Source organism: Chryseobacterium sp. 22458, assembly GCF_052044975.1.
Taxonomy (GTDB): domain Bacteria; phylum Bacteroidota; class Bacteroidia; order Flavobacteriales; family Weeksellaceae; genus Chryseobacterium.
In genome coordinates this window covers 1-115343 of record NZ_JBQEOA010000002.1, presented here as the reverse complement: position 1 = coordinate 115343, position 115343 = coordinate 1, and the positions used below count along the sequence as shown (strand labels likewise).

Sequence of the window (115343 nt, the reverse complement as noted above, 5' to 3'; positions counted from 1 at the left end):
CTGGCATAAGGCTCATATTCCTTTTCCACATAATAATCTATCGGAATGTTTCTCCATTTGTCTTTTACCACTACATACTCTCCAACTCCCATGAAGAAAAGATATACAGAATGTCTTTTGTCCATCACCCAATGATCCGTCCTCATTCCTCCGGATTCTTTTGCTGATTCTTTCAAAACACCATTGGAAAGGGTCAGATATTTATCCGGAACGGTCATATAAATTTCCTGAGTAGTTTTCTGATTGGGCTTATCTATCGTAGGAAACCATACTGAAGAATATTCCGATTCTCCATCTGTCCAGATCTGAGTAGGATAATTTTTATCTTTTCCTTGTGCATTGATAAAATAGAGACCTTTTGCGGGACTTCCCTGCTTCTCCGCTTCATTAGGGCGTGCGGTATATTTTATATAAACCGTATAATCCTGATTCCGGTTATAGGTCTTATCCAGAGTAATTGTAAGAACGTTATTGGTATAATTATATTTTAGCGGAACTTTATTCCCACTCTTATCCATTGCTACTTCGTGGATCAGCATTGCCTTGGCATCCAGTATCAATGAATCTGACGGATAAAAATAAGGAGATGCGGTGAGCCATTCTTCCCCATTCATTTGCTCATTCTGATAATCAAAATTTACTTTCAGCTTCGTATGTTTCAGCTCCGTACTTTTGACGTGAGTGGCTTTATATATTTTTTCTCTTCCTGAGGTTTCCGTTTGTGCGAAGGCTATTGCGGGTAAAAGCAAGCCCAATAAGCTTACCGATAGAATCATTTTTTTCATATGCTAATATTTTTATGGATAATTTTCTGATAAGCAGTGGTGAACTTCCTTCAACATTAGCATATTATTCTGATTCCCAAAGGCTGTATCGTTTTTTTAATAGGTAGTCCTATTGCTTTAAAAGTTACATGAGAAAATAACAATTCATTCACAAAAAAAGATCCCGGGAAAATCCGGGATTTAATACTTTAGCAGTAAAGTTTTTAACATTGATTATGTGAACTGATGTCAGATCTGATCAACAACTGAAGCCTGTTAATCTTTCTGGAATCCCGGTATGGGTTTTATGACCCAATTATCCTGAAATATTTTATTAAAATCTTCCTGTTCTATATTTTTATTCTGAATTCTGCTGTATATCTGAAAACCATTCTCTATAAAAAAGCTATATAATTCTTCAGGAGTATGAGAACCTTCTTCCAGAATCCATTTTCTGTCGTATTCAACAAAAATTACGGGTCTGTTCTTCAGAATGATTTCTTTATTTCCCAGTATAACTACAGCTTCATATCCTTCAACGTCTATTTTCATAACATGAAATGAAGTGTCACCTAAAATATTGCTGAGAGTATCAGTTGTAACGGTTATTTTATGGGCATGTTCATCAGCTCTGTCTATAAAAGAGCTTGCTCCGGCATGATTGTCAATGAAATTAAATTCCTTGGTTTCACTTCTGTTGCTGATTCCGAGATTATATGTTTTGATATTTTTAATATCATTTTTAGCAATACTACTTCTGAATTGGTCATACACCTTTGGAATAGGTTCAAAGGCATATATCTGTTTACAATAGGAACTTAGAATTAAACTGTGCTGGCCTATATTGGAACCGATATCCAACATTATTTTGGTATCATCCAGTTCAGCATATATATCATCTATAATATCTTTTTCATAAATACCATGTTTAAAAATCATCATATCTACGAATCCAAATTTCCTGTTAAGAATGATTTTAGTTTTTTTACCCCGATAATCAATGGTATACGTCATGATACTATCCAGATAGGTAATATTCAGCTTTCTTTTAATGTAATTAATAATGCCTTCTTTGAACAGTACATGACTGCCTTTAGTAATAATTTCTCTCATACAAATTGTGTTATAATATTTTTATAATTGCTTCTATAGTAGCGGTTATGAATTTAATAAAATTTTCAACTGTAACATCAACTTATCGTAAATTTTATTAAAAACTGATTTACAACAACTTACAAACACCCCAAATTATAATAAAACAAAAAGCCACAAAAGCTAAAAACTCAAGTTATTTTTAAGTTTTCAGCTTTTGTGGCTTATATTATTAAAGAATAACAGAAGTTGCAGAAAGTTTAACAATCTCCTATCAATCAGTTATTATTTTTTCGGAGCAATATCCATTAACTTCATGAATTCATCCAGCTTAGGCATAATGATGATTTCTGTTCTTCTGTTTTCTGCTCTTCCTGAAACGCTCATGTTTGTTGCTTTAGGATTGTATTCGGAACGTCCTCCTGCTGTAATTCTTGCAGGATCTACTCCAAACTGGGTCTGAAGAACTTTAGCTACAGAAGTACCTCTCAGTGCAGAAAGATCCCAGTTGTCTCTTGGCAGGTTTGCAGAATTCAACGGTGCATTATCTGTATTACCTTCAATCAGTACAGAATATTTGTCATAATCATTGATCACTTTAGCCACTTTACCCAATACTTCCTGAGCTGCAGGTAAGATATTGTAATCTCCTGTTTTGTATAGCATTTTATCAGAAAGGGAGATCATTACCACACCTTTCAGCACTTTCACCTGTACATCTTCATCAGATACATTATCCAAAGATCTCTTCAGCTTGTTAGACAAGGCAAGATTCAAACTGTCGTTTTTAGCATTGCTTGATATCAATTGCTTGATATAAGAGTTTGAAGCATTGATCTCGCCTACCAGTTTATCAATGTTAGCAGAGCTTTTTCCAGTGTTGGACAGACATGCATCAAGAGATGATTTCAAAGCATCGTGCTGAGATTTCAATAAGTTATTTTCTCCTGTCAATGCAGAATTCTGAGATTTCAGATCCTGAATTTCTCTTTGTCTTTCGCCGATATTTTCAATACACTGCTTATAGTTTGTGCTCAGCGCATCATATTGCTTCTTGCTTACACAAGATGTCAGCCCCAGTGCCATTGCAGAAACTGCTACAATTTTTAAAATCTTCATAAATAATCTTTTTTAGACCAATCAAAGTTAGGAAAATTCAATTGAATTATATCGGTTATCTTTGCATAAAAGAAATTCTCAACGTATATGTTGAAAAAATCAAGCTTTAGTTATCAGTTAGAAAATCTTGTTCAGCAACCTGAAAAACACACTTATCTTCTGGCAGTGAGCGGAGGGGCAGACTCTATGGTCCTGGCCTCATTATTCAACGGTTTAAGAAACACAACGGGCCATTCAGGATACCCGTTTGAAGTAGCACACATCAATTATAAGCTGCGGGGAAATGATTCGGATCTCGATCAGAAAGTCGTACAGGATTTTTGTGAGAAAAATCATATAAATTTTCATTTGTATGAGGTTTCCGACAGAGATAATAAACCGGAAAACTCCATCCAGCTTTGGGCCAGGGAACTTCGTTACCGTTTTTTTAAAGAAATTCAGGAAAAGAAAAACCTCAGATTTCTGGTTACGGCACATCATCTGAATGATCAGCTGGAAACGTTTATCATCAACCTTTCCAAAGCTTCCGGCATCAGTGGTCTGAGCGGAATTCCTGCCAACGACAATGATATTCTTCGTCCGCTCCTGAGTTTTTCAAAAAAAGAAATTTATCAGTTTGCAGAGCAGAACCATATTGAATTCCGGGAAGATCTTTCCAATAAAAAAAGTGATTATCTGAGAAATAAGATCCGAAATGAAATCGTCCCTGCATTGATGGAGACCAACGATCATTTTCTGGAAAATTTCAAAAAGAGTTCTTCTTACCTGAACCAAACCAAGAATTTTGTACAAAAACAGATTCAGGAAATAGAAAATAAACTGAGTGTATTTAACCCTGAGCATAAAATCTTATCAAAGGAAAAACTGGATCAGGAAAGCGATTTCGTAAAGTTTGAAATTTTAAAAAAATACGGATTCAATCAGGAAGAAGAAATTCCTAAAATTTTTAAAGCTGAAAACAACAGTTCTTTTTTTTCCAAAGATTATCAATTGACCATAAGCCGGGATGAATTGATCTTCACGGATAAAAATAAAAAATCTGAAACCCCGGACGAAATTATACTGACTGATCATTTTGATTTTTCGGAAAATCTGTTCCCTGTCAATCTCGGAAATTCTATCGAAAGCATCGATGGAATCAATAAGAGTTTTGATTGGGATTTTGATGCTGAAAAACTTCAGTTTCCATTACGGTTGAGAAAGCAAAAGGATGGCGATGAGTTTTATCCAGCAGGTTTTTCAGGGAAAAAGAAAGTTTCTAAATTTTTTAGGGACGAAAAATTATCTATTTTAGCGAGGCAAAAAATCTGGATACTGACTGACAGTAGTGATTCTGTACTTGGGATCATCCCTTTCAGACAGGACAGAAGATATGCAAAAGATGAGAAGACAAAATGGAGTCTCAAAATTTTTAATGAAATGAACAATGAAATTTAGAAATTGGTTTTTATTAATTCTACTATTTTTAGCAACGGGAATTAACGCACAGATCAAAAATCCCGTAAAGTTTAAATTTACCATCAACGATCTTGGCAACAACCAGTACGAAGCGGTGTTGAATGCAACGATGGAAAGCGGCTGGCATATTTATTCAAAAGACCTGCCCGAAGACACGGGAATCCCAACCGAATACAAAGTAACCGGAAAGAATATCGAGCTGATCGGAAAGTTTACCGAAACAGGTAAAAAACACGAAGAGTTTTCTGAGGCTTTCGGGGGAACGATTGTCTACTATTCCAATACTGCGGGGTTTAAGCAGAAATTTAAATTAAAAGATCCTTCAAAACCTGCAGATGTTACTTCCGAGATCACTTATCAGACGTGTGACGACAGGGTTTGTCTGGCTCCCAATACGCTAGAGTTCAATCAGAAGGTTACCCCAAAAGGAGCAACTGAAGAAGCGCCCACTGAAGAAACAGCGGAACCTGCAAAAGATTCTGTAAAAGCAGTTGAAACCGTAACTGAGAATCCTGCGAAACAGGAAATTACCATTTCTGAAGGACCAAAGCTTGATCCTAAACAGCTGAAAATTGAAACGATAGATTTCAAAAATCCATTGACAGATTGCGGTACCGCATCAGAAAAGGTGGATGAAAATTACTGGACTTACCTGTTCTTAGGGTTTATCGGTGGATTAATTGCATTACTTACTCCATGTGTATTCCCAATGATCCCACTGACGGTATCTTTCTTTACCAAAGGAAGCAAAAACAAAGCAAAAGGAAAAAGAGATGCTCTTATTTATGGCTTTTTCATCCTGCTGATCTTTGTTTTATTAAGTATTCCTTTCCATGTTATCGACGGAATTGCAGGAAATATCTTCAATGAGATTTCTACTAGTGTATGGCTGAATATTGCCTTCTTTATCATATTCATCTTCTTTGCCGGAAGTTTCTTCGGGTATTATGATATTACTTTACCAAGTTCAATTGCCAACAAATCTTCAAAAGCGGAAGAAGCCGGAGGAATCATCGGAATTTTCTTCATGGCATTAACGCTGGTAATCGTTTCTTTCTCTTGTACAGGACCTATTTTAGGAAGTTTATTGGGAAGTGCGGTAACGGGATCCACCAATGTTCCCATGTTATTGACCTTTGCTTTAGCCGGATTCGGACTGGCATGGGCAATCGTTTTCGGATTATTGGCTTTATTCCCGCAGGCATTACAGAGTCTTCCGAAATCCGGGGGATGGATGAACACGGTGAAGGTTGTTTTAGGTTTTGTAGAACTGGCTTTGGCTTTAAAATTCTTATCAAAAGCAGACCTTGTATCTAAAACATTCTTGCTGAAAAGAGAGCTTTTCATCGGTATCTGGATCGTTATTGCATTAGGATTAGCTTTATATTTATTTGGTCTGATCAGATTCCCGCATGATGATAAAAAGCCTAAGATCTCTGTTACAAGAAAGATTCTAGGGGCGTTGGGAATTGGTTTTGTCATTTATCTGGTTCAGGGGTTAATTCCTTCTGATCGCCCGAAATTACAGCTCTTAAGCGGAATTTTACCTCCATTGAATGTAAGTTATTTCCATGATGAAAAGGATGGAATTTTAGGAATGCATCCTGAGCACGATTTCTTTAAGGCAATAGAAATTGCTAAAAAGGAAAATAAACCTATCCTTATTGACTTTACCGGATATGGCTGTGAAAACTGCAGAAAAATGGAAGAATTCGTATGGAGTGAAGCAGACATTTTGCCAATCCTTCAAAATGATGTGGTGCTTGCCTCTCTATATGTAGATGATAAGGAAGAGCTTCCTGAAGATCAGAAAACTAAAATTGATCTTGGAGACGGGCAGATCAAAAAGGTAAAAACCATTGGTGACCGATGGAGCTTATTCCAGCAGGTCAACTTTAACAACAACTCACAGCCTCACTATGTTTTAATAACTCCTGAGGGCAAGGTAATCAACACTCCTGTTTCAGGATACATGCCAAAAGAAGATTTCAAAAAATTCCTGGAATGCGGGGTTAATTTTTATAAAAAAAGTAAATAATTCTTTTTACATATCTTTTACAACTCACACTTTACCGTGTGAGTTTTTTATTTAAATGAATTTAATAAGCAATAAAAACATTACAGGTAATTCAAAATTAATTACATTTGAGCAACTAACACCAATTCAAATACATATGAGATATTTTACCTCTACTTTTTTATTTCTTATCTGTTCTACGCTAGCAGCCCAGGCCTCTCCTTCCATAGAATGGCAGAAAGCTTTGGGCGGAAGTGACGGAGATCTGGCAAATTCTGTTCAGCAAACTTCTGACGGAGGATATATTATAGCCGGTGGGTCTGCTTCCAGTAACGGAGATGTTACAGCCAATCAGGGATATTTCGATTACTGGATCGTGAAATTAGACGCCTTAGGAACTATACAATGGCAGAAATCATTGGGTGGAAATAATGATGACAATGTAAATTCTATTCAGCAGACTTCTGACGGAGGGTATATTGTGGCCGGAGAATCTTCTTCCACCAACGGAGATGTTACAGGCAATCACGGAAACTCAGATTACTGGATCGTAAAATTAGATCTCTCAGGAAACTTACAATGGCAGAAATCATTAGGCGGAAGCAATCAGGATAAAGCAAATTCTATTCAGCAAACTTTTGACGGAGGATATATTGTGGCAGGAGAATCTTATTCTAACGACGGAGATGTCACAGGAAATCATGGAAATTCAGATTACTGGATCGTAAAATTGGATGCTTCAGGAAACATACAATGGCAAAAATCGTTGGGTGGTACTTCTTACGATAGAGCAGAATCAATCCAACAGACTACGGACGGAGGATATATTGTAGCCGGAGGAGCTGCCTCTAACAATGGAGACGTTACTGGAAATCATGGAAACGAAGATTTCTGGATCGTAAAACTGGATGAATCAGGAAACATACAGTGGGAAAAATCATTAGTAGGCAACCTTGCCGATGCTGCAGAATCTATCAGACAAACTACGGACGGAGGATATATTGTGGCAGGAGGTTCCAACTCCGTAAATTCAGAAGTTCCGACAGCTTTTGGAATTTCCAATTATTGTGTAGCCAAGTTAGACGCTAACGGGAATCCCTTATGGCAAAGATATTTCGGTGGTAACGGTAACGATTATGCCTATTCTACCCAACAGACTTCTGACGGAGGATATATTGTGGCAGGAGAAGCCGCATCTGCAAATATCACAGGAACTCATGGAGGTGCTGACTACTGGATTGTAAAATTAGACTCTTCAGGAAATACACAATGGCAGAAATCGTTGGGTGGAAGCGCTTTTGATCAGGCTTATTCCATTCAACAGACAACTGATGGCGGGTATATCATCGCAGGAGAATCCTTTTCTACAGACGGAGATATTACGACAGCCCATGGCAGCAGTGAAGCCTGGATCGTAAAATTGGCTCCTGAGCAATTAAGCACCTCGGAAAGTCATATTATCAGCAAACCTGTTGTTTATCCTAATCCCGTAAAAGATTTTCTTTATCTGGACCATCTTCCTAAAGAAACGGTGATCAGCATTACCGATATGTCCGGAAGGCAGCTTTTCTCTCAAAAATATCATGAAGAAAAAATAAGAATCAATACCTCCCCATTCACCAATGGGATCTATATCGTACAGGTAAAAAATAAAGAAGAAGTTATTTTATCTGAAAAGATATCTGTCAGCAAATAGTGTCTGAATCAGTAGCCCATAATTTAAATCAATTGATTTTAACAGTATTTAAGTATAATTATTTAAATAAAATGAAAAATTATTGATGTTTTATAAATTTAGGTATAAACTTTGTATCAACTTTTCAAAACTACGATCGGGTTTTTAAAGTTTTCATCAAATACCGTTTAACATTTTAAAATATTAATTATGGCTGAAGTAATCGCACAAGAAAAACAAAGCGGCAAGCAAAAGAAAAAACTGATCAGAGTAGACATGACTCCTATGGTAGACCTGGGATTTCTGCTCATCACATTCTTTATGTTCACAACCAATTTTACAAAACCCAACGTTATGGATCTGGGACTGCCGGCAAAAGATCCTAATCCCAATCCTATCAATATACCTGTAATTGGAGATAAAAACCAAATCTCGTTTATTCTGGGAAAAGACAACCGTGTTTTTTATCATCAAAGTAATGCAGCTGATCTGAATACAAGCAATTTTAAAGAAACCGATTTCAGCGGAATAAAGATTTCAAAAATCATTTCCGAAGCTTATAAAAATGCTCCAAAACCGGGAAACTTTACCGTAATTATCAAGCCTACTGATGAGGCCAACTATAAGAATTTTGTAGACATGCTGGACAATCTGGCCATTGCCAAAAAAGAACGGTATGGAGTAACAGATATCAAGCCTTGGGAAACGAAAGTTTATAAGGAATTAACTCAATAAAAGAGAAAGGGCATTTTCAAAATGCTCTTTTTTGTTTACATTTGAAAGTACAACTAAATAGCGGCACAGCTGTTGCTGCATTATTTAACTCTATAATTTTGGAATCATGCTGAACTTTGAAAGAAAAGGAAACGGAAAAGAAACACTTGTACTTCTCCATGGTTTTATGGAAAACCTGTCAATATGGAGTGATATGGAACCTCATCTTTCCAAAGATTTCTCACTATTAAAAATTGATCTTCCCGGTCATGGACAGTCTGAAATCTTAGGAGAAGTTCACACCATGGAAATGATGGCAGAAGAAGTCAAAAAAGTACTGGATAGCCAGAATCTTGATAAAGTGCACCTGCTGGGCCATTCTATGGGAGGCTACACTTCACTGGCCTTTGCCGAGAAATATCCCGATACTCTGAAAAGCTTAACACTCTTTTTCTCGACTTATTTTGCAGACGATGAAGAGAAAAAACAGCAGCGCATCAAAAGCTATAGAATCATCAAAGATGCATTTGCCCATTATGCAAGAGCCGGAATTCCTAACCTGTTCAACCCGAATGAAAGGGATATTCTGGAAGGAAAAATAGAAACCGCACTGGAAACCGCACTTTCCACCAACAATATGGGCGCTCTGGCATGTGTAAAAGGCATGGTAGAACGAACAGACAAAAAACATATCATACAAAATCTGGAAACCAAGATCTTAGTTTTGGCAGGAAAGCATGACAATGCCGTAAAAACGGATATGATGATCAAAAACCTTCCGGACAGAACCAATATAAAATCTTACATTCTGGACTGCGGGCACAACGGACATTGGGAAAAACCAGGTATCTGTGCTGAAATTATCAACACTGAACTTCTGCATAACCTTCCTAAAAAACTGGTATTTTAGAAACTATGAGAATTGCCATAACTTCCCTGCTGTTTCTTTCGCTTTTAAGCTGTAAAAAAGACCATCAGCCTCCTTCTGATAAAACACCCGTAGACACTGCTGCGACAGTATCAGCTAAGACTGACACTTTAAAAAGCAATTCTGCTCCTAAAGAAGAACTCTTTCATTTCGTAACCGATTTGTGTGACAATAAAGGTTATTTTGACAGCAATATATACTCCAGAGCAGAAATTGAAGGAACCTACAAGCTCTGGCTTGAATTGGGAGGCATTCTGCTGGATACTCCGTCTGTATTTAACCTTCGGGATCTTCAGGAAATAAGACAGGACAAGGATCAGATACTGGCAAAACTCGATAAAGATTTCGCAGAGAAAAAAAAGATGCTCCAGGACCTTACAGTCGTGAACACACCCTATTGGCAGAATGTAAAAAAGGTACAATCCGAAGCTCTTGCCCAACGGTATGAAATGGAGAAAATACGAATAGCAGCCTATTCCGATCCTTCAGTACTTCTTAAGAGCAATACCTGTCAGAATTTCACAAAAGCTCTGAATTCAACTGACGAGCAGATGATGGAAGAATGGAAGAAGCTCAGAGAACAAATAAACAAAAACAATGCGGATCCGGAAGGAAAAGCTGCTGAATTCAACAGTCGTCTGAATTCACCGGACAGGAAAGATTATGCTACGATTGACCTGATTACTTTCGGTTGGGGAAACTGCTCCAATGATAAAATCAAAAGGGTTGAACATGATGCAAGAATGAACAAAGAATTTTATTCATTATTCCTCAAAACCGATTCTGAGTGTGATGAACCTTAACCTGCATTTACAAAAAATCCTGTATATTAGTAGAGAATAATTGCTGCGATGGGTTTATTCTCGTTCAAAAAAAAGAAACCACCGGTTATCGGGCTTACACTTTCAGGCGGAGGAATGCGTGGGATTGCCCATATTGCCGTTCTTAAAGCTTTGGAAGAATATAACCTGAAACCCCATATCATTTCCGGAACCAGTGCAGGCTCTATCATCGGTGCCTTTTATTCTTTCGGGAAAAGCCCGGATGAAATGATGGAAATTGTACGGCAAACCTCTTTTTTCTCCCGGTCTGCTTTAAAACTGTCTAAGAACGGAATTTTCAGCTCCAATTTTATTTTAAAACTCTTCAAAGATTATTTCCCGGAAGATAATTTCAGCATTCTCAAAATTCCGGTATATGTAACTGCCACAGAAATGACTCACGGCATTGTAGACTTCTTTTCTGAAGGGGAACTGTTCGGGCCCCTGTTGGCATCTTCCAGCGTTCCTTTCATTCTGCCTCCGGTGAGAATGGGCGATAAAATTTATGTAGACGGCGGCGTTCTGGACAATCTTCCTATAGAACCTATTATTGACAAATGTGATTTTCTGATTGCCTCCCATGTCAACTCGATCAGCTATGATGAATTGAAAAAAATGAGTCTGATGAAAGAATTTGACAGGATTCTTCACTTAGCCATTGCCAAATCGGTATATTCCAAAGTAAAGCACTGCAATATATTTTTAGATCCTCCGAAAATGACAAAATTCAGTCTTTTCAACAAGAAATATATAGACGAAATGTTTCAGCAGGTATATGAATATACTTGTATGGAGCTTGAAGAAAAAGGCTACAGCAAAAGTTGGGGTGCCGAATTACCGAATCACTAGAAAAGCTGGATGTTTATTTCCGCTTACATCCCTTAGCTTTGTTATAAATTCTCTTCAATTAATCTCGCTTTGAACTTTTCAATCGTTCCCGGTAAAGAATCATTGGATTTACCTCCTGCAGCATTAATGTGACCGCCTCCGTTAAAGTATTTTCTGGAGAACTGGTTTACATCTACATCATCCTTACTTCTGAATGAGATCTTGATAAAGTCCTCATACAGATCTTCCATGAAAAACGCAGACATTTTCACCCCGGCAATGCTTAATCCATAGTTTACAAAACCTTCCGTATCTCCTTTCTGGAAACCAAATTCTTTAAGCTCATTTCTTGTCAGGCTTAGAATAGCTACTCTGCCGTCATTCACCACCTCTATTCTTCCTAAAACCAGCGCCAGTAAATGAAGACGGGAAACGGTATTGGTATCCCAGGTATTGGACGTGATCATGGCAGGATCTGCTCCATTTTCAATCAGGTTTGCAATAATTCTGTGCGTGGTAGCACTGGTGGAACGAAAACGGAACCCACCCGTATCGGTCATAATTCCTGTATAAAGACATTCCGCCATATCCTGATTCACCAGTTTTTCATCATCCATTGCTTCAATAAAATGATAAATCATCTGAGAAGTAGCCGGGATTACGGTATCAGAGTAGACAAAGTCAAACGGTTCCGGCTGCTGGTGGTGATCAATCAGGATCTTTTTTCCCTCCGCTTTTACGAGCCAGTCTCCTAATAATCCTATTCTTGACGGAGAATTAAAATCCAGACAGAAAATAACATCTGCCGCCGCAATCATATCGGCAGCCAGTTTTCTTTTGTATTCAGCGATGATTACTTTTTTGGATTCCGGCATCCATTTCAGAAACTTTGGAAAATCGTTCGGTACAATTACCTCAGCATGAATTCCCTTTGCTTTCAGATAATGCTTTAATCCCAGGCTGGAGCCAATAGCATCACCATCCGGATTATAATGCGTCAGGATAACTATTTTGGTTTCAGGGCTAAGTAATGTATTGATTTCTAAAAGTTCTGCTGGTGTAAACATCGGGTGTTTATTTTCGTTAAAATTAAAGTTTTCAAAGATAGAGCTTTTATATAAATCATTTAAATATTATTTTTGCACCGGAAATCAGGGATCCTGTAAGGGTTTGTAAATGTTTGACAGAAAAACATCTCAAATATTTTCAAAAAAAGATTATTAAAGTTTGTATCTTATAAAAATTTCTATATCTTTGCAACCTGAAAATTAATAGATTAATTACGATTTAAACATATAGTAATGAGTAAAAGAACATTCCAGCCATCAGAAAGAAAGAGAAGAAACAAACACGGTTTCAGAGAAAGAATGTCTACGCCAAATGGAAGAAGAGTTTTGGCTGCGAGAAGAGCTAAAGGCAGAAAGAGTTTAACTATAAGTGCTGCACGCGCTAAGAGATAATCTTTTTATTATCATATACAAAACATGCTTGAGAAGTTACTTTTCAGGCATTTTTTGTTGTTAAAATTTATTAAAATTAGAGTCAGATAGACTTCTTTTTTCTATTTTTAAAGATTGAAATTTTTTGTTAAAAATAGCCTTTAAAATTAAATTATGCCGCATACCAATATCTCCGGAGACAATATCATAAGTTTACAAAATGCAAAAATTGCACAAAAAAACTTTACTGTTCTTTCTGATGTAAATCTTAACATTAAAAAAGGTAGATTCTGCTACCTTATCGGAAAAACAGGTTCCGGAAAAAGTTCACTGCTAAAGACGCTTTACGGGCACATTCCTTTAGCATCAGGACACGGAGCTGTTGTAGGGTTTGATCTGGCCAAGCTAAAACCATCTGATATTCCTAACCTCAGAAGAAAACTGGGAATCGTATTCCAGGATTTTCAGCTGCTTTCGGACAGAACTGTTGAAAAAAATCTGAAGTTCGTTCTTGAAGCTACAGGATGGAATGATAAGGTGAAAATAGAAGACCGTATCAATGAAGTACTGGGAAGCGTGAATATGAAAAGTAAAAAGCATAAAATGCCGCACGAACTTTCCGGAGGAGAGCAACAGCGTATCGCTATTGCAAGAGCACTTCTCAACCACCCCGATCTTATCCTCGCAGATGAGCCTACAGGAAACCTTGACCCGGAAACATCCAATGAAATCATGACACTATTGAAACAGGTAGCCCTTGAAAATGGTGCAGCAGTAGTAATGGCAACACACGATTACCACATGATTCAAAACTTCCCTGGTGAAGCGATCAGATGTGAAGATGGAAAGGTATCTGTACTGGATACAGCAGAATTGTTTGAATAAGAATTTAAAAATTAAGAGATTCAGAAATTACTAACTCTAAAATCTAATTTCTAACTTCTCTATTTAAAAACATGAAACTCCTTTGTGAGTTCAAGATATTGGTCCGAGTATACTCTCGGACTTTTTTCTATAATAAATTCAGATTCATTAAGCTGCTTTTCCGTAAAAGAAAACTCAAGGACCAATCTTTTGACTTTAGCGCCTTCAATCCCTTTGATATTTACCTTACGATTCAGAAATAGCTTATTTTCCTGTGCTATAGAAATAAAAACGTCTCCTGCCTCAACAGGAATGATAACTGAAAGAAGGCCGTCTTCAGACAAAACCTGAGCAGATTTACCGATCAGCTGCATGAAATTCAGTTCCACAGTCTGGCGGGCAATCTTATCTTTTTCAGATCCGGATTCTTCAAAATAAGGCGGATTGGAAACGATAAGATCAAATTTTTCTTCTGTTTCAAAAGTTTTAAAGTCCTGATGAATATTTTTCATCCTTCCCCGGAACGGTGCATGATCAAAATTGAGAGCAGTCAATGCCGCTGCATCTGCATTAATGTCCAGCCCTAGAAAAACAGCCTGTTGATTTCTTTGCGCTAGCATCAGCGAGATAAGCCCCGTCCCCGTCCCAATTTCCAAAACACGGAAAGCAGATTCAATATCTGCCAAAGCACCAAGCAGAACACCGTCTGTTCCTACACGGAAGACGTCTTTGGACTGCTGAATTTCAAATTGTTTAAATGTAAATGGCTTCACTATAAGTTGGTAGGCAGTGTAATGATGAATGTAGACCCCTTCCCTACCTCTGATTTCACGGAAATCTCACCTTTATAATCTTCTATCATTTTTCTAACCATAGATAACCCAAGTCCCATTCCACTGTTTTTGGAGGTAAAATTCGGTTCAAAAATCCGTTCATACATATTTTCAGGAATTCCGATTCCGTTATCCTGAACAGAAATGATCACTCTTCTCTGGTGCTGTTCCACATCTACGTTGATAATAAGCTTTCTTTCGTCGCTTTCAGCCTGTTTGGCATTGGTAACAAGATTGGTAATGATTCTGGACAGATAAATCCTATCCATATTGATCATAATATTGCTCTTATTAGCATGCATAAAGATACTGTCGTCATTGAATACACGGAGAATATCTGCTACTTCTGTATTCAGATTGATGACTTCATTATTTTTTTCAGGAAGCTTGGCAAATTCTGAAAAAGCAGAGGCAACCGTAGCAATCAGATCAATCTGATCAACCATGGTTTTACTCATCAGTTTTACCCTTTCCCTGATATTCGGATCTTCCGGATCAAATTTTCTCTCAAAATTCTGAATGGTAAGTTTCATAGGTGTAAGAGGGTTTTTCACTTCATGCGCCACCTGTTTTGCCATTTCTCTCCAGGCCTCCTCCGATGCTTTAAAACGCAGCCTCTCTTTCTGATCCTGGATCTGAAGGATCATTCTGTTGTAAGCTCTTGCCAGTGCATTAAGCTCATCATTTTTATAGTACCTGATAGGACGCATTTCATTCTCAAATAATGTGATACGGGTAATCATATCAGAGAATTTGGTAATGGTCTTGGCAAGACTGTTAGACGTCACCCAGCTGATCCAGATACTGAATAAAATAAGGAATATATCGACTAAAAGAATATATTTTACATATTGATGAAGAACTTCCAGATAAGCAGATTCGTTATGATATAAAGGAATATAAACTACACCTATCGGTTTCAGTTCATTATTTTTCAAAAGCAGATAAGAAGAGGTAAGTTTGGCATCTTTAGCAGCATCATACCTTGTCATATCTACCCTGGCATCAGTAGCCAGCATCTTATTAACAATATCGATCGGAATTGTTTTCTGCTCAACCAAAGCTTCGTCTTTATTGGAGAGCAGATAATTTCCCTTCAGATCATAAATAAAAATATCATGCTGATTGATATCCCCTATTTCGAAAATCTTACTTCCCAAAACTGTTGGTAAATCTTTGGTCTCCACAAGTGTACGACTTACTGCATAATCCAGATATCTCATTACAGCAGTTGTTTTCTCCTGCATATCGATATTACTTTGCTGCAGAGAATTATTCCTCAGCACAAAATACGGAACAAGTGAAGTGGCCACTACACTTAAAAAACATACCAACAGAAAACCGAAAAACACCCGGTTCCTTAAGCTATATCCTTTATATTTATTAATCGACATTCTACTTTTTAATTAACCTAGCAATATACTTACCAACAATGTCGAATTCAAGATTTACTTTATCACCAATTTTCAGATGATTCATATTGGTAAACTCCCAGGTATAAGGAATGATGGCTACAGAAAATTGAGCTTCCTCACTTTTAGCAACGGTAAGACTGATTCCGTTGACGGTGATTGATCCCTGAGGTACAGTAACAAAGTTTTCATCTGCTTCATATTTCATGGTAATGAAATAGCTTCCGTCTTTGTTTTCAATTCCTATTACCTCTCCGGTTTTATCAACATGTCCCTGAACAATGTGTCCATCCAGTCTTCCATCCATTTTCATACAGCGTTCAAGATTGACAACGGTTCCCAGTTCCCATTTCCCCAGGTTGGTTTTTTCAAGTGTTTCGTTGATGGCAGTTACCACATATTGATTCTCTTTAATCTCCACTACAGTAAGGCAGCATCCGTTATGCGCAAGGCTCTGATCAATTTTAAGTTCGTTTGTAAAAGGGCATGTCAGAGTGAAATCTATGTTGCTTCCTTTTTCTTCAATCTTTTCAATAATGCCAACTGCTTCAATAATTCCTGTGAACATATTATTTTTTGCTAAATTTGTAAATTATAATCTTCAAAGATAATCAAAATGAGCCCAAAAAACCATAAAGTACGAGTAGGAATTTCAATCGGTGATTTCAACGGCATCGGCCCGGAGATCATTATGAAGTCTCTGAAAGACAAAACCATTACAGATTTTTTCACTCCTGTAATTTTTGGTTCGGGGAAATTATTCACTTATCAGAAAAATATTTTCAAGCTGAATCTTAATTTCAACTATATTAATGAAGCTTCACAGGCTCAGGCCGGGAAACTTAATATGGTAAATCTTACCAAAGAGAACGTTAACGTAGAGCTGGGTGTTCCTACGGAAGAATCTACCAAAATGGCGATTGATTCTCTGGAGGCTGCTACCGAAGCTTTAATGAAAGGAGATATTGATGTTCTTGTAACCGCTCCTATCAATAAAGATGAAATGGTAAAAATGGGCTTTAAGCATGCCGGGCACACCGGATATTTTGAGGAAAAATTCAGTAAAAAAGGCTTAATGTTCCTGGTAACTGAAGATCTGAAAGTGGCAGTTTCTACGCATCATATTCCTATTTCCCAGGTGGCGGAAAACATTTCTAAGGAAAAAATCAAGAAGCAGATCAGGGTACTGAATCAGACTCTTATTGAAGATTTCTGCATTCAGAAGCCGAAAATTGCCGTTTTAGGATTGAATCCTCATGCAGGTGACGGTGGTGTGATCGGGACCGAAGAGATTGAGATCATTGCACCAGCCATCAAGGAACTTTCTGATAACGGCATACTGGCATTTGGTCCTTTCCCTGCAGACAGTTTCTTCCAACCCGGCAAATACAAAAGCTTTGATGCAGTTCTGGCGATGTATCATGATCAGGGGCTTGCTCCTTTCAAGACACTGGCTTATGAGGAAGGTGTAAATTATACGGCAGGACTTCCGTTCATCAGAACTTCTCCGGATCATGGAGTTGCCTATGATATTGCGGGGAAAAATATTGCCGATGAGCAGAGTTTTACAGAAGCAATATTCACTGCCATCAAGGTTTTCAGAAACAGAAATGAATACAGCGAACTGATGAGTAACCGTCTTCAACCGAGAAAAATGGCTGTTGACAATGGAATAGACGAAGATCTTCCTGAGGAAACTGAAGCATAAATCTTTAAAACAAATTTTAAATTAATTTGTTTGGAATTTTATTTGTTATTATAAAAAAAATGCATATTTTTGCACACTCATTTTATGGACAAGTTAAGAAACTATGACGTAAGCTTTTCCGGACTTAAAAACGGAAAACACGAGTTCAAGTTTGAGATTGATAAAACGTTCTTTCAATTATTTGACACTGAGCAGGAATTTACAAATCCCAGAATAGAAGTGAATGTCTTACTGGATAAGCACACTACTTTTCTAGAGTTTGAGATTAAAATTAATGGATTGGTTGAGTTGGTTTGTGATATCACAAATGAAAATTTTGATTATCCTATTGAGAATGAAATCAAGATTCTGGTGAATTTCGGGGAGGAATATGATGACAGCAATGAAGATGTTATTACGATCCCTACCAGCGACCATGCATTCAACATAGCACATTTGATTTATGAGAATGTAATGCTTTCTATCCCGATGAAAAAGATTTCACCGAATGTAAGTGATGAAGATCTGAAAATTCTTGAACAGTTCAGTCCGAAAGATATTGAGGAAACTGAAGAGGAAGAACATGAAAGCGACCCTAGATGGGATGCTTTAAGAAAATTAAGAGACAATAATTAAATAGAATAATTTAAATATGATGAGATGATGAATCTCATCGCTCATCAATTAAAAAAGTTATTAGAAAATGGCACATCCAAAGAGAAGACAGTCGTCTACAAGAAGAGATAAGAGAAGAACTCACTACAAAGCTGTAGTTCCTCAATTAGCTAAAGATGCAACAACAGGAGAGCTTCACCTATACCACAGAGCTCACTGGCATGAAGGAAAACTTTACTACAGAGGTAAAGTAGTATTGGAAAAAGAAGTAGCTGCTACTGAAGAAAACTAAGAGTCGCTTTTCGCTGAAAAAGCCTCATTTTAATACAAAAACCGCCCAATTTTGATAAAATTTGGCGGTTTTTTGTTGTTTTTTGCGTTTTTTTGGTATCTTTGGCATCAAATCAAATATCAAATTTATGGACATTAAAGACATACAAAATCTTATTAAGTTTGTATCTAAGGCTGAAGTATCAGAGGTGAAGTACAAAACTAAAGATTTCGAAATCACTATTAAAACTCCATTAGCTGGAAGCGATGCTGTTTATGCACAACCTGCAGTATACCACACTGCGCCACAGGCAGTAGCTGCTCCGGCACCTGTTGCAACTCCTGCTGCTGCACCTGCTGAGAAAGCTGAAGCGGCATCTGATGACAGCAAATATGTAACGATCAAATCTCCAATGATCGGTACTTTCTATAGAAAACCATCTCCTGATAAAGATGTATTTGTAAATGTAGGTGACGAAGTTTCTGTTGGTAAAGTAGTTTGCGTAATTGAAGCAATGAAATTATTCAACCAGATTGAATCTGAAATCAGCGGAAAAATCGTTAAGATCCTAGTTGACGACGCTACTCCTGTAGAATACGACCAACCATTATTCTTAGTAGATCCATCTTAATTTAGAAGTTAGATGTTAGACATTAGATGTTAGATTAAATTCTACATTAAAATAACACTATCTAATTTTCAAATTATCTAATTTTCAAATTGAAGAAGATGTTCAAAAAAATATTAATAGCCAATCGTGGCGAAATTGCAATGCGTATTTTACGTACTTGTAAAGAAATGGGGATCAAGACCGTTGCGGTATACTCTACTGCTGATAAAGACAGTCTTCACGTAAGATTTGCTGATGAAGCGGTTTGTATCGGTCCTGCGATGAGCAAAGACTCATATCTTAAAATCCCTAATATTATTGCTGCAGCGGAAATCACCAATGCAGACGCAATCCACCCGGGATACGGATTCTTATCTGAAAATGCTAACTTCTCAAGAATCTGCCAGAAGAACGGTATCAAATTCATCGGTGCTTCTCCTGAACAGATTGAAAAAATGGGAGACAAAGCAAACGCTAAGGCTACCATGAAAGCAGCAGGTGTACCATGCGTACCAGGTTCTGACGGTTTGATCGAATCTTACGAACACGCTGTAAAAGTTGCTGAAGAAACAGGATACCCTGTAATGATCAAAGCAACTGCAGGTGGTGGTGGTAAAGGGATGAGAGCTGTTTGGAAAGCTGAAGACCTTAAAGATCACTGGGAATCTGCTATTCAGGAAGCTGTAGCAGCCTTTGGAAACGGAGGGATGTACATGGAAAAACTGATTGAAGAGCCCAGACACATCGAAATCCAGGTTGCGGGTGACCAATTCGGTAAAGCTTGCCACCTTTCTGAAAGAGATTGTTCTGTACAGAGAAGAAATCAGAAATTAACTGAAGAGACTCCTTCTCCTTTCATGACAGATGAGCTTCGTGAAAGAATGGGTGAAGCTGCTGTAAAAGCTGCTGAATTCATTGGATATGAAGGGGTGGGAACTATCGAATTCCTTGTAGACAAACACAGAAATTTCTATTTCATGGAAATGAATACAAGAATCCAGGTAGAGCACCCTATTACTGAGCAGGTAATTGATTATGACCTGATCAGAGAACAGATTCTTCTTGCAGCAGGAACTCCTATTTCAGGAATTAACTATTACCCTAAATTACACTCCATCGAGTGTAGAATCAACGCTGAAGATCCTTACGCAGACTTCAGACCGTCTCCGGGAAAAATCACAGGATTAAACATCCCTGGCGGACACGGAATCAGAGTAGATACTCACGTGTATTCCGGATATACAATCCCTTCCAACTACGACTCTATGATCGCTAAGCTTATCACTACGGCTCAGACCCGTGAGGAAGCTATTGCAAAAATGAGACGTGCCCTTGAGGAGTTCTATATTGAAGGAGTAAAAACAACAATTCCTTTCCACAGACAACTGATGGATAATGAAGATTATCTTGCAGGAAACTACACTACAAAATTCATGGAGGATTTTGTAATGGATAGAAAATATGATAATCACTAAGATTATTTAAAAATAAAAATTTGAAACTGTCTCTTTTTGAGGCAGTTTTTTATTTTACCCTATAAGAACATTACACTTCCCTGAAACATTTCACCAACCGTTAATAAAAATTAACCTGTAAAAATCCTGTACTTATAAAGATATAATACCTACAACTTCCCTATTCGTAAAGAAAATATTCTCTGACCGGACTTTATTCTGCCTCAAAATTTACTTCAAATCTGACTATTAACTGCATCAGGTATTTGTTCATTCATCTGATTAATATTACGTAAATTTGTTGAAAACCAAAACATATGTCAACAGCAGAAACAACAAAAAACTCACAGTACTTTATTGACCTTGAAGACAAACATGGAGCACATAACTATCACCCTCTTCCAGTAGTTCTGGACCGTGGAGAAGGTGTTTTCGTTTGGGATGTAGAGGGCAAAAGGTATTATGATTTTCTTTCAGCATATTCTGCTGTGAACCAGGGCCACTCCCACCCTAAAATTGTAGGAGCATTGGTAGAGCAGGCACAAAAACTGGCTTTAACATCAAGAGCATTCTACAATTCTAAATTAGGAGAATACGAACAAAAGATCACAACTCTTTTCGGGTTTGACAAAGTTTTACCGATGAACTCCGGAGCTGAAGCGGTGGAAACTGCTGTAAAGCTTGCCAGAAAATGGAGCTATGAAGTAAAAGGAATTTCAGAAAACGCAGCAAAGATCATCGTTTGTGAAAATAACTTCCACGGAAGAACAACAACGATTGTTTCTTTTTCTAACGATCCTGATGCCAACCAGAACTATGGCCCTTTTACTCCAGGATTTATCAAGATTCCTTATAATGATATTGCTGCCCTGGAAGAAGTTCTGAGCAGAGAAGCAGATACTATTGCAGCATTTCTTGTAGAACCTATCCAGGGAGAAGCCGGAGTATATGTTCCGGATGAAAATTTCCTTAAAAGAGCTTCTGAACTATGTAAAAAATACAACGTTCTTTTCATTGCTGATGAAGTACAGACCGGTATTGCCAGAACAGGTAAATTAATTGCCTGCCATCATGAAGATGTGCAGCCGGACATTCTGATCTTAGGAAAAGCACTTTCCGGAGGGATGTATCCTGTATCTGCAGTGCTAGCGAATGACAATATCATGAATGTGATCAAACCGGGACAACATGGTTCTACATTCGGAGGAAACCCTATTGCCTGTGCAGTGGCAGTAGCAGCCCTGGATGTAGTGGCTGAAGAAAAATTATCCGAAAGAGCGGAACAACTCGGACAACTGTTCAGAGCTGAAATTGAAAAAATCATTGAAAAATCTGACCTGATTACCAAGGTAAGAGGAAAAGGACTTTTGAATGCAATCCTGATCAACGATACTCCAGAAAGTTCTACCGCATGGAATCTTTGCCTGCAACTGAAAGAAAACGGATTACTGGCCAAACCAACGCACGGTAACATCATCAGATTGGCCCCACCATTAGTGATCACTGAGGAACAACTGATGGATTGTGTAAAAATTATTGAAAAAACAATTCTTGAGTACAGATAACTGAGATTTTCTTGAGTGATGCAATAATATAATCAGCAGTATTTCAATTGCTGGTTCCTGAAAAAATAAGGGTATGGTGTTAGTAAGCCATACCCTTATTATATCAAAGCATGATATTTACCCCGAATACTCTTAAAAATATATAAAAAATCAGGCTTTTTTCAATTTAGGAATTGTATTTGCTGTATGAATCAGGATAAAATGAAATCTGCCTTCAGCACAGTATTTCAGCGGGATATAGAGAATAGATATAAATGACAAAGATTCGTCTATAAAATTCAAATTAAAACTTATCTTTGAAGATTAAAACTATTTAGAATGACATTAAGAGAGATATTACGTATTTCCTTATTAAACAAATCGTTGTGATGAATATAAGTGGTTTGATCATAACATACAATGAAGAAAAAAATATACAGGAGGTCCTTGAATGCTTTGATTTTTGTGATGAAATCATCATAGTAGACTCATTCAGCACGGACAAAACTGTAGAAATTGCCAAACAATTCCCCCATGTAAAGGTGATTCAGAATACATTTGAAGACTTTACAAAACAAAGAAATTTAGCGCTTGATGCTGCCAAAAACGATTGGGTATTATTTTTAGATGGAGATGAGAGAATTACTCCTGCCCTGAGACAGGAAATTATAGAAGAGCTCAATAAACCTGCACAAAAGGACGCCTATTATTTTTACAGGAAATTCTTTTTTGGCCAAAAACCGATCCACTTTTCAGGAACACAGTCTGATAAAAACTTCAGGCTTTTCCGGAAATCCAAAGCCAGATATATGGAAGGGAAAAAAGTACATGAAACGCTGGAAGTGAACGGAAGCATCGGGATTTTAAAAAATAAATTACTTCATTATTCCGTTTCAGATTATGAGTCATATAAAAAGAAAATGATTCACTACGGAGTTTTAAAGGGAAAAGAACTGGCTGCAAAAGGGAAAAAGTACAGTGTTTTAGTTCAATATCTTAAAACAGCTTTTAAATTCTTTAAAGCCTATATAATGAGACTTGGTGTTTTAGACGGAAAGGAAGGATATCAGCTATCTTACCTTCAATCTTTAAGTGTGTTTGAAACATATGAATCATTAAAAAAAGAGCAAAATTAGTTGGATGAAGATTTGTATCATTAGTTATGATTTTTGGGATTATGATAAGTATATTGTTGAAACATTATGCAAACGGGGTATTTATGCGCATCATATAAAAATCAGTTCCGTTACTCATTCCAACTTCAACGAAAGAGCAGTCAATGCTTTAAGCAAAACATTTTTAAATAAAAACCTTAAAACGGAAAAGAGACAGAAATACGTTCTTGACTCTTTGGAACAGCTTGGGCATCAGGACCAGATTTTGGTTTTGAATCCTGATACCTTCGATCTTTCCACTCTTAAAAAGATCCGGGAATATACAGACAGGCTGATCACTTATCTTTATGACAATCTTGAAAGAGTTCCGGTAGAGGATAAACTTTATCTTTTTGATAAGGTTTTCTCTTTTGACAAGATGGATGTAGAGCAGCACGGTTTTGAAAAAATCACCAACTATATCTACCTTCCCCATACCCCTAAAGAAACCCAGCACCCGAAAATGGATCTCTTCTACATCACGTCTTATGACAACCGAAGAGTTTCTATGATCAAATTATTAGCTAAAAAGCTGATCGATCAGGGACTGAAGTTCCAGATCATGGTGATCGGAAAAAAATCATGGAAGCATCAGCTCACCAATATTTTCATTAAAGTTCCAAAAAATCTGTTCCTGATTTTCAGTATCAAAAAGATTCCTCATAATGATCTTCCCAAATATTATAAAAACTCAAAGGTTCTTCTGGATCTGATGCGTGAAGGGCAATATGGCCTTAGCTTCAGAGTGTTTGAAGCCATGGCTCTGGAAAAGAAAATCATTACCGATAATGAGGCCATTACCACTTATGATTTTTACAATCCCAATAATATTTTGATTTTAAATGAAAATATCAGTAATCTTGACAAATCTTTCTTTGAAAAACCTTACGAAAAAATTCCGGATGAAATCTACTACCGATATACACTGGACAGTTGGGTGAACAAAGTCTTTGAGCTGGACACTAAAAAGTAACAAATGGGGATCTTAAAAAAAATAAAAAAACACTTCGAGAGAAACGAAAGACTCAAACATCTTCAGACTCAGGATATCGTCAACATTCACCTGTATGATGCTTCCCAAAAAACAATCCTTTTTGCCTCAAGAGATTTTCCTGCCCATGATAAAGAGTCTGGTGCCAACAGGCTGAAAGAGCTTATTCTGATCTATAAAGAACTTGGATACAACTGTATTCTGTTTGCCCCCCATATCTTTGAAGACAATTCTTATGTGAAGTTTTATCAGCAGCATAATATCATTGTTTTCGTTGAAAACAGCAGGCATAAAAATATCTATGATTTTCTCTCCTCATTTAAAAATATAGATTACGTCTGGTTCAATGGTCCACTTGCCCTGAATCTGTTCTATAAAAAAATGAAAAGCATCCTGCCGGATACCCGTTTTATTTACGACATGGTAGACATTCATTTTTTAAGGTTTAAAAGAGCTATAGAACTGGAACCGAACCGTATTTCATTAAAGAAAAACTACAAACACTTTTTCCGCCTGGAAACGGTTGTTGCCCCGCAGCTGGATTATATCATTGCCATTTCTGACAAAGAAAAAGAAATCATGGCTCAGTATGCGGATAAAAATAAAATCATTACCGTTTCCAATATCCATTATCCTAAAATTGATATTTCTGAAAGGAAAAGCTTCAATGAAAGCAAAGGAATTATTTTCATCGGCTCTATTCATGAACCGAATATTGATGCTGTAAAGTTTCTCTATGAAAAGATCATGCCCCTCGTCTGGAAAACCAATCCTGAACTCGAAGTAAGCATCATTGGTAATGTGGCTGAAAAGCTGGATATCAAACAATTTCCGAAATTTAAATTTTTAGGTTTTGTGGAAAGCATCGAAGAGCTGTTTATGACATCAAAGATCATGGTAGCTCCCCTGAGATTCGGTGCCGGTGTGAAAGGAAAGATCGGCCAGGCTTTTGAATATTTCTTCCCTGTTGTTACCACAGACATCGGTGCTGAAGGAATGAAACTTACAGATCAAAAAAATGTATTGATAGCCAATGATGAAAAGAGTTTCGCAGACGCCATCCTTGAACTGGACAGTAATGAAGAGCTCTGGAACACCTTAAGCCGGAACTCTGTTGACAGTCTGAGAGCATTTTCTCCCGAAGAGGTAAAAGAAAAGCTCAAAAGATTATAATTCAATTTATTAAATGTAAATTACATCACTTTTTTGACGATTTACATTCAATATTATTTCAAATAACTAATCGCTAGAATGAACTCAAATAAAAGAATATTATTTTTTTTCCCGGAAAACCCGTTTTCAAAACGAGCGGGCAATGTAGCAAGATCATATACCAATCTCAGACATTTAAAATCTTTAGGATTGAATATTGACCTGGTGGGCGTTGATGAGTTTTACAGAGGCTTCGATGATTCGGTTGAAAGTGTAGATAAAAATATCATTGACGATGTTCTGATCCTGAAAAGGAGACCGGTAAGAGACTTATCAAGCTATACTTACTGGAAATACAAAATCATAAAGTTATTCACGAAGCAAAAAACAGAAAATAACGGCTACTTTTATACCCGGTATTTCCTGGATACATTTGCGGAATTCTATCAGAAAAAGAATTATGACTATGTTCTGATCAATTATGAATTCTGGACAGATCTCATCAGAAAAATAGATTTGAAGGGGGCCACCACCATCGTTGATACGCATGACTGGATCACCCTTAATGAATATTACAAAAATAAAAAGCTCAATATCGGGGAAAAATTTAATGAAGAAATTCAGAATCTGGCGTTCTATGACAAGGTGATTACCATATCCAATGAAGAACACTTTATTTTTAAAAGCTTTTTAGGAGATAAGGTCATTAATATTCCGCCCAGCTTCCCGGAAAATTTTGAAACTGAAGCTATCAGGAAAGAGTATGATCTTATTTTTGTAGGTTCAGATAATCCGTTCAATGTAGATGCTCTCAACTGGTTTATAGAACATGTGTTGCCGTTATTGAATAGTGATATCAGAATATGTGTGATAGGAAGGATCTGCAAGCGTATCCCAGACCACAACAATATTGAAAAGTTCTTCTTTGTGGATCAGCTTAAAGAGTTTTATCATAAAAGTAAAGTAGCCATCTGCCCGATGCTTGGCGGAACCGGCATCAAAATAAAAGTAGTGGAAGCCTTATCCTTCGGTATACCGGTAGTGGGAACCGATAAAGCTGTGGACGGATTCTTTCAGAAAACAGGAAACGGCTGCCAGGTAAGTGATGATCCCCAAAAGTTTGCTGATATTGTCATGCAGCTTATCAGTGATCCTGTTTTGTATGAAAAACAAAAAGAAGAAGCCATTCTGTTCTTCAAAAACAATTTTACGGAAGACAAGGCCATTGCGCTTTGGAAGTCAATTTTAAATTAATATACCATGGCTGCAGCTCCTTTAATTTTATTTGTAAAAACCTACAGACCCGATTTTGAAAGAACACAAATTCTTTTACAATCTATAGAAAAGCATAATAAAGATAATATTCCCGTTATTATTTCTGTAAATGATTCTGATTTTGATTTCTTTAAGGAGAGAATCAGCAATTATAAAGTGATTAAAGACTCGGAGGTAATTCAGTGTGATATTAAAGACGGCTGGAGATACCAGCAAATTATAAAGGTGAACGTCTACCGTTTGGGGATCTGTGAAAATTATCTGTGTGTAGATGCAGATTCAGAATTCATCCGGGATTTTTATTACTCAGACTTTATGTATGATGATAAAACACCTTATACCATTATGCATGAATCCAAATCTTTTTTGGAGACCATGGAAAACATAGGCATAGATTCTGAAAAAATTTTCTTTAAGGAAGCTTTAAGAGCAACCCGTCCTTTTTTCGGAAACAAAGGAAAAGAGTGGGATTATGGTCCGTCACCTTATCTTTGGAGCTGTAAGGTCTGGGAACATTTAATTGAAGTATATTTAAAGGAACAAAATAAAAGCTTTGTAGATTTCTTTAACGATATTGATGCCATAACCACCCCTTCAGAATGTGTGATATACGGAGAATATCTTCTAAAGACAAGATTGATCGATATCTATCCTATAGAAGGATTTTTTAAAGTATATCATTACGAAAAACAATATGCACTTGAGAAAAAGTTTTATCATATTGACAAACTGAAAAAAAATTATTTGGGAGTTATTTTTCAGAGTAACTGGAAAATAAAAAAGAGAAAATTCTTATTATTTAAATGAAAATATCAATAGTTACAGCCTATTACAACCGGAAAAAATTATTTGAAAATACCCTTTCAAGTATTGTAATCCAATCTCCGGATCCTTCAATGGAACTGGAAGTTATTGCTGTGGATGACGGCAGTGATGAAGAAGAAAGACTGGAAGATCTGACGGAACAATACCCCTTCTTAAAGGTCATCAGATTAGAAAAAGCGGATAAATGGTATTTCAACTCATGTATTCCTTTTAATATTGGCTTCAGAGAGGCTAAGGGTGATATTGTGATCTTACAAAACCCTGAATGCCTTCATTATGGTGATGTATTAAAATATGCCCAAAAGCATATCAATGACAATAATTATATAAGTTTTTCCTGTTTTTCGCTTGGAATAGAAAGTACGGATAATCTGCATACCCTATTGAAAAATCCTGGAAAGCTTCAGAAATTAATGGCGGATAATAATGTAGGATATATCGGAGATGGGCTGGACTGCTGGTACAATCATTCTGTAACCAATCCCAAAGCATATCATTTTTGCGCAGCCATTACGAAGAAAAATTTATACGATTTAGGAGGTTTTGACGAAAGGTTTGCAAGGGGAATTGCTTTTGATGACAATGAATTTCTACACAGGGTCAAATTAAAAGGTCTACAGATAGAGATTATTGATCAACCTATTGTACTTCATCAGAACCATTATCAAAAAATATCGTATACTACAGATAAAAATCTGCTGGATGACGAAACATATCAGAAAAGACTTAAGCTGGCTGAAAAAAACAGAATTTTATTTGAGCTGGTCACCAAGTCGGATAAACCATGGAGAGCCAATTATTTTCACGAAAATGAAGAGCATAAAGTGAAAAGGAGCTTCATAGAAAAAATAAAATACAAAATAAAAAAACGTCTCTGACAGATAAACTCTGGATTTTACAGAAGAAAAATTAAAAACATTACAGGTTATGCAGTTGAGTGTGAATTATCATGGCTTTTTTAATGGCAACTTTGGAATTTCCGAAGCAACCCGGCTGAATGCTTTAGCTCTTGAAACAATTGGTATCAGAGTAAACCGGATTAATTATTCCAGTGAAACTTTCGAGAGAATTGACGATACTGCTTCAGAAAATGAGGCTTCCATTAATATTTTCCATATCAATATTAATTTCATCAGTGATTTTTTCTCTAAAAATCAGGACATGAAACTGAATGACTATTATAATATTATTTACTGGGCCTGGGAATTTCCGGAGGTTTCAGACAAGGTCATCAAGATTTTAGGAGCGTTTGATGAGCTTTGGGTTCCGAGTGATTTCTGCGTCAATATTTTCACACAATATACCGGAATTCCTGTCATCAGGTTTTCCCACCCTATTCAGAAATTAGCAGAGTCAAAAGATTTTGACCCGGCTCAATACGGTATTTCCGGCAGTCAGAAAGTTTATCTCACTATTTTTGATTCACTGAGTACTACCATCAGGAAAAATCCTGAAGCTACCCTCGAAGCCTTTACTTCGGTTTTTAAAGACAGCAAAGACAGTGTTTTAATCGTAAAAACCCATAATCTTGAAAGAAGCAAGGACGCACAAAAAGCATTGGAAAGCTATACCGACATTCCGAATGTTATTATCATCAATGAGCATTTCTCCAAAGAAAAATTACATTCTTTAATTCAGCAGTCCGATATTTTGATTTCACTTCATGGTTCAGAAGGTTTCGGCCTGACGATGGCAGAAGCTATGGCCTATGGAAAAATTGTGGTAGGAACAGGATACTCCGGTAATCTTGATTTTATGAATGTGAACAACAGTTTTCTTATTCAGTATGACTTCATAAAAACATCCAACACAAAAGGGCTGATTGACGAGGGGCTTACTCTGGCCAAACCAAGACTGGCTGATGCGATTGAGAAACTACAGTACATCAAAGATCATTTTGAATCCCTGAACAACATCAGGGAATATGCCAGGCTCCAGATCGAAAATAATTTTTCCATTGAGTTTATAGGGAATTTATTTAAAATCAGATTAGGCTTTATTGAGAATTCATATCTGAAAACAACGGAAAACAAGACCTCCAATAATGCCAATGATGTCTTTTATTTGAGTGAAATTGAAAAATTAAATAAGAGAGTCAACTATCTTGAACGGACTTTGTATAATAAAATCAGGAAAAAGATCAACCTTTTCTTTAAAAAGATAAAAAACAAATAAACGGAATACAATAAATTTTATTCACAAAGACAGACTCTTTTTATAAAACAATAAACTACCTATGAAAACGGGTAGTTTATTGTTTTATAACCCGATTGCTGCAGAATCCTTCTAAACAATTCATTTTTTCGGGTTACTTTAAGTAAATTTGCACAAAATTTTAATTGAAATGGAGAAAGTAAGAGTACGTTTTGCTCCAAGTCCTACGGGACCTTTACATTTGGGAGGCGTAAGAACCGCATTATATGATTACCTTTTTGCAAAAAATCAAGGGGGAGAATTTGTATTGAGAATTGAAGATACAGATACCGCCAGATATGTGGAAGGTGCTGAAGAATATATTGAAGAAGCTTTGGAATGGTGCGGAATCATCCCTGATGAAAGCCCTAAGAAAGGAGGGAAATTTGCCCCTTACAGACAGTCTGAAAGAAGAGACATCTATGACAGATATACAGAGCAGATCTTAAAAACAGATTATGCTTATATTGCTTTTGATACAGCAGAAGAACTGGATGCCATCCGTGCAGAATTCGAGGGAAAAGGAGAAGTTTTCTCTTATGATAACAAAACAAGGAATCGTTTAAGAAACAGTCTTGCTCTTTCTGAAGATGAGGTTGAAACCTTATTACTAAAAAAAACACCGTATGTAGTACGATTTAAAATGCCTGTTGACAGAGTATTAAATCTTGAAGATATCATCCGTGGAAAATCATCTGTAAATACCAATACTTTAGATGATAAAGTTCTGGTAAAAAATGACGGAATGCCTACTTACCACTTCGCCAACATCATTGATGACCACGAAATGGAAATCTCCCACGTGATCCGTGGTGAAGAATGGCTGCCATCTTTAGGGCTGCATACTTTATTATATGAAGCAATGGGCTGGGAAGCACCGCAGTTTGCCCACCTTTCTCTAATTTTAAAACCTGATGTTTCAGCATTAATCAATAAAGATAATATTGACGGAATCACAAAATCTTTCACGGATGAATTTGTGGCGAAAAACGATCAATTCTCTTTTGATGAAGCTGCTCCGGTCATCAAATCATTCTTCTCAGAAGTAAAAAGCCCTAGATTCAAATCGATGCTGGGGGAAAATGATAAGGACAATCCATTAACTGCTGCGGTAAAGCTATTTTTAAAGAAAGGCCTTTCAGGAAAATTAAGCAAAAGAGACGGTGATAAATTCGGATTCCCGGTATTCCCGCTTGATTTCAAAGATCCTGCAACAGGTGCTGTTTCTAAAGGATACAGAGAAAACGGTTACCTTCCTGATGCTTTCATCAATATGGTGGCATTATTAGGATGGTCTCCTGCAGATGATAAAGAAGTTCTTTCTCTGGATGAAATGGCTAAAGAATTTGATCTTCATAAGGTACATAAGGCAGGGGCAAGATTCAGCAAAGAAAAATCAGAATGGTTCAACCACCAGTATATTCAGATGAAAACGGATGAAGAACTTCTTGAGATGCTTAAAAACTCAGGTCTTGACTTATCCAATGCTTCTGACGAAAAGCTTTTAAAAGTAATTCCTCTGATGAAAGAAAGAGCAACTTTCCCTAAAGATATCTATGAAAACGGGAAATTCTTCTTTGAAGCCCCTACATCTTATGATGAAAAAGCATCTAAAAAAGCATGGAATGAAGAAACATCTGCCATTTTAGGTGAATTGTCAGCAGCCCTTGAATCTACAGACTTTGTTGCAGAAACATTAAAGCAGACCATGCATGATTTCGCAGAAAACAAAGGACTGGGGATGGGTAAAGTAATGATGCCGCTCCGTTTGGCTTTGGTAGGTGAATTGAAAGGGCCAGATGTTCCGGACATTCTGGAAATCATTGGAAAAGAGGAAAGTAGCGCCAGAATAAGCAATGCTATAAATAATTTTAAATAAAATTACCATAATTTTTCATACATTTGAAAGATTTAATTTACTTCAAGAAATGGAATATTTAAGTTTCGAACTTCCTATCAAAGAATTGATGGACCAATACCAGACGTGTTCTTTAGTAGGAGAAGAAAGTGGTGTTGATGTAAAATTAGCATGCAGCCAGATTGAGGATAAGATTTTAGAAAAGAAAAAAGAAATCTATGGCAATCTTACACCTTGGCAAAGAGTACAACTGTCCCGTCACCCGGATCGTCCTTATACCCTGGACTACATCAACGGAATGGCAGACAAAGGCAGTTTCTTAGAACTTCACGGAGACAGAAATTTCGCTGATGACCCGGCAATGATTGGAGGATTGATTACCCTTGATGGTCAGAGAGTGATGATCATAGGAACTCAAAAAGGAAGAACGACTAAGGAAAGACAGCACAGAAGATTCGGGATGCCTAATCCTGAAGGATACAGAAAAGCTTTAAGACTGATGAAGCTTGCTGAGAAATTCAACATTCCTGTGGTAACTTTGGTAGACACACCGGGAGCTTACCCTGGGTTGGAAGCTGAAGAAAGAGGGCAAGGAGAAGCTATTGCCAGAAATATTTTTGAAATGGTTCAGCTGAAGACACCTATCTTCACTTACATCATCGGAGAAGGTGCCAGTGGCGGAGCATTGGGAATAGGTGTAGGAAATAAGGTATACATGCTGGAAAACACATGGTATACGGTAATTGCACCGGAAAGCTGCTCTTCTATCTTATGGAGAAACTGGGATCACAAAGAAGATGCGGCCAATGCATTGAATCTTACTCCAGCTGATGCCTTAAGAGAAAAGTTCATCGACGGAATCATTGAGGAACCGCTTGGAGGTGCTCACTATGATCAGGAGACCACTTATTTAAACTTGAAAAATTCTATTTTACAAAATATCAAAGCTTTTTCCAAATTTACAGGACAGGAGCTTGAAACCCAGAGACAGGATAAATTCATTGCGATGGGTCAGTTTAAAGGATAAAAAATAAAAGGTTAAGAATTGCTTCTTAACCTTTTTTACTTTAGTTTCCTTCTCTTTTAATCAGATACATTGAGAGCAATCTCAATATCCTGAGTAATCTTCTTCAATGATGAATATTTGGCGTCACACACCATGGTTGTCAAAACATATTCTCCTTTATCAATCAGAATGAAGTTTTCTCCTTTGGCAGGAACACTCAGATTATAGTATTTCTTACCATTGATTTTTACAATCAGATTACAGGAAGATCTGTTTTTAATGTTGATATACGCTTCATTTTTATTGATATCATTATTAAAAAGATGGGTAAGCATGGCTGCAGTTTTCTTATTGGCTTCACTTGGGCCTGCTTTAGCAGAAGTACCGGCACTTTTTGCAGTACCTGCCGAAGCATAGCTCGCCAGTCTTTCTTCTTTCAATGCATTGATGGCATTATTTACTTTATCAGAATTATTGGTATTATTTTCAGTTTTGGTGGCTGTTGCTTTATTGGCCGCAATTACTTTACCACTGTTCAGCTCGTTATTTTTAACGATATTTTCAATTTTTTCTTTACTTATAGGTTTAATGGTAGGCTTTGCTTCAGGAGAATTATCGGCCATGATAATTTCCATCAGCCTTTTTTTAAAGTAATCATTGCGGGCATGCCCCGGATTTTGTTTAATAAAACCGGCAATCACCCTTGTCTCCTTTGAAGTTTCAGCTTCTTGTTCTGTATAAATAATAACGGTCTCTTTTTCTACAACAGCTTTAGATTTTGATTTCTTCTTTTTCTGGCTAAAACCGAGAGAAAAAATGCATATAAATAGAAGGAGGAAGATTTTTTTCATTAATCAAATCTTTAAAATAGTATTAAATATATTAATAACGTGAAAAGTCATTTTTTAGTTTATCATTAAAATCATTATCTTTGCACTGCTCTAAATTTAAGCTAAAAATTAATACTAATCTTAAATAAAAAAATAATAGATATTATGTCTTATACACCAGTTGCTGCAGACGTAGCGAAATTAAGAAACCAAACAGGTGCAGGTATGATGGACTGCAAAAAAGCTCTAGTTGAAGCTGAAGGAGACTTCGAAAAAGCGGTAGATATCCTTAGAAAAAAAGGACAGAAAGTTGCTGCTAACAGAGCTGACAGAGAGTCTACTGAAGGTGCAGTAATCGCAAGAGTAAACGAGGACAACACTTTAGGTGCTATCATCTCTTTAAATTGTGAGACTGACTTCGTTGCTAAAAACGAGGCTTTCATCGAGCTAGCTTACGAATTGGCTGAAATGGCTATCTTCGCTGCTACTAAAGAAGAACTTTTAGCTACTGACTTCCACGGGATCACTGTTGCTGAGAAATTAGTAGAGCAAACAGGAGTTATCGGTGAGAAAATCGAGATCGGATCTTTCGAAAGAATCCAGGGAGATTTCTTAGGAGCTTACATCCACGCTGGAAACAAAATTGCTGCAATCACTTCTCTTTCTGCTAAAGTAGACGGAGCTGACGAAGCTGCTAAAGCTGTTTCTATGCAGGTTGCTGCTATGAACCCAATCGCTCTTGACGAGAATGCTGTTTCTCAGGAAACTATCGACAGAGAATTGGAGATCGAAAGACACAAACTTACTGAAGAAGGTAAGCCTGCAAACATTATCGATAATATCCTTAAAGGTAAAATGCAGAGATTCTACAAAGACAACACTTTGGTACACCAGGACTTCATTAAAGACGGAAATATCTCAGTTGCTGACTATGTAAAATCTGTAAACGGAGATCTAAAAGTAACAGGATTTGTAAGAGTAAGCTTATAATCCGTATACTTAAAAAAATATCTGATCCCGGTGAAAGTTTCACCGGGATTTTTTTTATGAAAATACAGCGATCATTAACGCAATATGAAGCCAACTTTAAATATTCAGCAATTAAACCAAAAACTCAGTTTCAATGTTTTTTTTATATAAAAAGTTGACCATTAATGCTTAAATTTGCGGCCCTTATAATAACGCATGAAAAAAATTCTACTCGCTTTTTGCACTTTTATTTGCTTAATCGTTAATGCACAACTGGACAGTGAGCATTGGTTTGCCCCAATGTCTGCAAGCTCTCTTCAGGGAACACCGGAATGTTTCTTATATTTATCAACCAACGAAACCACTCCGTTTTCAGTGCAGGTTTCTAATAACAACATTGTATTTTCTACGGTACAGGTAAGTAAAAACAATCCTGTGCAGCTCACCATTCCGAACAATTACATGATTGCTTCCACGCCAAACAATCTGTTTACCGCAAACACGATGGGACTGCATGTAAAAGGAACTAAAAAATTCTTTGCCAACTTCAGGTTTTCAGTTCCCCAACAGGCTGAAATTATTACTTCTAAAGGAATGGCAGGGGTTGGAAAAACATTTTTCATCGGAACTGCGCCTACAACCTCACCAAAAGACTATGTAAATTCCACAGTAGGAGTAACAGCTACGGAAGACAATACCACAGTAACCGTATCGGGATACAACCCTAATATTATTTTCTCTAACGGTACCAGCTCAGCGACCAAAACCTTCACTCTAAGTAAAGGGAAATCCTATATTCTTGATGTTAATAGTAATATGGGCGGAACGACTAACAGAAGAGGATTATTAGGAGCTAAAATTGTTGCCAATAAGCCGATATCGGTAACTAACGGAAACTTCAATGGTCTTTATACCGCTCAAAACAATACCAACGTAGATATATTAATGGACCAGGCCGTGCCTACGGAAAGACTTGGGAAAGATTTTATCATGGTAAAAGGAAACGGGCCTAATAGTGTAGGAATGGAAAAAGCAATGATTGTTGCTACAGAAAACGGAACCAACCTTACCGTAAACGGAAATCCTGTGAACGGAGTAAACCTGAATGCAGGTGACTATTATATGATTGAAGGTAACAACTACATCAATCAGGGTAATGGAAATTATAATATGAGTATTTCCTCAAGTAAAAATGTCTATGTATATCAGCTTCTTGCAGGAGCTTCCGGAAGTACGGTTTATCAGACAGGAGGAATGAACTTTATCCCGCCATTAAGCTGTTTTCTACCTAAAGAAATTAATGAAATAGGATATATTAATAAGATTGGTAATACATCTTATGATACTAAGCTTAATATTATTACCCAGACCGGAGCAACAGTAACCGTAAACGGAGCTCAGGTGACAGGATTTGTACCTGTAAACGGAAACCCTAACTGGGTTACCTATTCAAAGACCAATGTTACCGGAAATATTACCGTAACATCTACAAAACCTGTCACTGCAGGAATTGCAGCAGGAAACGGAGCTGTGGGATACGGAGGTTATTTTGCAGGTTTCTCTTCTATTCCGGTGATTACCAAAACCGGAGACTGTTATCATGGGGTATCGCTGGAAGTAGAAAGTGGCTCTGATGCTTATCAATGGTACCTTAACGGAGCTATAATTCCTGGAGAGACCAACCCTACCATCAATCCAGATTTATATGGTTCAGGGTTATACACCTGTTATATTACGAAAAACAATTGTGAATCAAGATTTACAGCAGCCTATGATTACACGAAATGTCCGCCGATCACCACAACAGTCTTTGATATCGGGTCATGTAATACCAAAGTGATCGATCCGGTACTCACCAATTCTACCCAGGCTGTTGATCCTGCTTATACCACTGTAATTGTACAACCTGCCAACGGAACTCTTACCATCAACCCAACAACAGGTCAGATTATTTACACCCCGAATCCAGGTATTACGGCTGATATTACAGATACATTTACTTATTACATTCAGGGCGATGGCAATCCTGCAGCGTTTGAATATTTTAATATTGAAGTCAATACACATGTTCTTCAAACGAGTAATGCTTCTATGAGCTCATGCGCAGCAGCCAACGGAAATGGTACATTTGACCTCACTACTGCCGTTGTAACACAGGATGCTACTGCCACGAAAACATATTTCACCAATGCTAATCTTATAGGTCAGATTATGGCTCCTGCTTCATATTCAGGGCCAGCCGGAACAGTATATGTGAAAATAACGTCCATATATGGATGTTCCCAAACAGCTACGATCACTTTAAATGCCTATCCTACTCCAAACCTTAATACCGCCAACTTCAACGCAACTATTTGTGATAACAACTTTGAGGGTGTTGTGAATGTTAATTTTGCCACCGTCACTCCGCAGATTGTAACCAATCCTGCCAACTTCCAGGTAAGCTATTACCTAAACCAGGCTGATGCCAATGCCGGAAATAACAATACGCTTCCTGCCAACTGGACTTTTACAGCCAATACAACGGTTTATGTAAGAGTATCTGCCAATGTAGGGGGATGTCCTCCTGCTTTAGGACAGATCAACTTTACCATCGGAAATAAAATACCTTTGATAACCGGTAATGCAAAAGCTGAAATCTGTGACAATGATCTTAATGGTTCTGAAACTTTAAATCTTAATGATTATAAAAACCTATTCACCACTGACCCTGGAGTAATTCTGTCTTTTTATTCTTCATTAGCCAATGCCCAGACAGGAACCAATCCTATTGCAGCATCACAGGCACTTACCGCAGCAGGTGGTATCTTCTATATAAGATTCCAGAGCAGTACAGCATGTCCTAATACTGCTGTTCTGACCCTTAATCTGAAAACGCCTAAAAAATCTGCTACCCTTAATGACAAGGTTATCTGTTCCAACGAGAAAATCATGCTGGATGCAGGACCTGGCTTTACTTCATACCTATGGAGTACCGGTGCTGCTTCCCAATCTATTTCTGTGGGGGCGGGCACTTATTATGTAGATTTAGGATTCAATGGGTGTGTATACCGTCAGTTTGTCAACGTAACAGCATCTCAGGCTCCCAATATTACCCGAATTGACGTGACAGGATCTACTGCTACAGTCTTTGTAACCGGAGGAACAGCTCCTTATAAATACTCATTAAACGGAATCAATTATCAGACTTCTAATGTCTTCACAGGATTATCCAGAGGGCTGCATACCGTGTATGTATTAGGAGCAGACGGGTGTAGTCATGTGACTAAAGAATTCCTGGTCATCAACCTTATCAATACCATCACTCCGAATGGAGACGGCATCAATGACGTATTAAACTACTCTGAATTAAGAATAAAGCAGGATGTCATGATTGAAGTTGCAGACCGATATGGAGCTTCTGTATACAAATCTTCTGATAAAAACTATATATGGGACGGAAAATCCAATGGCAGAAGCCTTCCTACAGGAACTTACTGGTATGTAATAAGATGGACAGAGCCTGATACAAAATTACCAGTTTCATATTCAGGATGGCTTTTAATTAAAAATAGGGAATAATTTTTTAACATTTATTTATATTTTATTAAAAGTATTTCATTTTTTATTTTAATTTTGTAGAAATCCTAATTCCATAAACATGAAAAGATTTCTACTCAGTTTGGTATTAATTTTTTTTACAATTAATACTCTTTTTGCACAAAGGGATACCGAGCACTGGATTGCTCCATACTATGACAGTTACGGAGGCTATACAAATATGCTATACCTCTCCACTGATTCGGTAACTCCTTTTGATGTAGTCATATACAATAACAACGCTGTTGTTACAACTGTGACCATCAGTAAAGGAAACCCGCAAACCTACAAAGTAACCAACAACCTTATTTCGACAGGAACGCTCACAGAAGCCTTCAATATCGGGACAAAAGGACTTTATTTAAAAGGAACAAAACCATTTTATTGCAGCTTAAGACTTGCGCAGGATATCCATGGAGAAGTAATCACCAGTAAAGGAAAGGCCGGAATAGGGAAGAAATTCTTTGTTGCGCAAAGTCCTAACACAGACACGAGCTCTTTTTATAACTTTACAGCCGGAATCCTTGCTACTGAAGACAATACCAATGTAACGGTAACCTGGAACAATACTCCCGGAGTAACATTCATCAATGGATCTGCAGTTACCGGTAACACCCATTCTGTCACTTTACAAAAAGGACAGTCTTTTATTTATGCAGGGTCAGGTAGCCAGGCTACTAACCAAAACGGGTTCATGGGAGCCAAAATTGTTTCGGACAAGCCTATCACTCTTACCAATGGAAGCTGTAATGCTAACTTCTCAGCAAACCCAAGCGGAACAGACCCGGTTCTTGACCAATCGGTTCCTACAGACAGACTTGGAAATACGTTTGCTATGGTAAAAACAAGATCTACTCAGCCTTCACTGAACATGGAGGGAGGTCTTATCATTGCTACGGAAGACAATACAGAGGTTTATCTGAATGATTCTACAACTCCGGCAGCTACTTTGGATGCAGGACAATGGTATAGAATCAATGAAACCAGCTATGCTACTCCTCCTGGAGCAACCAATCATAAGAACATGTTCATTTCAACAACTAAAAATGTTTACCTGTATCAGTTTATTGGTATTGATAGTAATGCTGCTACTAACGGTTTCAACTATATTCCACCTTTGAACTGTTTCCTTCCAAGAAAAATTGACGAAATCGGAAAAATCAACGAAATGCCTCTTGGAACCGGAGGTGCGAGTGTTACACAGGGAGATTTAGTTGTAAAATTAAATATCTTAACAGAAGCTGGAGCAACCGTACTTGTAAATAATAACCCTCCGGCAGCAACTGATGGACCTTTCCCACTAACCGGAAATACGAACTGGGTAACCTACGCAATAACGGGAGTAACAGGAAATATTGCCATCACCTCTACGAAAGCAGTAACAGCTGGTATCAATGGCGGATATAGTACTGCAGGATACGGAGGTTATTTTGCAGGATTCTCATCTATCCCTCTTATCTCTAAAAAAACAGGAGAATGTGTTCCTGGTATTATTCTGGAAGTAGATGACGGATATGAAACTTATCAATGGTTCCGTGAGGGGGTAGCCATCTCAGGTGCAACGTCTTATACTTACACTCCTACACAATCCGGAAATTATACGGTAAGAGTAACAATGGGAACATGCCCTCCTGTTACAACACCTATCTATAAAGTACAGAACTGCTTAAAAGAAACAACACAGACCCTTAATGCTTGTTCAACTAAAATTATTACTCCTACATTTACTTCATCAACCCAAACTGTGGTTCCAAGTACGGTAGTAATTTTAACGCCACCGGCACATGGTACAGCTGTAATAAATTCAAACGGAACAATTACCTATACACCTACAACAGGATATTTAGGCCCGGATAAAATCGTCTATAAATTCTGCGGAAATTCAGTAGAATTCACAGATTGCGAACAGGTGACTTTAAACCTGACTGTAGTACCATTTATTGTATACGATGCTGTAATCAAATCATGTTGGTATGATGTAGATCCTTATGCATATTTCGATCTTACTAAGGCTAAGCTTTCTGATTACGGAGCCATTACAAAAAAATACTACCGTACACTGAATGACCTTACAGCGGGAATCAACGAGATAACAACACCTGACAACTTCCCTTCAACCGGAGGATTTGTATATGTGAAAGTAACAACTGCTGAAGGCTGTACGGCTAATGCAAAAATTCAATTGATCACACTTCCAATCAAGAAGTCTCCGGTATTGGTAGATCAGTATATCTGTATTGATGCAACAACCAATCTGGATGCAGGCCCTGGATATGACTCTTATCAATGGAGCACAGGAGCTACCACTCCGGGAATCAGAAACGTAGGTGTTGGAGAATATACCGTAATTCTTGGTAAAGACGGTTGCTTCCTTACACAGACTGTAAGAGTAAGAAAAGTGGAAGATCCGGTAATCCAGACGATTGAAATCAATAACAACAGTGCATCAGTTATTGTAAACGGTGGTAAACCTCCTTACAAATATGCTGTTGACGGAACTGTTAACTGGCAGGATTCAAATACATTTACAGGATTAAGCAGAGGGCAACATACCTTCTTTGTGAAAGATGCCAACAACTGTACACCTATATCTGTAGAGATCACAATTCCTAACCTGCTGAATGCAATCACTCCTAACGGAGATAATGTAAATGACTTCATCGACTACAGCGAATTAGCTTACAAAGAAAATCTTACGTTTGTAGTATATGACAGATACGGAAATATGGTATTCACAGGAAACAAATTCAACAACTACAAGTGGGACGGAAAACATTTCGATAAAAAAATCGTAACAGGAACCTACTGGTATCACGTTAACTGGAATGAGTCTAACAAGGACAAAACTCCTATCAAATATACAGGTTGGATTCTTGTAAAAAACAGAGAATAATCTACTGAAACTATAGTTTAAAAACCACGATTACTGCAATCGTGGTTTTTTTATTAATATATTAACAGATTATTTAAAATATTTCAAAAACTAATCGATTATTCTCATATTTTTGTAAAAACCATAATATCCTACAGTCTATGAAAAAAACTTTACCCTTTTTTCTCTTATTTTTTGCAACCATCAATCTGCTCTTTGCCCAGAGAGACACAGAGCATTGGTTTGCACCCATGGCAGCGAGATCTGGCAAAGTAGTCACTCCTATGCAGGCACTTTACTTTTCTACTGATTCCGTGACACCTTTCAGCGTGGATATCTACAGTAATAATACCGTGTTGGGTACTGTCACAATAAGTAAAGGATCTCCGCAGACTTTCAACGTTCCTTTAAACAGAATGGTAGCCAGTACCAACGGAGAACTGTTCACTCCGGGGAACAAAGGCTTATACACGAAAGGTTCCAAACCTTATTTTGTAACCTACAGGTTTTCGGTAAGCCAGCATGGTGAAATTTTAACATCCAAAGGAAAGGCAGGAATCGGTACAAAATTTTATGCCGTAACAGCACCTATTGAAGAGCTCAACGCTGAATATAATTTTACGACCGGGATTCTCGCAACGGAAGACAATACGCATGTAACGGTTTCCAATTATTCTTCAAATATTATTTTCACCAATGGATGGACGGGAGCTACCAATCCTACCCTTACGTTTACTTTGAATAAAGGTCAGTCTTATATTATTGAAGGTATAGGTAATCAGGTAGTCAACAAAGAAGCTTTTATCGGTGCTAAAATTGAATCTGACAAGCCCATTTCGGTAACCAACGGAAATTTCAACGGCCAATTTGCAATGGCAGCCGGTGGCTCTTATCAAGGTTCTGATATTATCATGGACCAGTCTGTACCGGTAGACCGTCTTGGAAACGAATTTGTAGTGGTAAAAGGAAACGGAGATATCAGCCGGAGAATGGAAGATGCCCTGATTGTAGCTACAGAAGGAGGCACTCAGGTATACATCAATAATGGAACAACCCCGGTTGCTACGTTGGCAGAAGGTGAAAGCTACAGAGTCAACAAGGTAAACAACACCAATTACATCAATCAGGGAAACAATCATTACAACATGTACATCAGAACCACAAAAAATGTATATGTATATCAGCTGATGGCCGGAGTAGCAGCCAGTAATGCCACATTGGGTTTTAACTATATTCCTCCATTGAACTGCTACCTTCCAAGAAAGATTGATGAAATCGGAAAGATCAAAGACCTTCCCTATTCTACTACCCTCAGCGGACATATTGTAAAACTTAATATTTTGACGGAAACAGGAGCTGCAGTTACTGTAAACGGCGCTGCTTTACCTGCAGTACAGGGACCATATCCGGTAACGGGTACTCCTAATTGGGTATCTTATTCCGTCCCGGATATTACGGGGAATGTTACCATAACCTCCACCAAAGCTGTAACCGCAGGGATCTCCGGAGGAAGTGGTGTGGTAGGATACGGCGGATATTTCTCAGGATTCTCTTCTATTCCTGTTATTGCCAAACAAAACGGGGAATGTATTCCGGGAATTGTTCTGGAAGTGGACGACAGTTTTGATACCTACCAATGGTACAGAGAAAACATTCCTATTCCCGGCGCCAACGCCAACAGCTTTACTCCCACACAATCAGGAAATTATTCTGTAAAAATCACTGTTGGATCATGTCCTCCGGTAATTACTCCTGTGTATAAAGTATATACCTGCCTTAAAAAAACGACACTGAACGATACGGTATGTAACGGAGTAAAACAAATTGTACCTACTTTCACCAGCTCTACTCAAACCGTAGTTCCGGGGACAGTAACGATCCTTACTCCTCCGGCTCATGGTAACGCAGTTCTTGATCCTACTACAGGAGTTATAAGCTACGCTCCTAATTCCGGCTATTTCGGGGCAGACACTATTGTCTATCAGTTCTGCGGAAATAACCCTGATTTTACAGATTGTGAACAAATAACACTTAATCTTACCGTTTCAGAAAACCCTAAAGTAAATGATGCTACTGTAAGAACCTGTTTCCTTGAATCTAATATTGCAACAGGTTTATTTAACCTTACCAATGTAAATGTTACAACAGCAACAGGGGTTACTAAAAAATACTACCCTTCTCTTACAGATGCCCACGCAGGAACTAATGAAATTTTAACTCCGGCTAATTATGTTGCCCCTAACGGAGTGGTTTATGTAAAAGTAATCAATGCAAACGGATGCTATAGCGTTGCAGTGATAACGCTTGTTGTACTCCCTCCGGTACAATCCGATGTTCTTAAAGATAAAATCATCTGTATGGAAGATACAACAACCCTTGATGCCGGACCTGGCTTTAAAAGCTATGAATGGAGCACGGGAGCAACCACTCAGATGATTAATAACGTAGGAGTCGGTATCTATTGGGTAAAGCTGAAGACCGGGGAATGTGTAACGATGCAGACGGTGAAAGTCTATGCTTCTGAGCAGCCTGTTATTTCGGATATTAACATTTCAAACAATACCATAACTGTCAATGTAATTGGAGGTACACCACCTTACCAATACTCAATTGATCATATAAACTGGCAGGATTCCAATGTATTCACGAATCTGGCGAGAGGAAACGTAAGTGTATATGTAAAGGATAATTATAACTGTGAACCGATAAAAGTAGATATTACCGTTCCTAATCTTATCAATGTCATTACGCCTAATGAAGATGGTAAGAACGATTTTATCGATTACTCGGCCCTGGCGGTGAAAAACAATCTGATCTGTAATATTTTTGACCGCTACGGAAGCAAAATCTTCCAGGCAGATAAAACCAACGGATACAAGTGGGACGGAACTTCAGGAGGTAAAAGAATTCCTACCGGAAACTACTGGTATGAAATAGGATGGAACGAACCTAATAATAAACAGACTGCTATAAAATACACCGGCTGGATTATGGTGAAAAACAGAGAATAGCATTTCTACAATACTTTTAAAAACCACGATTGTGAAATCGTGGTTTTTTTATCATATTTTCAAGCGCACAATGCTTTTTATTATTAAATTTGTGATAAAGACTAATACTGAATGAAGAAAATTCTATCTTTTTTATTTATATTTTATATTTTCACCTCTGCTTTCGCCCAATTAGACAGGGAGCATTGGTTTGCCCCGATGATTGACAGGAGTGGCGCAACCAATCCATATCAGAAACTTTATTTATCTACCAATAGAACCACACCCTTCCCGGTCAGTATTTTCAACAATAATGTTCTGATCGGAACGGTGAATATCAGTAAAAATAATCCTCAGAAATTTGATGTATTAAGAGATTATATCATTACAACGAAGCAGACAGATCTGTTTACTCCCACTACAAAGGGATTATACCTGAAGGCTGAATTTCCGTTTTATGCCAACCTGAGATTTTCAGTATTCAACCATGCGGAAATTATTACTTCAAAAGGGATTCCTTCTACGGGAAAAAGCTTTTTTGCGGCTTCAGTTCCTATTTCCGTGAGTAACAACATTCTGAATTTTATGACCAGTGTACTGGCTACAGAAGACAATACGACAGTTACTATTTCCGGATATAATCCTGCTGTACAGTTTTCAAACGGAACCACCGGTACTGCCAATCCAACAATGACTTTTACCCTCAACAAAGGACAATCTTATATCATTGACGGGATCGGGGATATTGCCGGAAACTTCAACGGTTTTATTGGTTCGAAAATTATTTCAGATAAACCCGTTAATGTGACCAACGGAAATTTTAACGGACAATATGCCGGAAACTATCCTACAAGCTCCGATATTTTAATGGATCAGGCAGTCCCTGTCAACAGGCTCGGGAGCGAATTTGCTCTGGTTAAAGGTAATGGGGGCATCGGTGCCAATATGGAAGGCGCTGTCGTCATTGCTACTGAAGATAACACCCAAATATTTGTCAACAATGAAGTATTGCCCGTAGCTACCCTCAATACCGGAAAGTATTTTGTAATCCCGGACACGAAATACAGCCTTCAGGGGAACGGACATTATAATCTGTACATCAGAACGACCAAAAATGCTTATGTCTATCAGATTTTAGCCGGCGATTCCGGGTCAGGAAACGAAGTGGCTACCGGAGGTTTCAATTTTATCCCTGCTTTGAACTGCTATCTTCCCAAACAGATCAATGAACTGGGATTCATCAATGAGAACTTTGTTCATTCCAACGGAAATCCCGGCGGAATTCTTAATATCCCTACAAAACTTAATCTGATTACAGAAAGAGGAGCCACTGTTACGGTAAATGGCGCAACACCTCTGCCTGCCACCGGCCCGTATGATATGACCGGAACCACCAACTGGGTTACTTACGGAATTCCCAACGTAACCGGAACCATCACTGTTGTTTCCAATAAAGCAATCACTGCGGGTATCACTGCCGGAAGTGATGCGGTAGGATACGGAGGTTTCTTTGCAGGATTTCCTACCCAGCCGGTTATCTTAAAATCAGGTGGAGACTGTGCTCCCGGAATAGTACTTACAGTAGACCCTATTATTTATGATACTTACCAATGGTACAGAAATGGCATCCTGATCAATGGTGCCACCTCTTCATCCTTCAGTCCTACCCAATCCGGATATTATACCTGTTCTGTGACAATGGGAAGCTGTGCTCCTTTAATTACGGAGCAATTTAAAGTACAAAGCTGTACAAAACTGAGTACAGCCGTTTATAATATATGTACTTCACAGACGATTACACCTGCTTTCAGCAATTCCGCCCAAACTCCGGTTCCCGGTACTGTTGCCATCACAACTCCTCCTGCCCTTGGAACTGCAGTAATCAATCCCGCTACAGGAGTCATTACCTATACCGCCAACACTCCGGGTACCGCAGCAACTGATACATTTACCTATACATTCTGCGGAAATGATCCTGACTTCCCGGATTGTGAAACGGTAACCGTAACCATTAATATCCTGGCTCTTACCGTAACCAATGTAACATTATATGCCTGTGATATCAACGGACAGGGAACATTTAATCTTACAACGGCCAATGTAACCAACAATACCCCTGTTACCATCACTTACTATCCTACATTAGCAGATGCACAAACCGAAAATCCTGCCGCACTGATCAATACGCCGAATACGTATACAGCTCCAAACGGCACAATTATCTATGCTGTTGTAAAAAACACTATCGGCTGTAAAAATATTGCCCAGATTACCCTTTCACTTTTCAACAAAGCTATTGTGCTGGATAATTACAATGGAGTTTTCTGTGATGACAATCTGGACGGAACCGTCACTGTCACCCTATCCAATATTACCGGTATTGTTCTTAATAACCCTGCCTATTTTACCAATGTAAGATACTATGCCAATCTTGCGGATGCCAACGCCGGAAATACAAATACACTTCCTAATAACTGGAGTTATACGGCAACAACAACCATCTATATCAGGGTAGATTCTCCTGACGGATGTGCTACTGTTATTAAACCTTTACAGTTCAGTATCGGAAACAGGCTTACATTAATTACCAAATCCGTTACGGAAAGTGTATGTGATGATGACCTGGATGGAATCAAAACAGTAAATCTGGCTCAGTTTATTCCTCAGTTTACTTTAGACCCGAATATCACGTTTACATTCCATGGAACTTTAGCTGATGCTCAAAACGATGTGAATCCAATTGCCGCAACAGTCAATATTACAGCTTCCCAGACTTATTATATCCGTTTTGAAAAAAATGGAGTTTGCCCGGAAGTGGGTACAATCAAGATTACCATTAAAGTTCCTAAAAAGTCTGACCTGCTGAAAGACCAGGCAATATGCCCGAAAACCACAACGACCCTGGATGCCGGCCCCGGATTTGACAGATATCTATGGAGTACGGGAGCAACAACACCTTCGATCACCAATGTTCCTGTAGGAAGTTATTGGGTAGAATTAACCTCTAACGGATGTGTTTACAAACAGTATGTGAATGTAACTGAATTGCCAAGTCCTGTAATCAGTTCCATTGAGATTGAAGGAACCACTGTAAAAGTTGGAGTAACAGGGGGTACACCTCCTTATGAATACTCTTTGGATGGTGTGGTATGGCAAAGCTCCAATGTATTTAATAATGTACCGAGAGGTGCCCATACTGTATTTGTAAGGGATTCTAAGTTTTGCGAGGTCGTGAAGAAGCCATTTGCGATCATCAACCTGATCAATACCATTACTCCAAATGGAGACGGGTATAATGAAGTGATCAACTATTCTGCCCTGATGGCTAACGATAATCTCGTATTCAGGATTTTTGACCGCTATGGAGCCGAAGTTTTCCGAGGAAGCCGTGAAAATCAATATACCTGGGACGGAAGAGTGGGCGGCAGATATGTACCTACTGCTACTTACTGGTATTTTATTACCTGGACAGAATACGGATCTACCCTTTCTATAAAACATTCAAGCTGGCTGCTTGTAAAGCACCGGTAAAATAAAAACGGAAGAAGGCCGGAAGAAATCCTATTTAATTTTCAGCCTTCTTTCTTCCATTTTTTATACGTAAGTACTGTGTTTTTTAGCTTCATTACCGGTTTATAACACTCATTAACAATTTAATGCTAAAGTTTAATATAACTTTAACCTCTATTCTTTATCCAAATAGTCACAAATTGCTGTATTTCTATGTAATTTTGCGCATTATATGAAGAAACTGTTTACTCTGCTGCTATTGGTTTTTCTTGCAAAAATTAATGCACAAACATACTCCGGGGAAGTATTCCTTAGAGACCATTCAATTTTATATCTCAACCAGGTATATGTTACCAATCTGAACACTCAGAAAACCGTTCTTACGGATTTCAACGGTAATTTTACGCTTCCTGCTAATCCGGGAGATGTTGTCCGTTTTACCTCTATTGTTACTGAGAGAAAAGATATCAAGCTTACCCCTGAGCTGATGCAGCAGAAAAACCTGGTAGAACTTAAGGTTGCTTATTATGAAATCCAGGAAATTGTACTCAGCAGATTCAAGCCTACCGGAAATCTTCGATATGATGTCAATTCTTTGAGAAAAGAAGATAAAGCCTATGCACTCAAAAAAGTCATCGGACTTCCTGAACCTAAAGGTGACGGAACTCCTCCGGAACTGCCTGTAGCCGGATTCAGAGATGGAGGTCTTACCTTTAGTCTGGAGAGCATCTATGATATGCTTTCAGGGGAGAGAAAGAAAAAACAACGTTATCAGGCTTATGAAAGAATGAACAGCTCTGTGGCTCAGATTAAAAATTATTTAGGTAAAGATTATTTCCTGAAATTTAAAATTCCTGAAAATTTAATTGACAACTTCCTTCAGTTTGTCTATACCTCTGAAAATATTCAGCCTTATGTATTGGCCGGAAACTTTGAAGCCATCAAGGTACCTATTGAAAAATATCTTCCGATTTACCAGCGAAGGCTTAAAAATTCTCATCTTCAGGAAGTCATCAAATAAATAAAAGTACGGAAAGAATATTTCCTTACAACTGATATAAAAAGAATCATGTCATAGCGCATGGTTCTTTATTATTGTAAATCCTGAAAGTTTTCAAGCCCCAATCTATTGATTTTATAATTTTCACAGTATATATTTCTGTAATATTCAAAAATATGTTTATTTTTATATCACAATCATGTGTTTAAAATAAAAAACACAGTATTCCGTTATCTTATTAAAACTAATTGACCAAACACAAATTAAGAGAAGTAGTTACTGACAACTAATATTAATTAATGAAAAAAATACTTTTACTTCTTGTCTCGGTTTTGTTTTTTAACCTGTCTGCCCAAAAAAGAGGGAAAGACTACAGCAACATTCTTAAAAGCAATAACATCTATGAGATCAATGCTTTTCTAAGGGATGCCCATCCTGATGATCCCCGAAGATCAGTTCTGAAACCACGGGTTATGGAAATGATGAAAGAATACATCAAAAATGCGCATCCGGCAGATCAGAAAGTAAAAGATATGCAGGAAATGCTTGCGTTACTGCGGAGAAGGCCTTCTACAAAAATTACTTTTGATGAAATGAATGCCATTATCAAGCAGAAACAGATCGCCAAATATAAAGCTGAATTGGCTGCAAAACAGCCGACCACTGTTTACACTCCGAGCAATGCTCAAAACACCTTCGTTGTCAATACTTCAGCCAATGCTGCCATACCCAATGCAGAAGCTGAGGAATTCAATATGCTGATGGCAGTATCACCTGTAGAACATCAGAACAGAACTGTAAAAATCCTTAACTCTCTTTTTGATAACGATCCCAATGCCAAAGAATGTATTGTGATGATCCAGAACAAATCGGATTGTAACATTATTGTAAGGATGGAAGGAGTAGGTACCACGAAATACAGACTGGCAGTACCCGCTCATGGCGAGGGTTCAATTGTTATACAAAAAGGCCAGTATCTTTTCACCAGCCTTGTCTGCGGAGCACAATATGCTTCTCAGAAAACCATACAAGGAGCCATTGTTGTAGCTCTCGGCAGTCAATAGCCTTAAAAGGAAACAAATCATATCTCTGTCTTTTGAAGTAAAAGGCAGAGATTTTGTGTAAAATTTACTATTTTTGCACTCATTTTATAACTCAATGGGCAAGAATAAATTAGCAAGATTTGCAGAAAACAAAATATTACCGAATGTAATCCAACCTACAAGAGAAGATGCCTTAAATGGTTTTGATCTTAAAGGAAAATGGAGAGAAAATTTCTTTAAAAATGACAACCCTGTCGTTCTGGAATTAGGTTGTGGAAAGGGAGAATATTCTGTAGGACTTGCCAAAACATTTCCTGAAAAAAACTTTATCGGGATTGATATTAAAGGAGCAAGATTCTGGTTCGGGGCAAAGGAAGCCGTAGAAAATAACATGAATAATGTTGCTTTTTTAAGAACACAGATTGAACTTGTTGATTATTTCTTCGCCGAAAATGAAGTGGATGAGATCTGGATTACCTTCCCGGACCCTCAAATCAAATACAAGAGAACCAAACATAGATTAACGCATCCTGACTTTTTGAACCGATATAAAAAGTTTCTGAAGCCAGGAGGAATTATCCATCTGAAAACCGATTCAGAATTCCTGCACGGTTATACTCTGGGATACCTTCAGGGGGCAGGATATGAAATTATATCAGCCCATCACGACATCTATGGAGCACCCGAATATGATCCGGACACGGAACATCTGAGAGATATCAAAACGTATTACGAAGAACTATTTTCAGCGAAAGGAAAAACAATTACCTATATCAAATTCCGGATAAGCTGATGAGATAAACTACATTGATGAAAAAAAAATTTTTAACCATTATATTCTTCGCATTTCTACTCCCAGGCTTTACATATGCCCAGAAAGGCAGTAAAGACATCTTAAAAAGCACAAATATCAGGGAAATTGAAGAATACTTAAAAAACGCACATCCTGACGACCCGAAGAGAAGTGTACTGAAACCAAAGCTTATCGCTCTGAAAAATGCGGAATGGACGAAAGGAGCCCGTACAGCCAAACCTATGGAAGCAAGGCCCATTATCTCAGATATTCCTAAAAGTATCATGAGAAACCCTGCTTCTGATGATGCAGAAGAGTTTAAACGGCTTATTGTAGAATCTTCTTCTGAACACAAGGAAAAAACAGTCAAGCTTCTGAACGCCATGTTCAATGAGGACATTACCCGCAAAGAGGCTATCCTTTTATTCAAAAATAATTCAGACTGTAACATTGTACTCAGGATAGAAGGGAAAGATTATTATAATCTTGCCGTACCTGCTCACGGAGAGAATTTCATCGTCATCAATAAAGGGTCATACACCCTTAGCAGTAATGTTTGTGATATGAAGTATATCTCACAGAAAGATATTAAAAAAAGTATCTTTGTGACAATTGATAATCCTAAACTGCCTGAAACAGAACCAAAGCCTGCACTGAAGGAAACTGCCAGAAAAAAAACTTTGAAGAAAAGAAAAGTAAAAAAATAAAATGGGTATGAAAAAGCTATTAGTCTTTGCCGGAGTTTCATTAGTCCTTGCCAGCTGTAATGTCAATTATGGAGGGTATCCGGTCAGAACCTCCTATCCTGCCGGAAATTCCGGGAGTGCAGCTAATACAGCAAGAGAGTATAATGAACTGATGAAGACCTATAAACCTGAAACAGCTGAGGTTCTTAATGATCTTTTGAATAATGATGACCCTTCTAACCCCAGAACATCTATTTCCGTAGAGAACAAATCTCCGTGCAATATGGTTCTTACCGTAAGCGGAAACGGATTCTTTAAAAAGATTCCTATAGGAGCAGGAAAGATAGGCTACACAATGGTTCCTAAAAATCAGAATTACAGATTATCCGGGATGCTTTGTAATTCATCTTACCAGTCTACAAAGTTTATAACCACTTCCTATTCTATAAAACTTTCACAATAATATAAAAGCTCCATCACTTTAGATGGAGCTTCTTTTTGCATTATCTTCTAACTCTTATTCTATCATTTAATTTTTTATAAACTTATAAGTGCCTTTTCCATCAATAGAAAAAACATAAGTACCTTTTGGCAGTACAGATACATTTACTTTATTATTTGATACATTCCCTTCCTGTATCAGTTGACCGGCCATGTTATTAATTTTATATTGCAGTTTATTTACTTCCAATTTTGAAGACGAAATTATATTCAGTTCATTGCTTACCGGGTTAGGATATATACTGAATATCGGTATACTTTTAGCTTCATTCACAGACAAAGTGCTATTAACACATTCTCCACCGGTTGTAACACCTACAGCGCACCATGCTGCCTTTACTGCTAAAACCTCCGGAGAGTTTGCCCCATATAATATACCTGCTTCCTGAATTGTAAAATCCCGTACATCCGCATATACAGACTGTGATTGCACATAACTTGCCTGTGTAGAATACACAAGATCTGCCGCTTTCTTTATACCTATTCCGGAAACATTATAAGAATAGCCATTATCATTAGTTCCTGATCCCCCTTCTGTCAATAAATAATACCAGTGATTTAGTACTCCGGAATTAGTATGTACACCACATTTATCATTCGTGTTATCAGGTGTTGCACACCCCGTAGTGGTGGCATCTTTCCAATATTGTCCCAAATAAGTATCAGGTTGATTAAATAATTTAGGATTAGCAAAAGATCTTATGCCATCCGGTTGAGACAGTACAAAATCTTCACCCATGATCCATCTTTGCTTTTCTGGTGCCATTTTAGCTTCCACTGATGCTCCCCAAATATCTGCAAATCCCTCATCTAAGGCCCCCGATTCTCTTTCATATACAAGATTTCCAAATGCCGTATCCACACCATGCCCAAATTCATGAGCGTCAACATCAAGCCCTGTTAAAATATCCCAGTTCAATGATGTGTTAGGCTGGCCACCATTACCAATGAACATATAACCACCGGAAAAACTAGGGTTTATAGTAGCTAAACTTACCCACGCAGCATTATAAGATGTACCGTTAATAGTTGGATGAATGAAAGATCTTACCTGTGAATTCTGATTATCAAATCCGTTTCTGTTATATTCGGTCTTAAAAAAATCATAGACTTTGGAAAATGCCCAATGTGTTTCCAGGGCGCCATCATCTTTAGTAGCTGCATACTCAGCACTTGTCCAGTTATTATCTGTGTCTATGTATTTTGTAGCTAATGATTCTGCAAAGTCAGGCCCAAAAAACGAGGTCATAAGAAGAAGGTTAACAGCTTCTCCTCCTGTATAATTCAACGTTTTAACAAATCTGGAGCTGTCATTCAATTCATAGCCATTTGTAACTTGTAATGTTTCTATTGGTCTCGAACCGCTATATCTTGTCTGGGCTGTACCTTGGACAAAAAAAGGTATAGGAATTTTGGATGAAGAAATTTCCTGCTTTTTATTCAATTCTGCCAGATTACTAATATAATCTGTTTGTTCTTTGTTTAGTACTGTGGTTTTTGCTTGATGTGTCTTAAGAATCCCTTCTTTTTTCAGAATATCTCCTGTAACTGCATCCATATAGACTTTTTCAACATCACCAGGCTTTATTGAGATAAGACTAAATACATAAGCAAACCGATCTGCTGTACCTGAAATATCTTTAGCCAGAACAACAAGAGTATTATAAGGGGTTTTATCTTTAAACTCATCAGGTAATTGGTAGCTGTTTCCCAACTGAGCCAATCCAATTTTGTAAATTTCATCAGGAGTTTTAATTGATGATTTTCCGGATGGAATGTCTATTGGGCTAAAATCCCCGTTCATAGAAGTGATAAATCCATTTTTTGAATGAATTGTATAAGATTTATAAGCCACTTCTACTTCGTTGAAGTATTGCTTGTAGAAATCATGCTGCCCTCCCCAAAGATCAGTTTCAGATTTAATTTTCTTCAGCGTGTTGATTGTACCATCCAGTTTTGTAATTTCTTTAAGTAACCTTTCAGTATTTTCTAAAGGAATTTTAGATTCAGGTTTAAAAGAAATAAACTTAATCATTCCTGAACTATTAACTCTCTTTGTATCAACATACTCGGATTTAAGATAATGCTGGGCAATACATAATGAACTTAGTGTCAATGCAACACTTAAAAATAATTGTTTTTTCATATTTTCATTTTTTAGTCATCAAAAATGAAAAACCCGTCACAAAAAAACAACCTTAACGGTACAAAAATCAAATAAATACCACAAATACCATTAAATAAATAAAAAATGATAAATAAAATAAATAAAAACACAAAAAACAGCTGAATAAAATTAGTCACCCACAATCATCAACACATAACAGTCTAATAATAAAACACATACAATCAATTATATTTCTCTATATTTAGAAATAAATTGCTTTTAATTTAGAAAAATAGTCAGATTAGAAAAAAAATAAAACTAAATTTAAAAAAAATAAAAAAAATTTCAATAAGAGCATTAAAAAACAAGTAAAGAAAGATTTAAATTAGGTACAGATCGTTTAACACTAAAATCTGGCAGTACAATCCGGGATTGTACTACAAGCAAAAAAAAAACGCTGAACCTAAGTTCAGCGTTTTTCCTATATTAAAGAAAATCTTTAATTATTCAGCATCGAAATCAGCATCTGTATCAGCAGATACTTTTTCTCCTTCTTCTTTAGATTTTTCTTTATCAGCTTTTCTTTGAGACTGACCTTCTTTGATAGATTCAGAAACTACGCTAAGGATCATATCAATAGACTTAGAAGCATCATCGTTTCCTGGGATAACGAAGTCAACTTTTCTTGGGTCAGAGTTTGTATCAACAATACCGAAAACTGGAATACCTAGTTTCTTAGCTTCAGTTACTGCGATGTGCTCTCTTAAGATATCAACTACAAATACAGCAGATGGAAGTCTCACCATGTCAGCGATAGAACCTAAGTTCTTCTCAAGGTTAGCTCTTTGTCTGTCAACTTGTAATCTTTCTTTTTTAGATAAAGTTTCGAACGTACCGTCTTTTTTCATTTTGTCGATAGCATTCATCTTCTTTACAGCCTTTCTGATAGTAACGAAGTTCGTTAACATACCACCTGGCCATCTTTCTGTAATATAAGGCATATTAAGTTCAGAAGCGTGTTTTGCAACTACTTCTTTCGCTTGCTTCTTAGTAGCTACGAAAAGAACTTTTTTACCTGCAGAAGTTAATTTTTCTAAAGCGCTGCACGCTTCATCCAATTTAACTGCTGTTTTATGTAAGTCTACAATGTGAATACCGTTTTTCTCCATAAAAATGTATGGAGCCATATTTGGGTTCCACTTTCTAGTCATGTGACCGAAGTGTACACCAGCCTCTAAAAGGTCTTTTACATTTGCTTTTGCCATGTTTTCTGTTTTTGTTAGTTTACTTTCCGTCTTTTAAACAATCAACAACTTCTTTAGATGGGAGAAGCGTTTGGATGCTAAACGTAACGGGCAATTTTTGCTTTAAGCTTCAGGCAGTAAGCCATAGGCTTTGAAGCGAATTAAAAATTTTAATAAGTTTTTCAAAAAGCTTATTGCATATTGCTTTAAGCTTATCGCAATTCTTAACGTTTTGAGAATTGGAATCTCTTTCTTGCTTTTTTCTGACCTGGCTTCTTTCTTTCCACCATTCTTGCGTCTCTTGTAAGTAAACCAGCTGGCTTCAATGCTAATCTGAACTCAGCGTTGATTTCGCATAAAGCTCTTGAAATACCTAATCTGATAGCTTCTGCCTGACCTGTATTACCACCACCGAATACGTTTACGGTAACGTCATACTGACCAACAGTCTCAGAAAGGATGAACGGTTGGTTTAATTTGTAAACCATCACGTCTGTAGAGAAATATTCTTTAGCATCTTTACCGTTTACTGTAATGTTTCCAGAACCTGGTCTTACATAAACTCTTGCTACAGAAGTTTTTCTTCTTCCGATTTTGTGAACTATAGACATAATTAATTATTTAAATTCGTTAACATTAATTGTTTTAGGCTGTTGAGCTTCATGTTTGTGCTCAGTTCCTTCATATAAATAAAGGTTCTTAAGGATAGCAGCTCCTAATCTGTTTTTAGGTAACATACCTTTTACAGACTTCTCCAATACCTTTAAAGAATCTTTCTTTTGAAGTTCAGCCGCAGTCATAGACTTCTGTCCACCAGGGTATCCTGTATGCCAGATATAAGTCTTATCAGCCCACTTGTTTCCGGAAAGTGTAATTTTCCCAGCATTCAAAACGATTACGTTATCACCACAATCTACGTGAGGTGTAAAGTTCGTTTTGTGCTTACCTCTCAAAATCTTTGCAACCGTAGAAGCTAGTCTTCCTAACGGCTGTCCTTCAGCGTCTACCACAACCCATTCTTTATTAGCAGTAGCTTTGTTCGCTGAAACAGTTTTGTAACTTAATGTATTCACACGTTTTAGTTAAAGATTAAACATAATTTACCCCTAAAAGGGTGTGCAAAGGTACAAATTATTTTTGTAACCCAAAAACATATTTTATTTAATCTATAGAATATCTGCTGTTCAGCCCTCTAGCCATAGATTTTAACATTAATTAAGCTTTTGGCATAAATCTTGTAAAATGTTGTGCGATGAAAAAAAACGTCTAGAAGATTCTAAAAATACAAATGGTAAATAAAGAGTTTGTTCCCTCAACTCTTTTTTATCCCAAAACCCTTCTCTGTTAAATTTACTTTAAAGATTTTCGCAAAAGCTTAGTGATATCATTATTTTATATATTGAAATAATTATATTTGCGCCAAACGTTTTACCCATGAGTCACGGAAAAATCCGAGAAGATAAGACCTGCCTGAACTGCGGGCACCAGGTAGAAGAACGCTTCTGCCCCCACTGCGGACAGGAAAATATCGAAAGGCGCCAGCCATTCTACTTTCTGTTTACCCATTTCATTGAAGATTTTACACATTATGACGGCCAGTTTTGGGGAACTGTAAAAAATCTGCTGTTCAGACCGGGAAAACTTACCAACACTTATTTACAGGGAAAAAGACAAATATTTGTACCACCTGTTAAATTGTATATTTTCGTCAGTTTTATTACGTTTTTTGTATTTGCCCTCTTTCCTATGGTGAATATCGGTTCTTCAGATCAAAAAAGTGAAGAACATGGCAAAACCGGCCTTTTAAAAATATCCAAGCCTGTTGGGACACAAAAACTGATTGACAGCATAGAAGCCAAAAAAATTCTGACTCAAGAAGATTCTCTTGCCATTAAAAGTCTAAAAGCAATTCCTGATTCTGCTGATATAGAAGAAATAATGGATATGGACAAAACAATAGAGACCGGATCTGGAATGTACAATACAAAGAAATCCTATGATTCTGCCATTGCTAAAAATCCCGGCTTTTTTGATTTTATTCAGACACCGGTAGTTCATAAATTCTACGAACTCAGAGATCACGGGATCACAAAAAAGGAGATTATGAACGGTATGATCGAAAAATCCTTCCACAATCTGCCTAAGGCCCTTTTCATTTATCTTCCTTTGTTTGCATTCTTTCTATGGGTATTTCACAGTAAGAAAAAATGGTGGTATTTTGATCATGGAATCTTTACACTTCATTATTTCTCTTTTCTGCTGCTCACTATTCTGCTGATATTCCTGCTTGGAAAACTGGCTGCATTAACGGAGATTAAAGTACTTAATGCTCTTTTATACTTAGTAATGACAGTACTTATAACATACAGCATGGGATATTTCTTTATTGCTCACAGAAGGGTTTATCATGCACACGGGATTGTAAGTCTTTTTGTTGGTATAATATTACTGATGATTAATTTCTTTGCCTTTATGTTCTTACTTACAGGTCTGGCGCTGATAAGTTTTATGATGATTCATTAAATAAAAATAAGGCTGTCACATTGGACAGCCTTATTCTTTTAGTTTATTTTCTTAATGATTTAGTTCCTCTGAAACTTGCAATAAGATAATAGGCGACAAAGACCATTGAAAATTTCAGGATGGATGGAATGGCCAGTTCAAGCTTAAAAATTAAAGTTCCCACCAGAACCAGAATTCCCATCACTACAAAAGACAGTCCCAGTTTTTTAGGCAATGTAAAATCCGGAGTATCCAGATAATACGCAACGCCCCAGGCAGCTCCAAAGGCCACTGCATAATAAAGTTCCAGGCCGATATTCTCTGAACTTAAAAAGAAATAATTGATCAGGAAACTTACTACTGTTCCCAATGCGAAATATATCAACGCTTTTTGCATGTCTGTAAAATATGGTGCAAAAGTAAAGATTTTAATTTGAGTAAAGGCCGATCTGCCGATTCGTAAACAAAATCCTGCAAGTCTTTTTAATTCTGTAACTACCGAACCTGTGAACTTTGAAATTCTCAAACCTGAAATTGGAGACATATTATTAAATAACCCAACATACTAAATTGATAATCAAAACAATAAAATCAAACACAGGGTTGTTTTTTTATTATTATATTTGAAAACTTAGAAACTTTCTAGAATTTTTATGGAAACCCAAAAATATACTCCAACCAATAAGGTAAGAATCGTAACAGCTGCGTCTTTATTTGACGGCCATGATGCTGCGATCAATATTATGCGTCGTGTCATTCAGGGCACAGGATGCGAAGTGATTCATTTAGGACATGACAAATCAGCAGAAGAAGTTGTAAACACAGCAATCCAGGAAGATGCCAATGCTATTGCATTAACCTCCTATCAGGGTGGTCACAATGAATATTTTAAATATATCTATGACCTTCTTAGAGAGAAAAACTCTCCACAGATCAAAATTTTTGGCGGTGGTGGCGGTGTAATTCTTCCTGAAGAAATCAAAGACCTTATGTCTTATGGGATCGACAGGATTTATTCTCCAGATGACGGTCGTGAGCTGGGTCTGCAGGGAATGATCGATGATCTGGTACACAGATCGGATTTTGCAACAGGGAAAGATGTTACGGCAAAAGATCTGGCTGATATCAGTTTTGAAAACCCTTCAAGCATTGCACAGATCATCTCCGCTGTTGAAAACTTTTCAGAAGAAAAACCTGAATTGGTAAAAGCCATCGATGAAGAATCAAAACACCTGAATATCCCTATTATCGGTATCACAGGTACCGGAGGAGCCGGAAAATCTTCGTTGACAGATGAACTGGTGAGACGTTTCTTACGTTCCAACACCGATAAAAAAATCGCAATTATCTCCATTGACCCTTCGAAAAAGAAGACCGGAGGAGCTCTTTTAGGAGACAGAATCCGTATGAATGCGATCAATGACCCAAGAGTCTATATGCGTTCTATGGCGACCAGAGAAAATAACGTTTCCGTTTCTCCGTTCATTCATTCTGCATTGAATGTATTGAAACTGGCCCATCCGGACGTGATCATTCTTGAGACTTCCGGGATCGGGCAGTCCGGGTCTGAAGTTTCTGATTTTGCTGATGTATCCATGTATGTAATGACTCCTGAATATGGTGCTTCTACGCAGCTTGAAAAAATTGACATGCTGGACTACGCAGATCTTGTAGCTTTAAATAAATCTGACAAAAGAGGAGCTCTTGATGCCCTTCAGGCAGTAAGAAAACAGTTCCAGAGAAACCACCTTTTATGGGAAAGTCCGTTAGACGATATGCCGGTGTACGCAACTAAAGCATCTCAGTTTAATGATCATGGAACAACAGAATTATACAACAGATTAGTTTCAAAAGTAAACGATAAGTTTTCAGATTTAAATTTAAAAACTTTTGTAGAACAAGAAGTTACGGAAGAAGTAACGATTATTCCTCCGAAAAGAGTGCGTTACCTGTCTGAAATTGTAGAAAACAACAAACAATATGATGCCAACATTGAGAAGCAGGCTGAACTAGCCAGAAAAATGTATCATATTGAAGGGGTAAAAAAGATCCTTTCCAATGAAGTTTTAGAAGCTGAATATCAGAAGGCAGAAAAAGAACTTCAGCAGGAAAATATTGATTTCCTTAAAACATGGGATGATACGAAAAAGGCTTTCCATGAAGAGTTTTACTCCTATTTCGTAAGAGGAAAGGAAATCAAAGTTGAAACGTCTACAGAATCTCTGTCTCATTTGAGAATTCCGAAAATTGCATTACCAAAATATAACGACTGGGGTGATCTGATCCAATGGAAAGGCCAGGAAAACCTTCCGGGAAGCTTCCCTTACACCGCAGGAATTTATCCTTTCAAAAGAACCGGTGAAGATCCTACAAGGATGTTCGCAGGAGAAGGAGGTCCGGAAAGAACCAACAGAAGATTCCATTACGTTTCTGCAGAAATGCCTGCAAAACGTTTATCTACGGCTTTTGACTCTGTGACACTATATGGCCAGGATCCGGCTTTACCACCGGATATTTATGGTAAGATCGGAAATGCAGGAGTTTCTATCGCCACTTTAGATGATGCGAAAAAACTATACTCCGGATTTGATCTGGTGAATGCATTGACATCCGTTTCCATGACGATCAACGGTCCTGCACCGATGCTATTGGCTTTCTTTATGAATGCTGCTATTGATCAGAATGTAGAAAAATACATTAAAGAGAACGGTTTAGAAGCTAAAGTAGAAGCTAAACTTAAAGAAAAATTTGATGATAAAGGTTTGGAAAGACCGAAATACAACGGTGAACTTCCTCCTTCCAACAACGGTTTAGGACTACAACTTTTAGGACTTACCGGTGATGAAATTATTCCTGCTGATGTATATGCAGAAATCAAAGCTAAAACAATTGCTACTGTACGTGGTACCGTTCAGGCTGATATTTTAAAAGAGGACCAAGCTCAGAATACCTGCATCTTCTCTACTGAATTTGCTCTAAGATTAATGGGTGACGTTCAGGAGTATTTCATCAAAGAAAAAGTAAGAAACTTCTATTCTGTTTCCATTTCCGGATATCACATTGCTGAAGCAGGTGCCAATCCTGTTTCCCAGCTGGCATTTACATTGGCCAATGGTTTCACCTATGTGGAATACTATTTGTCAAGAGGAATGGATATCAATGATTTTGCACCCAACTTATCTTTCTTCTTCTCCAACGGTATCGACCCTGAGTATTCAGTAATCGGACGTGTAGCAAGAAGAATCTGGGCAAAAGCTATGAAACTGAAATATGGTGCTGACGAAAGAAGCCAGATGTTGAAATACCACATCCAGACTTCAGGACGTTCTCTGCACGCTCAGGAAATTGATTTCAATGATATCAGAACGACGCTTCAGGCGCTTTATGCGATCTATGACAACTGTAATTCCCTTCACACGAATGCTTATGACGAGGCGATCACGACTCCTACTGAGCAATCGGTAAGGAGAGCAATGGCAATCCAGTTAATTATCAATAAGGAATTAGGATTGGCTAAAAATGAGAATCCGCTTCAGGGATCATTTATCATTGAAGAATTAACGGATCTTGTAGAAGAAGCGGTATACACAGAATTCGACAGAATCACTGAAAGAGGTGGTGTTCTCGGCGCCATGGAAACCATGTACCAGCGTTCGAAAATCCAGGAAGAATCTATGCATTACGAATGGCTGAAGCACACAGGAGAATATCCGATCATCGGGGTAAATACTTTCTTAGGAAAAGACGGTTCTCCAACTGTCCTTCCCGGCGAGGTCATCCGTTCTACCGAAGAAGAAAAGCAGGCTCAGATCGAGTTTCTTCATAACTTCCAGAAAGCGAATGAAAGTAAATCTGAAGAAGCATTGAGAACATTACAGCATGCTGCCATCAACCAGCAGAACTTATTCGAAGTGATGATGGACGCTGTGAAATACTGCTCTTTAGGACAGATCACCAACGCTTTGTTTGAAGTGGGTGGTAAGTACAGAAGAAATATGTAAGCCATACTTGGCAGACATTTTTTATAAATTAAACCTTAAAGGATTTCTTTGAGGTTTTTTTGTATTTTTAATTTTAAAACTAATTAATAATGAAAAACATAATCATGAAAATTAATTTTGAGAAAATCCTATTCTTAGTCATCATTTGTCTTACATCTGCTTTATGGAGCCAGAAACGTACCGAACCATTTACCATAAGTCTTCCCACCCACAAGCTGGAGAAAAGCTATTATAAAACGATAAAACTTATTGATAAAAGAGAAGATACCACTTCTTTAGGAATTGTACAGCAGGGAATGTTGAATGCCAAAGCTAAAGTGATTCCCACGTCAAGCATATCAAGCCAATTCCAAAGTATACTGAACAGCATCAATGGAGATGATACCGAAGAAGGAACAATGGTTCTGTACCTGAAACAATTATACTTTGCGGAGGTTACTGCCAAACTCAGTGAGCATGGATACTGCTATTTTCAGGGATTTCTATTTTCAAAAAATAATGATGGGACTTACTCTTTGATAGATCAAACTGATACAGTAATTGATATCAAAGCAACAGATGTTACCGCAAAAACGCTAGAAAAAGGAAGTGAAATGCTCGTAGATTTCATCAGTAAAAATGCATCTAAAAAGCCTGAAACAAACAATCATTATACGATGGAACAAGTAATGACTTTTGATGATACAGCCAAGCAGTCAATCAGTTTTTACAATTCACCTCAGCTGAAGGACGGAGTATATAAAAATTACAACGCTTTAAAAAATCAGCAGCCTGACCAGAAAATTACAAATGTCAAATTCTACGGAAATGCTCCCAAAATTGTAAGAATCTATGAAATGGCAGATGGCAAAGAAAAGGAAATCAAAAAAGGCGATATTTATGCTATTGTATATAAAGGAGAGCCGTATATCTACCTTTCCATAGAAAACCTTTTTACGAAGGCAATAAAAAGAGATAATGATTACTATTTTATCGGAAAAATAAGGTCAAATCCCAATGCCGGAAGCATGATGCTAACCGGAGCTGCATTTTTTGGAGCAATTGGTGTTTTGATCATGAGCAATCCGGCCTATCCTTTTGAAATGAAGATTGATTACTTTAATGGTGGATTTATTCCTATCAAAGAAATTCAAAACAAAAATTATTAAGCCATAAAATCTCCTTATTTTTGGGAGATTTTTATTTTTAAAATGAAACCAAAAGCTTTATTCAACTGGAGCAGCGGAAAAGATTCTGCCCTTGCCCTTTACAAAATACTACAGGAAGATCAATATGAGATTTCTACACTGCTTACAAGTATTAATGAAGAATTCCAAAGGATTTCCATGCATGGAGTTCATGTTTCTCTGTTGGAAAAACAGGCAGAAAGTCTCGGAATTCCATTGATTAAAATGGAACTTCCCAAAGAACCGTCAATGGAAGAATACCAGCAAATCATGAGTACAACAATGGCCGGAATTCAAGCTCAGGGCATTACTCATTCTATTTTCGGGGATATTTTTTTGGAAGATCTGCGAAAATACAGAGAAGACCAGTTGAATACCATCGGAATGCAGGCCGTATTTCCCCTTTGGAAGCAGAATACTTCTGACCTCATCCGTGAATTTTTAGATCTTGGTTTTAAAACCATTGTAACCTGTGTAAACGGAACTTATCTTGATAAAAGTTTTGCAGGCCGGATTATTGATGAGAAATTCCTTGATGATCTTCCTGAAAATGTAGATCCTTGCGGAGAAAACGGAGAGTTTCATACATTTACTTTTGATGGTCCTATTTTTAAAAATCTGGTGCAGTTTGAAATTGGAGAAACAGTCAAAAAGACTTATCCTAAACCTAAGAGCTCAACCGAAGAAGAGGATAGCGAATATGTTTTCTGGTTCTGTGATTTGCTGTTAAAATAAGCCTGTGAATATTAATCCACAGGCTTTTCAATATATTATTTTATTTCAGTAATGATTTCATTCATGAGATCAAATACCTGTCTGATATCTTTTTCACCGGTCATCCAGTTTACAAAGGCGGCTCTTACTCCTTTATGCTGATTATAGAAAGTAGGTGTCATAAAAACTTTTCCTGTGTTATTAAGCTTTTCCAAAAATTGCTCCACCTCATCCTGTCTTGTATCATCTTTTAATGTAAAACAGACCGTATTCAATCTTACCGGAGCCAGCAGTTTAAAATCATCACTATTTTCAATCAGCTGGCCAAACTGTTGGGCCCATGCTATGTTATTATCTACAATCTCCTGATAGCCTTTCTTCCCATAAGACATGAGAGAAAACCAGGCCGGAAGAGCCTTTAACCGTCTTGAATTTTCAGGAAGAAAATTCAAATAGCTGAAATTTTCCAACGGATCTCCCAGATAAGGAGCATTTGAATTCTGAAATGTTTCTACCTGTAAAATTTTATATTGCTCTTTAATAAGGAATACTGCACTTTCATAAGGTACGTTCAGCCATTTGTGACAATCTACTGTAATACTGTCGGCATATTCCCACCCTTCCACAAGATGCTGATGAGTTTCAGAACAAGCTGCAAAACCACCGAAAGCAGCATCAATATGCCACCAGAAATTGTATTTTTCTTTTAATCTGCTGATTGCTTTGAAATCATCAAAATCCACAGTATTTACTGTTCCTCCACTTGAAATCAGAATAAATGGCTCACCGTTAAGCTTCAGAATATTTTCTTCAAGATCTTTGATATGAATGGCTTCCCGGTTTCCTTCTTCGGTTTTGATCTTAATAATATTACTGCTGCCAAGCCCTAATAATGACAATGATTTTATAGAAGATGAGTGTGGCGTTGCGGTAAGTATCTTTGCCGTTCTGGAAACGCCTTCTTTAGCAATATCTCTTTCCTGTTCTTTTCCCAGCCATTGGCGACCCACAGCCAGACAGGTAAAATTAGACATCGTAGCTCCCGATACAAAACCTCCAAGAAAGCTTACCGGAAGCTGAAGAAGTTTAAGCAAAAGATGTATGGTTTCCATCTCTATGTTTGCAGAAATATCTCCCAGACCTTTTACAGACTGGGTATTCTGATCATAAACCGTTGCAAGCCAGTCACCGGCTACCGATGCCGGTGTAGCACCTCCTGTCACAAATCCCCAATATCTCGGTCCTCCGGATCCAACCATGATCGGTTCAAATTTTTCATTGAAAATCCTTAAAGTTTCTTCTGTTCCAAATCCTGATTCCGGGAGATCCTGCTCTTCCAGTGTATTATTATTGATTACTGATGTTAATCTTTCTTCAATAGAATTCAGGTAATTTGTGCCCTGTTCTTTGATGATATTCAGCAGATATCCAATGTTTGCTGAATCATTTTTCAAGTGTTCATTCATATTTGTGATACATTTTCTATGTCAAATGTATTAAATGCCTACTAAAGAACCATTAAAATCCATATTAAATTAATTCGAAGCCCGTTCTAGCACGCATTTTGCATCCCTTAATGCTCCCGGATATTTTCGTATCTTTAAGTATCCGAATAACAATCTTAAAAAAATAAAACACCCGTGATCAGAAATTTAGTATTCCTTTCCCTTATTTTCATTTTATTTTCCTGTAAGACAGAAACTCCCCAGCCTCCTGTGGATAAGAAAGCAATTGTTGATTCTACCATAACGGCTTTTCAAAAGACTTTATTGGAACAACAGATTGATTCTGTTTTCAAAAAGTACCATTTCAACGGAAGTATTGCCGTTTTTAAAGACTCTCTGCCGCTTTACAGAAAAGAAAACGGATATTCTGATTTTAAAAGAAAAACAAAGATCGACAGCAATAGCATTTTTGCCATCGGATCGGTAAGTAAGCAATTCACGGCTGTTCTGATCTTACTTCAGATGGAACAGGGTAAACTGAATGTTACGGATAAAGCTTCAAAATACCTGAAGGAATTCCAGAACAAAGAATATGAAAATATAACGATCCACCAACTTCTTAACCATACATCCGGACTCAACCTGATGGGCGGAAAACTGATGTTCAAAAGCGGTTCGGATTTCTTTTATTCGAATGACGGATTTAATGCGCTTGGAAAGATTGTGGAAAAGGTCTCCGGCAAATCTTATGATGAAAATGTTCTGGAACTTTTTAAAAAGGCGGGTATGATGCATTCTTCTACCGGGGATATTTTTAAAGGAACTCATTTTGCAAGTGCCTATCTGGGGAACGCCAATGCCTTCGAAGAAGTCCCGAATATGCCTAAAAGACTAGGCGGAAAAGAAATAGGAGTTCCTGCCGGTGGTGTACTTTCTACCATCCAGGATCTTCATACATGGAACAATGCCCTTTATCGCGGTAAAATTTTAAAGCCTGAAACACTCAATCTCTTTATGGCCAAAAGTGCAGAAAGACGTCATGCTATTTTCGGAAAAATGGGATACGCCTATGGCATTATGCTGAACATTGGCAAACCCAATTCTTATTTTCACAGCGGATATATCAAGGGATCTCCGTCTTTAAATATCTATTATCCTGATACGAAAACATCTGTCATTATTCTTTCCAATATAGCGGATGAGGCCAAAGGTAAAGGCATGACCTTCAAACCACATATTGAGGTGAAAAAGATTACAGATCATCTTGAAAATACGCTGAATCAACTCAGATCAGCACATTAGTTTTCTTTGCATTGAAATAAAGAAGCTGGATTTTAGCAGCCATAGCATATAAAAAGAAGACTTTCATCAACTCTTTTCCTACAACAGTAAAATTATTACAAGTAAAGAAATGAGAAAAGCACAATTCCGGTAATTTTATTTAAAAATAATTAAATTGCTATATGAAAAAGATGTATTTCATTGCCATTTACCCTCCTGACACAGTTATTGAGGAAATAAGGCTTTTTAAAAGGGACCTTGCCACTGCTTATGATAATTCCAAGGCTTTAAATAATGAAGCCCATATCACACTTTTCCCTCCTTTTTCCAGAGAGGTTGAACTGGAAAGCGATATTCATACGGCATTCCGGAAGATTAATACGGAGATGTCTCCTTTTGAAATGGAGATGAACGGTTTTGGAAGTTTCGCCAATCCGAAAAATCCTGTAATTTTTGTAAAACCGGAAGAGAATGAGAATTTAACAGCTCTTTATCATCAGGTAAAGCAGCAGTTTAATTTCATGATCTATTCATTCAATCCACACATCACTGTAGGGTACCGGAACCTTACATGGGAAAATTATCTCCGGGCCTGGGAGGTATATAAGAACAAGGAATACAAAACTAAATTCTTAGTTGATAAAATAGTACTACTGCGTCGTGATGGTCATTGGGTTCCTATTGCAGAGAAAAAACTGGGAGAATTGTAAAAAAAATAAAACCGGCTGTAATAACCGGTCTTATTTTTAGTTTATTGTTTAATAATTTTCTGTGAGATCAGCAGAGTTTTATCTTCCGTCACATTCAGCAGATAAGTGCCTGCCAGTGCATTTTTAATATCAACCTTTAAGGTTTCCGGATCTTTTAATTCAAATCTGCCGGAAATCAGTTTTCCGGAAACATCATAAATCTCAATTTTTATATTTTTTGAGAAATTCTGTTTTCCTTTAACAAAGAATTCTCCATCTGCAGGGTTCGGATAGATGCTGTATCTTCTTTCTTCAGCTTTTACTTCTGAGACTTTAAGGGTAGATTTACTCAAGGTCCAGGTAATATTGGTAAAATGAAGCGTACTGTGGTTATCTACTTTCAAAAGCGGGTTATTATCTGTTACCGAAAAAAGCAAAGTATTATTTCCGTTATTCAGCTGAGAAGGAGTGATTGTAATGGTATTCCCTGTTTCAGTAAGCGTTGTCCCGTTCAGCTTCCAGGAATTGAGCAATGTATTTGGAATGGGTAAAATTTCATTGACTGTAAAGGTAACATTGGCCGTAGCATCCACAGAGGAAGCATTCGCAGGGGTATAAGAATCTACAGGAGATACCAGTGAATGGATTCTTTCAATAATAGCTTCTTTACATACGGAACAAAATTGTTGGTTAAGATACCTCATCTCACAGCTTTGGTGCGGTCTGAACCATGACGGACTTTCTGCATGGGCATATATTCCGACTCCGTTTAATCCTACCCAGTTTTTCCATTTTATGGTAGCAGGATTTGAGTTCTGTGTTTTATTAGCTGACTCAAGGGTTCCGGCAAACCAATATTCATCTGCGAGTTTTCCGAATGAATGCCCCATTTCATGAACAACAATTTCATTGGCGGATGAGTTTAACGATGCGAAGGCATATGTACCGCCACAACCGCCATACTCAGGAGAGTTCCCTAATACATAAGTAATGTCATAATCAGGAATATTAGCAGCCAGAACCTGCCCTACTTTATTGGTCGTATTGCTGTAGATGCATCTGTGAACATTCACATCAAAAGTAGACCCAAGGTAATTATTAGGATTGGTCACAGGGATTACCGGCTCTGTAACATCTGTTGCAGTCCCCGGATGTTTCACACCTGATTCGGCTGAAATAACTTTGACGGCATACGCATTAAAATAATTTTTATATTCTGTATAAGGGCTTTTGGTAAAGAGGTAATTTACAGTTGCCTGTGCAGAAGTAACAAATGCGTCCTGTTGGGTAGCGGTAAAACCATCTCCTAAAACAGCAATCACCACCCTTTTGCTATTGTCACCAGTCTGTAAAAGTGGTACTGTCTCAAATACCTGAGCTCCATAAATGCTACTTATAAAAAGGAATAATAAAGCTTTTTTCATGATTCTAGTTTTTGAGTGAATAATAACTGTATTCCTGAATCTGTTACTTTTTCTACTCTCACAAGCTGAACATTTTCGGAATAGGAAAATCTGGCGCTGAATTCCGTGCTTTGAAGAGAGGCTTTATGCCTGGAAATTCCTTCTTTTTCATATACTTCCATGACAGGATTCAAAGGATCCTTTATGAGCTGCCTGCTCAATTCTTTACCACCAGATTCAGCAACGGTAATGATATAATCACCTTGCTGCGCATCATCCCGGTCAAAAGAGGGCTGTAATTTCAGTTTTCCCTCTGAAATTTTACTGTTCTGAAGAATTACTTTTTCATTACCTGACTGATCTTTATCTGTTTTAAAGAACAGGTAAATGATACGTTCACTTTTTACAGGAGATACAGATTCTGTTTCAGTCCGCTGTTGATCATTTTTTTCCTTCTGAAAGCTACAAAGCAGAAAGACGGGAATGACTAATAAATTGAGTACATTTTTCATATTTCATTTTATTTAAGGTTTCATTTTAAGGAAGGAGGTCTGAAGGTGGAGGAAGGAAGTTATTGAGCCTACAAGAGCAATCTTATTTCATTTCTTATTATTTTTTAAACCCATAAAAACATTTTTTAAAATAATAATCAGCAAATCACCTGTACTGTAGTAACTTTATTCTTCTTTTTTCCAACATCATGTCAAGAATTAAAGTTAAGAAAGTTTAAGATATCATGAGATGTTTTCCTGATAATTTTCCATCATGTAAGAAGTTGGAAAGTCATATCTTTGCAGCAATGATTTCAGAGAAAATAATTTTAGGGATTGACCCGGGAACGACGGTTATGGGATTTGGTATTATCTCCGTTAAAAAAGGTAAAATGGAGATGGTTTCCATTCATGAACTGATCTTAAAAAAATACCCCAATCACGAAACCAAACTCAAATATATTTTTGAAAGAACCCTGTCACTTATCGACGAATTCCATCCTGATGAAGTTGCCCTGGAAGCCCCATTCTTTGGAAAAAATGTACAAAGTATGCTGAAGCTCGGCCGTGCACAGGGTGTTGCCATGGCTGCCAGCCTTTACCGAAATATTCCCATCACCGAATATTCACCTAAAAAGATCAAAATGGCCATCACCGGAAACGGTAATGCCAGTAAGGAACAAGTTGCAGGAATGCTGCAAAATCTTCTTAATTTAAAGGAATTTCCCACAAAATATCTGGATGCATCCGACGGTCTTGCCGTTGCGGTATGTCACCATTTTAATTCCGGAACTGTTGCCGATACCAAGTCCTATTCCGGCTGGGAAAGTTTTTTGAAACAGAATCCGGACCGGTTGAAGTAATCTAGCTCTTAGAATATAGAAAGAGGCTGTCTTACTTTTGAGACAGCCTCTTGAAAATTTAGTTATTGAGGAATTTCTTAGATTCTTTCTTATTCTTATCTGAGTAATTGATGATAAAGGCTCCTTTTGGAAGAACTGTCTCAACTTGAATCTCATTTGTTCTGGCATTTCCTTTCTGAATCAGTTTACCACTTAAGTCATAAATCTGATATTCTCCAAATACTTCATTCCTGTTACCTGCCAGCTTTAGCTTGTTTTCAGTTTTCACATATACTAGCTTTGATTCTGTATTCGATTTAACTTCTGAAGTTCCCAGGGTACCCATAATCTTTACAGCATAATCTTCCATTTGCCCATATTGTAACTGAGAACACGCTGTCATCTCAGGTAAATTGGCACCGCCGAATGTAGCAGCATCTACAGCAATTCTCATCCTTAAATAAGTATCTGTAACCGCATTGGCAGGAGGTGTAATATTATTGGTTACAGTAATCCCGCCACCAGATGCTACAGAAGCAGATAAATTATTGACTACCAGCTCTGATTCATCAAACGTTCCATTATTGTTATAATCTATCCAGACTTTTGTTCTGAATTTATTTGCCTGGCCGAACCCGTTTTCATAATTAACTTTTAATGTGGTCGCTGAATTTAAAGGAATTTCTGTATAATAAGCAGGTCTGATGCAGCTGGCAGTGGTATAGTCTTCATAAAACTTAGGTGCCGGCTCATCTGAATCATAGCCATTGGTTGTACTGCTTATTGAACCAAACAGAACTCTTGTAGGGCCAATTGCAAAGTTATTATTGGCAGGGTTTACAATTCCCGGCGGATTACATTGCGCTGCTACCACAGAAACCGGAGATGGAATTACTACAGATGGATCCTGCCCTGCTGTTGAATTGATCAGATTCTTTCTATACTCCATCATCAGCATAATAGCTCTGTCTCTTTGCCCTTCTGTGAACTTACGGTTAGAATTTGTATAATTCATTACATTATACTGGGTTCCGTCATAATTTTGATTGGTACAAGGATCTATACTGGTATTCCCCGGAACAGCTACACCATACATACTTCTGGATGGTGAAGTATCACAAACTCTGTCACCATCTGTCGCACAATTAGCATTTGCCGGACAAGAGGTCTGGTTAGTATAGTTGACTCCCTGGAAAGTGTGGTATAACCCAAATGCATGTCCTAATTCATGAGTAAGTGTAGTATCATGAAGATTTTTCAGGGTAGCTACTTTCATGAAGCTTTCATAAAAATAATCATAAGAATCCGGGAATCTGGCATAGCCCATCAATCCTCCGGCATTCTGCTGCTGCCCGTCAAAACCAATAACAACATAAATATTGAAGTAAGAGGTCTCCGGCCAGTGTGGGGCCATCGCTTTTATATCTGACGCATTAGCACCATTACCTCCGTTATTGGAATCTACTCCTCTTGTATCATATAAAGGAATGGTACTTCCATTGTATCTTACAATACCGCTGGTCGGCAGACAGCTTGGTGATCTTTTTGCTAATACCAGCTTAAAAGGAATCACATTTCCACCTGTTGCTCCTGCTCCTTCAGGATAAAATCCATTTCCATAGGTGGTTGCATACATACTGTTTGCCCTGTCAATCCAGTCTTTGATATTCTGATCAGTAAGAATTAAATTTGAATTATTGGATGCACTGGATTCAATGACATGAACTACAACCGGAATTTCAAATACCTGCCCAGCATAAAGGCCATTCCAAGAGGTTGCACCTCCTACTTTATTAAGAAAGGACTGTTTATCTACGTTTCTTAACTTGGTTTCAACTTCTTCCCTTCTCTTTTTCAATTCGGGGAATTTCATGTCCATTTTCTTCATCTCTTCATCAAAGCCACAATAGTGGTCCTGGCTTTGTGAAAATACATTAGAAAACAGTGACACTAACAAAACGATAGTAATCTTCTTCATATTTTACATATTTTTTAATTATCCGGAAACAAAAATATCATTTTAAAAACATTCTGTCAAAAATTTAATCATATTTTTATTTTCATTTTTCCGAATATTTATTCTCCTCTTACAACCGCCTGTTTTACAGCAATTTTATAAGATAGATTAAATTACTTGGTAAAACATAATACTATCTTTTACATTGGTATGATTTTTAGTATTACATTTGTATAAATTTTCAGGTATGAAAACAAAACAACAAACTATAAATCAGGGGGATCATAAAATAAACTGGTTCCAGCATTTTCTTATGATATGTTCCGGCGGGAATATTCATATTTTAAGAAAAACTCCGAGTGAATGGAATAAATTTTCAGGGATCGGAGGGATCGTACTTTTCACTGCAGTATTTGCTACTTTGTCTGCAGGGTATGCCATGTATACAGTCTTTGATGAAATATGGACCGCTATAGGATTCGGAGTCCTCTGGGGGCTGATGATCTTCAATCTTGACCGTTATATTGTCTCTTCCATCAAAAAAACAGGAACATGGTGGAATCAGATTCTCATGGCCATTCCCCGTTTGATTCTCGCTACGTTTTTAGGAATTATTATTTCCAAACCATTGGAGCTTAAAATTTTTGAAAAAGAAGTCAACAAACAGCTGAATACCATCATTCAAAGAAATAAAAAACAGCTGCAGGGAGAAATGAGCGGAAGGATTCTTCAGCAGAGCGGCCCATTTGAAACAGAAAAACAGCAGATTTCAGAGAAAATTGCCCAATATCAGAAATCTTATGATTCTGCTTCGGTAGAACTTGAAAAGGAGATATTGGGAAAACAATCTGGGCTAACCAGTGGAAAAGAAGGCTATGGACCCAATGCCAAACGTAAGCAGGAATTAAAGGAACAGCGCAGACAGGATCTTGAGAATTATCAGAAGCAAGCTGCTCCAAGACTGGAATATTTAGACAAAGAAATTTCCAAAGTATATACCAATCTGGAAACTGAAAGAAAATCCACAGAAACCTTTGAAGACAAGTTCAATGGCTTTGCAGCAAGACTTCAGGCACTGGATGAGCTTGGTAAAAATTCAGCCATTATAGGACTGGCAGCTGCATTTATCATGGGGCTGTTCATCTGCCTCGAGATTTCTCCGGTTTTAGTAAAGCTGATTTCCCATGTAGGACCCTATGATTATCTTTTAGAAAAAACAGAAAATGATTTCAGATTGTATTCTAAAGAAAAAATTGAAAAAGGAAATGCCCTCACTGATTTCCGGATTGAGGATTTTAAGGATAATCTGCATAAATAGTTTATTGCCGGAAGATGAAAGAATGAAGCTGGAAGAAATCTTTATTTAAATAATTTTAAGTTTTTTCCTGAAAACATTGATAATTTGTAATAAAAAAATATAAATTTGAGAAACTGCTATAAAGCAAAAATCAAAAAAATTAATTATTATGAAAAATTTAAAAAAAGTTTCAAGAGAAGGCTTAAAAAACATTAAGGGCGGATTTAAAATGTGCAACAGCGAATTACCCAATTTCGGATGTGGTGATGCAGAAATTTTTTGCTGTGGTCCCGGAGGATGCAGAAGAATCTCAGACCTTCCGCCAGGTTCCTGCTCTATTTTATAACGGATATTATTATAAACCCCATACTGATGCAGACTTTTGTTTGCTTTAAATAAAAACCACGGCTTTGCTGTGGTTTTTTTATTTCTATTACCGTAAAATGATTTTCAGTGTTGAAGAGACGGTATTTAAACAAAAAACATTAGAGAAAAAATCTATTTTTTTACATATTCCAATTAATTAAATCTAAAATAATAATAAAATATTAAATATTTTTCTTTAATAAATTATTATATACGAAATAATTTCTAACTTTATAATACTAAACACTGCTATCATGAAAAAATTACTTTTTGCATGTACACTGCTCATCAGCAGTGCATTTGCACCTACCTTAAAGTCTCAGGCATCAGACCCTTTCTTAGGACAAATTGCATTCGTACCTTATACTTTCGCCCCAAAAAACTGGGCAGAATGTAACGGCCAGATATTATCCATCGCTCAAAATACCGCCCTTTTTTCACTTTTAGGAACCACCTATGGCGGAAATGGAGTGACTACTTTCGCTTTACCGGATATGAGGGGAAGGGTACTTGTACATAACGGGCAGGCTCCCGGAGGCCCAACCACTTACACCATGGGGCAAATAGGCGGAGCTGAAAGTGTAACATTGACAGTAACTCAAATGCCGGCCCATACCCATACTGTAAACGCTGTAACCGCCGAAGGAAATCAAAGTACACCTACCAACAACCTGCCTGCAGATACCAAGGGACTTGATAAAGAGTATTCTGACACAGCCAACAATACCACCATGAAAAACACCATGATCGGTACAACAGGAGGCAATCAGCCTCACGAGAACAGACCTCCGTTTATTACCCTGAAATGTATTATTTCTTTAACCGGTGTATTCCCATCACAAAATTAATCGCTATGAAAATTCTTTACTTATTATGTCTGATAGTCGGAAGTACCGTTTCTGCCCAGACGATAACTTTTAAGGGATGTACCAATTTATTTGACGATCAAAATTTTGTGTTTAATAAAACCGGAGTTGATGTCAACAATAAAAACATCTACATGACTACACCTATTGATGGCCAACCCTGTAGCGGATTGGGCAGCTGTGAATTCAAAATCCAGTGGAACAATGCCCAGACAAGATGGGAATTCCTTGCGGATGAAGGATATGGTACATTTACTACTCCTAACTTAGTTTTTTATAACGCAACCGGAAATAACAGTCTTCCCATACCTCCAGGTAACAATATTGGAGTATGGATTGAAAACACAGCTTATACAACAGGACTGTGTGCCGGCAATCTTACAGCAGCCAACTCTACAATGACCGGAGATGTGCAAACCATCACACTGGGAACTTCAGATGTTTCTAAAAATAAAATACGGATCTTCCCTAATCCTGTTTCAGACTTCATCAGCATTTCCGGACTGGATAACGGACGAACGATAGAGATTTACAATATTGACGGGCGCCTGGTAAGATCTGAAATATTTGACCCAAGAGTAGATGTTTCACAACTTATCCCGGGAATCTATGTATTAAAGGTTATCACCAAAGACCTTCAGCATCATGAGTTTAAATTCATGAAAAAATAAAAGTTAACCCAAACCCCATAAACCACTTAAGCGTCAGTAACTTGTAGGGCTTTTTATTTCATTTCGGGAACATTTTTTGCTATATTATTGGATGCCTTCAAGTGTTGTACATCATTTCATTTATTTTCCGGACACTGAAATATTGAGAATTATATATCAGTCGGGGGAAGTATATGATTATCTCCGGGTACCTCCGGGCATTGTCGAAAAATTCGGAAAGGCAAGATCTAAAGGGACTTTTCTGAATAAAGTCATTAAACCCGGATTTAAATTTACCAGGGTTAAATAAAAAATACCTCCATTTCTGAAGGCATTTTTATACTATTTTTAATTCTTATAATGAATAGTTAGGAGCTTCCTGTGTGATGATTACATCATGCGGGTGAGATTCTTTCAATCCGCTTCCTGTGATCATTACCAGCTTGGAATCTTTTTGTAAAGCTTCAATATCTTTTGCTCCACAGTATCCCATACCTGCTCTTAAACCTCCGGTCAACTGGAAGATCACATCTTCCAACTTCCCTTTATGAGGTACTCTTCCTTCAATTCCTTCCGGAACGAATTTTTTAGCTTCACTCTGGAAATATCTTTCTTTTCCTCCTCTCTTCATGGCAGAAAGGCTTCCCATTCCCTGATACGATTTGAATTTTCTTCCCTGGAAGATAATTTCTTCACCCGGAGCTTCATCCGTACCGGCTAACAGTGATCCTAACATTACTGCTCCAGCACCACTTGCAATAGCTTTTACAATATCTCCTGAAAGCTTGATTCCTCCGTCTGCAATTACAGTCACATTCTGAGACTTTGCATATTCGTACACGTTATAGATTGCGGATAGCTGAGGAACTCCTACTCCGGCAACAACTCTGGTTGTACAGATAGAACCTGGCCCTACACCTACTTTCAGAACATTGGCACCGGCCTTAATCAGGTCTTCTGCTGCTTCAGCTGTTACGATATTTCCTCCAACGATATCAAGATTAGGATATGCTTTTCTGATTTCAGAAATTTTATCCAGTACTCCTTTGGAATGTCCGTGTGCAGAATCGATGGCTACAATATCAACTCCGGCCTGTACCAGAGCCTCAATTCTGTCTAAGGTATCTTCACCTACTCCTACTCCGGCACCTACAATAAGACGTCCGTTCTGGTCTTTATTGGCATTCGGATATTCAAGCTGGTTGTCGATATCTTTAATCGTAATCAAACCTACAAGCTTATTGTCTTTATCTACGATCGGAAGTTTTTCTACTCTGTTCTTAAGAAGGATCTCTTTTGCCTTTTCAAGGTTGGTATCTTTGTCTGAAGTGATCAGATTTTCTTTGGTCATGATCTCCTCTACTTTCATACCAAGATTTTCCTGATATTTTACATCTCTGTTGGTAATGATTCCGATCAGAACATTATCTGCATCTACTACAGGAAGTCCTGAGATTTTATATCTTGACATCATCTCTTTAGCCTCACCTAAAGTGTGGTCCTTAGAAAGGGTAACCGGATCGGAAATCATTCCGTTTTCGGAGCGTTTTACACGGTTTACCTGTGCTGCCTGCTCAGCAATCGTCATGTTTTTGTGAATAAATCCTAAACCACCTACTCTTGCCAGTGCAATAGCAAGATCAGCTTCAGTAACAGTGTCCATCGCAGCGGAAACTATCGGAACATTCAGCGTAATTTTGTCGGTAAGTCTTGATTTTAATGAAACCTGATTAGGTAAAACTTCTGAATAAGAAGGGACTAGAAGAACGTCATCGAAAGTGATGGCTGTCTCTACAATTTTGTTATGAATAGACATCTTTACTTTCTTTGCAAAATTAGGTTATTTTGATGACATATGAAAATCCTTTTTGATAGTTTAAATAAAAATTAATAATCAATAACTTAAATCAAAAAACCGCTCTTTTTTCAAGAACGGTTACGGTACAAAATAATTGAATAAGTATGAAACTACTTGTTACATGTTAGTTTTTTAACGTTAAACATCCTATTTAACGAGGTTCCCATTTTCATCTAAATTTTCAATATGGGTATTGTTGTTTTTATCAATATATAATTTTAATCTTACTGTTCCTTTGGTATCACGGATAAAAATTCCTACATCGCCATTGGCTGTTTTACCGGCAAAAAATCTTTCATTGGTTAATTTGCCTTCTTCCCTGAGTTTTGCATATGCTTTTTTGCTGGCTGCAGGATCATTAAGTTTTTTCAGGGAGTCTTCAAACTTTATAATGTCTTCCAACGGAAAGTCATCCGGGCGGTCCCAGAGCTTTAAACCATATACTCTTTTTTTATCTTTGCCCGCTTCTTCAGAATATTGCAGCTGCATAATCTGGTCTGTATTTCTCTGATCTACAGAATATACCATTCCGGACCCTTCTTTATTCCCATCATATACAAGTCCGCCACACTCATCTCCCAGCGAATTAAAGAAAATCATCCCCGCTTCTCTTTCTCTCTGCTTCATGTTTTTATGGTTCACCATTCCCGGATGTTGCCGTTCTTTATTACTGATCACCATTTTTAAGGTTCCGTCTTTTTCAATAATGTTGATACGTTCCACATCGATCTCCTTAAACCTCTCGTTGGAATACTGGTTTTTGAATGCAAGAAAGAAAAATACCACACATACCGCAGTAAGCGAAACAGCATAGATTTTAAGGATACGGACTTCTCTTATTAGTTTTTCCATGCTCAGGTAATTTAAAGATTAAATATTTCCTATTATTTGTCTGTAACAGAATTGATCATTTTTGAGAGATCATCAGGGGTAAAATTTCCTTTTACATCTACAAATACGAGATCGTCAGTACGGGAGCCCAAAGTGATCAGCATATTTTTAATGACATCACCGTCCTGCTTTACCCTTATATTAATATTGTCTCCGTCATGTTTTATGGTAGCCCAGTCTTCATAACGGTTGTCATGCAGATATTGGCTGTAATCATCAAGCATTTCTTTATTTCCGTTGGAGACGGTAAGAACTTTTATTTTGGATGCTTTTTTCACGAGGCTGATCGTCTCTTCACTTTCACCTTCTTTCCGTAAAGCTTTTTTAATATAGGATTTGGCCAGAACCATGGGTACATTGATGCTTGTAAATTTTGCTCCTTTAAAATCATAAGCTGAATTGGAGAAAAATTCCATATTGGGTTTTTCTGAAACAATACAGGATTGTAGCAGCATCATTGTTAAAATGGTCAGAAAAATGTTGGTAAGAGTTTTCATGGTTGGTTTTTATTTAACTTGTCTAAGACTTCCTCCTGAAATTTTATCCACTTTAGCATCCAGTTCAGGATTTCCTTTCAATTTGACGTCAGCTCCCGAGGATACACTTACTTTCAGTTTATCTGTAAAAAAGATTGAAAGGCTTGCTCCCGATGTAGCTTCCACAACTCCTGTAGCAATCTTAAGATCGTCTGCTTTGCAGGAAGCGCCGCTACTGGTATCGATCGCTGCTGATGCTGCCTGCCCGGATAAGCTTACACTTGCACCGCTTGATGTATTTAATGCCATTTTAGTAGTTGTAATACTGGCATTCAAAACAGAACCGGAACTCACTGAAACAGCTGTAGCCTGCTTAATATTGAATTTCCCTTTGATAATGGAACCAGAATCTGCTTCAATTTCCAAACTGTTTTCTGAAACAGGATTAACTGCTGTAAAAATACTTCCTGATGAAGTTTTGATTCTTTGAAGGTTAGGAGAAGAAACGTTGACATTCAGATTTTTAAATCTCAGATTCCTTACTCCTTTATTATCGATATAAATCTTTAAAACCCCATCTTCTACCCTGGTGATCACATACTGAAGTTTATCAGCATCTGCAATTACTTTTACGCTTCTCGCATTTTCCTGTTTATAGGTAACTGTCACCCCTTCGCTTACATCTATTTTTGAAAAGTCACCAACGTTTCTGCTATCTCCGTTCAGATAAGAAGACGTATTTTCTGAGGTAAGGTCATTTTTCACAGAAGTTTTTACTGTGTTTGTGGCAATTCCTCCTGAGCTGATGATTTTATTGACATCAGACATCTTCATTTTTCCATTGAGGATGAAAATAATGTTCTCTTCTTTAGAATCCACATTAAAAACCAAATTCTCCAGATAGTTATCTTTTTCTTCTTCGGCCAGAAACTTCATAGAAGTGCCATCATTATTCATTGTCATCAGCTCATTGAAATTAAGGGACTTCAATGCTCTGTTTACTTTTTCAGACTTCTCTTTGTTCAGCTTTATATTTTCCACATTATCATCTTCAAGATCATCCGGGAATGTTGCTTTAGGAATGATCAGAATTTTAAGACCATCCACCTCATTCAATATAGGTTTTATTTTTCCTACATAGGCATCGTTCACATCAATGGTATTCAACAGCTTGAACATAGGCTTCTTAATGTTGATGGATGTAACTCCGCCATTTTTTTCAAAATCCTGAAAAAGTTTATTCAATTTATCAGTCTGTGCAGAAGAAGTTGCAAAACCGCTTAAAATTATGGCTATTATAAAAAATATTTTTTTCATGGGATTGATTTGATTTTTAGTATTCGCTGTCAAAGTTTTCATTTTTCTGAGAAGATGCTACTGTTTTTTTAAACTCGCTTCCTAATTTCATGAAGGAGTATTTGGTAACATCAATGGCTTCTTTTTCACTGCTGATTCTTTTACCGTTTACAATGACATAAGAATCGTTATAGGCTGTGGAATCATTTAGGTTTTTATTGCTTTTAGCAGAGGAGTTATCAACGTATCTCGGCCTTGTTTCTTTTTTAAGTCTCCCTCTTTTAGGAAGAATTTCATCCAGCACATCTTTTTCCGCTACCTGATTTTCCTGAAAAACAGAGTCTTTTTTGGTTCCTGAAATAGAATCTGTATGGTTCACCGCCACCTGTTCCTGATGGTCATTGTTTTCTTCCAGAAATCCTGATTTCTGTTTCAGAATTTCATTTTTCACCATAGTTTCTCTGTCCTGCACATCCGTACCGGTATTTTTATTATTAAAAAAGAATCCGATCCCGAAAATCAGCATTACACTGGCGGCCATCCAGAACCATTTGGGAAAAGACGGTTTTTTCTTTTCTCCTAAGGGAATAATGGGAACAGCATCTGTATCCGGTTCTTCCTCTTCTGCCTTTTGAAGAAAATCTTCAAAGCTCCAGTCCATTTTTTCTTCCTTGAGATCCCGGAAGATTTCGTTGTATTTATCTTGTAATTGATCTTTTTTCATAGCTCATCAGTTGTGAGATTTGTTCTTTTACTTTTTGTCTTGCCCGCATAAGGTTTACCCTTACCGCATTTTCTTCCATTTCCAGCATTTCAGAAATTTCAGAAATATCATACTCTTCTACATCTTTCAGGTGGATCACCATCTTTTGCTTTTCCGGGAGCTGATTGATGAATCCTACAATATGTTCCTTAAGATTATCAACCTCCATACTATAGAGCTCCGAGCGGTGCAACTGCATATCTGCAAAACCGATCTTTACATCGTGATGCTTCAGCCGATTGAGGCATTCGTTCCGGACAGACTTCAGCGCATAGGACCTGAAATTTCCAAATTGCCCAAGCTCGTCTCTCTTTTGCCAAAACTTCATCATGAGATCCTGTACCACATCTTCTGCTTCATCACTGCTCATGACGAACCGTTTCGCAAAACGATACATCTCGTCTTTGAGAATAAACACCGTATTCTTGAAGGTTTCCTGGGTCATGAGTTTTGTTTCTTATAGGTAAGACAACCAAAGTTTCTAATCTATTACATCAAAAATAAAAAAACTTCAAAAAAATTTGAAGTTTTTATTATAAGTAAGATTAATACATGTCAAAAATATGTTTCAGAACAGCTTTATCCTGCTCTGTCATTGCTACTTTTCTTCTGGCCATAGCTCTTTCTGCCACTTCATATACTTTATCCAGCCTGAATCTTTCATCATCTTTCATTCCGCCCCATGAGAAGTTTTCCACAAGGTTAGGAGGAAAGCCCGGTTTGAAAATATTGGAAGCTACCCCTATCACTGTTCCTGTATTTAACTGTGTATTGATCGCCGTTTTGGAGTGATCACCCATAATAAGTCCTGCAAACTGTAAACCGGTATCTTCAAAGGCTTTGGTTCTGTAATTCCAGAATTTTACATTTCCGTAATTATTTTTCATGTTTGAAGAATTGCTGTCTGCACCAAAGTTACACCACTCCCCGATCACTGAGTTTCCAACAAAGCCTTCATGCCCTTTACTGGAATATCCGAAAATGATAATATTATTCACTTCACCTCCTACTTTACAGTGTGGCCCTACTGTAGTGGCTCCATAGATCTTTGCTCCCAGGTTAAATTTAGAATCATCACACAATGCAATAGGCCCGCGAAGATGACAACCTTCCATCACCTCAGTATTTTTACCAATATATATTTTACCGGTCCTGGTATTGATGGTTGAAAACTCAATATAAGCTCCTTCTTCAATGAAAAGGTCTTTTTTATCTCCTATAAAGCCATTGGTGGAGGATAATTCCTGTGAGGTTCTGCCTTTAGTCAATAAGTCAAAATCAAAATCAATGGCATGATGATTATAGGTAAACAGATCTTTTGGTCTTTTAAAAAATACAAGCTCTTCTTTGATATCCGTCATTTTCTCAATCTGGTTCAAAGAAAATCCTTTCATATTGATTCTTGCGGCAATCAGCTCATCTTCATATACCAGAGCCTCTCCCATTTTAAGCTCTTTGATCTGCTGAATCACAGTCTCCGTCGGCAGGAAATTCGGTACCAGAAAAAGGCTTTCTTTGTCTTCCGGACTTTTAAATTTATCCTGAAGGTACATTTCTGTAAAATAAGTTACCTCTGTATTTTCCAGGATTTTCTGCCATCTTTCGGAAAAGGTAAGGATTCCGCATCTCATGGCTGCAACCGGGCGGGTAAAAGTAAGCGGAAGAAAGTCTTCCCAATATTGTGCGTCTGAAAATACTAATTGCATTTTTTAGAAGTTAGAGATTAGATGTTAGAAATTAGTATCTGAGATTAAGTTCATTGAAATGATACGGCAGGTTCTAATTTCCGTCTAAGCAAAAATACAAAAAGATGAGAGAAGTTGGGAAATGTACGATAAGTTTCGGCTAAAGCTAATGAATAGTTTTTTTTTATTAAGTAGCTTCCTTCGTCTAAGCTCAGGATTATAGCCCGTTTCTATTGAATGAAATAAAAAAAGTCTCCCAAAAATTGGAAGACTTTAATATTTTAATTTTACAAAAATTACTTAGCGAATTTTTTGTATTTGTTCATGAACTTATCAACTCTACCTGCAGTGTCAACTAGTTTCACTTTACCAGTGTAGAAAGGGTGAGAAGTTGAAGAGATTTCCATTTTGATTAGTGGGTACTCTTGTCCTTCGAACTCGATAGTGTCTTTTGTTTCTGCAGTAGACTTGCAAAGAAACACCTCGTCGTTACTCATATCTTTGAAAACAACAAGTCTATAATTTTCTGGGTGAATTCCGTTTTTCATAATACAATTTTTAAAAAAATTAAAGTTTGCTTTCGAAATAGTAATGGATATTTCTCTGCTAATTTTAGGTTGCAAAAGTACAACATTTTTTCTAATTTCCAAATACCCTCTTCAATATTTTTTTATTGATAAGAAATTTAAAGTATTTTCGTTAAATTTGAAACCTACTTAAACTTTAATTTCAATGAAATTCAAATTATTACTGGCTTTTTCTTTCTGGATGCTCCTGGTAGCAGTATCATGTAATAAGGATGATATTACTTTTGATGCGCCTTCACAGCAATTAAGTTTTTCAAAAGACACAGTATTCTGTGATACGGTTTATCATCAGGTACGTTCAGAGACCTATGTTGTAAAAGTATATAATAATGAAGATAAGGATATTCTGATCCCGAGGGTGAATCTTGAGAAGGGAGCTTCTTCATTATACAGAATCAATGTAGACGGAAAACCCGGCTATGATTTTAAGAATGTTCCTTTGAGAAAGAAAGACAGTCTTTATATTTTTGTTGAAATAGCACCTGAAGCTACCGGGCCTGAAGCCATTGCCGAAGACAAGGTTGTTTTCACAGGTCCTGCCGGGCAGCAGCATGTGACTTTATTCTCTGTGGTACAGGATGCAGAGTTTTTTATCCAGACTCCTACCAATCCGAATGTGATTTCCAGTTCTACAACATGGAGTGACAATAAGGCAAAGATCATCTATGGAGACCTTACCATCAACCCTAGTGTTACGCTGGACATCGATCCCGGCACCAAGGTATACTTCCATAAAAACAGTGGCATGAAGGTTTCTTCCGGAGCGGTCTTAAATATCAACGGAACTTTGGATAAGCAGGTGATCATCCGTGGAGACAGAAATGATCCTTATTATGATACGATTTCCAAAAACTGGAATGCCATCAGAATGGAAAGCAATTCTATTCTTAATATGACCCATGCAAGACTTTTCGGTGGAACAAGAGGGCTTGACATGAGGCAGAATACGGCCAATATCAGCAATTCATTCATCCATACTTTCTTTGAATACGGAATTTATGCCGTAGGTTCTACAGTGAATGCCAGCAACCTTGTGATGAACAATTGCGGATTATCATGTGTAGGAATCTTCAAAGGCGGAAAACATAGCTATACCCATGCTACGATTGCCAATTATTCTAAGACAATGAACTCATTTGACAGAAAAGGGATTTTTGCAACCAATGAATGGAAGAATGATGCAGGACAAACGGAACAGGGCGCTCTGCAGCAGCTTAATATAAGAAACAGTATCGTTTACTCTGACAGGGACAACGCTATTCATTTTGAACAGACGCCGGGCCAGCAGTTTGAGTTTCTCATCCAGAACTGCCTGTTAAAATATTCCGGAACCTCTGAAGCCGGTTTCCCTTTTGACAATAATGTGAATGTAGTACAAAGCATCAAAAACGAAGATCCGCAGTTTGTCAATTACTTTATGGCTAAAATGAACCTAAGGGTAAAAACAACTTCGCCGGCAAAAGGAAAAGGAAATACCACTGTAGCCGGAAGCGTACCTTTTGATATCGTAAATGTATCAAGAACTACCAGTCCTACTCTTGGAGCTTATCAATAATGGAAATTACCCAATTACAGCAGCAGGTCGATGAGTGGATCAAAACCATCGGCGTAAGATATTTCAATGAGCTGACCAATATGGCCATGCTGACGGAAGAAGTAGGTGAAGTGGCCAGAATTATTGCCAGAAGATATGGTGAGCAGAGCGAAAAGGAGAGCGACAAAAGCAAAGACCTTGGAGAGGAACTAGCTGATGTGCTTTTTGTAACTTTATGTTTAGCCAATCAAACGGGAGTGAATCTGCAGGATGCCTTTGACAGAAAGATGAAGATCAAAACAGACCGGGATAAAGACCGGCATCAGAACAACGAAAAATTGAAATAATAATAAATGATGAGTTATAAATAATACATCAATTTGTAACTCATTATTTTTTTAAATAAAATGCAGATTATAATGAAGCTAGAAAAATCAACCTTAATTGCAAATAAAACAGTACAGATCAGCGGTTCGAAGAGTATTTCGAATCGTTTATTGATTCTGGAAAGTCTGTTCAATACTATAAAAATCGGGAATTTATCTAATTCTCAGGATACCCAATTGCTAAAAAAAGCTTTATCTGAGACTACAGATGTTGTAGACATTCACCATGCGGGAACTGCCATGCGTTTCCTTACTTCCTATTATTCTATTCAGGAAGGAAAAACTACTGTACTTACAGGCTCCGGAAGAATGAAGGAAAGACCTATCAAAAATCTGGTAAGGGCTCTGAAAGATCTTGGTGCTGAAATTGAATATATGGAAAACGAAGGTTTTCCACCTTTGAAAATTTCCGGAAAAAAGATTACCCAGACATCCGTAAATGTTCCTGCAAATATTTCAAGCCAGTTTATTACTTCTCTGCTTCTGATTGCCGGGAAACTTGAAAACGGACTGGAAATTAATCTTGTGGGAGAAGTGACTTCGAGATCTTATATTGAAATGACGCTTGATATTCTGACCAGATTCGGGATCAGAAACAGCTTTGAAGGAAATACGATCAAAGTAGAACCATTTATAGATAATCATTCATCACCAGTCAGCTATGAAGTGGAAAGTGACTGGAGCTCGGCTTCTTACTTCTACTCCATCTGTGCATTGGGAAGAAAAACAATCCACCTGAAAAGCTTCTACAAAGAATCTACTCAGGGAGATTCGGCCATTGCAAAAATTTATGAAGATTTCTTCGGGATCAAAACGGTTTTCTCTGAAGATGAGCATAAAATAACACTGGAACCCCAGCAGGATTTTTCATTTCCTGAAAAGATTGTTCTGGATATGAACAATTGCCCGGACATTGCCCAGACATTATGCGTAACCGCTGCTGCATTAAAAATCCCTTTTGAAATTTCAGGCTTGGGAACTTTAAGGGTAAAGGAAACCGACAGACTTCAGGCTTTATATAATGAACTGAAAAAACTGGGAACTGAAACAAAAATCACAGACCTGACAATAGAATCAGTAAGTTTCGGAGAACCGGAAAAAAATATTTCAATCAAAACGTATCAGGATCACAGAATGGCGATGAGCTTTGCTCCGTACTGTCTGATCGGGGAGCTCAATATCGAGGATGAGGATGTGGTGGAAAAATCGTATCCTATGTTCTGGAATGACCTTGCCGATATAATGACGAATTAATATAAAAAGCTGATGATATGGTAATCTGAAATGCATCTTTTCAGATTACTGTATTATCTTCCATACACCCAATCCAATCATGAAAAAATACATTCTTCTGTTTACTTTTATATTTCCATTATCCCTTTGGGCACAATATCTGCTTCCCAATGAAGAAATCATTTATTCCTTTGAAACCAAAAATGGAAAGAAAATGACGTTGGTAAAGGATAAAAAAGATGCATATATTCAATACCGTTTCGGGAGCAAGAATCGTGTAGAAATGGAATTTCCTTCGGAAAGGACAGCAGAGAGCTGGAAAAAATTCAAATACAATTCCTATTACCGAGGCGGCGGAAAACAGAATGCCGGAATGTCTCTCAATTATCTGACATTTACCAACAATGGATATCAATATCAGTTATTCAAAACGTATCAGGCGGAAGATGAATCTTACTCTACAGGAGTTACTGTAACAGATTCCAAAGGTAAAGAAACAGATATTGACGGAATTTATAAAACGATAAAAGGCTGCCTGTGCCGTCTGGATGATTCTCATCTGATACTCAAAGAGGATACGGGATTATAATTTACCTTGGTTCATCGACATGAAAAAGCTGTTTTCGTTCCTTTCTCTCACACTGATCATTACTTCGTATGCCCAAACCCTGAAAGATTTTTCAGTTCACGAAGGATATAAGAAAATCTCTGAAGCCAGAGGCGATCTTGACCAGGATGGCAGGGATGAGATAGTAATGGTATTCAATACCAATACAAGAGCTACCAAAGAAGAATATCCTGAAACAGACTATAAAAGAGTACTCTATATTCTTAAAAATACAGCTAACGGTTTGAAGGTATGGAAAGAAGCTTCCGGGTTTCTCATTTCCAGTGGAATGGGTTTTAGCCCGGAATACAACAGCCCACCCGAAGTTTCTATAAAAAACAACGCCCTGACAATACACCAGGAATTTAATACCAATTCCAGACATCGCCTGGCTTACAGGCATACGTTCAGATTTCAGAATAATGATTTTTATCTGATCGGCTCACAGGAAAATTTTGACGACACCTGTGAATTCAACATCCTTCATGAAGTGAATTTCTCAACAGGAAAAGTTATTGTAGATGAACAATATTATCCATGCTTCGAGGGAGATAAAGCACCCCAGGAAAATTTCTACAAATCTTTTACCCATAAACTTAAGCATCCTATAAAAATGTCTGATTTCAAAATCGGAGAAAACCAGTTTCCTGTTCCCGGTTCAAAGAGGACATTCATTTTCTAAAGAGCTTCACTCTGTCTTTTAAAACAAGTTAATTTTCCCTTAAAGTTAAATTAACTCCTCATATCTTGATATATTCTTATTTTTAAGTGACAATAAAAATAAAATAAAACTATGTTTAAACACAACATGAGACGTTTAAGAGTGATGAGCCTTGGTATTGCTGCCGCAAGTCTATTACTTTCCTGTTCCAACGACAATATTCTTGAAAGAGATTCCAATGAAACGGTTATAGCTTCAGGGAGAGCAAACCTTAAAGCGTCTTTGGTTCCTGTTGCGATGAATAGCTGGATGGCTGGTCTTCAGGATAATATTTCCATTTCAAAAATCTCAATTCCCGGAACGCATGATTCAGGCGCTCGCATAGATGCCCCTGTTGTATCAGGTACTGCTAAAACACAAGACCTCAGCATTGCCGAACAGCTGAATGCAGGAGTTCGTTTCCTGGATATCCGCTGCAGGCATATTGACAACTCTTTTACGATTCATCACGGAGCAATTTACCAAAAACTGAATTTTGATGACGTACTTAATGCCTGTTATGCTTTCTTGAACAGTCATCCGTCTGAGACAATTATTATGTCAGTAAAAGAGGAGTATGACGCTTCCAACACATCAAGAAGTTTTGAGGAGACTTTTGATTCTTATGTTCAGAAAAATTCTGCCAAATGGGATCTGGGAACTACAATTCCCAATCTTGGAGATGTAAGAGGAAAAATCAAATTATTAAGGAGATTTTCTGCAAACACGGCTAAAGGAATCAATGCAACATCATGGGCGGATAATACGACTTTTGAAATCAACAATGCTGCAGCACAGCTTAAAGTTCAGGATTATTATAAGGTAACCAATAATGATGATAAATGGAACGGAATACTGAACCTTCTGAATGAAGCAAAAAATGATACAACCGGGAAGCTTTTCATCAACTTTACAAGTGGTTACAAGCCGGGAATTTTTGGGATTCCAAGTATTCCTACCGTTTCCAACAGTATTAATCCTAAGCTTAAAACATTCTTCCAAAACAATACTCAGGGGACATCCGGAGTAATGCCGATTGATTTTATAAATGCCGAACTGTCTGAACTGATTGTAAATACTAACTTCTGATCAATTTTTGTTAGATATATTTAAAGGCTGTCTCTCGTTGGGGAGACAGCCTTTTTGTTCTTAATTTTAAATGTCCGGCTTTTAAAAATAATAGATTTTTTATCGCTCGCTGATTGAGCAGATTTTTTTAATGCTTCATGATCTGCGTAATCACCAAAATCTGCGAGAGTTTAAACGAATACTCAATACATTATTTCCGGATTCCGTAAGCTTCCATAATTTTAGTGAAGATCTCTGTATTTTCAAACAATCCTGTGAACTCTTTAGAATTCGGGCCATAAGCAAAAACACTTGACGGAATTGAGGTATGATCATTGGTACTGAAGTTTCCGAAAATCCATCCTTCCTTAAGACTTCCATCCAGAAGAGTCAACCCTCCGGTTTCATGATCACCCACAACAATCACTAAAGTTTCTTTATTTTCATCAGCAAACTTCATCGCTTTTCCCACCACATGATCGAAATCCAGAAGCTCGGTAACCAGCTGCTCAATATTATTGCTATGACCTCCGCCATCTGTCTGGGAAGCTTCCACCATCATAAAAAATCCTTTTGTATTATCCTTCAGATTGTTTAATGTAAGATCAAAGGCATCAGCCAGCCAGTTTCCTCTTTGGGATACCCTTTGTGAGGCCAACGGATCGATGACCAAAGTACGATTTGCAATTTTATTTACAGATTTCAGATCCTGATATAAATCTATTTTGGATTCTTTAAATTTCAGCAGGTTTTCCTGGGAAAGTCCACTTGTAGGCCCACCAATCAGAATTTTCGTTTTGGAAGCTGCAAAATCTTTCAGAATAGGTTCAGAGCTGTTTCTGTTATCAGAATGTGCATAGAAATCTGCCGGAGTAGCATCTGTAACATCTCCAGTTGAAATCAATCCGGAAACCATTCCTCTTTCTGCAATGATATCCGGAATCTGTGCCAGTGCTTTCCCCATATGATCAACTCCTACAAATGTATTATTGGTTTTTACTCCGGTAGCAAATGCAGTAGATCCCGGTGCTGAATCTGTAATATAAGCATTGGAAGAATTGGTTTTGGATAAGCCTGTAGATTTCATGTTGAAAACATTCAGCTTTCCTTTATTAGCTGTAAAAGCAGCGTAATATTGGGGTAATGAAGTTCCGTCCGGAATGAAAAGGATAATATTCTTTACTTTTTTGCTGATACCATCTGTTTTATAGGTTGGGGAATAGACGGGATATTCCTTTGTGTTTTTATAGAAGTTTTTCGGAATGGTATTCATGAATTTTTTAAGATCAGGAATATGGTCTGTATTGATATAGTCCACACCAAAATCCATAAGGTTTACCCATGCATTGGGAAAATCCGGCGCTCCATAGAAACGCATTGGTTTCTGCAAGGCGTGTGCTTTTTCCACTGCCTGTTTTATTTTTTCTGTTTCTTCGTCTCTTGGAATTCCTTTTCCATTCCACTTCACCAGTCCCGGAAGATCTGCACTGAACATTCCGATTCTTTTCAGCTGGTCAGCTGAATAGTTTTTATCAAGATCACCATCGAAATAAAGATAATCCGGATAGTTTTTAAAATCTGCCGGCTGGGGCCTTCCTCCTGTGATCACAATTTTAACGCCTGAATTTCCGGTAATTTCCGGGTATTTTTTCAAAGTATTGACTAAAATATTCAGTGCTGTTTTGTAGTCCTGTTTGATATCGATCAGCAATTGCAGCTTTTTATTGGTATCATGATAAATATTCCCTTTATTCAGCTTAATCTGTTTTGAAATATTGTCAAGATAGAGGTTTTCCAGCGTTCTGTCTGATGAAAGTTCCTTTTCCGTATGAGCTACCCAAAGTTTACCTTTTACCGGATAGACATCTGCTTCAATAGAACCGAAATTTGCATAATAAGCCTGCCAGAAAGGAATTTCCTGCATATAGTCATTATGTGAATGTGCATTTCCCACATTATAGTTCAGATAATTCTGTGCCTGATTCTGAGAAAAAACAGCTAAGGCTATTACAGCCAATATTTTTGATAGTTTCATTTTGTTGATCTTTTGTTTGCAGGTAGAATGGAACGTTTTTACAATCTGCTCATACTACCTTTGAAAAAACTATATCACCACAGAAATTCCTGTGATGATATAGGGGATTATCTATAAGATTGAATTTTACCAGCCTTCATTTTGCTTAATAATTCCATGACTGTTTACGATTTCAGCCTGTGGAACTGCCCAAACATTATGCACAGCCGGATTAAAGTTTCTTGCCGCCCAGACTACCTGTCCGTTGATCCCATGTAAAGGCTTCGCATAAGTCTCCTGCGCATCTCCCCAACGTACAAGATCTCTGTGCCTGTCTGCCCATTCACCTGCCAGCTCGCAACGTCTTTCATGTTTAAGATCGGTCATTGTACATCCGTTTTTCGGAGATAAGCCTGCACGGGTCCTGATCATATTGATTTCCTGGTCAGCAGGTTTCCCCTGCATCAGTAAAGCTTCTGCCTTGATCAGGATGACTTCAGCATAACGCATGATAGGAACTGCCAGGTCTGTACAAGGATAATCTCCGTTAGCACTTACGTGGCCGCTGTTCAGCTGGTATTTGAAGGCATCCATATATTTGTTGAACTGATATCCTGTAAGGGAATTGGTAGAAGCATATGTTCTTTCCTTTCCGTTGAAGGTAAATTTATCTCCAATCTTCAGAATGGTAGTGCTTCTTCTCTGGTCCCCGGTTTCATATTCATCATATAATTCTTTTGTAGGCTGAAAGTATCCCCAGCCATTGTATTCTCCCCATCCTTTATTTTCAAGCATTACCCCCGGAAGGATACTTCCCACTGCATTAAATTTCGGAGTACTTGGTATGGACCATATATATTCTGAACTGTAATTATTTTCAGCTTTGAAAACATCAGCATAGCTGTTCAGCAGGCTTCTGTTTCCTTTGTTCATTACTTCATTCGCCCAGTATTCTGCATTCTTCCAGTCTTTCATAAACAGGTATACTTTCGCCAACAACGCCCATGCTGCGGCTTTATGAGGTCTTCCGTAATCTTTAGCCGGAAGCTCTGCCTGGGTAGGTAATAATTCTGCTGCTTTTTTCAGGTCGTTCACAATATAATTGTAGTTTTCCATAACATTGGCAGCTCTGGGAATAGGATTTGGGTTGGGCCCCTGTGTACGGTCCACAATCGGAATACCTGCTTTCTCATTTCCATAGGAATAAGCCAGCTCAAAGTACATTCTGCTGCTCATAAACAAAGCTTCGCCCACATACTTGTTTTTCACTGTCTGTGAAGCCTGAATATTATCAGCATTACGGATAACACTATTGGCAATTCCTATTACGGCATACCTCTTGTTCCATTGTGTTTCCAGATCTCCTGCAGCAATATAATTACTGCTGAAGTTCTTCACATTATCGGCTTCACTTTTGGATCTTCCGGTTACCATATCATCGCTGGCATTAATGAACCAGAAAAAACCTCTCCCATAAAATTCACTGTCGGAAAGTGGTCTGTACATCGCATTGGCACCGGTGATCAGGTCATTTTCTGTTTTCCAGAAGTTGGCTTCTGTAGGCGTTCCTTCAGGGTCTATATTAAGTTCGTTGGTACAGGACAGCATTGCTGCGGATATTCCTGCTGCTAAAATTATGGTATTGAAAAATTTCATTTTTTTTACTTTTTAAATTATTTTAGGTTACAATCCCACTTCCACTCCGAAAATAAATGAACGGGCCTGAGGATATCTTCCGGTATCCACACCATAAGTATCCATTCCTACTTCAGGATCAAACCCTGTATATTTGGTAATGGTAAACAGGTTACTGCTTGTCACATACACTCTTACTTTATTGACATTAAGCTTATTATAAAGTTCTTTTGGTAACGAATATCCTATTGTAAGGTTTTTCAGCCTCAGGTAAGAACCGTCTTCTACGTAGAAATCCGATACTTTTGAATAGTTACCGCTTGGATCCCCATGGGCTAGTCTTGGAATATCGGTGTTGGTATTCTGGGGAGTCCAGGCATTCAGGATGTCACGGTCCATATTATAGTTTTGTCCTGTACCTCCCGGATTTAGTGAAATAAATTTCATCCCGTTGAATATTTTGTTTCCGTATACCCCCTGGAAGAACAGGTTAAGATCAAAGTTTTTCCAGGCCATGTTGTAGGACAGTCCGTAAGAGAATTTAGGATAAGGATTTCCGAGGTTTACAAAATCATTGTTATTCAGTGTTCCTGTATTGCCTTCTTTCTTCAGGAATTTAATATCTCCCGGTTTAGCATTCGGCTGGATCAGGTTTCCGTTGGCATCTTTATAATTGTTGATTTCTTCCTGCGTACGGAAAATTCCATCAGTTTTATAGCCATAATAAGAATAAAGGGATTCACCCACTTTTACACGGGTAGGTTTCAATACTCCACGAACATTATTGCTGTTGATAAAAATCTCATCTACAGTTGCCAACTGCTTCACCGTATTTTTTAGTTGACTGAAAGTTGCCCCGATCGAATACGTGAAATCTCCTGACTTTTTCCCATTGTAATTTATTCCCAATTCATAGCCTTTATCCTGAAATAAACCGGCATTTACATATTGATCAACAAGTGTAGCCGTACTGGAAAGGTTAACATTGAAAATCTGGTCTGTTGAATTTTTCACGAAATAATCAAACTGTAAAGAAAGGCTGTTGTGCAGGAACGAGGCATCTACCCCAAAGTTGGTTTGCTCAGATTTTCCCCACTTTATATCAGCATTCGGAAGCGTTGTAGAATAATAAGCAATATTCTGGGTTGGATCCTGTCCGAAAATTACGTTGTTATATCTTATCATTAATGGATTCACTGCCTGATAGGAGGCTCCGCCAAGATTTCCTAAAATCCCGTAGCTTCCTCTCAGCTTCAGACTGGAAAGCCATGAAACGTCATTCAGAAAATTCTCTTTGGAAACTACCCAACCTCCTGAAACGGAATAATAGTTGGCAAACTGATTATGTCTTGCAACGAGAGAGGTTCCGTCCCTACGCCCAAGTAAACTGATGATATATTTTCCTGCATAGTCATAATTCACCCTGCCCAGATAGGATATCAGGGCCTGCTGATATTTATAGCTGTAAACTTCTTTGTTGGTATCTGCTGCATTTTGAAGATATCTGAACGTTTCCGCTTCACTTCTGAAATCGAAAGCCTTGGCACTGAATCCTTCTTCAGTGGTTTTCTGAAAAGTAAACCCTGCAAGGACATCAAAATTGTGCTTACCTGATGTTAATTTATAGGTAAGGAGCTGCTCAGCAAGAGAGGTTGATAAGGTGTTCGATTGATATTCAAGACTGTTGGTATCAAATATTTTTCCTACTTCCAATACTCTTGGGGTAAATTCTTTGATGTTTCCTATCCTGAATGTTTGGGAAAAGTTAGAACGGAATTTCAAATCTTTTAGCAAAGCCACTTCTATGTATGGATTGATCAAAATCTCATGGGTTGGGTTTTGAATGCTGATCCTTTTAAGGTAAGCAACAGGATTGATCATATCTCCATATCCTCCCGCCACATCAATAGGCAGTCCTGAAAAGGCTCCTGTTGGTGTGTATACCGGAACATTCGGCGGATAATACATAGCAGCAACCAACGCTCCTGTATAACCGTTCTTGGTATTGGCCGTGTTGCCTGCAGAATAATTATAATACATATTTTCTCCGATGGTAAGCCAATCCTTTACCTTATGTTCTGAGTTTACTCTGAAATTATATCGTTTTGCCTGGGTATTCAATAAAATCCCTTCAAGATTCCTGTGGTTCATTCCTACAAAAAATCTGGATTTTTCACTTCCTCCGCTCAGGTTTATATTATACTCCTGGATAGATCCTGTACGGAAAATCTCATTCATCCAGTTGGTTCTGGTGATTCCTCCGTCTGTGTATTTTTCAGCATTGAAGGCTAAAGGAAGGCTATTCGGCTTTCCTGCATTATCGTATGCCTGGCGCATAACATCCTGGAATTCGGCTGCATTTAGGGATTCTTTCAATCTCCATGCCTGGTTGGTTCCGTATTTAACATCAAAATCTACTGTTAAGCTTCCTTTTTTACCCCTTTTTGTCGTAATAAGGATAACCCCTCCGGAAGACCTTGCCCCGTAAATGGCAGCAGAAGCATCTTTAAGAACAGAAATATCCTGAATATCATTAGGGTTAATAGATGGTGTTCCATTAAAAACTACTCCGTCTATCACGTAAAGAGGTGTTTCTCCGTTTACCCCGCCCAAGCCACGAATGTTTACTTTCGGAGAACCGTTGGGGTCTCCTCCTTCATTCACCACCGTTACTCCGGGAGCTTTACCCTGAAGCACCTCTCCTACTCCGGATAACGACCTGGAAGTAAGTTTATCCAATGAAGCCTCCGAAACGGCACCGGATACTTTAGACTTTTTCTGCGTTCCGTATCCTACAACAACAATCTCGTCGATGGATTTTTCATTCAAACTGTCTTTTTTCTGGGCAAGGAACAGCGGTGAAGCTGACATTGCACCAATAAGTAATACCCTACCCGTTAAATAAGTTACTGAGACAGGGATTTTAAATACATTCATGACATCCTTTTTGATTAGATGCAAAATTAGAACAGCTCTTTCCCTCGCTCCATTAAGATTTTCTTATGTTTTTATTAAGAATCTTTAGCTTTTTACAGTTTACATCTACCATAATCAAAAATTAAATAGCTGTTTTTCAATACAATAAACAGATAAAGTAATCATTCCGTTTTTATTCATCTTCTTATTTTATGTTAAGTTTGTTTTAAGTTTATGATCAATCAGAGACAATACTTAACACAGATAAATATGTCAGAGATCGGATGGAAACTATTTTCGGAGATAATAAATCACAGACTTCATTTTTCTTTTTTTACATTTGCTGAAATTAAAATTGTACAGATCAAATGACCATCATCATTACAGGAACCTCATCAGGAATCGGATTTGCATTAGCCGAATATTTTGGTAAAAAAGGGCACAAAGTATACGGATTAAGCCGGAAATATACGGAGAGTCAGTATTTCAAATCGATCCCTGCTGATGTTACCGACAACACTGCTGTTCAGAATGCTATTGCCGAGGTTTTACAATCAGAAAGCAGAATTGATGTCCTGATCAACAATGCCGGAATGGGAATGGTAGGAGCTGTAGAAGATTCTACAAAGGAAGACATCCTGAAATTGTTCAGCCTGAATCTGGCAGGTGCCGTTCAGATGATGAGTGCCGTGCTTCCGAATATGCGTGAAAATAAATTTGGAAAGATCATTAATGTTTCCAGTATCGGGAGTGAAATGGGCCTTCCTTTCCGTGGATTCTATTCTGCTTCAAAATCTGCCCTGGACAAGGTGACTGAAGCGATGAGGTATGAAGTGTATCCATGGAATATTGACGTTTGCTCGCTGCATTTAGGAGATATTAAAACCAATATTGCAGAAAACAGGGTGATCACTCAGGTTTCTCAGCCCTATAAAAAGGTCTTTGATAAAGTATATGCCCTGATGAACGCTCACGTAGATGAGGGGACAGAGCCCTTGGAAGTGGCAGAATATATTGAAAAGCTGCTGGGGAAAAATAAATGGAAAGCCCATTATTATTTTGGTAAATTCGGGCAGAAGATCGGAGTTCCGTTGAAATGGATTCTTCCGCAGGGCGTTTATGAGAATTTAATGAAGAAATATAATAAACTGGATAAAAATTAGTTGATTGATAGGACGCATTGTCATCCTGAACAAAATGAAATGCTGTGAAGATCTTTTTGTATTTTTATAAAAATTCTTCATCCGCTTCTGAAAGTGTTCGTAAGCATTGATGTATATTGACAAATTGAAATTACTTTTAAAAATATTTTTTGTGCTGTTCTGCGTTTTTACCCAAGCGCAGAAAAAGCAGTATTGGCTGATAGATACCGAGACCAAGGTTAAAAAAAAGGTAAAAGATTCAGTATCTGCGGTAAAGTTTCTGGATTCACTGGCTCAGAATAATTATTTTTTCACACAACTGAAAGAGGTCAAAGTAAAAGGGGACAGCACAGAAATTTTTTATGATAAAGGGAAGAATTTCAACGAAACCTATGTTGATCTTTCAGATTCAATTGCCCTGAAATTAAAAATAAGGAAAGATTTTTTCACTAAAAATTTAGATTCTACCAAGAAAAGCATTAACAAAAGCTATATTGACGACGGGTATTCTTTCAGCAGAATCAAATCCAAATACAAGTGTCAGAAGAACGGATTTCCCATCTTAGAGCTGGATATCAATAAAAACGATAAAAGAACTATTGACGGTTTTGTGGTCAAAGGATATGAAAAAGTTCCCAAAAGATTCATCAAAAACCTGGAAAAGGAATTTAAAGGAAAAAATTATGATGAGAAGAACCTTCTGGCCATCAACAAAAACTTTCAGAGTCATCCTTTCCTGACACTGGAACGGCAACCGCAGACCCTCTTCACCAAAGATTCCACGAATATATACCTGTTTCTGGAAAAGAAAAAGACCAATACTTTTGATGGGGTCATAGGTTTTGGAAATGATAAGACGGACAAATTCACCTTAAACGGAACCATGAATGTGAATTTCAGGAATATGTTCAATGGTTTTGAAACTATTAATCTTTACTGGCAGAGAAACCCTGACAAAGGGCAGAATTTCGATCTTCAGGTGGATATTCCCTATCTTTTCAAATCGAATGTAGGGATGAATGCCAAAGTGAATATCTACAGACAGGATTCAACATTCGCCAATGTAAAATTCCTTCCCGCCTTTTATTATCACATCAATAACCGCAACAAAATCGGGCTAAGGGGAACTTTAGAAACCTCAACCATTATTGATTCATTATATGTTCAGGGGAAGGATTATAATAAAAGAGGGATAGGGATCTGGTATGAAATGACAGAACCTACCGATATTGACCTTTTTCTTTACAAAACAAGGATCAATGCCGGATATGATTTCCTGACAACCACTTATTCCAAAGACAATACCAAAGCCACGCAGAACCAGTTTTATTTCTTCGGTGAACACAATTATAATATTTCCGGTAACCATTTCCTGAACATCAAGGCCGAAGGTGCGATGATGGATTCTAAAGTAGAGTTTTCTGCCAATGAATTATACCGTTTCGGAGGTTGGAATTCTATGCGGGGATTCAATGAGAACTCTCTCGCCGCCGATTATTATTATTACGGAAGTTTAGAATACCGGTACCTCATAGGCAATCAGGCATTTTTTGATGTCTTCGGACAATATGGGCAGCTCAACAACAAATCGCTCAAAGTAAAACCCAAACTCTACAGTGTGGGCCTCGGTTTCAATTTCTTTATCCCGATCGGGCTGATGAGCTTCCAGCTGTCGAATGGTAATGAGTTTGGAAATCCTTTTAAATTCAATGATATTAAAATCCACTGGGGAATCCTGAGCAGGTTTTAAAGAAGGAAGATCAATATTAATTCCCAGCTTTTACTTAAATACAAATGGGCGAAAACCACAATAATTTCCTGCCTTCTGCCTTATATTAATAATTATAATAATAAAACAAAAATCCCTATACAAAAACTATTCTTCATTTTACCGTTTCATTAATTATTTCCGTTAAAAAATATTAAAATCGTATTTTTATTTTAATATCACATTAAACTTTACGTAATAGTGCCCGGCTAAATTTGCATTCAAAAAAAATGAAGAAAGCTTTAGCTACGTTTGCAGTTTTTTTACTTCCATTATATATTACTGCTCAGGAGGTTGCTATCTCCGGAAATGTAAAATCTGAAAGCGGAATGAGCGTTCCCGGAGTAAATATTACGGACAAAAACACTGGAAAGACTGCTACAACAGATGAAAATGGTAATTTTACCATTACAGCCAATCCGAAAGACATTCTTGAATTCTTTGCTCCTGATTTTTCTGTATATACTGTTGAGGTTTCTTCAAAAAGGCAGTATTCCGTTGTTTTAACAAAGCCCAATGAAAAGCAGATCGAGGGAGTGGTCATTACCGCACTGGGCATTGCCAAAAAGAAAGAAAAGATAGGATATGCCACTCAGGAAGTAGGCACAAAGCAGTTCGAAACAATCACTACACCAAGTATCGGTAATTTGTTTTCAGGACAGGTAGCCGGTCTGAATGTTTCCAATCCTACAGGGATGCAGCAGGCACCTCAGTTTACGTTAAGAGGAAACTCCAATCTGGTTTTTGTTATTGACGGAGTGATTGTAGACAAGGAGGTTTTTCAGAATTTAGATCCTAATAATATTGAAAATATCAACGTACTGAAGGGAGCTACCGCTTCTGCATTATACGGATCAAGAGGCCGTTACGGAGCCGTTCTGATCACTACAAAAAGTGCAAAAAAGAAAGGTTTTTCTGTAGAGTTTTCTCAAAACACCATGATTACGGGAGGCTTTACCAATCTCCCGAAAACCCAGACAGAATACGGAAACGGTTCCCACGGAAAATATGAATTCTGGGACGGAGCCGATGGCGGGGTGAATGACGGAGATATGATCTGGGGGCCCAAATTTGTTCCGGGGCTTCAGATTGCTCAATGGAACAGCCCGATCAGGGATAAAGTTACCGGACAGGTTATTCCATGGTATGGAGCCGTGACAGATACTCAGTACAATGATAAATCAAGGTACGAAAGGGTTCCTATTGACTGGACTTACCATGATAATTTAAAAACATTTTTAAAGCCTGCAGTGATCAACAATAACAACTTTGCGATCAGCTACAGATATAATAAGGATACTTACAGACTTTCAGGAAACTTCATGAACTATGATGACAGGGTTCCTAATTCTTACCTTCAGAAGTACGGCATCAACTTCGCCTCTGAAAATCATCTCGGAGAGAAATTGATCTTTGATACGAAATTCAATTACAACCAGGCTTTCACACCGAATATTCCCAACTATGATTATAATCCGAGCGGACATATGTACACGATCCTGATCTGGATGGGAGGGGATGTAGACGGAAGAGCACTGAAAAACCATATGTGGGTTCCCGGAAAAGAAGGAAGGTCTCAGGCCAACTGGAACTATGCCTGGTACAATAACCCATGGTTCGGAGCTGAATATTATAAAAACCAGAACAGGACCAACATTATCAATGCTCAGACCGGATTAGAATATAAAGCTACAAAAGATTTCTCCGTAAAAGGTAAAATATCAATTGTTGAAAACCACATCAAAAGAGAAACCTTGAGCCCGTACTCTTATTTCAACTACAGTGCTCCGAGAAGCGGGGGCTATATTCTGAAAGATAATAAAACCTGGAACCTTAACTACGATGTACTGGCAACCTATAAGAAGAAAATATCTGAGAATTTCGATATTGCCATCAATGCCGGAGGTTCAACCTTTTATTATAAAAACAATATCAATGAAACGTCCACAGACGGGTTGAAAATTCCGGAAGTGTATACATTTGAAAACTCAATCGGCGCTTTAAAAAAATATACTTACCTGAAAGAAAAGTTGATTTACAGTGCCTATTCAACGATTGACATCGGCTTGTACAATGCCTTTTTCATCAATATTTCCGGACGTAACGACTGGTCTTCCACACTTCCTAAAGCCAACAGATCTTATTTTTATCCTTCAGCATCGGTGAGTGCCGTGATTTCCAACCTGGTCAAACTGCCGGAGTCTGTTAACCTTTTAAAAGTTTCTGCTTCATGGGCGAAAGTGGCTTATGATTTCCAGCCTTATTCCATCAGAAATTATTACCTGAATAATAAAGGAATCACTTTCAACGGTAACCCTACATTTTACTACCCTACCATTCTGAATGTTGAAAATTCTCTGAAACCAGAGCAGACAAAATCTTATGAACTGGGCCTAAGTGCAGGATTTCTCAATAACAGAATTACTTTAGATGCCACTTATTTCAGAACCCTGGATTATAATAATATCCTGGAGTTCCCAAGTGCAGAATCTTCAGGTTTTACCTCACAATATGTAAACGGTAACGAATACACGACAAAAGGATTTGAAATCTCTCTTGGTTTAGTTCCTGTAAAAACGGCTGACTTTACCTGGAAAGCGTTGATCAACTGGAGTACATATGAGCAAAAGCTGACTTCCATCTATAATAATATGCCGAATTACAAGAATATCAAACTGGGTGAAAGAATGGACAGCTATTATGACTACACATGGCAGAAGTCTCCGGACGGCAAAGTGATTCTGGATGCGAAATCAGGAATGCCGACTAGAGCAAATACACCAAGCAATCTGGGACATTTCAACCCGGACTGGACTTTCGGTTTCAACAACACTTTCAAATATAAAAAGCTGTCTCTGAATATCGGAATTGATGGAAGCATCGGCGGTATCATGAGATCTCAGGTCGTAGAAAAAATGTGGTGGGGAGGAAAACATCCTAATTCTGTAGCCTACAGGGATCTTGAATATGCAACTCCGGGAACTTACTATTTTGTACCGGATGGAGTTAATTACAATCCTTCTACAGGTCTTTATACACCGCATACCAAAGCCATAAGCTTCCAGGACTGGGCGCAAAACTACCCGTATCAGGCAAGGGTAACACAGGACGAAAGTGAAGAATTTGCCAATGTATTCGACAGGACTTTTATCAAACTAAGGTCTGTAACATTAGAATATGATTTCTCTTCATTACTGAATCCTAAAGGAATGGTAAAAGGCTTCACAGCTAATATTTCTGCCTATAACCTGGCCATGTGGAAAAAATCGAAAAACCTTTATTCGGATCCGGATTTCCAGATCAGGTCAGGAAGAACGGATGATATCACGAATGACATACAGGATCCATCAAGCAGATGGTTTGGGATAGGGTTTAATCTTAAGTTTTAATTAAAAGCACTTCAATACAATGAAAAATACTATATACACAAAAGGAATCAATCGCAGAACGGCAAAAGCATTCATAAGAACGGTAATTGCCGCCGGGTTTCTGTCATTGGCATCCTGTGAGTCTAATCTTGATAAGATCAATGAAAACCCTAATGACCAGGCAAGCATTGATCCCAAATATCTTTTGACTTATGCATCAAAAGAAACCTTCCAGGTGAATGGTGATAATATGTATGCATCAAGAATGATAATCGGTACCGATGGAGAAAATACCTATCAGTACATGAAGTGGAATGATACTTCTTTTGAGGTCTACACAAAAGCGATTCTGAATACGGTAAAAATGATGCAGGAAGCTGAAAAGATCAATAATAAAAATTATGTTGCGATTGGTAAATTTTTAAGGGCTTATCATTTCTTCAATATCAGTTTGAAAGTGGGAAGTGCTCCTTATTCAGAAGCCGTAAAAGGTGAATCCGGGATTACCCAGCCTAAATATGACAGCCAGGAAACCATCATGGCCGGAATTTTATCTGAGCTGAAAGAAGCCAATGATCTGATCAATACCAATGATAAAATTGAAGGAGACATTATCTTCAAAGGAGATGCTTCGAAATGGAAAAAGCTGATCAATTCCTTCCGCCTGAAAATCTTAATCACCCTTTCTAAAAAAACTACGGTAGGAAGCTATACTGTTGCTGCGGAATTTGCATCTATTGCAGGAAGTCAGCCTCTGATGACCTCCATTGCCGATAACGGAGAGCTGAAGTTTGCAGATGCTGCAGACAGCAGATATTCTATGTTTAACAACAGCGGATACGGATCAAGTTTATATATGGCTGATTACTTCATCAACCTGTTTAAAGACAGACAGGATCCCCGCTTATTTACTTTTGCTGCCCAAACTACCGGTGCGAAGGAAGCAGGAAAGCCTATTACAGATTTTTCAGGATACAATGGCGGAAACCCTACTTCCCCATATTCTGATAATGCCGCTCTGATTACGGCAAAAAATATTTCCAAAGTCAACGACCGTTTCTATAAAGATCCTACCAATGAGCCTTCTTCTGTATTAAGTTATTCAGAGCTTGAGTTTATTCTTGCTGAAGCAGCCGCCAGAGGATGGATTTCCGGATCTGCCAAAACACATTACGATAGTGCTATCAAAGCCAGTTTCAGTTTTTACCAGACCTATGTGAAAAATCCGGGACAGTATTTTACTGGTTTTGATGTGAACCAGTATCTGACAACTCCTTTAGTGGTTTATAATGATGCGGCTCCATTGCAGACCCAGCTGGAACAGATCATGACTCAAAAGTATATGACCATGTTCCATCAGGCACAATGGACTTCTTATCAGGATTATTTAAGAACCGGATATCCGAATTACCCATTAAAAGCCGGAGTTCCTGCTCCGTTCAGGTTCAGATATCCGCAATCGGAATACAGCTACAACAGCAATAATTTAAAAGCTGCCCTTGCTGCCCAATACGGAGGAAATGACAATATCAATTCCAAACCGTGGTGGTTACAATAGAAAAACTGATTATTTTTTATATAAACAAAGAAATCGCAGGAAAATCCTATTAACTTGCGGTTTCTTTCTTATTACGACTGAACATGAACAGAAGAGAATTTTTAGAAAAATCAAGCATTTTATTGGCAGGATTGGGAACTTCAAGTGTTCTTCACCCTTCTATTTTAAAAGCATTGGCTATTGAACCGGCTGCCCGGTCTACTTTTTATGATGCAGAACATGTGGTCATTCTTATGCAGGAAAACCGCTCATTTGATCATGCTTTCGGGGCCCTTAAAGGAGTCCGTGGTTTTTTAGATAAGAGAGCTTTTATAAAACCGGATGGGCATTCCGTTTTTTTTCAGAAGGATAATACCGGGAAATATGCCGCTCCTGCCCGTCTGGATCTGAGAAATACCAAGTCTACGTGGATGAGCTCCCTTCCCCATTCATGGGAAAACCAGCAAAACGCTCTGAATAAGGGAAAATATGATCAATGGCTTCAGGCAAAAGCTTCCGGAAATAAAGAGTATAAAAATATTCCGCTTACATTGGGATATTATAACCGTGAAGATCTTCCTTTTTACTATCAGCTGGCAGATGCCTTTACCATATTCGACCAGTACTTCTGCTCTTCACTTACGGGAACTACTCCCAACCGTTTATTCCTTTGGTCCGGAACTTTGAGAGCACAACAAAACGGAAAAGTGAAAGCTAACGTTGTCAACGAAAATATTGATTATGATAAGGCCAGACAGGCGAAATGGAAAAGCTTCCCGGAAATTTTAGAAGAGCAGAATGTTTCATGGCGAATTTATCAGAATGACATCAGCCTTCCTAAAGGAATGTCCGGAGAACAGGAAGCCTGGCTGAGTAATTTTACAGATAACCCGATTGAATGGTTTTCCAGGTTCAATGTTAAATTCTCTAAAGGATATCATCAGAATATCCCTAACCTCATTGAAAGACTGAAAAAGGAAATTGAAAAAAATCCTAAGCAGAAGGAAAGACTGGAAGCCATGATTGCAGAGCTGAAAGATGATGAGGTAAAATACCATCCGGATAATTATTCAAAACTTTCGAAGGAAGAGAAAAATCTTCATGAAAAAGCATTTACTACTAATTCCGGTGATCCGGATTACTGGAACCTTGAAACCGGAAAGGATGAAAACGGGGAAAGACTGGTAGTTCCTAAAGGAGACGTGCTGTTTCAGTTCCGTAAAGATGTGGAAGAAAAAAAGCTGCCATTGGTTTCATGGCTTGTCGCTCCCGAACATTTTTCGGATCATCCGGGATCTCCATGGTATGGAGCTTGGTATATTTCAGAGGTTTTAAATATCCTGACCAAAGATCCGGAAACCTGGAAGAAAACAATTTTTATCATCAACTATGATGAAAATGACGGTTATTTTGATCATGTACTCCCTTTCGCTCCCCCTTTAAATCCGGGCCAGCCTGTAGACATGAACGGAAAAGAGGGTGTGGAATATGTTGACCGTTCCCAGGAATACATGTCTGATCCTTCTCTGAAAGATTATGAAAAAACTGAAGGTACGGTAGGTCTTGGCTACAGGGTTCCTATGATCATCGCTTCTCCATGGACGAAAGGAGGGTTTGTGAACTCTGAGGTATCAGATCACACTTCTGTGCTTCAGTTTCTGGAAAAGTTTATTATGAAAAAGTTCAGCAAGGATGTACATGTTGACAATATCAGCGATTGGAGAAGGGCTATCTGCGGAGATCTGACTTCAGCATTCAACAGTCCGAGTGTGAAAGCCCCACAGATGGACTATCTGAACCAGAAGGATTACGCCAGAACCATCAATGCAGCCAGAAACAAACCTGTACCGGATCTGAAATGGTATTCAGAAAACGAGCTTAAAGACAATTTACTTGAGATCCAGGAAAGAGGCATGAAACCTTCTCATGCGCTTCCTTACAATTTTCATGTCAATCTGGAAGGGAAAAGTATAAAGATGACTAATTTAAAAGAGAACGGTGTTCCTCTACTGGTTTACGACAGAACACAGTTCGACACGAATAATTATCATTTCTCTTATGCTTTGTATTCAAAACAGGAACTGTCTCATGCCGTACATTCCGGGGTTTATGATTATGAAGTTTTCGGACCAAACGGATTCTTCCGAAAGTTTAAAGGCAGCTCTGATCCGGATCTAGAAATCCTTCTGATCAATACTGTTTCAAAAAATCAGGTAGAGCTGATCATCAGAAACAATAAGAAGAAAAACATTTCTGTAGTACTGGAAGACCTTTACGGTAAAACAAAAACAACAATATCTGTACAAAATTCTGAGAAAAAAACAGCTTTTGACCTGGATAAAAACAAAGGCTGGTACGATTTTAACATTACTGCGGGCGACCATCAGTGGCACTTTGCGGGGAGAATAGAAACCGGTAAAATTTCCGTCTCGGATCCGCACTGGGCATAGAAAAACCAATCAATAACTCAAAAAAAATCCTGCACCCATTTGTGCAGGATTTTTTCATATAACTCACTATATGATTATCAAATATATCGTATTATGTAAATCAAATCATCACAAATATTAAAATTATACTATATTTTTTTTACAATATTCTTAATTTTATTATATTCACTTAACTAATTATCAGCATCATGAAAAAACTAAAATTAACGATTGCCTTGTCTTTATTGGCAGCTGGAATATCCGGAAATCTAAGTGCTCAGGATACGAATACAGATAACCATACGATCACTATTTCTATACCTAAAGTTGCTTTGGTAGACATTGAACCTTCGGCTACAAAGAATCTTACCCTTGGATTTACGGCGCCTTCAGAAGCAGGAAACCCTGTTGTTGCAAGTCCGGCCAATAATAGTTTATGGCTTAACTATTCATCAATCAAATCCGGTTCTGATACCCGGAATGTAACGGTAAAACTAAACGCCCTTATACCCGGAATTGACATTAATGTAACAGCGGCTGCAGCTACAGGAGCCGGGGCAGGAACATTAGGTACACCGGCAGGGTTGCTTACTTTAAGTGCCGCAGATCAGACTATTATTTCCGGTATAGGAAGTGCTTATACAGGCAATGGAGCCAACAATGGGCACAATCTTACATACGCCCTGGCAGCAGGAAGCGGTCCCGGGGGAGTTGCCAATTATGCAGATCTACAGGTTACAGCAACCACAACGGCTACAGTAACTTATACCATATCAGATAACTAGAATTAATACAATTCTATTCTGCATTTCAAAAACAAGAAGAAATTGGTAAGCAGTTTCTTCCTGCTTTTGTATTATTAATAATTTAAAGCTAAATTTTATATGATGATAAAGCGTATTCTTCTTTTGACCGCCTTTATGTTGCAGTTTGGATTTTTGCATGCCGGTATTGTGGTTCTCAACGGGCTTACGCATTCCTATAAAATAGAAAACGGAAAAGTTTACAAGGGAAAAGTAGTCATTGAAAATACAGCCAATGCTCCCCAGAGTGTAAAATTATTTTTACAGGACTTTAATTACCATGCTGACGGGACCATCAATTATACAGCATTACAGACCAATCAACGCACCAATGGAAACTGGATTAAACTAAATACAAATCTTGTCACCCTGAAGGCCAGAGAAAAAACGGAGGTATTGTATGAAATCACAGTCCCTGATGAGGTAACAGCTCCCGGCAGCTACTGGAGTGTGATCATCGTGGAACCTGTAGATGATATAAAACCAAGTGATGATAAACCAGGGGTAAATATTACTTCTGTGATACGCTATGCGATTCAGGTCATTACAGACATTGAAACGGAAAAAGCAAAACCGGAACTTAAATTCGAAAGTGTAAAAGTAGAAAAGGAAGAAGGGAAAAAAACTGTAAAAATTGCCATTGCCAATCATGGAAATCTTTATTGTAAACCAACGGCCTCCATTGAAATCTACAACCGTAAAACAGGAGAAAAAATAGGGGCTTACTCCAGTTTAACCATGGGACTGCTGCCTTCTACTTCCAAAATTTTCCCTATTGATATCAGTAAACTACCTCCGGATAAATATACCGCTACGATAATAGCCACAGATGAAGAAGACAATGCCTTTGCCCTCAATGTGGAACTAGAAGTAAAAAATGATTAAAACCTGGACATTATTTATTATCCTGTTAGTATTCCCGGTATCTGCTTTTTCTCAACAGCAGTCAGAACGATTGATCAGTAAAAAAGATAGCTTAATGCCTGGGATGTCTACTTCTGTTCCTTTTACATTAGAAAATAACTCGGGGGAAAGCAAAAACTACGATATTTCAGTTACAACCTCAAGTCCTCATATCACTCCTATTTTAGCAAAAGGAAAATTCCAGATTCCGCCTTATGAATCTTCTGTATATCCGGTTCCCTTACGTATTGCAGCGGAAACAGCTCAGGGAGACTATTCAGTAACGTTGAATATTACAGATCTCAATACCGGAATTGCTTTTTCTAAAAAAGTATCGGTAACAGTCTCCGGAAACAGAAAATTCTCATTGACAGTATTGGATTCTCCTGAATTTACAAGAGCCGGAGAAACCATCCGGTCTTCGTTTCTTTTAAAAAATAACGGCAACGTAACAGAAACTCTTATTCTGGAAAGTAAGTCTGCGATCATTGATCACGATGCATCCATTACTTTGGGACCAAACGAATCCAAAGTCATTACAATACACAAAATAACGAATGCTGAGCTTAAGCAGAACGAATTTCAAAACCTGAACCTTTCGGTATATTCAAAAGATAATCCCAAAGAAAATCAGAATCTCTATGTAAGCACCCAGGTGATATCGGTAAAACCTGCCAACAACGATATTTATCACAGGTTACCCATTGCAGCTTCATTATCTTTCATTGGAATGAAAAATATGGGGGTTTATAATGATGGCTTTCAGGGGGAACTCTATGGTAAAGGGACATTGGATCAGGAGAATAAAAATCAGATCGAGTTCCATGCAGTTACCCGTAATCCTATAGAATTCAACACGTTTACCCAATACGAAGAGTATTTCATCAATTATAAAAGGGAGCGCTTTTATATTCATCTTGGAGATAAAACCTATTCTTCTTCTTATTTAACTGAGTTTGCGAGATATGGCCGGGGGGCAGAAATCCGGTATGATTTCAATAAAGTGAGTCTGGGTGGCTTTTATAACCATCCCAGATTTTTCCGTGATATTAAAGATGAATTGAATTTCTACTCAACCTTCAAGATCCGTAAAGAATCAGAAATTTCTGTCGGATATCTGTACAAAACCCCGAGAAAGGTAGACATGTATTATGGTGATGCGAGATTAGACTCTGATGCCCACCTTCCTTATACCAAGGGAAAATTCAAGATCTCAAAAAATATTAATCTCTCCGGGGAATTTGCTTACAGCACTACCAAAGCTACCGATGGAACAGCATATATGCTTCAGTCTGATGTCAATTTAGAAAGGCTCAGCGGAAGTTTGATGTATATGAAAGCAAGCCCTATGTTTGCCGGCTATTTTACCAATACCCATACGTTTAACGGAAATATTCAGTACAGGCTATCAAAGAAAATCAGTGTAATGGCGACCTATACCCAGGATGCCAAAAATTTTGAAAGAGATACTCTGTTGTTAGCAGCACCTTACAGGCAATACTTACAATATGGGGTACAGTATAAGTATCTGCCGAATGGATTTGTCATGTTAAATAATGGCTATCAGAAGTATCAGGATCGTCTGGAGCCCAGACAATTTGATTATTACGAACGGTTTTTCAGAATGAGCCTGAATCAGAAAATCGGAATATTCCAGATCAATCTTGAGGGACAAATTGGAAAGACAGACAATTATCTGACGGGATTCAGCGGCAATTCCAGCTTCTATTCTGCCAATCTTTCATTTGAAAAATTCAAAACATCCTTTAATGTATTCGGAAGTTTTGCTATCACCTCCCGGTACCAGCTGCAAAATCAAAAACAATTTTATTACGGAGTCAGGATTTTCAGCAGGTTTTCTGATAAGACGAGCTTAAATATTTTTTATCAGAATAATTATATTCCTGAGGAGTATTTTAAAGACAGAAACCTGTTTGAGCTGTTGTTTCACCAACAGTTATTTCCGGGAAATGAGCTGGACCTCTCAGGCAGATATTCATTGCAACGGGGTGAGATAGGCAATAAAGATTTTATATTTTCAATGCGGTATACCTGGCGCCCTGATATTCCGGTACAGAAAGTGGCCGAATACGTTTCCTTATCCGGAAATATCCATCATCTTGGGATCAAAAGAACAGAGGGAGTAAGGCTGATGCTTGGAAGCTATTTATCCGTGACAGACAAAGAGGGTAATTACACATTTAAAAATGTGACTCCGGGAAATTATTTTCTGGAAATAGACCGTTCAACAACAGAAATCAATGATATTCCGACTTCAGCTTTTCCCGTAGCTTTAGTGCTCACTGATAAAGAAAACATCTATAATTTCGGATTAACCGCCGCTGCAAATGTACAGGGGCATATCCGGATGATAGAAACGGAAACGGAACCACAAACCCTTCAAAAGGGTAAAAATAAAAAAGAAAGTATCATTCTGGAAGCTGTCAGCAATGAGCAGACTTATCGTAAGATCTGTTTCATCGGGGAAGATTTTGATTTTACGTATCTGCGCCCCGGAGACTGGACCGTGAAAGTCTACCGGAATGGTCTTGATAAGCGGTATAAGATTTCAACGGATAAGTTTGAGTTTACCCTGAAGCCTGCAGAGACCAAAAAATTAAGTATTCAGATCGTCAAACAGAAATTAGAAATCAAATATCAGCAAGAATCCCTGAAAGTAGGATATAATGAAATAAAAGGCAAGAAATGATTCTCACACGTTCCATATTATTAACAGCATCATTGATGATGTGCAGTATATTGTACTCCCAGTCCACCGTTAGCTTCACGCTACCTGTTGTAACTTTAATGGATATAGAGCCCGCAGGAAATATTTCATTAAACTTTACCGCTCCTACTGAGGCAGGAAATCCTCTCGGTAACCCGGCTCCCAATACTTCAAAATGGATCAATTATACTTCCGCAATTACCGCCGGAGGGCTTCCACGAAAAATCACAGCTGCTATTCTTAATTCGGGCATCCCCGGAGTAAATATCAGGCTTCAGGCAGCAGCAGCTTCCGGCGCAGGAGGAGGTACATTAGGAACACCTTCGGCACAGGTTACCCTTACTACCACCCCTGTTACAATCATAAGCGGAATCGGAGGAGCATATACGGGCAATGGAGCTAATAACGGGCACCGCCTCACAATTTCCCTGGTTCCGGGCACTTATGCCAACTTATTAGCCCAGACCAATACAACGGTTACAATAGTCTATACCATCACAGAATAAAACTGAAACATGAAAATGAACAGCCGCTTTCCCGGAAAAAATTACTTAAAAAGATATCTATTTATGATGCTTTTAATCATAAGCTGCGGCCTTAAAGCACAGCTGGTAACGGTCTCCGGAGATTGGGCAGCCAGCATACCTGCGATCACCGAAGCCGGCAGTAATTATGCAGGAACTTATAGCAATGCTTCCATCCCGACAACAACGATAACATTATCCACCACATTATCCGGGAATTTCCTCAATGTTCTTGCAGGAAAAGGAGCAAAGATGACCATGCGTTATACTTCCAATGCCTGGAACAGTTCTTTAGGGCTTTCTGCAAAGAGAACAGGTACAACAACAGGTACAATTTCAGGACTGTGCGTTCTCTGTACAGCTACCATCAGTGGAGGAGACAGCTTCATTCCTATACAATCCGCTTCAGATACTACTTTTTTCAATTTAAATTTTGCAGGTGTTTTAGGAGTAAGCAATACTGCAAATTTCTCGGATATTAACCTGATCTTACAGTTATCCGGTGTTTCTGTTACCATTCCGGCCGCCCCCTACAGTGCCCGGATCATTTTCACCGTGGTCGCCAACTGATCGTATTGACAGCAGATGATTGATTTAAAGTTCTTCAAGCAAATATCAAAAATAAATCCTCTTCAAAATTTGAAAAGGATCTATTTATACTTAAGATTTAATGTTTCGCCCACCAAAGAGGGGTTAATACTGCATCAGCACCACCCAACAGCTGAACGGCCTGGTCATAGCCGGTCTGATCTGTATTTCTGAAAATGCTTGGATATCTTAATCTCTGAGGGAAGTTCTGGACAGAATTGGTCATATAATTTCCTGAATTCAGATTAGGTAGATTCACCAATGGTGTTTCTATTGCAGGATTTTCCATAAAAGGCAGTCCCAATCTTCTGTGATCACTCCAGGATTCTAGAGGTAACCATGGCATATTGGCCAGATACTTTTGGGTAATGATCTTCGTTAATTTATCATTCTTCACGGATCCGTTCCTATAAATAGTATTCACCGGATATTTAATATCAACCGAAACCAGATTTCCTGAATCAGGGTCTTTATATTTCATAACATGGCTTGTCCCAGGTTCTGCCGTATGAGAATAAGAAACAGATGTTCCGTCCCTGTTATAATCTGTTGAAGCAATATACTGCCCATAAAACTGAGGTACTCCATTGTATGCAAAACTATCCTGTATTCCTTTGTTATAAGCAGCTTCATCACTCATGGGAACAGACCATCCTTTCAGCGCAGCTTCAGCCATCAGGAAATAGGTTTCCCAGCTTGCGAAGAAAATTCTGGAATTGGTTCCCTCCCTGTATTGTTTTCCTAAAGCAGGCATACAGCCGATCACCGTTCTCAGTCCGTTTCTTTGTCCTTTTACTCCCCAGTTTCCTATTGTGGTCGCATTCCAGGTATTTACTGTATTGATGGTAATTTTAGACCCATTGGCAAAGGTAAGATCACCCTTATTAGTAGAAGCCTGATTGTTGTAGGTTGGATAAAGAGAGTAAATAGGATTTATAAAATCCCCTGGAATATAAAATGTTTTATAGGCCCTTGGGTCTATTTTGTTAGGTAAACCATCTAACCAATATCCTGCACTTGGGTCATTGGTCATTGTGGAGAACTGTTCATCATATTTTATTCCAATATAATCTGAAGTCTTCACTGCTGTATGCTGTGCTGCCGGTAATTGTTCCGTAGAATTTATTCCTCCCAGGCCTATATACATATTATTAAGTGTTGCAGACAGGATCTGGGAATTCCATTCTCTGGACATTACTCCTGACAAAGGATTCCAACCTTTATCTTCTTTAACTTTAAAATTATCATCACTTGTACTAATCAGCATATTGGAATTGGCCGCCTCTTCAAACTCTGATTTTGCCTTTGCCGGATCCACTTCTGAAATTCTCATCGCAATTCTCATTCGCATGGAGTTAGCATACTTTACCCATTGCCCCCACTTAAAGCCATAAGCCATATCAACTGCATTAGGGTTTGAAGGAACTGGCTGGCTGATATCCATTTTAGCAGCAGCATCTTTCAGCTCACTCAAAATAAAATAATACACTTCTTTTTCTGAATTAAACCCCGGATTAACGCCTTTAAATGCCTGAATAGGCTGTGGACCAAAATTATCAGAAAACTCACTCATCAAATAAGCTCTCCAGATTCTGGCTGTCTGGATGAGATTGTCATAATGGGGCTTACCCTGACCTATAGCTTTCTTCTCATTGGCGATTTCAATAGTAGCATTGGCATTATTCAACCATTCGGAAATTCCTTTCCAATACTCTACAGTCCAGGAATCGTCATAGGAGCCACCTGCAATTCCTGTTGACAGATGTTGTCTTGCTGCAGTCTTCCAATAAAGAACAAAAGTACGTTCCGCAATATTGGGGTCCTGCTGTGCTCCCAGAATAGAATTATTTAAAAAATATTCAGGTTCAGCTTTATTAATATCTACTGAAAACGGATCATTATTAATGTCTTCAAAATCATTACAAGATGTACTAAATGCCGCCAGTGCAATGAGAGATAAAATATATTTTTTCATGATGTTATTATTAAGGTTAAAATCCTAATGTAATGGAAAATAAATACGATCTTGTGGTAGGAAATGAAAGGTTTTCAAACCCTACAGCATTGGAATTGATAGCAAATACAGACTCAGGATCTATTCCTTTGGCTTTGCTGTAGATCATCCATACATTGTTTGCTGTAAAAGAAATCTTAGCACTTTGTAATGCTAATTTTTCAAAAATACTTTTCGGAAAATTATAAGACAGTTGAATATTTCTCAGCCTGATATTGGTAGCATCATAGATATTCTGTTCTGTAATACCTAAGTTCCCTGCCGTTACAGCTGCCCAATAATCCTGTTGTGTGATTTCTTTTGTATTGACAGTATAGGCTCCATTCTGCTGCACTACTGCATCGAGAACAAAATTATCTCTTCTTCCGCCAGGAGCTGTATCTGCTGCCAGCCCTGCTTTCTGTAATGCTGATTGCGTTGATGAATAAAACTTCCCACCGATTCTTCCGTCAATAAGGAAAGAAATTCCAAAATTCTTATATACAAAGCTATTGGTGAATCCAAATAAAGCCCTTGGCGTCTGATCTCCTAAATAATACTGTTCAGCAGTAGCCTGAGGCAAGCCATTCTGTCCTACAATAAGTTTTCCGTAGTGCGGACTGTTAGGATCTTCCACTCTTAAAAATTTTGTTCCGTAAATAGATCCGTAAGGCATCCCCACTTCTGCAAAGAAGCCGACATTATCAAACCCTCCTAAAGGGTATTTTAAAACTTCTCCGTCAATTCTGTCAATTACACTTTTTAATTTAGAGAAATTGGCATTCACATTCCATGTAAAATTTTCTTTTTTAACAATATCAGTATTGACAACTACTTCAATTCCACTGTTACTAAGTCCTCCTGAGCTTATTTTTCTATATTCATACCCGGAAAGCGGATTCATAGGTAAATCTATTAATTGATCTGTTGCTGTATTTTTGAAATAACTTACATCCAGAGAAACCCTGTTAAAAAATTTAAGATCTGCCCCTACTTCAAAAGTTTTAAGTTTCTCCGCATGCAGATTCGAATTATAAAGGATTTTCTTCCTGCCAAGAATAGCACCACCATTTGGATCTGCACCCAGTTTATAAGTATTGTACAGTTCATACGGATTCAAGGAATTTCCGGTTATTGCATAAGCAGCACGAAGCTTGGCAAAAGTTAATATTTTCGAAGTATTTCCATTCAGTTTATTCAGCATTTCCGTTAAAACCAAAGAGGTACTGACTGAAGGGTAAAAATAAGATCTGTTTTCAATAGCCAGTGTAGAAGACCAGTCATTTCTTGCAGTCGCATTAATGAACCAATAGCCATCGTAATTAATCTCAGCAGAAGCAAACACTGAATTGATCTTCTTCCAGAAATCGATCTCATTATTTGCAATACCTGCAATATCGCTGGTATTATTCACACTGAAGACATTCGGAACGATCAGGTTTTGGGTACTGAAATAAAGAGCTTTGGTTCTGGTTTCCATCATTTGACCATAAACAGAAACTGAGCCGCCCCATTTTCCCAATAAATTATCTTTTTTAGCAGTAAGACTTGCAATATAGTTATTCTCATAAAACTTTTCCTCACTGGTTGCATATGCATTTCTACGGGAAGACCCTGTCCATACTCTTGCATCTGCATTCAGTGCATAAAAATCTGTTCCCAGTCTGACATCTCCGCTCAACCAATCATTGAATTGATATTTAAGATATCCGTTTAATAAGAAACGGTCTTTTTTATCAGCATTAAGACCATTATAAGCTGACCAGTAAGGATTAATCCCGTTAGGAGTTATCCAACGCGACTGCACATTATTCTGCATCTGTCCTTGTTGGTAATCTCTTATATCAATATTTTGAGGCATGAGAAGAATATTAGGATAGTAATTACCGTCTCCTTTACCTCCCGAAGGTCTGTTTTTGGCCTTTGTGCTTATATATTGAGCTTTGACTTCAGAGGTCCATCTTTTATTGGCTCCAAAATTAGAGTTCATCTTGGCCATAAAATTAAATCGCTCAAATTTAGAGTTTGGAATCTGGCTGTTATCATTTAAATAGTTGGCTGAAGTGTACAGGCTGGTACCTTCTCCCAAATTTTCCTGAAAACTTAAAGTATGTTGTGAGTTAATTCCTGTTTTAAAGAAATTTTTCAGATTATCATACCGCTTCATATCAGATCCCTCAAAAGCAGGTCCCCAGGAAGTTGTATTATCGCTATTTGCAGGGTTGACGGTACCATTTAATCCTAATCCGAAACTATCCTGCATATCAGGTTTCATAAAAATAGTTTCGAAGCCTAAACTTGTAGAGTAGGTAATTCCTAATCCTCCTTTTCTTTTTCCGGTCTTGGTAGTAATTAAAATAACTCCGTTTCCTCCTCTTGATCCGTATAAAGCGGAAGCAGCTCCACCTTTAAGTACTGAAATACTTTCTATATCCTCTGCATTAATATCTGCCAATCCATTTCCCATATCTAAGTCAGGGTTCCAGAAATCATTATTATAATATCCGTCATTTTGTTTCGCTTTTGACCCTGCACTGTTACTCAAAGGCACTCCATCTACTACAATAAGAGGTTGATTATCCCCTTTAAGCGAATTAAACCCTCTAAGATTTATCTTAGATGAAGAAGCCGGTCCAAAACCTCCCTTTACCACCTGAAGTCCGGCTACCTTGCCCGCCAAAGCATTTGTTACATTCGTTTCTTTTGCATCTACCAATGTTTGGCCTTTCACATCCTGGAAAGAGTATCCCAATGTCTTCTTCTCCTTTTTAGCACCATAAGCTGTTACTACAATCTCATCAATTTTTGCGGCCTTCGTAGAATCTGTATTTTGTCCATACAAACCATTCAAGCCTACAAATAAAGATGGGAGAAGCCCAATCTTAATTATTAATTTATTCATATATATTCAATGATTTAACGCAAATATAATATTTTAACAGTATTTAATATCATATTGACAACAAATAAAGAATATAATACAGATACCATTGATATAATGACAGTTAACTTAACAGATAATAAATAAATTAAATGTGATGATGAGAAAAATAAAGATTTTTAAATGCAAAAACTGATATCACATAACCCATATTCTGTAATCAGTGGTAAAATTATAAATGATATCAGAAGATGAAAGTAATCTAAATATCATTCACTATCCCTTTTATCATTGGCGTACGCATATCCACTCACTTTTCATTTGACCAGGCTATCACCACACCTTTTGTCATCCCATAGAAGACATTTTATCTGTTAAAAACCTGTGTTATCTGTAGTAGATTATAAAAAACAGCATATCATTCTGGAAAATGAGAATATAACAGATAAGAACAAGAACAGAATCTAAATCTGGATAAAAGAAAGTAAGGGATAGCAATATAAGTAACCACACCTCATTCAATAGGGACGGGCTTTAGCCCGTTCTCATCCAAAAGAATAAATTCCATAGGCTTTAGCCAAAACCTGGATCTATACCTGTTGTAAAGTAAATGGCGAAAGATTCTCTGAGGATACAT

The 115343-nt window shown here is 37.8% G+C and carries 92 protein-coding genes (1 of these 92 running past the window's edge); 62 read left to right on the top strand and 30 right to left on the bottom strand.

The window, feature by feature from the left end:
• The 3 genes from ACTJJF_RS07835 to ACTJJF_RS07825 all read right to left on the bottom strand — a co-directional run.
• Nucleotides 1–785, bottom strand: the 5' end (the start) of a protein-coding gene (locus ACTJJF_RS07835; RefSeq protein WP_440699283.1) for a M1 family metallopeptidase. 1711 nt of this gene lie to the left of the window's left edge; 785 of the gene's 2496 nt are visible here — the first part of the coding sequence; it begins with the start codon at nt 783–785; the stop codon falls past the left edge of the window.
• Between the two features lie 255 nt (nt 786–1040).
• Nucleotides 1041–1877, bottom strand: coding sequence for an FkbM family methyltransferase (locus tag ACTJJF_RS07830; RefSeq protein WP_440699282.1), 837 nt, complete (start codon nt 1875–1877; stop codon nt 1041–1043).
• 264 nt (nt 1878–2141) lie between these two features.
• A complete protein-coding gene (locus ACTJJF_RS07825) occupies nt 2142–2975 on the bottom strand; it encodes an OmpA family protein (protein ID WP_065399480.1) in 834 nt (277 codons plus the stop codon).
• An 87-nt stretch (nt 2976–3062) separates the two neighbouring features.
• Here ACTJJF_RS07825 and tilS point away from each other — a divergent pair, with 87 nt between their 5' ends.
• The 7 genes from tilS (at nt 3063) to ACTJJF_RS07790 (ending at nt 11437) form a co-directional block, all read left to right on the top strand.
• A complete protein-coding gene (tilS, locus tag ACTJJF_RS07820) occupies nt 3063–4412 on the top strand; it encodes a tRNA lysidine(34) synthetase TilS (RefSeq protein WP_440699281.1) in 1350 nt (449 codons plus the stop codon).
• On the top strand, nt 4402–6471 hold the full coding sequence (locus ACTJJF_RS07815; RefSeq protein WP_440699280.1) for a cytochrome c biogenesis protein CcdA: 2070 nt from the start codon (nt 4402–4404) through the stop codon (nt 6469–6471). The genes tilS and ACTJJF_RS07815 overlap by 11 nt, the downstream gene beginning before the upstream one ends.
• Before the next feature lie 136 nt (nt 6472–6607).
• The gene (locus tag ACTJJF_RS07810) at nt 6608–8146 is read left to right on the top strand and encodes a T9SS type A sorting domain-containing protein (RefSeq protein ID WP_440699279.1); all 1539 of its coding nucleotides are present in this window, start codon (nt 6608–6610) and stop codon (nt 8144–8146) included.
• A gap of 189 nt (nt 8147–8335) precedes the next feature.
• On the top strand, nt 8336–8860 hold the full coding sequence (locus tag ACTJJF_RS07805) for a biopolymer transporter ExbD (RefSeq protein WP_440699278.1): 525 nt from the start codon (nt 8336–8338) through the stop codon (nt 8858–8860).
• A gap of 106 nt (nt 8861–8966) precedes the next feature.
• A complete protein-coding gene (locus tag ACTJJF_RS07800) occupies nt 8967–9749 on the top strand; it encodes an alpha/beta fold hydrolase (protein WP_440699277.1) in 783 nt (260 codons plus the stop codon).
• 5 nt (nt 9750–9754) lie between these two features.
• Nucleotides 9755–10570, top strand: a complete 816-nt coding sequence (locus ACTJJF_RS07795) for a hypothetical protein (protein WP_440699276.1) — start codon at nt 9755–9757, stop codon at nt 10568–10570.
• A gap of 48 nt (nt 10571–10618) precedes the next feature.
• Nucleotides 10619–11437 carry a patatin-like phospholipase family protein gene (locus tag ACTJJF_RS07790; protein WP_312303279.1) on the top strand — a complete coding sequence of 273 codons (819 nt, stop codon included), beginning with the start codon at nt 10619–10621 and terminating at the stop codon, nt 11435–11437.
• 41 nt (nt 11438–11478) lie between these two features.
• Here the strand turns inward: ACTJJF_RS07790 and ACTJJF_RS07785 are convergent, their stop codons facing one another.
• Nucleotides 11479–12483 carry a DHH family phosphoesterase gene (locus ACTJJF_RS07785; protein WP_312303277.1) on the bottom strand — a complete coding sequence of 335 codons (1005 nt, stop codon included), beginning with the start codon at nt 12481–12483 and terminating at the stop codon, nt 11479–11481.
• Nucleotides 12484–12717: 234 nt separating this feature from the next.
• Here ACTJJF_RS07785 and rpmH point away from each other — a divergent pair, with 234 nt between their 5' ends.
• Nucleotides 12718–12876, top strand: a complete 159-nt coding sequence (rpmH, locus tag ACTJJF_RS07780; protein WP_034681061.1) for a 50S ribosomal protein L34 — start codon at nt 12718–12720, stop codon at nt 12874–12876.
• Nucleotides 12877–13029: 153 nt separating this feature from the next.
• Nucleotides 13030–13740, top strand: a complete 711-nt coding sequence (locus ACTJJF_RS07775) for a cell division ATP-binding protein FtsE (RefSeq protein ID WP_047373550.1) — start codon at nt 13030–13032, stop codon at nt 13738–13740.
• 59 nt (nt 13741–13799) lie between these two features.
• Here ACTJJF_RS07775 and ACTJJF_RS07770 read toward each other — a convergent pair whose 3' ends face one another.
• The 3 genes from ACTJJF_RS07770 to ACTJJF_RS07760 are packed head-to-tail and all read right to left on the bottom strand — an operon-like array spanning nt 13800 to nt 16532.
• Nucleotides 13800–14492: a tRNA1(Val) (adenine(37)-N6)-methyltransferase gene (locus ACTJJF_RS07770; RefSeq protein ID WP_440699275.1), complete on the bottom strand. Its 693-nt coding sequence runs from the start codon at nt 14490–14492 to the stop codon at nt 13800–13802.
• Nucleotides 14492–15946 (bottom strand): HAMP domain-containing sensor histidine kinase, encoded by a 1455-nt coding sequence (locus ACTJJF_RS07765; RefSeq protein ID WP_312303267.1) that lies wholly within the window; start codon nt 15944–15946, stop codon nt 14492–14494. Before ACTJJF_RS07765 ends, ACTJJF_RS07770 begins: the two co-directional genes overlap by 1 nt.
• A 1-nt stretch (nt 15947) precedes the next feature.
• Nucleotides 15948–16532 carry a riboflavin synthase gene (locus ACTJJF_RS07760; RefSeq protein ID WP_312303265.1) on the bottom strand — a complete coding sequence of 195 codons (585 nt, stop codon included), beginning with the start codon at nt 16530–16532 and terminating at the stop codon, nt 15948–15950.
• A gap of 48 nt (nt 16533–16580) precedes the next feature.
• Here ACTJJF_RS07760 and pdxA point away from each other — a divergent pair, with 48 nt between their 5' ends.
• The 15 genes from pdxA (at nt 16581) to ACTJJF_RS07685 (ending at nt 32620) form a co-directional block, all read left to right on the top strand.
• The gene (gene pdxA / locus ACTJJF_RS07755) at nt 16581–17672 is read left to right on the top strand and encodes a 4-hydroxythreonine-4-phosphate dehydrogenase PdxA (RefSeq protein WP_440699274.1); all 1092 of its coding nucleotides are present in this window, start codon (nt 16581–16583) and stop codon (nt 17670–17672) included.
• An 84-nt stretch (nt 17673–17756) separates the two neighbouring features.
• The gene (locus ACTJJF_RS07750; RefSeq protein ID WP_312303262.1) at nt 17757–18287 is read left to right on the top strand and encodes a YceD family protein; all 531 of its coding nucleotides are present in this window, start codon (nt 17757–17759) and stop codon (nt 18285–18287) included.
• 67 nt (nt 18288–18354) lie between these two features.
• Nucleotides 18355–18558, top strand: coding sequence for a 50S ribosomal protein L32 (gene rpmF / locus ACTJJF_RS07745; RefSeq protein ID WP_002976251.1), 204 nt, complete (start codon nt 18355–18357; stop codon nt 18556–18558).
• A gap of 127 nt (nt 18559–18685) precedes the next feature.
• Nucleotides 18686–19168, top strand: a complete 483-nt coding sequence (gene accB / locus ACTJJF_RS07740) for an acetyl-CoA carboxylase biotin carboxyl carrier protein (RefSeq protein ID WP_065395338.1) — start codon at nt 18686–18688, stop codon at nt 19166–19168.
• A gap of 98 nt (nt 19169–19266) precedes the next feature.
• Nucleotides 19267–20622, top strand: a complete 1356-nt coding sequence (gene accC / locus ACTJJF_RS07735; protein WP_312303254.1) for an acetyl-CoA carboxylase biotin carboxylase subunit — start codon at nt 19267–19269, stop codon at nt 20620–20622.
• A gap of 296 nt (nt 20623–20918) precedes the next feature.
• The gene (gene rocD, locus ACTJJF_RS07730) at nt 20919–22166 is read left to right on the top strand and encodes an ornithine--oxo-acid transaminase (RefSeq protein ID WP_440699273.1); all 1248 of its coding nucleotides are present in this window, start codon (nt 20919–20921) and stop codon (nt 22164–22166) included.
• Between the two features lie 368 nt (nt 22167–22534).
• Nucleotides 22535–23281 carry a glycosyltransferase family 2 protein gene (locus ACTJJF_RS07725; RefSeq protein WP_312303518.1) on the top strand — a complete coding sequence of 249 codons (747 nt, stop codon included), beginning with the start codon at nt 22535–22537 and terminating at the stop codon, nt 23279–23281.
• 4 nt (nt 23282–23285) lie between these two features.
• Entirely contained in the window at nt 23286–24272 is a 987-nt protein-coding gene (locus ACTJJF_RS07720; protein WP_440699272.1) for a glycosyltransferase family protein, read from the top strand.
• Nucleotides 24273–24275: 3 nt separating this feature from the next.
• On the top strand, nt 24276–25463 hold the full coding sequence (locus tag ACTJJF_RS07715) for a glycosyltransferase family 4 protein (protein ID WP_312303245.1): 1188 nt from the start codon (nt 24276–24278) through the stop codon (nt 25461–25463).
• A gap of 78 nt (nt 25464–25541) precedes the next feature.
• The gene (locus tag ACTJJF_RS07710) at nt 25542–26696 is read left to right on the top strand and encodes a glycosyltransferase (protein ID WP_440699271.1); all 1155 of its coding nucleotides are present in this window, start codon (nt 25542–25544) and stop codon (nt 26694–26696) included.
• Nucleotides 26697–26702: 6 nt separating this feature from the next.
• Nucleotides 26703–27524: a DUF6492 family protein gene (locus tag ACTJJF_RS07705; protein WP_312303240.1), complete on the top strand. Its 822-nt coding sequence runs from the start codon at nt 26703–26705 to the stop codon at nt 27522–27524.
• On the top strand, nt 27521–28420 hold the full coding sequence (locus tag ACTJJF_RS07700) for a glycosyltransferase family 2 protein (RefSeq protein WP_440699270.1): 900 nt from the start codon (nt 27521–27523) through the stop codon (nt 28418–28420). The genes ACTJJF_RS07705 and ACTJJF_RS07700 overlap by 4 nt, the downstream gene beginning before the upstream one ends.
• A gap of 49 nt (nt 28421–28469) precedes the next feature.
• A complete protein-coding gene (locus ACTJJF_RS07695; RefSeq protein ID WP_440699269.1) occupies nt 28470–29717 on the top strand; it encodes a glycosyltransferase in 1248 nt (415 codons plus the stop codon).
• A gap of 169 nt (nt 29718–29886) precedes the next feature.
• Nucleotides 29887–31614, top strand: a complete 1728-nt coding sequence (gene gltX, locus ACTJJF_RS07690; protein ID WP_440699268.1) for a glutamate--tRNA ligase — start codon at nt 29887–29889, stop codon at nt 31612–31614.
• A gap of 49 nt (nt 31615–31663) precedes the next feature.
• The gene (locus ACTJJF_RS07685; protein WP_065399506.1) at nt 31664–32620 is read left to right on the top strand and encodes an acetyl-CoA carboxylase carboxyltransferase subunit alpha; all 957 of its coding nucleotides are present in this window, start codon (nt 31664–31666) and stop codon (nt 32618–32620) included.
• A 56-nt stretch (nt 32621–32676) separates the two neighbouring features.
• On the opposite strand, the gene ACTJJF_RS07680 is transcribed toward ACTJJF_RS07685, so the two are convergent.
• The gene (locus ACTJJF_RS07680; RefSeq protein ID WP_440699267.1) at nt 32677–33450 is read right to left on the bottom strand and encodes a DUF6759 domain-containing protein; all 774 of its coding nucleotides are present in this window, start codon (nt 33448–33450) and stop codon (nt 32677–32679) included.
• Nucleotides 33451–33594: 144 nt separating this feature from the next.
• Between ACTJJF_RS07680 and tsf the strand changes: the two genes are divergently transcribed.
• The 10 genes from tsf to ACTJJF_RS07630 all read left to right on the top strand — a co-directional run bounded on the left by tsf (nt 33595) and on the right by ACTJJF_RS07630 (nt 51334).
• Nucleotides 33595–34419: a translation elongation factor Ts gene (tsf, locus tag ACTJJF_RS07675; RefSeq protein WP_312303223.1), complete on the top strand. Its 825-nt coding sequence runs from the start codon at nt 33595–33597 to the stop codon at nt 34417–34419.
• A 195-nt stretch (nt 34420–34614) separates the two neighbouring features.
• Nucleotides 34615–37959, top strand: a complete 3345-nt coding sequence (locus ACTJJF_RS07670; RefSeq protein ID WP_440699266.1) for a T9SS type B sorting domain-containing protein — start codon at nt 34615–34617, stop codon at nt 37957–37959.
• Between the two features lie 79 nt (nt 37960–38038).
• Nucleotides 38039–40870, top strand: coding sequence for a gliding motility-associated C-terminal domain-containing protein (locus ACTJJF_RS07665; RefSeq protein WP_440699265.1), 2832 nt, complete (start codon nt 38039–38041; stop codon nt 40868–40870).
• Nucleotides 40871–41010: 140 nt separating this feature from the next.
• A complete protein-coding gene (locus ACTJJF_RS07660; protein ID WP_440699264.1) occupies nt 41011–43860 on the top strand; it encodes a T9SS type B sorting domain-containing protein in 2850 nt (949 codons plus the stop codon).
• Nucleotides 43861–43971: 111 nt separating this feature from the next.
• Nucleotides 43972–47370, top strand: coding sequence for a T9SS type B sorting domain-containing protein (locus ACTJJF_RS07655; RefSeq protein WP_440699263.1), 3399 nt, complete (start codon nt 43972–43974; stop codon nt 47368–47370).
• A gap of 211 nt (nt 47371–47581) precedes the next feature.
• Nucleotides 47582–48370: a hypothetical protein gene (locus ACTJJF_RS07650; protein ID WP_440699262.1), complete on the top strand. Its 789-nt coding sequence runs from the start codon at nt 47582–47584 to the stop codon at nt 48368–48370.
• A gap of 278 nt (nt 48371–48648) precedes the next feature.
• Nucleotides 48649–49413, top strand: a complete 765-nt coding sequence (locus ACTJJF_RS07645; protein WP_312303204.1) for a DUF6759 domain-containing protein — start codon at nt 48649–48651, stop codon at nt 49411–49413.
• 94 nt (nt 49414–49507) lie between these two features.
• Nucleotides 49508–50185: a tRNA (guanosine(46)-N7)-methyltransferase TrmB gene (trmB, locus tag ACTJJF_RS07640; protein WP_312303202.1), complete on the top strand. Its 678-nt coding sequence runs from the start codon at nt 49508–49510 to the stop codon at nt 50183–50185.
• Nucleotides 50186–50202: 17 nt separating this feature from the next.
• Nucleotides 50203–50892: a DUF6759 domain-containing protein gene (locus ACTJJF_RS07635; protein ID WP_312303198.1), complete on the top strand. Its 690-nt coding sequence runs from the start codon at nt 50203–50205 to the stop codon at nt 50890–50892.
• A gap of 7 nt (nt 50893–50899) precedes the next feature.
• On the top strand, nt 50900–51334 hold the full coding sequence (locus ACTJJF_RS07630) for a DUF6759 domain-containing protein (protein WP_276159530.1): 435 nt from the start codon (nt 50900–50902) through the stop codon (nt 51332–51334).
• A gap of 66 nt (nt 51335–51400) precedes the next feature.
• Here ACTJJF_RS07630 and ACTJJF_RS07625 read toward each other — a convergent pair whose 3' ends face one another.
• From ACTJJF_RS07625 to rplM, 4 genes are all read right to left on the bottom strand, one after another.
• Nucleotides 51401–53518: a M4 family metallopeptidase gene (locus ACTJJF_RS07625; RefSeq protein ID WP_440699261.1), complete on the bottom strand. Its 2118-nt coding sequence runs from the start codon at nt 53516–53518 to the stop codon at nt 51401–51403.
• 464 nt (nt 53519–53982) lie between these two features.
• Complete coding sequence (gene rpsB, locus ACTJJF_RS07620) at nt 53983–54744, bottom strand: 30S ribosomal protein S2 (RefSeq protein ID WP_062675707.1); 762 nt, start codon at nt 54742–54744, stop codon at nt 53983–53985.
• Nucleotides 54745–54947: 203 nt separating this feature from the next.
• Nucleotides 54948–55334 (bottom strand): 30S ribosomal protein S9, encoded by a 387-nt coding sequence (gene rpsI, locus ACTJJF_RS07615; protein ID WP_047373582.1) that lies wholly within the window; start codon nt 55332–55334, stop codon nt 54948–54950.
• Nucleotides 55335–55340: 6 nt separating this feature from the next.
• The gene (gene rplM, locus ACTJJF_RS07610) at nt 55341–55796 is read right to left on the bottom strand and encodes a 50S ribosomal protein L13 (protein WP_027375420.1); all 456 of its coding nucleotides are present in this window, start codon (nt 55794–55796) and stop codon (nt 55341–55343) included.
• Nucleotides 55797–56157: 361 nt separating this feature from the next.
• Between rplM and ACTJJF_RS07605 the strand changes: the two genes are divergently transcribed.
• Nucleotides 56158–57246, top strand: a complete 1089-nt coding sequence (locus ACTJJF_RS07605; protein WP_440699260.1) for a DUF3667 domain-containing protein — start codon at nt 56158–56160, stop codon at nt 57244–57246.
• Between the two features lie 43 nt (nt 57247–57289).
• On the opposite strand, the gene ACTJJF_RS07600 is transcribed toward ACTJJF_RS07605, so the two are convergent.
• Nucleotides 57290–57622, bottom strand: a complete 333-nt coding sequence (locus ACTJJF_RS07600; RefSeq protein ID WP_212649735.1) for a hypothetical protein — start codon at nt 57620–57622, stop codon at nt 57290–57292.
• Nucleotides 57623–57878: 256 nt separating this feature from the next.
• On the opposite strand from ACTJJF_RS07600, the gene ACTJJF_RS07595 reads away from it, so the two are divergent.
• The 3 genes from ACTJJF_RS07595 to ACTJJF_RS07585 all read left to right on the top strand — a co-directional run bounded on the left by ACTJJF_RS07595 (nt 57879) and on the right by ACTJJF_RS07585 (nt 63127).
• A complete protein-coding gene (locus ACTJJF_RS07595; protein WP_312306447.1) occupies nt 57879–61226 on the top strand; it encodes a methylmalonyl-CoA mutase family protein in 3348 nt (1115 codons plus the stop codon).
• 89 nt (nt 61227–61315) lie between these two features.
• Complete coding sequence (locus tag ACTJJF_RS07590) at nt 61316–62374, top strand: hypothetical protein (RefSeq protein ID WP_440699259.1); 1059 nt, start codon at nt 61316–61318, stop codon at nt 62372–62374.
• Between the two features lie 42 nt (nt 62375–62416).
• Nucleotides 62417–63127, top strand: coding sequence for a diphthine--ammonia ligase (locus tag ACTJJF_RS07585; protein WP_312306451.1), 711 nt, complete (start codon nt 62417–62419; stop codon nt 63125–63127).
• Between the two features lie 35 nt (nt 63128–63162).
• Here ACTJJF_RS07585 and ACTJJF_RS07580 read toward each other — a convergent pair whose 3' ends face one another.
• Nucleotides 63163–64572, bottom strand: coding sequence for a pyridoxal phosphate-dependent decarboxylase family protein (locus ACTJJF_RS07580; RefSeq protein WP_312306453.1), 1410 nt, complete (start codon nt 64570–64572; stop codon nt 63163–63165).
• 174 nt (nt 64573–64746) lie between these two features.
• Between ACTJJF_RS07580 and ACTJJF_RS07575 the strand changes: the two genes are divergently transcribed.
• Nucleotides 64747–65853, top strand: a complete 1107-nt coding sequence (locus ACTJJF_RS07575; RefSeq protein ID WP_312306455.1) for a serine hydrolase domain-containing protein — start codon at nt 64747–64749, stop codon at nt 65851–65853.
• 161 nt (nt 65854–66014) lie between these two features.
• Entirely contained in the window at nt 66015–66542 is a 528-nt protein-coding gene (locus ACTJJF_RS07570; protein ID WP_440699258.1) for a 2'-5' RNA ligase family protein, read from the top strand.
• 41 nt (nt 66543–66583) lie between these two features.
• Here ACTJJF_RS07570 and ACTJJF_RS07565 read toward each other — a convergent pair whose 3' ends face one another.
• Nucleotides 66584–67945: a T9SS type A sorting domain-containing protein gene (locus ACTJJF_RS07565; protein ID WP_312306459.1), complete on the bottom strand. Its 1362-nt coding sequence runs from the start codon at nt 67943–67945 to the stop codon at nt 66584–66586.
• The gene (locus ACTJJF_RS07560; RefSeq protein WP_440699257.1) at nt 67942–68436 is read right to left on the bottom strand and encodes a hypothetical protein; all 495 of its coding nucleotides are present in this window, start codon (nt 68434–68436) and stop codon (nt 67942–67944) included. The genes ACTJJF_RS07565 and ACTJJF_RS07560 overlap by 4 nt, the downstream gene beginning before the upstream one ends.
• Before the next feature lie 287 nt (nt 68437–68723).
• Between ACTJJF_RS07560 and ruvC the strand changes: the two genes are divergently transcribed.
• Nucleotides 68724–69278, top strand: coding sequence for a crossover junction endodeoxyribonuclease RuvC (ruvC, locus tag ACTJJF_RS07555; RefSeq protein WP_065399526.1), 555 nt, complete (start codon nt 68724–68726; stop codon nt 69276–69278).
• A 58-nt stretch (nt 69279–69336) separates the two neighbouring features.
• Here ruvC and ACTJJF_RS07550 read toward each other — a convergent pair whose 3' ends face one another.
• Nucleotides 69337–71235 carry a zinc-dependent metalloprotease gene (locus ACTJJF_RS07550; RefSeq protein ID WP_440699256.1) on the bottom strand — a complete coding sequence of 633 codons (1899 nt, stop codon included), beginning with the start codon at nt 71233–71235 and terminating at the stop codon, nt 69337–69339.
• A gap of 226 nt (nt 71236–71461) precedes the next feature.
• Here ACTJJF_RS07550 and ACTJJF_RS07545 point away from each other — a divergent pair, with 226 nt between their 5' ends.
• The 5 genes from ACTJJF_RS07545 to ACTJJF_RS07525 all read left to right on the top strand — a co-directional run bounded on the left by ACTJJF_RS07545 (nt 71462) and on the right by ACTJJF_RS07525 (nt 74703).
• Nucleotides 71462–72532, top strand: a complete 1071-nt coding sequence (locus ACTJJF_RS07545) for a DUF4407 domain-containing protein (protein WP_312306130.1) — start codon at nt 71462–71464, stop codon at nt 72530–72532.
• 148 nt (nt 72533–72680) lie between these two features.
• Entirely contained in the window at nt 72681–72857 is a 177-nt protein-coding gene (locus ACTJJF_RS07540; RefSeq protein ID WP_312306132.1) for a bacteriocin-like protein, read from the top strand.
• 274 nt (nt 72858–73131) lie between these two features.
• Nucleotides 73132–73725 carry a phage tail protein gene (locus tag ACTJJF_RS07535; RefSeq protein WP_229046045.1) on the top strand — a complete coding sequence of 198 codons (594 nt, stop codon included), beginning with the start codon at nt 73132–73134 and terminating at the stop codon, nt 73723–73725.
• Nucleotides 73726–73730: 5 nt separating this feature from the next.
• The gene (locus tag ACTJJF_RS07530) at nt 73731–74414 is read left to right on the top strand and encodes a T9SS type A sorting domain-containing protein (protein WP_440699255.1); all 684 of its coding nucleotides are present in this window, start codon (nt 73731–73733) and stop codon (nt 74412–74414) included.
• Between the two features lie 91 nt (nt 74415–74505).
• On the top strand, nt 74506–74703 hold the full coding sequence (locus ACTJJF_RS07525; protein WP_440699254.1) for a KTSC domain-containing protein: 198 nt from the start codon (nt 74506–74508) through the stop codon (nt 74701–74703).
• A 45-nt stretch (nt 74704–74748) separates the two neighbouring features.
• Here ACTJJF_RS07525 and guaB read toward each other — a convergent pair whose 3' ends face one another.
• The 8 genes from guaB to ACTJJF_RS07485 form a co-directional block, all read right to left on the bottom strand.
• Nucleotides 74749–76209 (bottom strand): IMP dehydrogenase, encoded by a 1461-nt coding sequence (guaB, locus tag ACTJJF_RS07520; protein WP_312306143.1) that lies wholly within the window; start codon nt 76207–76209, stop codon nt 74749–74751.
• 189 nt (nt 76210–76398) lie between these two features.
• On the bottom strand, nt 76399–77103 hold the full coding sequence (locus tag ACTJJF_RS07515; RefSeq protein WP_312306145.1) for a hypothetical protein: 705 nt from the start codon (nt 77101–77103) through the stop codon (nt 76399–76401).
• A 32-nt stretch (nt 77104–77135) separates the two neighbouring features.
• Nucleotides 77136–77639: a DUF4252 domain-containing protein gene (locus ACTJJF_RS07510; protein ID WP_312306147.1), complete on the bottom strand. Its 504-nt coding sequence runs from the start codon at nt 77637–77639 to the stop codon at nt 77136–77138.
• 9 nt (nt 77640–77648) lie between these two features.
• The gene (locus tag ACTJJF_RS07505) at nt 77649–78935 is read right to left on the bottom strand and encodes a DUF4252 domain-containing protein (RefSeq protein WP_440699253.1); all 1287 of its coding nucleotides are present in this window, start codon (nt 78933–78935) and stop codon (nt 77649–77651) included.
• Nucleotides 78936–78951: 16 nt separating this feature from the next.
• Nucleotides 78952–79638 carry a hypothetical protein gene (locus ACTJJF_RS07500; protein WP_312306151.1) on the bottom strand — a complete coding sequence of 229 codons (687 nt, stop codon included), beginning with the start codon at nt 79636–79638 and terminating at the stop codon, nt 78952–78954.
• Nucleotides 79613–80122, bottom strand: coding sequence for an RNA polymerase sigma factor (locus tag ACTJJF_RS07495; protein ID WP_065399538.1), 510 nt, complete (start codon nt 80120–80122; stop codon nt 79613–79615). Before ACTJJF_RS07495 ends, ACTJJF_RS07500 begins: the two co-directional genes overlap by 26 nt.
• Before the next feature lie 100 nt (nt 80123–80222).
• Entirely contained in the window at nt 80223–81383 is a 1161-nt protein-coding gene (locus ACTJJF_RS07490; protein WP_440699252.1) for a GlmU family protein, read from the bottom strand.
• Between the two features lie 275 nt (nt 81384–81658).
• The gene (locus ACTJJF_RS07485) at nt 81659–81910 is read right to left on the bottom strand and encodes a type B 50S ribosomal protein L31 (protein ID WP_027375398.1); all 252 of its coding nucleotides are present in this window, start codon (nt 81908–81910) and stop codon (nt 81659–81661) included.
• Nucleotides 81911–82094: 184 nt separating this feature from the next.
• Between ACTJJF_RS07485 and ACTJJF_RS07480 the strand changes: the two genes are divergently transcribed.
• From ACTJJF_RS07480 to ACTJJF_RS07455, 6 genes are all read left to right on the top strand, one after another.
• Nucleotides 82095–83504 carry a hypothetical protein gene (locus tag ACTJJF_RS07480; protein WP_440699251.1) on the top strand — a complete coding sequence of 470 codons (1410 nt, stop codon included), beginning with the start codon at nt 82095–82097 and terminating at the stop codon, nt 83502–83504.
• Nucleotides 83504–83830, top strand: coding sequence for a nucleotide pyrophosphohydrolase (locus ACTJJF_RS07475; protein ID WP_065395382.1), 327 nt, complete (start codon nt 83504–83506; stop codon nt 83828–83830). The genes ACTJJF_RS07480 and ACTJJF_RS07475 overlap by 1 nt, the downstream gene beginning before the upstream one ends.
• 72 nt (nt 83831–83902) lie before the next feature.
• Entirely contained in the window at nt 83903–85123 is a 1221-nt protein-coding gene (locus tag ACTJJF_RS07470) for a 3-phosphoshikimate 1-carboxyvinyltransferase (RefSeq protein WP_440699250.1), read from the top strand.
• A 79-nt stretch (nt 85124–85202) separates the two neighbouring features.
• Nucleotides 85203–85691, top strand: a complete 489-nt coding sequence (locus ACTJJF_RS07465; protein ID WP_440699249.1) for a hypothetical protein — start codon at nt 85203–85205, stop codon at nt 85689–85691.
• Nucleotides 85692–85710: 19 nt separating this feature from the next.
• Entirely contained in the window at nt 85711–86391 is a 681-nt protein-coding gene (locus ACTJJF_RS07460) for a hypothetical protein (protein ID WP_440699248.1), read from the top strand.
• A 126-nt stretch (nt 86392–86517) separates the two neighbouring features.
• Nucleotides 86518–87498 carry a phosphatidylinositol-specific phospholipase C gene (locus ACTJJF_RS07455; RefSeq protein ID WP_440699247.1) on the top strand — a complete coding sequence of 327 codons (981 nt, stop codon included), beginning with the start codon at nt 86518–86520 and terminating at the stop codon, nt 87496–87498.
• A 190-nt stretch (nt 87499–87688) separates the two neighbouring features.
• Here the strand turns inward: ACTJJF_RS07455 and ACTJJF_RS07450 are convergent, their stop codons facing one another.
• The 3 genes from ACTJJF_RS07450 to ACTJJF_RS07440 all read right to left on the bottom strand — a co-directional run bounded on the left by ACTJJF_RS07450 (nt 87689) and on the right by ACTJJF_RS07440 (nt 94063).
• Nucleotides 87689–89512 carry an alkaline phosphatase gene (locus ACTJJF_RS07450; RefSeq protein WP_440699246.1) on the bottom strand — a complete coding sequence of 608 codons (1824 nt, stop codon included), beginning with the start codon at nt 89510–89512 and terminating at the stop codon, nt 87689–87691.
• Nucleotides 89513–89638: 126 nt separating this feature from the next.
• The gene (locus ACTJJF_RS07445) at nt 89639–91147 is read right to left on the bottom strand and encodes a RagB/SusD family nutrient uptake outer membrane protein (RefSeq protein WP_440699245.1); all 1509 of its coding nucleotides are present in this window, start codon (nt 91145–91147) and stop codon (nt 89639–89641) included.
• A 27-nt stretch (nt 91148–91174) separates the two neighbouring features.
• Nucleotides 91175–94063 carry a SusC/RagA family TonB-linked outer membrane protein gene (locus ACTJJF_RS07440; protein ID WP_440699244.1) on the bottom strand — a complete coding sequence of 963 codons (2889 nt, stop codon included), beginning with the start codon at nt 94061–94063 and terminating at the stop codon, nt 91175–91177.
• 347 nt (nt 94064–94410) lie between these two features.
• Here ACTJJF_RS07440 and ACTJJF_RS07435 point away from each other — a divergent pair, with 347 nt between their 5' ends.
• The 10 genes from ACTJJF_RS07435 (at nt 94411) to ACTJJF_RS07390 (ending at nt 109814) form a co-directional block, all read left to right on the top strand.
• The gene (locus ACTJJF_RS07435; protein ID WP_440699243.1) at nt 94411–95205 is read left to right on the top strand and encodes an SDR family oxidoreductase; all 795 of its coding nucleotides are present in this window, start codon (nt 94411–94413) and stop codon (nt 95203–95205) included.
• 151 nt (nt 95206–95356) lie between these two features.
• Nucleotides 95357–96934: an autotransporter assembly complex protein TamA gene (locus tag ACTJJF_RS07430; protein WP_440699242.1), complete on the top strand. Its 1578-nt coding sequence runs from the start codon at nt 95357–95359 to the stop codon at nt 96932–96934.
• 248 nt (nt 96935–97182) lie between these two features.
• Nucleotides 97183–100341, top strand: a complete 3159-nt coding sequence (locus ACTJJF_RS07425) for a SusC/RagA family TonB-linked outer membrane protein (protein ID WP_440699241.1) — start codon at nt 97183–97185, stop codon at nt 100339–100341.
• Nucleotides 100342–100360: 19 nt separating this feature from the next.
• Nucleotides 100361–101878 carry a SusD/RagB family nutrient-binding outer membrane lipoprotein gene (locus ACTJJF_RS07420; RefSeq protein WP_440699240.1) on the top strand — a complete coding sequence of 506 codons (1518 nt, stop codon included), beginning with the start codon at nt 100361–100363 and terminating at the stop codon, nt 101876–101878.
• 83 nt (nt 101879–101961) lie between these two features.
• Nucleotides 101962–104307 (top strand): phosphocholine-specific phospholipase C, encoded by a 2346-nt coding sequence (locus ACTJJF_RS07415; protein ID WP_440699239.1) that lies wholly within the window; start codon nt 101962–101964, stop codon nt 104305–104307.
• A 188-nt stretch (nt 104308–104495) separates the two neighbouring features.
• On the top strand, nt 104496–105071 hold the full coding sequence (locus ACTJJF_RS07410; protein ID WP_440699238.1) for a hypothetical protein: 576 nt from the start codon (nt 104496–104498) through the stop codon (nt 105069–105071).
• Between the two features lie 99 nt (nt 105072–105170).
• On the top strand, nt 105171–105974 hold the full coding sequence (locus ACTJJF_RS07405; protein WP_312306188.1) for a WxL protein host-binding domain-containing protein: 804 nt from the start codon (nt 105171–105173) through the stop codon (nt 105972–105974).
• Entirely contained in the window at nt 105967–108702 is a 2736-nt protein-coding gene (locus ACTJJF_RS07400; RefSeq protein WP_440699237.1) for a COG1470 family protein, read from the top strand. The genes ACTJJF_RS07405 and ACTJJF_RS07400 overlap by 8 nt, the downstream gene beginning before the upstream one ends.
• Nucleotides 108699–109226 (top strand): hypothetical protein, encoded by a 528-nt coding sequence (locus ACTJJF_RS07395; RefSeq protein ID WP_312306191.1) that lies wholly within the window; start codon nt 108699–108701, stop codon nt 109224–109226. Before ACTJJF_RS07400 ends, ACTJJF_RS07395 begins: the two co-directional genes overlap by 4 nt.
• A 63-nt stretch (nt 109227–109289) precedes the next feature.
• Complete coding sequence (locus ACTJJF_RS07390) at nt 109290–109814, top strand: hypothetical protein (protein ID WP_440699236.1); 525 nt, start codon at nt 109290–109292, stop codon at nt 109812–109814.
• Nucleotides 109815–109911: 97 nt separating this feature from the next.
• On the opposite strand, the gene ACTJJF_RS07385 is transcribed toward ACTJJF_RS07390, so the two are convergent.
• On the bottom strand, nt 109912–111807 hold the full coding sequence (locus tag ACTJJF_RS07385) for a SusD/RagB family nutrient-binding outer membrane lipoprotein (protein WP_312306194.1): 1896 nt from the start codon (nt 111805–111807) through the stop codon (nt 109912–109914).
• A gap of 16 nt (nt 111808–111823) precedes the next feature.
• On the bottom strand, nt 111824–114727 hold the full coding sequence (locus ACTJJF_RS07380; protein WP_440699235.1) for a SusC/RagA family TonB-linked outer membrane protein: 2904 nt from the start codon (nt 114725–114727) through the stop codon (nt 111824–111826).
• Nucleotides 114728–115343: the final 616 nt, after the last annotated feature.

What these genes read in the sequence shown, in the direction of transcription:
- rocD (WP_440699273.1), top strand. Translation starts at nt 20,919, where the DNA reads ATGTCAACAGCAGAAACAACAAAAAACTCACAGTACTTTATTGACCTT.
- accB (WP_065395338.1), top strand. Translation starts at nt 18,686, where the DNA reads ATGGACATTAAAGACATACAAAATCTTATTAAGTTTGTATCTAAGGCT.
- ACTJJF_RS07655 (WP_440699263.1), top strand. Translation starts at nt 43,972, where the DNA reads ATGAAGAAAATTCTATCTTTTTTATTTATATTTTATATTTTCACCTCT.
- ruvC (WP_065399526.1), top strand. Translation starts at nt 68,724, where the DNA reads ATGATTTCAGAGAAAATAATTTTAGGGATTGACCCGGGAACGACGGTT.
- tilS (WP_440699281.1), top strand. Translation starts at nt 3,063, where the DNA reads ATGTTGAAAAAATCAAGCTTTAGTTATCAGTTAGAAAATCTTGTTCAG.
- ACTJJF_RS07565 (WP_312306459.1), bottom strand. Translation starts at nt 67,945, where the DNA reads ATGAAAAAAGCTTTATTATTCCTTTTTATAAGTAGCATTTATGGAGCT.
- ACTJJF_RS07805 (WP_440699278.1), top strand. Translation starts at nt 8,336, where the DNA reads ATGGCTGAAGTAATCGCACAAGAAAAACAAAGCGGCAAGCAAAAGAAA.
- ACTJJF_RS07525 (WP_440699254.1), top strand. Translation starts at nt 74,506, where the DNA reads ATGCCTTCAAGTGTTGTACATCATTTCATTTATTTTCCGGACACTGAA.
- ACTJJF_RS07815 (WP_440699280.1), top strand. Translation starts at nt 4,402, where the DNA reads ATGAAATTTAGAAATTGGTTTTTATTAATTCTACTATTTTTAGCAACG.
- ACTJJF_RS07455 (WP_440699247.1), top strand. Translation starts at nt 86,518, where the DNA reads ATGAGACGTTTAAGAGTGATGAGCCTTGGTATTGCTGCCGCAAGTCTA.
- ACTJJF_RS07605 (WP_440699260.1), top strand. Translation starts at nt 56,158, where the DNA reads ATGAGTCACGGAAAAATCCGAGAAGATAAGACCTGCCTGAACTGCGGG.
- ACTJJF_RS07720 (WP_440699272.1), top strand. Translation starts at nt 23,286, where the DNA reads ATGAAGATTTGTATCATTAGTTATGATTTTTGGGATTATGATAAGTAT.
- ACTJJF_RS07625 (WP_440699261.1), bottom strand. Translation starts at nt 53,518, where the DNA reads ATGAAAAAACAATTATTTTTAAGTGTTGCATTGACACTAAGTTCATTA.
- ACTJJF_RS07425 (WP_440699241.1), top strand. Translation starts at nt 97,183, where the DNA reads ATGAAGAAAGCTTTAGCTACGTTTGCAGTTTTTTTACTTCCATTATAT.
- ACTJJF_RS07415 (WP_440699239.1), top strand. Translation starts at nt 101,962, where the DNA reads ATGAACAGAAGAGAATTTTTAGAAAAATCAAGCATTTTATTGGCAGGA.
- ACTJJF_RS07725 (WP_312303518.1), top strand. Translation starts at nt 22,535, where the DNA reads ATGAATATAAGTGGTTTGATCATAACATACAATGAAGAAAAAAATATA.
- ACTJJF_RS07380 (WP_440699235.1), bottom strand. Translation starts at nt 114,727, where the DNA reads ATGAATAAATTAATAATTAAGATTGGGCTTCTCCCATCTTTATTTGTA.
- guaB (WP_312306143.1), bottom strand. Translation starts at nt 76,209, where the DNA reads ATGTCTATTCATAACAAAATTGTAGAGACAGCCATCACTTTCGATGAC.
- ACTJJF_RS07395 (WP_312306191.1), top strand. Translation starts at nt 108,699, where the DNA reads ATGATTCTCACACGTTCCATATTATTAACAGCATCATTGATGATGTGC.
- ACTJJF_RS07600 (WP_212649735.1), bottom strand. Translation starts at nt 57,622, where the DNA reads ATGCAAAAAGCGTTGATATATTTCGCATTGGGAACAGTAGTAAGTTTC.
- ACTJJF_RS07595 (WP_312306447.1), top strand. Translation starts at nt 57,879, where the DNA reads ATGGAAACCCAAAAATATACTCCAACCAATAAGGTAAGAATCGTAACA.
- rpmH (WP_034681061.1), top strand. Translation starts at nt 12,718, where the DNA reads ATGAGTAAAAGAACATTCCAGCCATCAGAAAGAAAGAGAAGAAACAAA.
- ACTJJF_RS07765 (WP_312303267.1), bottom strand. Translation starts at nt 15,946, where the DNA reads ATGTCGATTAATAAATATAAAGGATATAGCTTAAGGAACCGGGTGTTT.
- rpsI (WP_047373582.1), bottom strand. Translation starts at nt 55,334, where the DNA reads ATGTCTATAGTTCACAAAATCGGAAGAAGAAAAACTTCTGTAGCAAGA.
- ACTJJF_RS07390 (WP_440699236.1), top strand. Translation starts at nt 109,290, where the DNA reads ATGATGCTTTTAATCATAAGCTGCGGCCTTAAAGCACAGCTGGTAACG.
- ACTJJF_RS07510 (WP_312306147.1), bottom strand. Translation starts at nt 77,639, where the DNA reads ATGAAAACTCTTACCAACATTTTTCTGACCATTTTAACAATGATGCTG.
- ACTJJF_RS07445 (WP_440699245.1), bottom strand. Translation starts at nt 91,147, where the DNA reads ATGAAATTTTTCAATACCATAATTTTAGCAGCAGGAATATCCGCAGCA.
- ACTJJF_RS07400 (WP_440699237.1), top strand. Translation starts at nt 105,967, where the DNA reads ATGATTAAAACCTGGACATTATTTATTATCCTGTTAGTATTCCCGGTA.
- ACTJJF_RS07645 (WP_312303204.1), top strand. Translation starts at nt 48,649, where the DNA reads ATGAAAAAAATACTTTTACTTCTTGTCTCGGTTTTGTTTTTTAACCTG.
- ACTJJF_RS07500 (WP_312306151.1), bottom strand. Translation starts at nt 79,638, where the DNA reads ATGAAAAAAGATCAATTACAAGATAAATACAACGAAATCTTCCGGGAT.
- ACTJJF_RS07680 (WP_440699267.1), bottom strand. Translation starts at nt 33,450, where the DNA reads ATGAAAAAAATCTTCCTCCTTCTATTTATATGCATTTTTTCTCTCGGT.
- trmB (WP_312303202.1), top strand. Translation starts at nt 49,508, where the DNA reads ATGGGCAAGAATAAATTAGCAAGATTTGCAGAAAACAAAATATTACCG.
- ACTJJF_RS07475 (WP_065395382.1), top strand. Translation starts at nt 83,504, where the DNA reads ATGGAAATTACCCAATTACAGCAGCAGGTCGATGAGTGGATCAAAACC.
- ACTJJF_RS07760 (WP_312303265.1), bottom strand. Translation starts at nt 16,532, where the DNA reads ATGTTCACAGGAATTATTGAAGCAGTTGGCATTATTGAAAAGATTGAA.
- ACTJJF_RS07495 (WP_065399538.1), bottom strand. Translation starts at nt 80,122, where the DNA reads ATGACCCAGGAAACCTTCAAGAATACGGTGTTTATTCTCAAAGACGAG.
- rpsB (WP_062675707.1), bottom strand. Translation starts at nt 54,744, where the DNA reads ATGGCAAAAGCAAATGTAAAAGACCTTTTAGAGGCTGGTGTACACTTC.
- ACTJJF_RS07635 (WP_312303198.1), top strand. Translation starts at nt 50,203, where the DNA reads ATGAAAAAAAAATTTTTAACCATTATATTCTTCGCATTTCTACTCCCA.
- ACTJJF_RS07800 (WP_440699277.1), top strand. Translation starts at nt 8,967, where the DNA reads ATGCTGAACTTTGAAAGAAAAGGAAACGGAAAAGAAACACTTGTACTT.
- ACTJJF_RS07440 (WP_440699244.1), bottom strand. Translation starts at nt 94,063, where the DNA reads ATGAATGTATTTAAAATCCCTGTCTCAGTAACTTATTTAACGGGTAGG.
- ACTJJF_RS07825 (WP_065399480.1), bottom strand. Translation starts at nt 2,975, where the DNA reads ATGAAGATTTTAAAAATTGTAGCAGTTTCTGCAATGGCACTGGGGCTG.
- ACTJJF_RS07785 (WP_312303277.1), bottom strand. Translation starts at nt 12,483, where the DNA reads ATGTTTACACCAGCAGAACTTTTAGAAATCAATACATTACTTAGCCCT.
- ACTJJF_RS07485 (WP_027375398.1), bottom strand. Translation starts at nt 81,910, where the DNA reads ATGAAAAACGGAATTCACCCAGAAAATTATAGACTTGTTGTTTTCAAA.
- ACTJJF_RS07665 (WP_440699265.1), top strand. Translation starts at nt 38,039, where the DNA reads ATGAAAAGATTTCTACTCAGTTTGGTATTAATTTTTTTTACAATTAAT.
- ACTJJF_RS07795 (WP_440699276.1), top strand. Translation starts at nt 9,755, where the DNA reads ATGAGAATTGCCATAACTTCCCTGCTGTTTCTTTCGCTTTTAAGCTGT.
- rpmF (WP_002976251.1), top strand. Translation starts at nt 18,355, where the DNA reads ATGGCACATCCAAAGAGAAGACAGTCGTCTACAAGAAGAGATAAGAGA.
- ACTJJF_RS07705 (WP_312303240.1), top strand. Translation starts at nt 26,703, where the DNA reads ATGGCTGCAGCTCCTTTAATTTTATTTGTAAAAACCTACAGACCCGAT.
- ACTJJF_RS07570 (WP_440699258.1), top strand. Translation starts at nt 66,015, where the DNA reads ATGAAAAAGATGTATTTCATTGCCATTTACCCTCCTGACACAGTTATT.
- ACTJJF_RS07515 (WP_312306145.1), bottom strand. Translation starts at nt 77,103, where the DNA reads ATGGAAAAACTAATAAGAGAAGTCCGTATCCTTAAAATCTATGCTGTT.
- ACTJJF_RS07490 (WP_440699252.1), bottom strand. Translation starts at nt 81,383, where the DNA reads ATGCAATTAGTATTTTCAGACGCACAATATTGGGAAGACTTTCTTCCG.
- ACTJJF_RS07775 (WP_047373550.1), top strand. Translation starts at nt 13,030, where the DNA reads ATGCCGCATACCAATATCTCCGGAGACAATATCATAAGTTTACAAAAT.
- ACTJJF_RS07550 (WP_440699256.1), bottom strand. Translation starts at nt 71,235, where the DNA reads ATGAAGAAGATTACTATCGTTTTGTTAGTGTCACTGTTTTCTAATGTA.
- ACTJJF_RS07480 (WP_440699251.1), top strand. Translation starts at nt 82,095, where the DNA reads ATGAAATTCAAATTATTACTGGCTTTTTCTTTCTGGATGCTCCTGGTA.
- ACTJJF_RS07700 (WP_440699270.1), top strand. Translation starts at nt 27,521, where the DNA reads ATGAAAATATCAATAGTTACAGCCTATTACAACCGGAAAAAATTATTT.
- ACTJJF_RS07685 (WP_065399506.1), top strand. Translation starts at nt 31,664, where the DNA reads ATGGAATATTTAAGTTTCGAACTTCCTATCAAAGAATTGATGGACCAA.
- ACTJJF_RS07385 (WP_312306194.1), bottom strand. Translation starts at nt 111,807, where the DNA reads ATGAAAAAATATATTTTATCTCTCATTGCACTGGCGGCATTTAGTACA.
- ACTJJF_RS07540 (WP_312306132.1), top strand. Translation starts at nt 72,681, where the DNA reads ATGAAAAATTTAAAAAAAGTTTCAAGAGAAGGCTTAAAAAACATTAAG.
- ACTJJF_RS07405 (WP_312306188.1), top strand. Translation starts at nt 105,171, where the DNA reads ATGATGATAAAGCGTATTCTTCTTTTGACCGCCTTTATGTTGCAGTTT.
- ACTJJF_RS07590 (WP_440699259.1), top strand. Translation starts at nt 61,316, where the DNA reads ATGAAAAACATAATCATGAAAATTAATTTTGAGAAAATCCTATTCTTA.
- ACTJJF_RS07460 (WP_440699248.1), top strand. Translation starts at nt 85,711, where the DNA reads ATGAAAAAGCTGTTTTCGTTCCTTTCTCTCACACTGATCATTACTTCG.
- ACTJJF_RS07585 (WP_312306451.1), top strand. Translation starts at nt 62,417, where the DNA reads ATGAAACCAAAAGCTTTATTCAACTGGAGCAGCGGAAAAGATTCTGCC.
- ACTJJF_RS07695 (WP_440699269.1), top strand. Translation starts at nt 28,470, where the DNA reads ATGCAGTTGAGTGTGAATTATCATGGCTTTTTTAATGGCAACTTTGGA.
- ACTJJF_RS07670 (WP_440699266.1), top strand. Translation starts at nt 34,615, where the DNA reads ATGAAAAAAATTCTACTCGCTTTTTGCACTTTTATTTGCTTAATCGTT.
- ACTJJF_RS07530 (WP_440699255.1), top strand. Translation starts at nt 73,731, where the DNA reads ATGAAAATTCTTTACTTATTATGTCTGATAGTCGGAAGTACCGTTTCT.
- ACTJJF_RS07545 (WP_312306130.1), top strand. Translation starts at nt 71,462, where the DNA reads ATGAAAACAAAACAACAAACTATAAATCAGGGGGATCATAAAATAAAC.
- ACTJJF_RS07710 (WP_440699271.1), top strand. Translation starts at nt 25,542, where the DNA reads ATGAACTCAAATAAAAGAATATTATTTTTTTTCCCGGAAAACCCGTTT.
- ACTJJF_RS07410 (WP_440699238.1), top strand. Translation starts at nt 104,496, where the DNA reads ATGAAAAAACTAAAATTAACGATTGCCTTGTCTTTATTGGCAGCTGGA.
- ACTJJF_RS07560 (WP_440699257.1), bottom strand. Translation starts at nt 68,436, where the DNA reads ATGAAAAATGTACTCAATTTATTAGTCATTCCCGTCTTTCTGCTTTGT.
- ACTJJF_RS07420 (WP_440699240.1), top strand. Translation starts at nt 100,361, where the DNA reads ATGAAAAATACTATATACACAAAAGGAATCAATCGCAGAACGGCAAAA.
- ACTJJF_RS07630 (WP_276159530.1), top strand. Translation starts at nt 50,900, where the DNA reads ATGAAAAAGCTATTAGTCTTTGCCGGAGTTTCATTAGTCCTTGCCAGC.
- pdxA (WP_440699274.1), top strand. Translation starts at nt 16,581, where the DNA reads ATGAGCCCAAAAAACCATAAAGTACGAGTAGGAATTTCAATCGGTGAT.
- gltX (WP_440699268.1), top strand. Translation starts at nt 29,887, where the DNA reads ATGGAGAAAGTAAGAGTACGTTTTGCTCCAAGTCCTACGGGACCTTTA.
- ACTJJF_RS07535 (WP_229046045.1), top strand. Translation starts at nt 73,132, where the DNA reads ATGAAAAAATTACTTTTTGCATGTACACTGCTCATCAGCAGTGCATTT.
- ACTJJF_RS07790 (WP_312303279.1), top strand. Translation starts at nt 10,619, where the DNA reads ATGGGTTTATTCTCGTTCAAAAAAAAGAAACCACCGGTTATCGGGCTT.
- ACTJJF_RS07715 (WP_312303245.1), top strand. Translation starts at nt 24,276, where the DNA reads ATGGGGATCTTAAAAAAAATAAAAAAACACTTCGAGAGAAACGAAAGA.
- ACTJJF_RS07810 (WP_440699279.1), top strand. Translation starts at nt 6,608, where the DNA reads ATGAGATATTTTACCTCTACTTTTTTATTTCTTATCTGTTCTACGCTA.
- ACTJJF_RS07470 (WP_440699250.1), top strand. Translation starts at nt 83,903, where the DNA reads ATGAAGCTAGAAAAATCAACCTTAATTGCAAATAAAACAGTACAGATC.
- ACTJJF_RS07450 (WP_440699246.1), bottom strand. Translation starts at nt 89,512, where the DNA reads ATGAAACTATCAAAAATATTGGCTGTAATAGCCTTAGCTGTTTTTTCT.
- ACTJJF_RS07580 (WP_312306453.1), bottom strand. Translation starts at nt 64,572, where the DNA reads ATGAATGAACACTTGAAAAATGATTCAGCAAACATTGGATATCTGCTG.
- ACTJJF_RS07650 (WP_440699262.1), top strand. Translation starts at nt 47,582, where the DNA reads ATGAAGAAACTGTTTACTCTGCTGCTATTGGTTTTTCTTGCAAAAATT.
- accC (WP_312303254.1), top strand. Translation starts at nt 19,267, where the DNA reads ATGTTCAAAAAAATATTAATAGCCAATCGTGGCGAAATTGCAATGCGT.
- ACTJJF_RS07435 (WP_440699243.1), top strand. Translation starts at nt 94,411, where the DNA reads ATGACCATCATCATTACAGGAACCTCATCAGGAATCGGATTTGCATTA.
- ACTJJF_RS07465 (WP_440699249.1), top strand. Translation starts at nt 85,203, where the DNA reads ATGAAAAAATACATTCTTCTGTTTACTTTTATATTTCCATTATCCCTT.
- ACTJJF_RS07750 (WP_312303262.1), top strand. Translation starts at nt 17,757, where the DNA reads ATGGACAAGTTAAGAAACTATGACGTAAGCTTTTCCGGACTTAAAAAC.
- ACTJJF_RS07505 (WP_440699253.1), bottom strand. Translation starts at nt 78,935, where the DNA reads ATGAAAAAAATATTTTTTATAATAGCCATAATTTTAAGCGGTTTTGCA.
- tsf (WP_312303223.1), top strand. Translation starts at nt 33,595, where the DNA reads ATGTCTTATACACCAGTTGCTGCAGACGTAGCGAAATTAAGAAACCAA.
- ACTJJF_RS07660 (WP_440699264.1), top strand. Translation starts at nt 41,011, where the DNA reads ATGAAAAAAACTTTACCCTTTTTTCTCTTATTTTTTGCAACCATCAAT.
- ACTJJF_RS07830 (WP_440699282.1), bottom strand. Translation starts at nt 1,877, where the DNA reads ATGAGAGAAATTATTACTAAAGGCAGTCATGTACTGTTCAAAGAAGGC.